This window comes from Chryseobacterium sp. MMS23-Vi53, from assembly GCF_047651245.1.
Classification (GTDB): domain Bacteria; phylum Bacteroidota; class Bacteroidia; order Flavobacteriales; family Weeksellaceae; genus Chryseobacterium.
Genome location: NZ_CP180265.1, coordinates 3,054,675 through 3,170,017, shown reverse-complemented (window position 1 = coordinate 3,170,017; position 115,343 = coordinate 3,054,675). Strand labels below are relative to the sequence as shown.

116 protein-coding genes, 2 pseudogenes and 1 riboswitch (2 of these 119 cut by a window edge) are annotated in these 115,343 nt (G+C 34.1%); of the genes and pseudogenes, 44 read left to right on the top strand and 74 right to left on the bottom strand.

The genetic code is table 11. The features are described 5' to 3' along the window. The 5 genes in view from ACKX2A_RS14185 to ribA are tightly spaced (at most 30 nt apart) and all read left to right on the top strand, a layout consistent with a single transcriptional unit that may run on beyond the window. Positions 1-197: the final stretch of a peptidoglycan DD-metalloendopeptidase family protein gene (locus ACKX2A_RS14185; RefSeq protein ID WP_415325402.1), read on the top strand. Its footprint begins 1,369 nt before the window's first position; 197 of the gene's 1,566 nt are visible here — the last part of the coding sequence; its start codon lies beyond the left edge, outside the window; it ends in the stop codon at positions 195-197. A 30-nt stretch (positions 198-227) separates the two neighbouring features. After that, positions 228-443 carry a twin-arginine translocase TatA/TatE family subunit gene (locus tag ACKX2A_RS14180; RefSeq protein WP_306617660.1) on the top strand — a complete coding sequence of 72 codons (216 nt, stop codon included), beginning with the start codon at positions 228-230 and terminating at the stop codon, positions 441-443. A 16-nt stretch (positions 444-459) separates the two neighbouring features. Next, positions 460-1,074 (top strand): DUF4254 domain-containing protein, encoded by a 615-nt coding sequence (locus ACKX2A_RS14175; protein ID WP_415325401.1) that lies wholly within the window; start codon positions 460-462, stop codon positions 1,072-1,074. Beyond that, positions 1,071-1,526, top strand: a complete 456-nt coding sequence (locus tag ACKX2A_RS14170) for a hypothetical protein (RefSeq protein WP_415325400.1) — start codon at positions 1,071-1,073, stop codon at positions 1,524-1,526. Before ACKX2A_RS14175 ends, ACKX2A_RS14170 begins: the two co-directional genes overlap by 4 nt. A 21-nt stretch (positions 1,527-1,547) precedes the next feature. After that, a complete protein-coding gene (ribA, locus tag ACKX2A_RS14165; protein WP_415325399.1) occupies positions 1,548-2,144 on the top strand; it encodes a GTP cyclohydrolase II in 597 nt (198 codons plus the stop codon). 72 nt (positions 2,145-2,216) lie between these two features. On the opposite strand, the gene ACKX2A_RS14160 is transcribed toward ribA, so the two are convergent. After that, the gene (locus ACKX2A_RS14160) at positions 2,217-2,690 is read right to left on the bottom strand and encodes a hypothetical protein (protein ID WP_415325398.1); all 474 of its coding nucleotides are present in this window, start codon (positions 2,688-2,690) and stop codon (positions 2,217-2,219) included. 154 nt (positions 2,691-2,844) lie between these two features. Between ACKX2A_RS14160 and ACKX2A_RS14155 the strand changes: the two genes are divergently transcribed. From ACKX2A_RS14155 to ACKX2A_RS14135, 5 genes are all read left to right on the top strand, one after another. Then, complete coding sequence (locus ACKX2A_RS14155; RefSeq protein ID WP_415325397.1) at positions 2,845-4,539, top strand: glycoside hydrolase family 3 protein; 1,695 nt, start codon at positions 2,845-2,847, stop codon at positions 4,537-4,539. Positions 4,540-4,658: 119 nt separating this feature from the next. After that, on the top strand, positions 4,659-5,807 hold the full coding sequence (bshA, locus tag ACKX2A_RS14150) for an N-acetyl-alpha-D-glucosaminyl L-malate synthase BshA (RefSeq protein ID WP_415325396.1): 1,149 nt from the start codon (positions 4,659-4,661) through the stop codon (positions 5,805-5,807). Between the two features lie 27 nt (positions 5,808-5,834). Continuing rightward, positions 5,835-7,100 (top strand): DUF2851 family protein, encoded by a 1,266-nt coding sequence (locus ACKX2A_RS14145; RefSeq protein ID WP_415325395.1) that lies wholly within the window; start codon positions 5,835-5,837, stop codon positions 7,098-7,100. Beyond that, a complete protein-coding gene (locus ACKX2A_RS14140; RefSeq protein WP_415325394.1) occupies positions 7,101-7,322 on the top strand; it encodes a PspC family transcriptional regulator in 222 nt (73 codons plus the stop codon). A 2-nt stretch (positions 7,323-7,324) separates the two neighbouring features. Further along, positions 7,325-7,837, top strand: a complete 513-nt coding sequence (locus ACKX2A_RS14135) for a GNAT family N-acetyltransferase (RefSeq protein WP_415325393.1) — start codon at positions 7,325-7,327, stop codon at positions 7,835-7,837. Between the two features lie 63 nt (positions 7,838-7,900). Here the strand turns inward: ACKX2A_RS14135 and ACKX2A_RS14130 are convergent, their stop codons facing one another. Together ACKX2A_RS14130 and ACKX2A_RS14125 are read right to left on the bottom strand one after the other, a co-directional pair. Further along, complete coding sequence (locus ACKX2A_RS14130; RefSeq protein ID WP_415325392.1) at positions 7,901-8,650, bottom strand: carboxypeptidase regulatory-like domain-containing protein; 750 nt, start codon at positions 8,648-8,650, stop codon at positions 7,901-7,903. Positions 8,651-8,662: 12 nt separating this feature from the next. Continuing rightward, entirely contained in the window at positions 8,663-9,409 is a 747-nt protein-coding gene (locus ACKX2A_RS14125; RefSeq protein WP_415325391.1) for a carboxypeptidase-like regulatory domain-containing protein, read from the bottom strand. A 182-nt stretch (positions 9,410-9,591) separates the two neighbouring features. Here ACKX2A_RS14125 and ACKX2A_RS14120 point away from each other — a divergent pair, with 182 nt between their 5' ends. After that, positions 9,592-12,732, top strand: a complete 3,141-nt coding sequence (locus ACKX2A_RS14120) for a UvrD-helicase domain-containing protein (RefSeq protein WP_415325390.1) — start codon at positions 9,592-9,594, stop codon at positions 12,730-12,732. A 46-nt stretch (positions 12,733-12,778) separates the two neighbouring features. Then, entirely contained in the window at positions 12,779-13,186 is a 408-nt protein-coding gene (locus ACKX2A_RS14115) for a hypothetical protein (protein WP_415325389.1), read from the top strand. 18 nt (positions 13,187-13,204) lie between these two features. Here the strand turns inward: ACKX2A_RS14115 and ACKX2A_RS14110 are convergent, their stop codons facing one another. Continuing rightward, the gene (locus ACKX2A_RS14110; RefSeq protein WP_415325388.1) at positions 13,205-14,359 is read right to left on the bottom strand and encodes a hypothetical protein; all 1,155 of its coding nucleotides are present in this window, start codon (positions 14,357-14,359) and stop codon (positions 13,205-13,207) included. Between the two features lie 97 nt (positions 14,360-14,456). On the opposite strand from ACKX2A_RS14110, the gene folE reads away from it, so the two are divergent. The 8 genes from folE (at position 14,457) to ACKX2A_RS14070 (ending at position 23,891) form a co-directional block, all read left to right on the top strand. Beyond that, positions 14,457-15,122: a GTP cyclohydrolase I FolE gene (gene folE / locus ACKX2A_RS14105; protein ID WP_149248378.1), complete on the top strand. Its 666-nt coding sequence runs from the start codon at positions 14,457-14,459 to the stop codon at positions 15,120-15,122. A 15-nt stretch (positions 15,123-15,137) separates the two neighbouring features. Continuing rightward, positions 15,138-15,569: a DinB family protein gene (locus tag ACKX2A_RS14100; RefSeq protein WP_415325387.1), complete on the top strand. Its 432-nt coding sequence runs from the start codon at positions 15,138-15,140 to the stop codon at positions 15,567-15,569. 148 nt (positions 15,570-15,717) lie between these two features. Continuing rightward, entirely contained in the window at positions 15,718-17,184 is a 1,467-nt protein-coding gene (gene cysS, locus ACKX2A_RS14095) for a cysteine--tRNA ligase (RefSeq protein WP_415325386.1), read from the top strand. A 358-nt stretch (positions 17,185-17,542) separates the two neighbouring features. Next, complete coding sequence (locus ACKX2A_RS14090; RefSeq protein ID WP_415325385.1) at positions 17,543-18,709, top strand: T9SS type A sorting domain-containing protein; 1,167 nt, start codon at positions 17,543-17,545, stop codon at positions 18,707-18,709. 124 nt (positions 18,710-18,833) lie between these two features. Next, positions 18,834-21,485, top strand: coding sequence for a 4-alpha-glucanotransferase (locus ACKX2A_RS14085; RefSeq protein ID WP_415325384.1), 2,652 nt, complete (start codon positions 18,834-18,836; stop codon positions 21,483-21,485). A 138-nt stretch (positions 21,486-21,623) separates the two neighbouring features. Further along, complete coding sequence (locus ACKX2A_RS14080) at positions 21,624-22,613, top strand: hypothetical protein (protein ID WP_415325383.1); 990 nt, start codon at positions 21,624-21,626, stop codon at positions 22,611-22,613. Between the two features lie 176 nt (positions 22,614-22,789). Further along, positions 22,790-23,254, top strand: a complete 465-nt coding sequence (locus tag ACKX2A_RS14075) for a hypothetical protein (RefSeq protein WP_415325382.1) — start codon at positions 22,790-22,792, stop codon at positions 23,252-23,254. 127 nt (positions 23,255-23,381) lie between these two features. Beyond that, positions 23,382-23,891 (top strand): ferritin, encoded by a 510-nt coding sequence (locus ACKX2A_RS14070; protein WP_415325381.1) that lies wholly within the window; start codon positions 23,382-23,384, stop codon positions 23,889-23,891. A 90-nt stretch (positions 23,892-23,981) separates the two neighbouring features. Here the strand turns inward: ACKX2A_RS14070 and ACKX2A_RS14065 are convergent, their stop codons facing one another. The 8 genes from ACKX2A_RS14065 to ACKX2A_RS14030 form a co-directional block, all read right to left on the bottom strand. Then, complete coding sequence (locus ACKX2A_RS14065) at positions 23,982-26,924, bottom strand: S8 family serine peptidase (RefSeq protein WP_415325380.1); 2,943 nt, start codon at positions 26,922-26,924, stop codon at positions 23,982-23,984. Positions 26,925-27,324: 400 nt separating this feature from the next. After that, positions 27,325-28,284: a methylenetetrahydrofolate reductase [NAD(P)H] gene (gene metF / locus ACKX2A_RS14060; protein ID WP_267405835.1), complete on the bottom strand. Its 960-nt coding sequence runs from the start codon at positions 28,282-28,284 to the stop codon at positions 27,325-27,327. Positions 28,285-28,315: 31 nt separating this feature from the next. Beyond that, positions 28,316-30,982, bottom strand: coding sequence for a methionine synthase (gene metH, locus ACKX2A_RS14055; protein WP_415325379.1), 2,667 nt, complete (start codon positions 30,980-30,982; stop codon positions 28,316-28,318). A 4-nt stretch (positions 30,983-30,986) separates the two neighbouring features. Next, positions 30,987-32,078, bottom strand: coding sequence for a fatty acid desaturase family protein (locus ACKX2A_RS14050; protein WP_415325378.1), 1,092 nt, complete (start codon positions 32,076-32,078; stop codon positions 30,987-30,989). Between the two features lie 83 nt (positions 32,079-32,161). Further along, positions 32,162-33,172: a homocysteine S-methyltransferase family protein gene (locus tag ACKX2A_RS14045; protein WP_415325377.1), complete on the bottom strand. Its 1,011-nt coding sequence runs from the start codon at positions 33,170-33,172 to the stop codon at positions 32,162-32,164. 96 nt (positions 33,173-33,268) lie between these two features. Continuing rightward, positions 33,269-34,468: an O-succinylhomoserine sulfhydrylase gene (locus ACKX2A_RS14040; protein WP_415325376.1), complete on the bottom strand. Its 1,200-nt coding sequence runs from the start codon at positions 34,466-34,468 to the stop codon at positions 33,269-33,271. 181 nt (positions 34,469-34,649) lie between these two features. Continuing rightward, positions 34,650-36,188, bottom strand: coding sequence for an ACT domain-containing protein (locus ACKX2A_RS14035; RefSeq protein ID WP_415325375.1), 1,539 nt, complete (start codon positions 36,186-36,188; stop codon positions 34,650-34,652). Positions 36,189-36,191: 3 nt separating this feature from the next. Then, the gene (locus ACKX2A_RS14030) at positions 36,192-37,130 is read right to left on the bottom strand and encodes an alpha/beta fold hydrolase (protein WP_415325374.1); all 939 of its coding nucleotides are present in this window, start codon (positions 37,128-37,130) and stop codon (positions 36,192-36,194) included. Between the two features lie 64 nt (positions 37,131-37,194). Then, positions 37,195-37,302, bottom strand: a riboswitch (SAM riboswitch). Between the two features lie 188 nt (positions 37,303-37,490). On the opposite strand from ACKX2A_RS14030, the gene ACKX2A_RS14025 reads away from it, so the two are divergent. Further along, positions 37,491-40,106, top strand: a complete 2,616-nt coding sequence (locus ACKX2A_RS14025) for an MGH1-like glycoside hydrolase domain-containing protein (protein ID WP_415325373.1) — start codon at positions 37,491-37,493, stop codon at positions 40,104-40,106. Between the two features lie 237 nt (positions 40,107-40,343). Further along, a complete protein-coding gene (locus tag ACKX2A_RS14020) occupies positions 40,344-42,020 on the top strand; it encodes a T9SS type A sorting domain-containing protein (protein ID WP_415325372.1) in 1,677 nt (558 codons plus the stop codon). A gap of 84 nt (positions 42,021-42,104) precedes the next feature. Here the strand turns inward: ACKX2A_RS14020 and ACKX2A_RS14015 are convergent, their stop codons facing one another. From ACKX2A_RS14015 to ACKX2A_RS13980, 8 genes are all read right to left on the bottom strand, one after another. After that, positions 42,105-42,530, bottom strand: coding sequence for an OsmC family protein (locus tag ACKX2A_RS14015; RefSeq protein ID WP_415325371.1), 426 nt, complete (start codon positions 42,528-42,530; stop codon positions 42,105-42,107). A 43-nt stretch (positions 42,531-42,573) separates the two neighbouring features. Beyond that, positions 42,574-43,896 (bottom strand): DUF58 domain-containing protein, encoded by a 1,323-nt coding sequence (locus tag ACKX2A_RS14010; RefSeq protein WP_415325370.1) that lies wholly within the window; start codon positions 43,894-43,896, stop codon positions 42,574-42,576. Between the two features lie 66 nt (positions 43,897-43,962). Then, a complete protein-coding gene (locus ACKX2A_RS14005) occupies positions 43,963-44,313 on the bottom strand; it encodes a four helix bundle protein (protein WP_415325369.1) in 351 nt (116 codons plus the stop codon). Between the two features lie 59 nt (positions 44,314-44,372). Beyond that, on the bottom strand, positions 44,373-45,404 hold the full coding sequence (locus tag ACKX2A_RS14000; protein ID WP_415325368.1) for an AAA family ATPase: 1,032 nt from the start codon (positions 45,402-45,404) through the stop codon (positions 44,373-44,375). Positions 45,405-45,577: 173 nt separating this feature from the next. After that, complete coding sequence (locus ACKX2A_RS13995; RefSeq protein ID WP_415325367.1) at positions 45,578-46,735, bottom strand: DUF4350 domain-containing protein; 1,158 nt, start codon at positions 46,733-46,735, stop codon at positions 45,578-45,580. 13 nt (positions 46,736-46,748) lie between these two features. Continuing rightward, a complete protein-coding gene (locus tag ACKX2A_RS13990) occupies positions 46,749-47,549 on the bottom strand; it encodes a DUF4129 domain-containing protein (protein WP_415325366.1) in 801 nt (266 codons plus the stop codon). Continuing rightward, positions 47,542-48,504, bottom strand: a complete 963-nt coding sequence (locus ACKX2A_RS13985; protein ID WP_415325365.1) for a DUF4013 domain-containing protein — start codon at positions 48,502-48,504, stop codon at positions 47,542-47,544. Before ACKX2A_RS13985 ends, ACKX2A_RS13990 begins: the two co-directional genes overlap by 8 nt. Beyond that, complete coding sequence (locus ACKX2A_RS13980; RefSeq protein ID WP_415325364.1) at positions 48,488-49,471, bottom strand: stage II sporulation protein M; 984 nt, start codon at positions 49,469-49,471, stop codon at positions 48,488-48,490. The genes ACKX2A_RS13985 and ACKX2A_RS13980 overlap by 17 nt, the downstream gene beginning before the upstream one ends. 27 nt (positions 49,472-49,498) lie before the next feature. On the opposite strand from ACKX2A_RS13980, the gene ACKX2A_RS13975 reads away from it, so the two are divergent. Together ACKX2A_RS13975 and ACKX2A_RS13970 are read left to right on the top strand one after the other, a co-directional pair. Beyond that, complete coding sequence (locus ACKX2A_RS13975) at positions 49,499-50,248, top strand: RDD family protein (protein ID WP_415325363.1); 750 nt, start codon at positions 49,499-49,501, stop codon at positions 50,246-50,248. Positions 50,249-50,418: 170 nt separating this feature from the next. Then, positions 50,419-50,709, top strand: a complete 291-nt coding sequence (locus ACKX2A_RS13970) for a GNAT family N-acetyltransferase (protein ID WP_415325362.1) — start codon at positions 50,419-50,421, stop codon at positions 50,707-50,709. On the opposite strand, the gene ACKX2A_RS13965 is transcribed toward ACKX2A_RS13970, so the two are convergent. From ACKX2A_RS13965 to smpB, 5 genes are all read right to left on the bottom strand, one after another. Continuing rightward, entirely contained in the window at positions 50,695-51,669 is a 975-nt protein-coding gene (locus ACKX2A_RS13965; RefSeq protein ID WP_415325361.1) for a glycosyltransferase family protein, read from the bottom strand. The genes ACKX2A_RS13970 and ACKX2A_RS13965 overlap by 15 nt on opposite strands. After that, a complete protein-coding gene (locus ACKX2A_RS13960; RefSeq protein WP_415325360.1) occupies positions 51,666-52,493 on the bottom strand; it encodes a UDP-2,3-diacylglucosamine diphosphatase in 828 nt (275 codons plus the stop codon). Before ACKX2A_RS13960 ends, ACKX2A_RS13965 begins: the two co-directional genes overlap by 4 nt. A gap of 57 nt (positions 52,494-52,550) precedes the next feature. Further along, positions 52,551-53,291: a YebC/PmpR family DNA-binding transcriptional regulator gene (locus tag ACKX2A_RS13955; RefSeq protein ID WP_415325359.1), complete on the bottom strand. Its 741-nt coding sequence runs from the start codon at positions 53,289-53,291 to the stop codon at positions 52,551-52,553. A gap of 94 nt (positions 53,292-53,385) precedes the next feature. Further along, on the bottom strand, positions 53,386-54,879 hold the full coding sequence (locus ACKX2A_RS13950) for an OmpA family protein (RefSeq protein WP_415325358.1): 1,494 nt from the start codon (positions 54,877-54,879) through the stop codon (positions 53,386-53,388). A gap of 77 nt (positions 54,880-54,956) precedes the next feature. Further along, positions 54,957-55,415 carry an SsrA-binding protein SmpB gene (smpB, locus tag ACKX2A_RS13945; protein WP_415325357.1) on the bottom strand — a complete coding sequence of 153 codons (459 nt, stop codon included), beginning with the start codon at positions 55,413-55,415 and terminating at the stop codon, positions 54,957-54,959. 202 nt (positions 55,416-55,617) lie between these two features. Between smpB and ACKX2A_RS13940 the strand changes: the two genes are divergently transcribed. Further along, positions 55,618-57,240, top strand: coding sequence for an ABC-F family ATP-binding cassette domain-containing protein (locus ACKX2A_RS13940; RefSeq protein WP_415325356.1), 1,623 nt, complete (start codon positions 55,618-55,620; stop codon positions 57,238-57,240). Between the two features lie 79 nt (positions 57,241-57,319). On the opposite strand, the gene ACKX2A_RS13935 is transcribed toward ACKX2A_RS13940, so the two are convergent. Then, a complete protein-coding gene (locus ACKX2A_RS13935; protein ID WP_415325355.1) occupies positions 57,320-58,300 on the bottom strand; it encodes a T9SS type A sorting domain-containing protein in 981 nt (326 codons plus the stop codon). A 175-nt stretch (positions 58,301-58,475) separates the two neighbouring features. Between ACKX2A_RS13935 and recJ the strand changes: the two are divergent. The 7 genes and pseudogenes from recJ to ACKX2A_RS13900 all read left to right on the top strand — a co-directional run bounded on the left by recJ (position 58,476) and on the right by ACKX2A_RS13900 (position 65,571). Beyond that, positions 58,476-60,187: pseudogene (recJ, locus tag ACKX2A_RS13930) on the top strand (single-stranded-DNA-specific exonuclease RecJ). Next, a pseudogene (nadD, locus tag ACKX2A_RS13925) lies at positions 60,188-60,771 on the top strand (nicotinate (nicotinamide) nucleotide adenylyltransferase). 2 nt (positions 60,772-60,773) lie between these two features. After that, a complete protein-coding gene (locus tag ACKX2A_RS13920; RefSeq protein ID WP_415325354.1) occupies positions 60,774-61,562 on the top strand; it encodes a hypothetical protein in 789 nt (262 codons plus the stop codon). A gap of 5 nt (positions 61,563-61,567) precedes the next feature. After that, positions 61,568-61,906: a DUF3817 domain-containing protein gene (locus ACKX2A_RS13915; protein ID WP_415325353.1), complete on the top strand. Its 339-nt coding sequence runs from the start codon at positions 61,568-61,570 to the stop codon at positions 61,904-61,906. 331 nt (positions 61,907-62,237) lie between these two features. Continuing rightward, positions 62,238-64,493 (top strand): TonB-dependent receptor domain-containing protein, encoded by a 2,256-nt coding sequence (locus ACKX2A_RS13910; protein WP_415325352.1) that lies wholly within the window; start codon positions 62,238-62,240, stop codon positions 64,491-64,493. Between the two features lie 203 nt (positions 64,494-64,696). Next, entirely contained in the window at positions 64,697-65,287 is a 591-nt protein-coding gene (locus ACKX2A_RS13905) for an alpha/beta hydrolase fold domain-containing protein (protein WP_415325351.1), read from the top strand. Beyond that, positions 65,266-65,571, top strand: a complete 306-nt coding sequence (locus tag ACKX2A_RS13900; RefSeq protein ID WP_415325350.1) for a hypothetical protein — start codon at positions 65,266-65,268, stop codon at positions 65,569-65,571. The genes ACKX2A_RS13905 and ACKX2A_RS13900 overlap by 22 nt, the downstream gene beginning before the upstream one ends. A gap of 7 nt (positions 65,572-65,578) precedes the next feature. On the opposite strand, the gene ACKX2A_RS13895 is transcribed toward ACKX2A_RS13900, so the two are convergent. The 12 genes from ACKX2A_RS13895 to ACKX2A_RS13840 form a co-directional block, all read right to left on the bottom strand. Further along, a complete protein-coding gene (locus ACKX2A_RS13895) occupies positions 65,579-66,796 on the bottom strand; it encodes a serine hydrolase domain-containing protein (protein ID WP_415325349.1) in 1,218 nt (405 codons plus the stop codon). Positions 66,797-67,010: 214 nt separating this feature from the next. Further along, the gene (locus ACKX2A_RS13890; RefSeq protein ID WP_415325348.1) at positions 67,011-68,765 is read right to left on the bottom strand and encodes a discoidin domain-containing protein; all 1,755 of its coding nucleotides are present in this window, start codon (positions 68,763-68,765) and stop codon (positions 67,011-67,013) included. A 44-nt stretch (positions 68,766-68,809) separates the two neighbouring features. Next, positions 68,810-69,733, bottom strand: coding sequence for a citrulline utilization hydrolase CtlX (ctlX, locus tag ACKX2A_RS13885; RefSeq protein ID WP_415325347.1), 924 nt, complete (start codon positions 69,731-69,733; stop codon positions 68,810-68,812). Positions 69,734-69,838: 105 nt separating this feature from the next. Further along, positions 69,839-70,240: a four helix bundle protein gene (locus ACKX2A_RS13880; RefSeq protein WP_415325346.1), complete on the bottom strand. Its 402-nt coding sequence runs from the start codon at positions 70,238-70,240 to the stop codon at positions 69,839-69,841. A gap of 123 nt (positions 70,241-70,363) precedes the next feature. Further along, the gene (locus ACKX2A_RS13875) at positions 70,364-71,278 is read right to left on the bottom strand and encodes a dimethylarginine dimethylaminohydrolase family protein (RefSeq protein ID WP_415325345.1); all 915 of its coding nucleotides are present in this window, start codon (positions 71,276-71,278) and stop codon (positions 70,364-70,366) included. Between the two features lie 823 nt (positions 71,279-72,101). Further along, positions 72,102-73,388, bottom strand: a complete 1,287-nt coding sequence (locus ACKX2A_RS13870; protein ID WP_415325344.1) for a citrate synthase — start codon at positions 73,386-73,388, stop codon at positions 72,102-72,104. Positions 73,389-73,477: 89 nt separating this feature from the next. Continuing rightward, complete coding sequence (gene eno, locus ACKX2A_RS13865; protein ID WP_415325343.1) at positions 73,478-74,770, bottom strand: phosphopyruvate hydratase; 1,293 nt, start codon at positions 74,768-74,770, stop codon at positions 73,478-73,480. A gap of 199 nt (positions 74,771-74,969) precedes the next feature. Then, complete coding sequence (locus ACKX2A_RS13860) at positions 74,970-75,296, bottom strand: hypothetical protein (protein ID WP_415325342.1); 327 nt, start codon at positions 75,294-75,296, stop codon at positions 74,970-74,972. Positions 75,297-75,428: 132 nt separating this feature from the next. Beyond that, positions 75,429-76,220 carry a sensor histidine kinase gene (locus ACKX2A_RS13855; protein WP_415325341.1) on the bottom strand — a complete coding sequence of 264 codons (792 nt, stop codon included), beginning with the start codon at positions 76,218-76,220 and terminating at the stop codon, positions 75,429-75,431. A 636-nt stretch (positions 76,221-76,856) separates the two neighbouring features. After that, complete coding sequence (locus tag ACKX2A_RS13850) at positions 76,857-77,567, bottom strand: hypothetical protein (protein WP_415325340.1); 711 nt, start codon at positions 77,565-77,567, stop codon at positions 76,857-76,859. A gap of 6 nt (positions 77,568-77,573) precedes the next feature. Further along, the gene (locus ACKX2A_RS13845; RefSeq protein WP_415325339.1) at positions 77,574-78,206 is read right to left on the bottom strand and encodes a response regulator; all 633 of its coding nucleotides are present in this window, start codon (positions 78,204-78,206) and stop codon (positions 77,574-77,576) included. Between the two features lie 217 nt (positions 78,207-78,423). Then, entirely contained in the window at positions 78,424-80,283 is a 1,860-nt protein-coding gene (locus tag ACKX2A_RS13840) for a beta-galactosidase (RefSeq protein ID WP_415325338.1), read from the bottom strand. Positions 80,284-80,351: 68 nt separating this feature from the next. Between ACKX2A_RS13840 and ACKX2A_RS13835 the strand changes: the two genes are divergently transcribed. Then, on the top strand, positions 80,352-80,789 hold the full coding sequence (locus ACKX2A_RS13835) for a hypothetical protein (protein ID WP_415325337.1): 438 nt from the start codon (positions 80,352-80,354) through the stop codon (positions 80,787-80,789). Between the two features lie 52 nt (positions 80,790-80,841). On the opposite strand, the gene rplQ is transcribed toward ACKX2A_RS13835, so the two are convergent. The 29 genes from rplQ to ACKX2A_RS13690 all read right to left on the bottom strand — a co-directional run bounded on the left by rplQ (position 80,842) and on the right by ACKX2A_RS13690 (position 95,667). Continuing rightward, positions 80,842-81,363, bottom strand: a complete 522-nt coding sequence (gene rplQ, locus ACKX2A_RS13830; protein ID WP_415325336.1) for a 50S ribosomal protein L17 — start codon at positions 81,361-81,363, stop codon at positions 80,842-80,844. 6 nt (positions 81,364-81,369) lie between these two features. After that, the gene (locus tag ACKX2A_RS13825) at positions 81,370-82,365 is read right to left on the bottom strand and encodes a DNA-directed RNA polymerase subunit alpha (protein WP_415325335.1); all 996 of its coding nucleotides are present in this window, start codon (positions 82,363-82,365) and stop codon (positions 81,370-81,372) included. Between the two features lie 33 nt (positions 82,366-82,398). Then, positions 82,399-83,007, bottom strand: a complete 609-nt coding sequence (gene rpsD, locus ACKX2A_RS13820) for a 30S ribosomal protein S4 (RefSeq protein WP_345204212.1) — start codon at positions 83,005-83,007, stop codon at positions 82,399-82,401. A gap of 19 nt (positions 83,008-83,026) precedes the next feature. Beyond that, positions 83,027-83,416 carry a 30S ribosomal protein S11 gene (rpsK, locus tag ACKX2A_RS13815; protein ID WP_034694697.1) on the bottom strand — a complete coding sequence of 130 codons (390 nt, stop codon included), beginning with the start codon at positions 83,414-83,416 and terminating at the stop codon, positions 83,027-83,029. Positions 83,417-83,428: 12 nt separating this feature from the next. After that, a complete protein-coding gene (gene rpsM / locus ACKX2A_RS13810) occupies positions 83,429-83,806 on the bottom strand; it encodes a 30S ribosomal protein S13 (protein ID WP_002983260.1) in 378 nt (125 codons plus the stop codon). Positions 83,807-83,813: 7 nt separating this feature from the next. After that, positions 83,814-83,930, bottom strand: coding sequence for a 50S ribosomal protein L36 (gene rpmJ, locus ACKX2A_RS13805; RefSeq protein WP_007839480.1), 117 nt, complete (start codon positions 83,928-83,930; stop codon positions 83,814-83,816). A 63-nt stretch (positions 83,931-83,993) separates the two neighbouring features. Next, positions 83,994-84,209, bottom strand: coding sequence for a translation initiation factor IF-1 (gene infA, locus ACKX2A_RS13800; protein WP_027381317.1), 216 nt, complete (start codon positions 84,207-84,209; stop codon positions 83,994-83,996). Positions 84,210-84,212: 3 nt separating this feature from the next. Beyond that, positions 84,213-85,592 carry a preprotein translocase subunit SecY gene (gene secY / locus ACKX2A_RS13795; protein ID WP_415325334.1) on the bottom strand — a complete coding sequence of 460 codons (1,380 nt, stop codon included), beginning with the start codon at positions 85,590-85,592 and terminating at the stop codon, positions 84,213-84,215. A 9-nt stretch (positions 85,593-85,601) separates the two neighbouring features. Then, positions 85,602-86,051 (bottom strand): 50S ribosomal protein L15, encoded by a 450-nt coding sequence (gene rplO / locus ACKX2A_RS13790; protein WP_415325333.1) that lies wholly within the window; start codon positions 86,049-86,051, stop codon positions 85,602-85,604. A 19-nt stretch (positions 86,052-86,070) separates the two neighbouring features. Further along, positions 86,071-86,247, bottom strand: coding sequence for a 50S ribosomal protein L30 (gene rpmD, locus ACKX2A_RS13785; protein WP_007839493.1), 177 nt, complete (start codon positions 86,245-86,247; stop codon positions 86,071-86,073). Between the two features lie 11 nt (positions 86,248-86,258). Continuing rightward, positions 86,259-86,780: a 30S ribosomal protein S5 gene (gene rpsE, locus ACKX2A_RS13780; protein WP_047401284.1), complete on the bottom strand. Its 522-nt coding sequence runs from the start codon at positions 86,778-86,780 to the stop codon at positions 86,259-86,261. Positions 86,781-86,799: 19 nt separating this feature from the next. After that, positions 86,800-87,153 carry a 50S ribosomal protein L18 gene (gene rplR / locus ACKX2A_RS13775; RefSeq protein ID WP_415325332.1) on the bottom strand — a complete coding sequence of 118 codons (354 nt, stop codon included), beginning with the start codon at positions 87,151-87,153 and terminating at the stop codon, positions 86,800-86,802. 15 nt (positions 87,154-87,168) lie between these two features. Next, positions 87,169-87,714, bottom strand: coding sequence for a 50S ribosomal protein L6 (rplF, locus tag ACKX2A_RS13770; RefSeq protein WP_072953565.1), 546 nt, complete (start codon positions 87,712-87,714; stop codon positions 87,169-87,171). A 17-nt stretch (positions 87,715-87,731) separates the two neighbouring features. Beyond that, the gene (rpsH, locus tag ACKX2A_RS13765) at positions 87,732-88,130 is read right to left on the bottom strand and encodes a 30S ribosomal protein S8 (protein WP_039364085.1); all 399 of its coding nucleotides are present in this window, start codon (positions 88,128-88,130) and stop codon (positions 87,732-87,734) included. 147 nt (positions 88,131-88,277) lie between these two features. Then, a complete protein-coding gene (rpsN, locus tag ACKX2A_RS13760; RefSeq protein WP_029297771.1) occupies positions 88,278-88,547 on the bottom strand; it encodes a 30S ribosomal protein S14 in 270 nt (89 codons plus the stop codon). A 3-nt stretch (positions 88,548-88,550) separates the two neighbouring features. Continuing rightward, entirely contained in the window at positions 88,551-89,102 is a 552-nt protein-coding gene (gene rplE, locus ACKX2A_RS13755; protein WP_267405768.1) for a 50S ribosomal protein L5, read from the bottom strand. A 13-nt stretch (positions 89,103-89,115) separates the two neighbouring features. Continuing rightward, complete coding sequence (rplX, locus tag ACKX2A_RS13750) at positions 89,116-89,442, bottom strand: 50S ribosomal protein L24 (RefSeq protein WP_233112238.1); 327 nt, start codon at positions 89,440-89,442, stop codon at positions 89,116-89,118. A gap of 20 nt (positions 89,443-89,462) precedes the next feature. After that, positions 89,463-89,831, bottom strand: a complete 369-nt coding sequence (rplN, locus tag ACKX2A_RS13745) for a 50S ribosomal protein L14 (RefSeq protein ID WP_007839504.1) — start codon at positions 89,829-89,831, stop codon at positions 89,463-89,465. 2 nt (positions 89,832-89,833) lie between these two features. Continuing rightward, on the bottom strand, positions 89,834-90,088 hold the full coding sequence (rpsQ, locus tag ACKX2A_RS13740) for a 30S ribosomal protein S17 (RefSeq protein ID WP_034678021.1): 255 nt from the start codon (positions 90,086-90,088) through the stop codon (positions 89,834-89,836). Positions 90,089-90,100: 12 nt separating this feature from the next. Further along, the gene (gene rpmC / locus ACKX2A_RS13735) at positions 90,101-90,286 is read right to left on the bottom strand and encodes a 50S ribosomal protein L29 (RefSeq protein ID WP_415325331.1); all 186 of its coding nucleotides are present in this window, start codon (positions 90,284-90,286) and stop codon (positions 90,101-90,103) included. 12 nt (positions 90,287-90,298) lie between these two features. Then, complete coding sequence (gene rplP / locus ACKX2A_RS13730) at positions 90,299-90,724, bottom strand: 50S ribosomal protein L16 (RefSeq protein WP_002983219.1); 426 nt, start codon at positions 90,722-90,724, stop codon at positions 90,299-90,301. Between the two features lie 97 nt (positions 90,725-90,821). Continuing rightward, positions 90,822-91,577: a 30S ribosomal protein S3 gene (gene rpsC / locus ACKX2A_RS13725; protein ID WP_415325330.1), complete on the bottom strand. Its 756-nt coding sequence runs from the start codon at positions 91,575-91,577 to the stop codon at positions 90,822-90,824. A gap of 7 nt (positions 91,578-91,584) precedes the next feature. After that, positions 91,585-91,983, bottom strand: a complete 399-nt coding sequence (gene rplV, locus ACKX2A_RS13720; protein WP_415325329.1) for a 50S ribosomal protein L22 — start codon at positions 91,981-91,983, stop codon at positions 91,585-91,587. Positions 91,984-91,985: 2 nt separating this feature from the next. Beyond that, positions 91,986-92,264, bottom strand: a complete 279-nt coding sequence (gene rpsS / locus ACKX2A_RS13715; protein WP_002983209.1) for a 30S ribosomal protein S19 — start codon at positions 92,262-92,264, stop codon at positions 91,986-91,988. A 2-nt stretch (positions 92,265-92,266) separates the two neighbouring features. Beyond that, a complete protein-coding gene (gene rplB / locus ACKX2A_RS13710; RefSeq protein ID WP_072953574.1) occupies positions 92,267-93,088 on the bottom strand; it encodes a 50S ribosomal protein L2 in 822 nt (273 codons plus the stop codon). 22 nt (positions 93,089-93,110) lie between these two features. Then, positions 93,111-93,401 carry a 50S ribosomal protein L23 gene (rplW, locus tag ACKX2A_RS13705; protein ID WP_415325328.1) on the bottom strand — a complete coding sequence of 97 codons (291 nt, stop codon included), beginning with the start codon at positions 93,399-93,401 and terminating at the stop codon, positions 93,111-93,113. A gap of 3 nt (positions 93,402-93,404) precedes the next feature. Further along, positions 93,405-94,034 (bottom strand): 50S ribosomal protein L4, encoded by a 630-nt coding sequence (gene rplD, locus ACKX2A_RS13700; RefSeq protein WP_039364048.1) that lies wholly within the window; start codon positions 94,032-94,034, stop codon positions 93,405-93,407. Next, positions 94,025-94,651: a 50S ribosomal protein L3 gene (gene rplC, locus ACKX2A_RS13695; RefSeq protein WP_048504768.1), complete on the bottom strand. Its 627-nt coding sequence runs from the start codon at positions 94,649-94,651 to the stop codon at positions 94,025-94,027. The genes rplD and rplC overlap by 10 nt, the downstream gene beginning before the upstream one ends. A 251-nt stretch (positions 94,652-94,902) precedes the next feature. Beyond that, entirely contained in the window at positions 94,903-95,667 is a 765-nt protein-coding gene (locus ACKX2A_RS13690) for a DeoR/GlpR family DNA-binding transcription regulator (RefSeq protein ID WP_415329475.1), read from the bottom strand. Between the two features lie 115 nt (positions 95,668-95,782). Between ACKX2A_RS13690 and ACKX2A_RS13685 the strand changes: the two genes are divergently transcribed. The 10 genes from ACKX2A_RS13685 to ACKX2A_RS13640 all read left to right on the top strand — a co-directional run bounded on the left by ACKX2A_RS13685 (position 95,783) and on the right by ACKX2A_RS13640 (position 107,991). Then, positions 95,783-97,372: a glycerol-3-phosphate dehydrogenase/oxidase gene (locus tag ACKX2A_RS13685; protein ID WP_415325327.1), complete on the top strand. Its 1,590-nt coding sequence runs from the start codon at positions 95,783-95,785 to the stop codon at positions 97,370-97,372. A gap of 19 nt (positions 97,373-97,391) precedes the next feature. Next, positions 97,392-98,888 (top strand): glycerol kinase GlpK, encoded by a 1,497-nt coding sequence (gene glpK / locus ACKX2A_RS13680; protein WP_415325326.1) that lies wholly within the window; start codon positions 97,392-97,394, stop codon positions 98,886-98,888. A gap of 25 nt (positions 98,889-98,913) precedes the next feature. Beyond that, positions 98,914-99,645, top strand: coding sequence for an MIP/aquaporin family protein (locus ACKX2A_RS13675; RefSeq protein WP_415325325.1), 732 nt, complete (start codon positions 98,914-98,916; stop codon positions 99,643-99,645). Between the two features lie 18 nt (positions 99,646-99,663). Continuing rightward, positions 99,664-100,464 carry a hypothetical protein gene (locus ACKX2A_RS13670; protein WP_415325324.1) on the top strand — a complete coding sequence of 267 codons (801 nt, stop codon included), beginning with the start codon at positions 99,664-99,666 and terminating at the stop codon, positions 100,462-100,464. A 342-nt stretch (positions 100,465-100,806) separates the two neighbouring features. Next, entirely contained in the window at positions 100,807-101,226 is a 420-nt protein-coding gene (locus ACKX2A_RS13665) for a hypothetical protein (RefSeq protein ID WP_415325323.1), read from the top strand. Next, entirely contained in the window at positions 101,226-102,215 is a 990-nt protein-coding gene (locus tag ACKX2A_RS13660) for a hypothetical protein (protein ID WP_415325322.1), read from the top strand. Before ACKX2A_RS13665 ends, ACKX2A_RS13660 begins: the two co-directional genes overlap by 1 nt. Positions 102,216-102,358: 143 nt before the next feature. Next, positions 102,359-105,085 carry a hypothetical protein gene (locus ACKX2A_RS13655; RefSeq protein ID WP_415325321.1) on the top strand — a complete coding sequence of 909 codons (2,727 nt, stop codon included), beginning with the start codon at positions 102,359-102,361 and terminating at the stop codon, positions 105,083-105,085. Positions 105,086-105,198: 113 nt separating this feature from the next. Next, on the top strand, positions 105,199-106,170 hold the full coding sequence (locus ACKX2A_RS13650; protein ID WP_415325320.1) for a hypothetical protein: 972 nt from the start codon (positions 105,199-105,201) through the stop codon (positions 106,168-106,170). Between the two features lie 1,193 nt (positions 106,171-107,363). Continuing rightward, the gene (locus tag ACKX2A_RS13645; RefSeq protein ID WP_415325319.1) at positions 107,364-107,546 is read left to right on the top strand and encodes a hypothetical protein; all 183 of its coding nucleotides are present in this window, start codon (positions 107,364-107,366) and stop codon (positions 107,544-107,546) included. Between the two features lie 52 nt (positions 107,547-107,598). Continuing rightward, positions 107,599-107,991, top strand: a complete 393-nt coding sequence (locus tag ACKX2A_RS13640; RefSeq protein ID WP_415325318.1) for a hypothetical protein — start codon at positions 107,599-107,601, stop codon at positions 107,989-107,991. A 15-nt stretch (positions 107,992-108,006) separates the two neighbouring features. Here ACKX2A_RS13640 and ACKX2A_RS13635 read toward each other — a convergent pair whose 3' ends face one another. The 7 genes from ACKX2A_RS13635 to ACKX2A_RS13605 form a co-directional block, all read right to left on the bottom strand. Beyond that, on the bottom strand, positions 108,007-108,501 hold the full coding sequence (locus tag ACKX2A_RS13635) for a low affinity iron permease family protein (protein ID WP_415325317.1): 495 nt from the start codon (positions 108,499-108,501) through the stop codon (positions 108,007-108,009). A gap of 179 nt (positions 108,502-108,680) precedes the next feature. Beyond that, complete coding sequence (locus ACKX2A_RS13630; RefSeq protein ID WP_415325316.1) at positions 108,681-109,529, bottom strand: carbonic anhydrase family protein; 849 nt, start codon at positions 109,527-109,529, stop codon at positions 108,681-108,683. A gap of 281 nt (positions 109,530-109,810) precedes the next feature. Then, entirely contained in the window at positions 109,811-110,116 is a 306-nt protein-coding gene (gene rpsJ, locus ACKX2A_RS13625) for a 30S ribosomal protein S10 (RefSeq protein WP_002661363.1), read from the bottom strand. A gap of 17 nt (positions 110,117-110,133) precedes the next feature. Then, positions 110,134-112,251 (bottom strand): elongation factor G, encoded by a 2,118-nt coding sequence (gene fusA, locus ACKX2A_RS13620; RefSeq protein ID WP_415325315.1) that lies wholly within the window; start codon positions 112,249-112,251, stop codon positions 110,134-110,136. A 6-nt stretch (positions 112,252-112,257) separates the two neighbouring features. Beyond that, on the bottom strand, positions 112,258-112,734 hold the full coding sequence (gene rpsG / locus ACKX2A_RS13615) for a 30S ribosomal protein S7 (RefSeq protein ID WP_027371737.1): 477 nt from the start codon (positions 112,732-112,734) through the stop codon (positions 112,258-112,260). Between the two features lie 23 nt (positions 112,735-112,757). Then, the gene (gene rpsL, locus ACKX2A_RS13610; RefSeq protein ID WP_002983146.1) at positions 112,758-113,171 is read right to left on the bottom strand and encodes a 30S ribosomal protein S12; all 414 of its coding nucleotides are present in this window, start codon (positions 113,169-113,171) and stop codon (positions 112,758-112,760) included. Between the two features lie 109 nt (positions 113,172-113,280). After that, positions 113,281-114,870: a hypothetical protein gene (locus tag ACKX2A_RS13605; protein ID WP_415325314.1), complete on the bottom strand. Its 1,590-nt coding sequence runs from the start codon at positions 114,868-114,870 to the stop codon at positions 113,281-113,283. Between the two features lie 103 nt (positions 114,871-114,973). Between ACKX2A_RS13605 and ACKX2A_RS13600 the strand changes: the two genes are divergently transcribed. Next, positions 114,974-115,343, top strand: the 5' portion of a protein-coding gene (locus tag ACKX2A_RS13600; RefSeq protein ID WP_415325313.1) for a Dps family protein. It continues 107 nt past the right edge of the window; the window shows 370 of its 477 coding nt (coding positions 1-370); the start codon lies at positions 114,974-114,976; its stop codon lies off the right edge, out of view.

Sequence of the window (115,343 nt, the reverse complement as noted above, 5' to 3'; positions counted from 1 at the left end):
CCGTTATGGTAAAACATGGAAACTATTTTACAATTTATTCCAATTTGGGAAGTGTAAGTGTTTCCAAAGGTCAGCAAGTATCTGCAGGCACTCCTGTAGGGGTTGTTGGTCAGGATTTTGACGGCTCGTATACACTTGATTTCCAGGTATGGAGCGGAACTACACCAGTTGATCCATTAGGTTGGGTTTCTTATTAAAAAAAGACTAACTTTGTAAAAAATTTAGAAATGAATACACTAACAATATTGTCATTATCTTGGCAACATATCTTAATCGTAGCGATACTTCTTGTATTACTTTTCGGAGGTAAAAAAATTCCGGAACTAATGAGAGGTGTAGGTTCAGGAATAAAGGAATTCAAAGATGCTGTAAAGGAAGAAGACAAACCAGGTTCTGAGAAAAAAACTTCTTCAACTGACGTTAATAATCCTTCTAGCAACTAAAATTCTTTAAAGCTCAATGAATTTTACTGAGACTGCATGGAAAGTCTTCAATCGATCTATTGAAGATTATCACGTGTTTGATGACGTTAACACTCTAATTAATAACCCGTTTGAAAAAGATACTTTGGAACGGATTTTGTATGCAAAGAACTGGATTGATACCGTTCAATGGCATTTGGAAGATATTATTAGAGATGAAAATATTGATCCGACTGAGGCTCTTCAGCTGAAGAGAACGATAGATGCTTCTAATCAGAAAAGAACTGATTTGGTGGAATTTATTGACAGTTGGTTTCTTAATAAGTTTGAAAATATAACTCCTAAACCTGAAGCAAAAATCAATACTGAAACTATCGCATGGGCGGTAGACAGATTATCTATTCTTGCTTTAAAAGTTTATCACATGTCGTTAGAAGCCAACAGAGAATCTGCTTCGGAAGAACATAGAGCAAATTGCCAGGCAAAGCTTGATGTGCTTCTTATTCAGCAGGAAGATCTATCAACTTCTATCAATCAGTTGCTTACTGATATTGAGAACGGTAATGTTAAGATGAAAGTGTACAAACAAATGAAAATGTACAACGATGAAAGTCTTAACCCAATCCTTTATCAAAAGGGGCAACAAAAATGAAACGATTACTTTTTTTTGGAGTATTAATAATTATAACATCTTGTGCAACGGAAAAACCAAATTTTTCTCCGTTGTCAACCAGTTTTTATAGTGAAACAAAAGGTTCTGATTCTGATCGTGGAGCAAAGAAAAGCATTGAAATTAATGTAAAAGAAAATGTAAATGCCTCTGAAATCTCCAACCTGATCTCAACTTTCCCTCAGTTTAAAAATACAGCTTTAAACAACGAAATTACCGCATTGAAGTATAGTTTGCAGAACTATTTATATGCAATCGATGCCAACAATTTGCAGGGAAAAAACAGATCCGCAAAAGACTTTGAAAAATCTTATAAAAAAATCCAGAAGCTGAGACAGAATCTTAATAAAGATGATGACGAGGTACTTAACAGATATTTGGTACGACTAAAAACCAATGTTTCTGCAATTGAAGATTCTATAAAAGGAAATTAAAAAACTAATTTAGGACTATTAATGATTAAAATTCAGGCGGAATCCAACGTTCCTACGGAACACGGCACTTTCCGAATGATTGCTTTATCCGAAAACGAAAATGATTGGATGCCTCACATGGCGATTGTCGCTGAAAATACAGACTTTTCTAAACCTGTTAACGTGCGTTTCCATTCAGAATGTATCACGGGGGAAGTTTTCCATTCAAAAAAATGTGAATGTGGGCAGCAACTAGACGCTGCTATGAAATATATCCATGAAAATGGAGGGATTATAGTTTACCTTCGACAGGAAGGAAGAAATATCGGGATCATCAATAAATTAAAAGCATACTCTTTACAGGAAAAAGGATTGGATACCGTGGAAGCCAATTTAAAATTGGGACTTCCTGCCGATGACAGAAATTTTGGAGTAGCAATTGATATCTTAAATTTATTAGGCGTAAAAGATATTAACCTTCTTACCAATAACCCAGAAAAGGTAAAATATGTAAAAGAAAGTAATATTCATCTGAATTCAAGAGTTCCTTTACAAATTCCGGCAAACGAGATCAGTAAAGGTTATTTGCAGACAAAGAAAGATTATTTTGGTCATTTATTGGATGATAATGACAACTAAATAAAAAGCAAAAGCTCCGAAATTTCTTCCGGAGCTTTTTTTGTAATTATAAAAAACTGAAAAGATATATTCTTAATTAATTTTGACAGTCTTTATTTTAGACTCATCAATATTATAATATTTAATTACACTATTATAATCCTCGTAATTTACACTAGCATTTTTACCTGCACTAGCCGGAACAAGTACAATTCTAAAAGTCTGACTATTTAAATATTGATTTGCTTCTGCAGAAGACATCGAATTTAAATTAAAATTTCCTGCAGCTCTGATATTAACCTCGTTTGTATTAAAATCAAAGTTATAATCTAATTCTCTGCCCGTATTTGGGGCAACTACATTATCTAAGTAATATGTTTTAGGAATACTCTCCCAAACATTCCCTACTCTTCTGTATACTAAAACTACATCTGTAGTTTGAATACTTATATCCATAGAAAGAGTCCAGTTATCACTACTTGTAAATGTTCCTGTAGCATCTTTCGATTGCGAATATGTATCATAATCTGTATTATCATCCTTACAGCTAAATATGAACAAGCTCACAAAAGCCACAAGTAAAATTGGAAGAAATTTTTTCATTTTATAAAAGTTTAGTTGTTTATTATTTATAAAGCGTATTCAAATCATATACCAAAAATTTCAAAAACTTTGTTTTCCTCATTTTTTTAATTGTATTTTTGTTCTTATTTCAAAAATTATGAAGAAACTGGTTTATACTTCCCTCTTTATTTTCTTATTTATAAGTTCAAAAGTATCAGCTCAATATCAGCCGAAAAACATCTCGAAAGAAGATCTCAAAAAGGCAAATCAATGGGTTGATAAGACATATAAATCCCTTTCTCAGGACGAAAAACTAGGTCAGCTTTTCATCGTTGCTCTTTATACCAACAAAGGTGAAAACGAGATCAATAATGTAAGAAACATCGTTGTAGATGATAAAATCGGAGGATTGATTTTGATGCAGGATGATGCAGCAAGAGAAATAAATCTTGTTAATGAAGTTCAGCAAAAATCAAAAGTTCCATTAATGATCGGAATGGATGCAGAATGGGGACTTTTCCAGAGAATTGCAAAGGCGCATAAATTCCCTTGGGCAATGACTTTGGGAGCTATTCAGGATAAAAATTTAATTTATCAGATGTCCGCCAAAATAGCAGAAGACTGCCGAAGAATGGGCATTAACTGGGATTTTGCGCCTGATGTTGATGTGAATACTAATCCTAATAATCCTATTATTGGAAACAGAAGCTTTGGTTCTGAAGTTAATAATGTAATAAATTCTGCTTCATCTTATGCAAATGGTCTACAGGACAATAACATTTTAGCAGCCATCAAGCATTTTCCTGGACATGGCGATACGAGTACCGATTCGCATTTAGATTTACCTGTCGTTTCACATAATTTAGATAGGCTAAACAATATTGAACTGGCACCTTTCAAAGCCTTGATGAATAAAGGAATCGGCGGTGTAATGGTCGCACATTTATACGTTCCCGCTTTGGAATCAGGAAAAGGAATTCCGGCTTCGGTTTCTAAAAATATCATTACTGGTCTGCTGAAAGAAAAATTAGGATACAAAGGTCTGATTATTACCGACGCCCTAAACATGGGCGCTGTAGCTAACAAATACAATCCGGGCGAATTGGATGCATTGGCCTTCAAAGCGGGAAATGACATCATGTTGTTTTCTCAAGGGGTTGCCAACGGTAAAAAATTAATTCAAAAAGCAATTGACAACGGAGAAATTTCACAGTCGAGAGTTGAAGAAAGTGTGAAAAAAATTCTTTTGACTAAATATTTCTTAGGCTTAGATAAATACACTCCAAAAAATCCTGAAAATATTAATTCAGATCTAAATAACGATTCTCATAAGGTTTTGGTTCAAAATTTATATTCAAATGCTTTAACTTTGTTAAAAGATGAGAAAAAATTGCTACCACTAAAAGGAAAACAGGTCTATTATATTCCTTTGGAAGAAGCACCTTATCAGACTTTTGCCAATCAATTAGGTTCAAATATAATCATTAAAAAAGCGAGTGAAATCAATACAATTCCTGCAAATTCTACAGTAATTGTTGGTTTACACAAAGATAATTCTACAGCTTATAAGCCTTATAAAATTTCGGATGCTTCGAAAAAAGTTTTAACAGATTTAACCAATAACCAAAATATTATTCTAAATGTTTTCGGAAGCGCTTATGCTTTGAAGGATATTGATATTTCAAAAATTTCAACCGTTTTGGTTTCTTATGAAAACAACGACGATTCTATGAACGCAACAGCTGATGCATTGAACGGGAAAACAAAAATCTGGGGCAGACTTCCTGTCTTGGTAAACGATAAATTAAAAGCAGGAATGGGAATTGATATGATTCCTTCAACTGCAAAATAAAGAAAGATCTTATACAAGTATTCAGGTACTTGGAAAAAGCTAGTACATATTAAAATTTAAAGCAAATAACCAGAGGTATTACCGAAAGCAATTTGCGACATCAAAACCACCATAAACCAATGAAAATAGGCATACTTTGCTATCCAACATACGGAGGAAGCGGAATCGTGGCAACAGAACTGGGAATGTCGCTGGCCAACAAAGGCTACGAGGTTCACTTTATAAGCAACGCACTTCCAGCGAGATTAGATATCACCAATCCGAATATTTTCTTCCACAGAGTAAATGTTCAGACTTACCCGCTTTTTCAGTATCAACCATATGATATTGCGCTGAGCTCGATGATTTACCGTGTTGTAAATCTTTACAAACTGGATTTGCTTCATGCTCATTATGCCATTCCCTATGCATATGCTGCGTTCACCGCAAAACAAATGCTAAAAGAAGATAATAACGATATTCCTTTGGTAACAACGCTTCACGGAACGGATATTACATTGGTTGGTCAGCATCCCAGTTATAAGCATGCGGTGGAATTCTCTATCAATCAATCAGATGCAATTACTTCAGTTTCTGAAAGTCTGAAAAGAGATACATTGCAGTTCTTTAAAATCAAAAAAGAAATTCAGGTGATTACCAATTTTATTGATAATTCTGAATTTGACGAGTGCAACGAATGCCAAAGAACCCAATTTGCCAATCCTGATGAAAAAATCTTAATTCACGTTTCGAATTTACGTCCAGTAAAGCGCGTGGATGAAGTTTTACAGATTTTCAAAAATGTTGAAAAGAAGGTAAAATCTAAATTAATCATCATTGGCGAAGGTCCGGATATGGAGAAAATCAATCAGTTCTTGGAAGAAAATCCTGAATTGATTTCTAAAATCCGTTTGCTTGGTAAGGTTAATGATTTATACAGAATTCTTCAGCTTTCAGACGTATTTTTATTACCCTCTGAACAGGAAAGTTTCGGTTTGGCGGCACTGGAAGCGATGGCGGCAAACACTCCGGTAATCAGTTCAAATGCAGGTGGAATTCCTGAGGTAAATATTCAGGGAGAAACCGGTTATTTAGCAGAAATCGGGAATGTGGAAGCGATGAGTAATTATTGCATCAAATTATTGAGCAATGATGAACTTTTAACCAAAATGAAGAAAAACGCGAAAGAACAAGCGATAAAATTCGATTTGAAAAATATTCTTCCTATATATGAGGAAATGTATAGAACGACGATCGAAAACTTTAAAAAAGAGTTGACAAACGTATAGCCTTTCCGCTATATTTGTGTTCAACTCATGACGGAAAAATTACTTCAATATCTTTGGAACTTTAAGATTTTCAAACATTTTGACTTCAAGGATATTGAAGGAAATTCCGTTGAAATACTGGACTTCGGAAAATGGAATACAGATTCCGGACCCGATTTTTTATCAGCAAAAATTAAAATCAACAATATTATTTTCGCTGGTAATATTGAACTTCATTTAAAATCTTCCGACTGGATTTTTCATAATCATTCTCTTGATCCCAATTACCAAAACATCATTCTTCATGTCGTTTTTCAAAATGATTGTGAAATTGACGAATTCAAAAATAAAAATATTCCGACTCTGGAATTAAAGAATCATATTGACGAAAATGTTTTTTGGAAATATGAAAAATTGATTAGCGGAAATCAATTTATTCCATGTGAAAATATCTTTGATTCTAATAAAATTCCTATCAACTTTCATGAAGAAAATCTCTTAAAAAAGCTGGAAGAAAAATCGCTGGAATTTGAGAATAACTTAAAAAAGTTTAAAAATAATTTTGAAGCCGTTTTGTTTCATTCTCTCGCCTATTCTTTTGGCTTAAAAGTTAACGCTTTAATTTTTAGACAAATTGCGGAAAGCATCGATTTTAATATTATTCTAAAAATTCAACAAAATCAAACTCAATTAGAAGCTTTACTTTTTGGAATCTCCGGTTGGCTGGCAAATCCACAAGACGATCAAATGAAAATCTGGAAACGCGAATTTGATTTTATTAAAGCTAAGTTCAATATTTCAGATTTAAAAATTCATCCTAAATTTTTAAGATTACGACCTCCGAATTTCCCGACGATTCGTTTGTCACAATTGGCAAATCTTTATTTCCAACATCAGAATTTGTTTTCAAAAATTATTCATGTTCAACATTCAGAACAATTATTTGAAATTTTTAAAGATGTAAAAGCTTCGGAATATTGGAATAATCATTTTAATTTCGGAAAGATTTCGACTATCGACCAATCTAAAATTTTGACGAAAGATTTTATTGAATTAATTATCCTAAACACCATTTTGCCTTTAAAATACACATATCACAAATATCATAATGAAGAAATTGCCGATGAAATTCTAAACTTTTATAAAAATCTTTCGGCTGAAAAAAATTCAGTTATTGATGATTGGAAAAAGCTGGGTTTAAAATTTAAAACTGCTTTAGAAACTCAGAGCTTGATTTATCACTTTAAAAATTCATGTGAAGAAAAAAATTGCTTAAATTGCGGTATTGGATTTAAACTTTTAAAAGAAAACTAAATGTTTGATAATATTCGCCACAAAATGGAAAGAGAATGGTTTGGTGTACTGACGAGAACAGGCGCTAAACTGGGTATTCCTGTCTCTAAACTGAGAATATTTTTCATCTATTCTACTTTTGCTACGGCTGGTTTTTTCTTTTTAATCTATTTGGGTTTAGCATTTACACTTTGGGTGAAAGACATTTTCATCACCAGAAGACCCAATGTTTTTGATTTATAATCATGGAATTTTTACACATTACTTCACCTGACGATTACAGAGTTCAGGAAATTTTCAACGCTTACTGCAAAACTTTTCCCGAAGACGAACGAAGAGATTGGGATAAATTGAAAACACTTTTTTCTAACCCGAAAGTGAAAATTATTTCTGTTTTACATGAGTCAAAAAATATTGGCTATCTGATTATCTGGGAATTAAGTCAATTTGTTTTTGTGGAACATTTTGAGGTTTTTGAAGAGTTCAGAAGTAAGAAATTGGGTTCTAATATTACAAATTACCTTTTTGAAAATTATCCACGAATTATCCTTGAAATCGAACACGGGCATTTAAGTGATGATGCCAAAAGGCGATATGCTTTTTATCAGAAAAACGGCTTTACATTAATTGATGAAATGTATGTACAACCCAGTTATGGTGAAGGAAAAAGGCCTTTAGACTTGTGGCTTTTAGCAAACTATTCTCCAGAAAATTTAAATGCAATTAAAGATGAAATTTATGATATTGTGTATCATTAAAATATAATTTTTTACTTTTATTTTCTGACAGTTAAAAAAAATAATTGCACATAGGTTGGATTTTTAAGGTTCTTTTTTATTCAATCTATTGACATAAACCGGAACCAATTCTTCAATTCTAAATAAAGCTGCAGTTAAATTTCTTGCTCTTACAAAAGTTCGGATTTGAGGATTACTCGAAAATGTAAACTCGATAAATTCTGAAATTCTTTCTTTTGGAATTCCTTTTTCTGTAAAATAGCTATCGTCTAACCTACTTTTCACCCAAGCAATATCTTCCTGCAAATCATCATATCGATATTGTCTTTTTTGTCTTCTCGCCTTCCCACTCACCAAATCGTAGACACCTTGAATGTTTAGCTGACCAAGCAAAATAGGAATCAATACTTCTTTTACTTCGGTAGGTTTTTCTCTCATTTTTCCAGTAGGTTGCGGAAGACCAACTGATTGCCTTACTTTTTCGCCATCAGATAAACCACCTGGACTTTTTTTAAAAACTTTTACCTCGCTGATTTCTTCCGGAAGCTTAGTAAGAATAACCAAAAGTGATGAGCTTACATCATCTGTAATTTTCTTGGTTGCCCGATCGTAACCTGCCTTTACAAATCTTAATTCATCATTTTTTGATGCTTCGATAGAAAATTCGCCTAGATAATTACTTTGTATCTTTTCATTTGTCGAGATATTGATTACTGTAACCGATGCAAGACTGACATTATCTTCATTCACAACTTTTCCGGTAATGATCTGTTTTTGTGAATAAAATATTTCAAACACCATAAAACAAAAAAGAAAAAGATACTTTTTTATCATTTGCTGATAATTTTATTTCTGAGTCTGTGGTGCGCGGTAAGAAGAAATTCTTGTTAAAACCATTCTTTGAAATCTCATTAAATCTGCATCGCTGCAAAAGCCGTATTTCAAAATATTTTTCCTTTCAAAACCTCCTGCAAAAACATAATAAATAAAGTTCTGAATTAATGATTTATCAATCTGCAAATCTGTAAAATATTTTTCTCCCAACGCATATGTAAGGTAATTCATGAAATCTACATCATCCCATTTATTTTTTACTTTTCCAACAGAAAAGCCCTGTCCTTTTGGCTGTACAAATTCACCCGCTCTTGCAGCTAAGATTCTAGGATCGGATTTTTGAGACATATAAACTGCAAGATCACTCTTCAATTTCTGTACTTTTCTTGGGGGATTCAAGTTTTTGGAATCTATTTTAAGATCTCCCGTTATATCTTTTTTTATTTCAACTTCTGCGATCAAAGCAGCACTTCTTGTCAGTGTAACATTGATTGGTGAAGTTATATTTTCTTTTGTTACCTTTCTGTTGGTTCTTTCATAACCGGTTTTCACAAAACGCAATTCATCTCCTGCCCTCCCGGAAATCATAAAATGTCCGTCACGATTTGTTGTTGCTCGTTCGTCTGTTCGAATATTGATTACTGTAACGTCCGGCATTTCTGTATTTTCCTCAGTTGTTATCTTTCCAAAAATATAATCTTGGGCATGAATATTAATGAAAAATATTAATGAAAATAAAAAGAATAGTTTAAGTCTCACTAGGTTATTTTTTATAAAGCAAAACTAAAACTATTTTTAAATATTACGGCAAGTTTAACCACAGTTAACGCGTTTTAGGATTTATTTTTGATTTTTGATTCTAAAACTGTTAAATAGGGATTAGAAATTGTTAAAATTTCACTTAAAATTTAGCTAACTTGCAGTCTCAATTCAACTCAAAAATGCAAAATTCTTACACAGTTATCAATGCTTCAGCGGGTTCGGGGAAAACTTACGCCCTCGTTCAAAGGCTTTTGATGATCTGTCTTCGTTATCCTAATCAGCAACAATCGATCAGGAATATTTTGGCATTAACGTTTACCAACAAAGCCGCCAACGAAATGAAAGAAAGAATTTTGACATGGCTGGGAAATTTTGCTTCCGAAAATTATTCTGAAAACGCAGATTTAAAAAATATTCAAAAGGCATTTGAGGAGGAAGGTCTGAAAATTACCATTGATGAGCTTCACCATCGTTCAAAAAAAATGCTGGACTATGTTCTTCACAATTATTCCACATTAAATATCGGGACAATCGACCGTTTTAATTCCCGATTGGTAAGAAGTTTTTCGTATGAATTGGGTCTAGCGAAAAATTTTAACTTAGAAATTGAAGCAGAGCCATTCTTGATTGAAGCTGTTGATAAAATGCTGGATCAAATCGGTGAAAATGAAGTAATTTCCAATTCCTTTATGGATTATGTTGATTACAGTCTGGAAAATAATGAGAGAATCAATTTAAATAAAAGCCTTTACGATTCGGCGAAAGAATTTGTGAAAGACATTCATTATGAACATCTTAAAAACAACAAAGATTTTGACAATACGAATTATGAAACCATCAAAAATTCGCTTCGAAAAGAAATTGTACTGAATAAGAAAAAAGCAGTTGAACTTGCGACAAAATCCATAGAATTATTTAAGTCAAAAAATATTGAAGTTGAAGATTTTGCACAGGGAAAAAATGGAATTGGAGGATTTTTCACTAAAGTTTTAGATTATTATAATCAAAAAAGAACAGGATTTCCTTTTCCTACGACTGCGGAAGAATCTGTATTAAATAATTATCGAAAAGGAGCATCAGCAAAATCAAAAAACAAAGAATCTGAAATTTTTGAAATTCTGGAACAATTGCTGGAAAACAGGATGCAGCTCATTTTTTTATACATTGAAGCTCAAAAAAATGAGAAAATCTTAGCAGCACTTTTGCCTTTAAAAGTAAATAAGGACATTCAGGATGAGCTGAAAAAGATCGAGGAAGAAAACGACTTGGTTTTATTATCCAAATTCAATATTTTAATTAATGAAAATCTACGAAATGAACCTTCTGCTTTTATTTATGAAAAAGTAGGATCTCAATTTCAGCATTATTTTTTCGATGAATTTCAGGATACTTCCGAGCTTCAGTGGCAGAATTTTGTTCCGTTGAGAGATCATTCTGTTTCTACTGAAAATACTTCTTTTACTTTAGTTGGTGATCCGAAACAGAGTATTTATCGTTTTCGTGGCGGTGAAAGTAAGCTAATGCTGGACATTATCAACAAAAAAGAATTTTCTCCAAAACAGGCTGATTTATTGGTTTTAAAAGACAACTGGCGAAGCGCAAAGAATATTGTTCAGTTTAATAATGAATTGTATAAATATCATTCGGAATATTTAACAGAAGAACATAAAAATATTTTCGGAACCGATGCCGAACAAAATCCGAAATCATCGATTGAAGGACGTGTAAAAGTGAATCTTATTGAAAACTTAACCAATGAAGATTTTTACAATGATACTTCCGAAAGGATGCAGAAAAATATTCAGGAAAGTCTGGATAATGGTTTTAAATTTTCCGACATCACGATTCTTTGCCGTGGAAATTTCGACATTTTCAGTTATTCACAAAAACTGGGAAATCTGAAAGTAAATTACAAAGGCGAAGAAACCAACATCAAAACGATTTCTGATAAAGGTCTTACCTTAGAATTATCAAACACACTGAAAGCTGTTATTGAGTTTCTAAAATGGGAAACCAATCCTAAGAACAAACCGAACCTGATCATGATGATGTATTATCTGAATAAATTGGGAAGAATCAATATGGCGGATTTTACGCTGGAGATGAAAGAAATTCTGGAAATTGAGACTCATGAAGAAATTTTTCAATTCATTCAGCAGAAATATGTGATTAAATTAAAGCAGGATAATTTTCCAAGATTTAATTTGTACAATTTTGTTGAATATTATATTAATGAATTTTCGGTTGAAAATAAAGAGACAGATTTTCTTTTGAACTTTTTGGAAATGCTTTTCAACTTCACGCAAAATGCGGGTGCGAGTACGAAAGAATTTTTGAAATATTGGGATGAAGAAGCATTGAAATATACAATCCAGGCTTCGGAAAATATTGATGCCATTCAAATCATGACGATTCACAAAGCGAAAGGTTTGGAATTTCCAATCGTTTTTATTCCTATGATGAATAAAAATCGTGATGCAGAATTTACGAATTGGTTTGAAACAAGCAATGAAAGCGCTTTGAAGTCAGTCAACATCAATCAGTTCAATAAAAATCTTGAAGTTTATGATGAAGAAATTGAAATTTTCAACAAAATAAATTCTTATAAAAATTTTGTAGACAGACTTTGTTTACAATATGTTGCAACAACGCGTTCCGTGGAACAGTTGTTTTTTTATATTCAAAAAGCCAATAAAACTTCGAATAATCTCGAATTATTGGAATTTCTTCAATCTAAAAACCCTCAAGGTCTGGATGAATTTGATTTGTATGAAGTGCAACCCGAAATGTTGAGAAAACATTCCAAAGATAAAACCTCATCATTCAAAACTCAGGATATCCGAAATCTGAAAAATATTAACGAAAACAATACTTCCATAAAAATTGCTACCCCTTCAAAAAACTATCAGGTGCGAAATGAAAAGGTGAGAATCGGTCTTTTCGTTCACGAACTATTATCGAAAATCAACACGAAAAAAGATATCGCGAAAGTCTTAGGAAGCTATGTTTTGGAAGGACAAATTACCACTGAAGAGCAAAACGAAATCAGGGAGTCTTTAGAAGATATTGTGGAAACCTATTCAGAATTTTTTGATGAAAAATGGGAAGTTATCAACGAAAAAGACATTATGATTTCTGAAAATGGAGAAAGTAGAATTTATCGTCCTGACCGTATTTTGAAAGGAAATGAAGGTTATATAATTGTTGATTTTAAAACTGGTGAAGAAACCGCAAAAAACGACCGACAGATTGAAAATTATAAACGTATTCTTGAAAGTTTGGGAAGAAAGGTTTTGAAAACACAGTTGATTTATTTGTAATATGCTTAACTTTATAAAGAAATATCATGTTTATTTTTGGATAATTTTGATTATTGGACTTTTAGTTTACGATAATTATTCAAAAAATTTATATTCGAAACTTTATAAAGCTGAAGGAATTTATACTGTAGGAGAAATCAAAGAAATTAAATCTTATGGAAGAGGAACAGGTTATAATTTCGTCTATGAATTTAGCATTAATCATAATGAATATGAAGCTAGAACTAATATCGAAAAACTTAGTATTAATGAAGCTCAAACCTATAAGAATAAAACTTTTTTAGTGATCTATTTAAAAAATAACATCCATATCAATAGAATATACGTTTCAATTCCTGTTTCAAAAAGCATGACTGAAATTCAATTAAAACAACTCATCGAAAGCAATATTGAATTTAAAAATAAAATTGATCAAGTACCTTCTTCTAGTTGGTTTTGGGAAAATTACCTATAAAAAAGTCTTGACGGCATCCTACAACATCGGATGTCTTTCAAACTCCTTATTTTCATCAAAAAGATAACGATATGTTGCCAATTTTCTGGTCACCGTAGTATCCAGATTCTCTGCAATTTTTATCATTTTAGGATTAAAATCTCCAATCCATTGCATCTCGGTTACTTTAAAATCGGTATGTTTTCTTAAATGCTGAGTACCTTCCCAAATCATATAGCCTTCAAGACCTTTCTTTTGCCATTCGGGAATGACACCGAAAACAAGTCCGACCATTTTTTCGTTTTTCTTAATTTTTTTAATCCAAAGAAATTTAATTTTTTCCCAGATTCCGAACTTTCCATTTAAATATTTAAACCATTGATTCGTATCAGGAATATTCATCCACATAGCAATCGGTTTTTCGTTCTCGTATACAAACCATGAAATATGTTCATTAATAATCGGTTTCATTATTTTAAACATTTTCAGAACCTTTGATTCTTCCATGCATTTTCCTTCACCGTGTGCAGCCCAAGCTTTATTATAAATTTCGGTAAAATCTTTGGCAAATTTTTCCAGCTTATCTTTCGTCATCGGTCTTGCGGAAATTTCTGGATTCTTACTATGTTTGGCATGCATTACAGTGAACACTCTCGAAACTTCAGCAAAAATTGGTCTGGAAAAGCAAAGTTGTTCAAAGTAAATTTTTAAACCATAATTCTCAAAAAGGTCTTTGTAATAAGGGAAATTATAATTCATCCCAAATAAAGGTTCAACAAAACCTTCAATTACCAGTCCCCAGAATTTATCTCGTTCTCCGAAATTAATTGGGCCGTCCATCGCTTCCATTCCTCTTTCCTGAAGCCAGTTTTTACAATGATTAAAAATAAAATTGGCAGTTTCCTGATCATTAATACAATCAAAAAAACCAAATCCCCCGGTTGGTTGGTTTTGTTGATAAGTTCCATTAATGAAAACCGCAACTTTTCCAACCGTTTCATTTTGTTTATTTTTAAATAAAAATCTGGTACATTCTCCACTTTTAAAGAACTTATTTTTTTGAGGATTAAAAATATCTTCAATATCGATATTTCTCGGTCTGATGTAGTTTTTGTCGTGCTGATAAAGTCTTGCGGAAAATTCTAAAAATTCCTTTTTCTGGGTTTCGTTTTGTACTTCTTCGACAATAATCATAGCGTAAAATGAAAGTGGGGGCGAAAGATAATGTTTTTCAACCAAATTAAATATGACGAACAGATTTTATCCGTATTTTTGTGCAAATTAAATAAAAATGGTTGATTTTACTGATAACGACGATGATATTTTCACTGGAAAAGAACATACGCCTATAAGGGAAGATGCTTTTGATAAATCGCCAGAAGAGAAGATTGAAAAAATTACGGAACTTTTTGGGGAAATCATGCAGACGTTGGGAATGGATATGACCGATGATTCATTGAAAGACTCTCCAAGACGTGTTGCGAAAATGTATGTAAACGAAATTTTCGGGGGACTTCTTCCTGAAAACAAACCGGGGATATCCACATTTTCAAACAAATACAAATACCGACAAATGTTGGTGGAAAAAGACATCACGGTATATTCTTTCTGTGAGCATCATTTTTTACCGATTATAGGAAGAGCACACGTTGCTTACATTTCGAACGGTGAAGTGATTGGTCTTTCAAAAATTAACAGAATTGTTGATTATTATGCTAAAAGACCGCAAGTTCAGGAAAGATTGACGATGCAGATTGTGGATGCTTTGAAAGAAGCCTTAGGAACAAAAGATGTAGCCTGTATCATCGATGCAAAACATCTTTGCGTAAATTGCAGAGGAATAAAAGATACGGCAAGTTCAACAATCACAGCGGAATTAAGTGGTATTTTCAGGACAAATCCTATTACAAGACAGGAATTCCTGCATTATGTGGGAAGTCACGCGAAGTTGGATTAATATTTTAAATAATTAATGGATTACCAGATTCTTAAAAATATTGTTGAAGAAGAACTTCTAAGATTTGAAGAAATTTATGAAGAAGATTGGTCGTATAAAATTTCCCCTGAAAAATGGTCGAAAAAAGAAATTTTAGGTCATCTTTGTGATAGTGCTTTTTCAAATATCAGAAGATTTGTAATTACTCAATATAAAGAAAACGAGAATATTGTTTATGATCAGAATTTTTGGGTAAAAGCTCAGAATTATCAGAATGTTCCGACTTCAGATATTATCAATCTTTGGAAGTTTCTCAATTTTCAGATTGTAAATATTGTTGAAAATATTCCGGATGAAGCTTTGCAAAGAACCTGTGATATGACAAAAACAGAACATCAGGTTTTCACACTAGAATTTATTATTAATGATTATATTAGTCATTTACAACATCACTTAAAAGCAATTTAGTAATGATAAAATTTAAAAAAGTTTCAGATAAAATTTTCGTAACCACAATTATTTGTTGTGGCTGCAAATGCTGTTATTAAAAGGTGAAAATCTTTTAATAATTAAAACTTTAAACTAAATTTTAAAATCATTAAATCAAAATAAAAAAATGCAATTAAAAATATACAACTCGCTTGCAGGAGAAAAAGAAATATTTAAACCAATTTTAGAAGGAAATGTAGGAATGTACGTTTGTGGACCTACAGTTTACAGCAATGTGCATTTGGGAAATGTAAGAACTTTCCTTTCTTTCGACTTCATTTACAGAAGTTTGATGCATTTAGGTTACAAGGTGAGATATGTAAGAAATATTACCGATGCGGGGCACCTTACCGACGACGGAGACGTGAATAACGACAGGTTCGTAAAGCAAACCCGTCTTGAAAAATTAGAACCCATGGAAATCGTACAAAAATATACGGTAGATTTTCATAAAGTCCTGGATATGTTCAATTTATTGCCACCGAATATCGAACCGACAGCAACAGGTCACATCGTTGAGCAAATTGAACTAACTCAAAAGTTAATTGAAAAAGGATTCGCTTACGAAAGCAATGGTTCTGTGTATTTTGACGTTTTGGAATACAACAGAAGAGGCTTGAATTATGGCGAACTTTCAAAAAGAAATATTGAAGAACTTTTTGCCAATACCCGTGATTTGGACGGGCAGGGTGAAAAGAAAAATCCACAGGATTTTGCATTGTGGAAAAAAGCGTCTCCGGCACACATTATGAGATGGAATTCGCCTTGGGGAGAAGGTTTTCCAGGATGGCATCTTGAATGTACTGCGATGAGCACGAAATATTTAGGTGAAACTTTTGACATTCACGGAGGCGGAATGGATTTGAAATTCCCCCATCACGAATGTGAAATCGCACAAGGAAAAGCTTGCAATGATACTTCTCCGGTAAATTACTGGATGCACGCTAATATGCTGACAATGAATTCTCAACGTATGAGTAAATCAACAGGAAATTACATTTTGCCAATGCAATTAACGACAGGTGAAAATGATTTCTTTGAAAAGCCCTTCCATCCGTCGATTGTACGCTTTTGCTTTTTACAGGCTCATTACAGAAGTGTTTTGGATATTTCGAACGATGCCATGCTGGCAAGTGAAAAAGGTTTCATTAGATTAATGGAAGCAATTAAAGTTTTAAATTCAATCACTCCAAATGATGGAAAGCAATCTGGTTTCAGTTTTGAAGAGTGGAAAAACAAAGCTTATGATGCTTTAACAGATGACTTCAATTCTCCGGTTTTGATTGCACATTTATTTGAAGCGGTAAAATATATTTTTGCTTTAAATGATGCTAAAGAAACGATTTCAACGAAAGATTTAGAGCAATTAAAATCTACTTTAAATGCTTTGGTTTTCGATGTTTTAGGACTTCAGGCCATTGAAGAGAACAACAATGAAAAATTAGATCAAACGTTACAGGTTTTAATTGAACTGAGAAATCAAGCAAGAAAATCTAAAAACTTTGAACTTTCGGATCAAATCCGTGATAAGCTCCTTGCAGAAGGAATTGAGCTGAAAGACGGAAGAGACGGAACGACTTACGTTTTGAATTAGAATTTTAAAAATATTTATACTAAACTCCTGCATTTTTTGTGGGAGTTTTTTTGTGTGGTCCTGTCATTCTAAACGGAGCAAAGCGGAGTGAAGAATCTACAAACTCTAAATAGATTCTTCCTTCGTCAGAATGATAAAAATACCTTTATTCACTGTAAAAATTAAACTTTGACGCCTTTGCTGAGTGAAACGCCTTTGCGAACTTAAAAACGAATAGTAGTCCAAAAAAATCTTTGCGTTTCTTTGCGCTTAAAATAGATTTTTAAAACTGAGTCTCAAGCTAAAAAAAATTACAATCCAATCCAAAAATTATGTAACTTAGTCATACTAAAATGATTAAAATCAAAATTTATATACTATGAAAAAACATTTATTCCCTTTATTTCTGCTTTTACTCGGAGCAAATGTAAATGCACAACAAGATTTTTTTGCATTGGTCGGAAAAGATACTCCGAATATCGTTTTCAATGATTTCCGTGCTTTAGATGCTACGAACGGAACTTCAGGAGAGAAGATTTTCACTTCAGATTCTTCGGCAAAAGTTTTTTCGCAAAACAGAAACGGTTCGGTATCTGAGGATAAAAATACGTACAACAATTCTCAGGCTGTGAATATGGCGACGCTGGCTTTCGATTCATTCAACAACAATTTGGTGTATATGCCAATGTTTTCGTCCAATATCTATGTTTTAAATGCGAAAACAAAAGAAATTACGTTGGTAGAAAATAATGTGGCAAGAGTGACTTCATGCGACATCAACTCCCATATTACAAGAATGACAACAGGCTACGACGGATATATTTATGCCATTAACAATTCCGGGACTCAGTTTTTACAGATCAGCAGAAAAGGAAATCAATACGTTGTAAACGATTTGGGAATTATTAAAGATGATGCTTCGAACGGAAAAAATTCTTTCACGATTATCGAAACTGGTTTTGGCGGCGATATGATTGCTGATGCAGACAATAATTTCTATGTTTTTTCAGCGGCAGGAAATGTTTTCAAAGTTTCAACGAAAGAATTAAAAGCAAAATTTATAGGAAAAATTTCGGGGATTCCAGAAAATTATTCAGTAAATGGATCTGCGGTCAATTCAAAAGGAAAAGTGGTGATTGCAAGTGCAAAAGGTTCTCCTTTGTATGAAGTTGATTTGAATACTTTACAGGCAAAACAGATTCCGGGTGAACAAAATCTTCACATCTATGATTTGGCGAGTAAATATTTCGCGAATGATAAAGCGATTTCAAATAACGTTTTTGCCAACTTAGATATTTATCCGACGAGAGTTGATGAAAAATTCATCAATGTAAATGTGAACGATAAATCAGTAAAAGGGAACATTAAAATGAATGTTTTTGACTTATCTGGTAAAAATGTAATGAAGGAAAATTTATCTGTAAAAGACGGTTCCTTGAATCAGCAGATTTATCTTAAAAACTTAGTGAGCGGAGCTTATTTGGTAAGTATTACCGACGAATCCGGAAAAATATTATTGAACAAGAAAATTTTAGTTACGGAATAATCTTTAACTTTGTTTAAAACTTAGAAACCTTTTCAAACTTTTGGGAAGGTTTTTTTAATGAATATTTGATATTCAATAAGTTTTGTTTTTCGAGATTATAATGTATTTTTATAAAAAAATATAAATGAAGCTATACTTTAATGTAGGATACAATGCAAAAGTAGGAGAATCTTTGCAGTTGATTATCAATGAAGAAGGAGCTATTCCGCAAAAGCATGTGATGTTTTATGCAGAAAACGGATTGTGGAAATCTGAGGTTGATTTTTTTTCAAAAACAATTTCATATCAATATCAATTGGTGGATGAAAAAGGAAATATTCTGAGAGAAGAATTTGTTCCGCATCATCTTAATTTTCCACACAACTATAAGGAATTTATCATCTTTGATGAATGGAATAATAAAAATTTTCCTGAAAATTATTTAAACAATAAAATTCTTTACAACAAGCTGAATACTTTTTCACCTGAGAAAATTTCAGTATTGAAAAAGCATACTCATTTATTCAGAATTGAAGCCCCGATTTATAATCCGAATTGGAAAATCGTTTTGTTCGGAAACACGGCTTCTCTAGGAAATTGGGATTATGAAAAAGCGATCCATTTATCTCAAACCGATTTTGGAATCTGGGAAACTTCGCTTGAAATTCCTGAGAACGAAATTATTCAGTACAAATATTGTCTTTACGATATCGAAAAGCAAAAAGTAATTGATGTTGAAACTGGCGAAAACAGATTTGCTTTACCGAACCTGTCGAAAGATGTTTTGCAAATTGTTTCGAATCACTATTTTAAATTTAAATTGTATCAGATGTATCACGATGCGGGAGTTGCCGTTCCGATTTTCTCTTTGAGAACGGAAGACGGCTTCGGAGTCGGAGAATTTTCTGATATGAAAAAATTGGCAGATTGGACCAAAGAAACCAATCTTGGAATCATTCAGATTTTGCCGATTAATGATACCACAGCAAATTATACTTGGACGGATTCTTACCCTTATGCCGCGGTTTCTGTTTACGCTTTGCATCCGCAATATATTTCTTTGGAAAATCTTGATTTTAAACTACCGAAAGATTTAGTTGAAGAATATCAAACTGAAAAATCTGAATTAAATTCATTAGAATTAATCGATTACGAAAAAATGATTTCCGGAAAATGGAAATATTTGAAAGCGGTTTTCAATGAAGATAAAGACAAGATTTATAAAGACAGAAATTTTAAAAAGTTTATAAAAGATAACGAAAGTTGGGTGCTTCCCTATTCCGCGTTTTGTGTGTTGAGAGATAAATACAAAACTCCGAATTTCAACGAATGGAAGACCCACAAAAAATATATCGCAGGTAAAATTGCTCCTTTTTTTACTGCAAAAAGTAAAGATTATGATGCTTCAATGCTTCATGCTTGGGTGCAGTATCAGCTTCATAAACAGTTGAAAGATGCAATCGACTATACGCATAGTTTAGGCATTTCTGTGAAAGGAGATTTACCGATCGGAATTTACAGATATTCCGTCGAAGCATGGACAGAACCCGAATTATTCGGAATGGATTTTCAGGCTGGCGCACCGCCAGATCAGTTTACGGAATTGGGGCAAAACTGGGAGTTTCCTACCTATAATTGGGAAGCGATGAAAGCCGACGATTACAAGTGGTGGAAAAACAGATTCAAAGCTTTGGAACAGTATTTTGATGCGATGAGAATCGACCACATTTTAGGATTTTTCAGAATCTGGAGAATGCCAATCTCTGCTACACAAGGGATTCTGGGATATTTTTATCCTGCCGTTCCGATTACTTTGGAAGAATTTAACGCTTGGCATATTCCGTTTAATTTTGACAGATATTGCAAACCGTTTATCAACGACCAGATTCTTTGGAAATATTTTGGTGAAAATAGTGGAAAAGCACTTGAATTTATCAACAATAATCATGACGGAACGTATTCATTTAAGGATGAATTTAATACTCAGCGAAAATTAGCAGATTTCTTCAAGAAAAATCCAAGAGGTTCAATAGAAGAACAATTAATTTCACTTTGCGCCAATGTTTTATTTTTAATTGAAGAAAGAAACGGGCAAATTGTTTATCATCCCAGATTTAATGTTTACAATACGGAATCTTATAAACATCTTTCGGATTGGGAAAAAAAGGCAATCTACGATTTGTATCACGATTATTTCTTCAAAAGGCAAGATGGACTTTGGTACGAAAAGGCAATGGAAAAACTTCCAATGATTTTGAATGCTACAGAAATGTTGATTTGTGGAGAAGATCTTGGTCTGGTTCCGGATTGTGTTCCTGTGGTGATGGATGAATTGGCAATTATTGCATTGAAAGTTCAAAGAATGCCATCAGATAATATTCCATTTTATAATCCGAAAAATGCGAGTTATCTGAATGTGGTGACAGCTTCTTCACACGACAGCTCGACTTTAAGACAATGGTGGAAAGAAGATCCGGCTTTGACGCAGAAATATTTTAATCAGCAATTGATTCAGTATGGAAAAGCACCTGATGAATTAGATGAAAATTTAGCCGAAATCATTATGAAGCAGCATCTTTATAATGATTCGATGTTGGCAATTTTCCCGATTCAGGAGTTTTTGGCAACAGATGAGACACTTAAAAATCCGAAAATGGATAACGAAAGAATCAATAATCCGGCGGTTTTCCCGCATTATTGGAGATATAGAATGCACCTGAATTTAGAGGATTTGAAAACGCAGACAAGTTTCAATCAAAAAATTGCAAACTGGGTAAAAGATAGCGGAAGATCATAAATTTAACATCTGATTATCAATTACTTAACAACAAATTCAAAGAAGTTTTAACCTAAGATTTAACTTCTTTTTTTATTTATATCCAAAAGATAGAATAGAGATATTCTACTATATATTAACCAATTAACGACTATAAAAATGAAAAAAATATTAATCGGTTTTGCTTTGGGCTTTGCGACATTGTCTTTTGCTCAGCAGTATCCAAACAACGGATGGGGAGACGATGACGGATATTCTCAAAATGATGGCTACTACAGCGATCAGGACGACCAAAATTATTTCCCTGATGATTACTACTACAATTATCCCCAGGATTATTATCAAAATGATTATTATCAATCGAATTATAACGATTACAGGAATAGTATTGTAAGTATCAACTGGAATGTATTTTTTAATCAAAACAGATTAGCTCCATGGCAGATTGATCAGATTTTAAGATTGAATAATCTGTATGTAAGCTTCTCTAGCTGGAACAATTATTATAGATACAATCCGGACAGATGGTATTACGACAGATTCTACGCGTTGCAAAGAATTATGGGACCGAGAGTTTTCGTGGTTTTCCAAAACAATTATTACCACGGTTACAGCCCGGTAGTGTACTTCCAGAATTACAGAAGAACACATTATGCTTCAATCTGCAGACCGATGCCTCGTTACAGAAGTGTGAATATCAATATTTACAGAGTAGACAGAGCGAAGTTTAATAGAAACAGCAACCCTACTTTCAATATTGTAAGAAGCCAAAGACCGAACAACGGATTCAGAGGTGGTGTAAGAGACGGAAATAACGGTGGATTCCGTAATCAGGCTGAAGTTAGAAATAACAACAATTCAGGTTTCAGAAACGATAATAATGGTGTGAGAAACAACGGTGGTTTCAGAGGTGGAAATGATAATGGAGTGAGAAACAATAGCGGTGATTTCAGAGGAAATGGAGGTTTCCGTGGAGGAAATGAAGTAAGAAGAGAAGAAGCTCCAAGAAGAGAAAATAATGGAGGCGGATTCAGAGGTGGTGAAGGTGGTTTTAGAAGAGGTGAAAGTTCTGCTCCGAGAGAACAACACAGAGGAGGAGAAAGTAGAGGAAACGGAGGTGGTTTCCGAAACGGATTTGCAAAGAATTAATTTTCATATATTATATTTAAGTGGTGTGAGGGCAGATTTTAGGATCTGCTCTTTTTATTTTCAATAATTTAATTATTAATATTAAAATTTAACATTTTTTGTGAATATTTTCGTTTAACTTTTATTTTAACTAATAATCAAAAAGATGTATAACAATTAATTAAAGATTTAAAAAGATGAAAAAATTAGTTTTAGCAATAGCATTTATCGGAATAGGAAGTTTTGCAATGGCGCAACAAACGACTACAACTCCACAAGACAGACAGGCAAAAAGAGCTGAAATGCAACAAAAAATGCAACAGAGAGAGCAGGAACATTTGGCTCAGATGCAAAAAGATTTGGGCTTAAATCAAGGTCAGGTAGAAAAGATCAAAGCACTTCAGGATAGAAGAAAAGCTGATATGAAAGCTGAGTTTGAGAAAAATAAAGACCAAAGACAAGCTAAGATGGAGGAAATGAAGGCGAAAAGAGCACAGATGGATGCGGACATGAAGCAGATTCTTACTCCTCAACAGTATGATAAATGGCAAGCGGATAGAAAAGCAAAAATGGAGCAGAGAAAAATGGCGATGAAGGAAAGAGGAGCAAGAGGAGGAAAGATGCACAAGCCAATGAATACGGCTACTCCTGATGCAAATTAATAGTTTATAATTTTTGATTTTTTAATGTTAAGTGGGCGGAATTTATTCCGTCCTTTTTTATTAATTTTCATTAAAACTTTTGATTTCGGGGTTTAATTCCCTAATTTTGACTATAAATTTATTACTTATGGTTAGCGAGAAAATTGCAAAATTAATTAACGAACAAATAGCTCACGAACAATACGCTGCACAATATTATCTTTCTATGTCTGCCTGGTTTTCTGCAAAAGATCTAGACGGAATTGCGAATTATTTCAGAGTGCAGAGCAAAGAAGAATTGATGCATGCAGATAAAATGTTTGATTATTTAAATGATGTTGGCGGAGAGATTATCATAGGTGAAATTGCAAAACCACCGCACGAATTCGTCAATGCAATCGACATTTTTGAAAAAGCGTTGGAGCATGAAAAGAAAGTAACGAAAAGTATTTTCAATATCGTGAAAAATGCTAACGAGGAAGGGGACTTCGCGACAACTTCTTTCTTACAGTGGTTCATCAACGAGCAGGTAGAAGAGGAAGCAAGCGCTTCTCAATATGTAACGAAAATCAAAATGGTATCGGATAACCCTTCGGCTTTATACCTTTTTGATCAGGAATTGGCGCAGAGAGTTTTTACTCCTGATCCAACGGCTTAATTTGATTATTTTTTTAATTGATAAAGTAAAAGAGACTGCCTTTTTGTAGACAGTCTCTTTTTTTATGTTTAAGATTTTTTAATAATAATTTTAGTGTTTCACAATCAGATGTACAGATTTTTTCTCTGAGCCTACCAGAATGCTTACAACATATACACCATTCGGAAGATCTGAAATGTTGAAATCTTTTTTACTGATTCCTTTTCTCATCGCTTCAGATTTAGCAATTATTTTCAGTGTTGTTCCGTTGTATTCTGCAAGAACGATATCCACATTTGCATTTTCTGTAAGGTTGAATTCTATCGTCGCATTGCTTGAAGCTGGGTTTGGAGATAGTTTTACATCCTGTAGAAGAATACCTTTAGCTTTAGCTTGTCTGCAAGCTTCATCACAGAACGGTTCTCCTTCATCCTGATCTTTCTGATTATTGCTTACCAAGAAATGGCAAACGCTTCCATACAATTCTTCTGGTTTTCCGGTAACAGTTTGAGACACTGCAAAATCGTATTCTTCCAAAGTAGAAACACTCGTGTTTTCTTGTTGGAAAGTCATATAAACAGGAAGGAATTCATCTGGTTTCAACATTACATTTCCGATATATGCGTTGGAAGGATCAATTAAAATGAATTCATGTTCATTATAATTAAATATCTGAAGTCCTTCCATTTTTTTACCACCATCTTCCCATCTTTGCCATCCCAGATCACTTAATTTAATAATCACTCGGTTTACACTTTTGAAAGGGACATTAGAATCTTTAATTAAATTAAACCTAATATCAAAAGGACTGTCGAAATCAAAATAATTACCAAAAAAGAATCCTGTTTTCTTAGGGAATGTGCCTGCTAAGTTAACGAGCTTGGTATTTCTTGTTACAATATTATTATTGTTGGTAACGTTTGGCTGAATAGGAGCATTCGGGCCTGGATTTTCATTAAACATAGGATCTTCAGGAGATACTATTCTTCCCAAGAAACAAACAACATTATCCGTAAGTCCGCCGTAGATTGCAGGATTTACCGGAGTCCATTTAGCATCGATAATATAAGTTTGTCCCGGAGCAAGAGCAGGAATTTTAAATCCTTGTCCAGTTGCATATGCATTTGAAGAATTAAATCCTGTGTAAGGTGTTGTTAATTCTCCACCAGCAGAATATCCATTAATTAATTGAATTCCGTTCCAAGAGTTTGGCCAAGTTTCACCGGTAGAGCCCATTGTCCAATATAATCTTGCAAAACTTGGTGCAGAAGTTGTACAACCGATATTTCGTACTCGGAATCTCATTACATTATGTCCTAAAGTTACAGCATAACCCGGATCCTGATGGGTAAGATTTAATAAAGCATTGTTGGTACGTCTGTTCCATATATCTTTACTTTGATAAATATTTGCCCAAGTTGTTGCAGAAGGATTTGGCTCTAAACCAATATCTGCGGAACTGTCGAATGCTGCTAAACTAAAGATAGATTTAGCTTTTACAACTGCAGCATAAGCATTTACCAATCCGTATCCCATTTGGCTATTCCATGTACCGTTTGGTCTTCCGGAGGTTGTACTATACCCGTAAAGATCTGTTCTTGTTTTCTGTGCTGTTTGTTCTATAATATCTCTTACCTGCTGACCAGTCAGGCATGGATTTACAGATAAAATCAAAGCTGCAACACCTGCAATTACAGGACATGCAGAAGATGTGCCGTTGAAGTTTGGTGTATAGTTTGAAGGATCATAGCCATTGCTGCCCTGTCTGTCTGAAGTAGGCATTTTTACTCCAGGAGCCATAATGTCTAATTGACTTCCATAACAACTACCCCACCAGTTTTCTCCGTCACAAGAAGTCGGATTTTTTCTTTCTCCACAAGGGCTAAGCGCTCCAACCACCAAAATTTTAGGATTCCAGACTCCAGGATATCTTATGTTTGTATTATTTTCATTTCCTGCTGCGAAAACCACTACCATTCCTTTTCCACCTCTACCATTCGTTAAAGCATTTGTAATGGCATTCTCAAGAATAGTTGATGGAGCATAACCTCCCCAAGAATTACTGATAACATCCACATTGTTTGCTGTAGCCCAGTTGAATCCATTGGCAAGTTGCTGAGGTGTATCCGAGAATGTAAGACTTATACTGATAGAAATTAGTTTTGTATTGGGAGCAACACCACTTCCTCCAAGATTATTGTTTTGAACCGCTCCTGTAATACCTGCGCAAGGTGTAGCATGATCTCCTCTTACAATTGAAGGTGCAGTATTTGTCTGCGCGTCAAATCCTGTTCCGAATACGTTTGCTGCCAAATCCGGATGATTCATTTCAAAACCATGATCATAGATTGCAGTTTTTACATTAGCGCCAGTAGAAAGTGTCCATGCCTGTTCAGCTTTTATATCTATTCCTGTATAAGCAGCACCATATTGTCCTGTGTTTTTCAATGACCATTGGTTGGGAAATGAGGGATCTGCTGTTGTCTGAAGATTATGATAAATAAATTCAGGTTCCGTACTTTCAAATTTTCCTGATTCATAGAACAAGTTTGCCATTTCTATGGCGGTTGTAAGTGTAGAATTTTTGTTACAAGCTAGTGTAAACCAAAGCGGCATATATTCATTATAACCAAGTACTTCGGTATTATTTTTAGTTGCTAGTTCTTTTAAAATTTTAATATCTTCTTTAGATTTCAGTTTTACATAGAAATTATTCGACATTCCCATTTTTTGTCCTTCAGCGGTTACAAAACACGGGGCTGCAGTAATTACATCCGGATTAGCATTTTTTTCTTTAATATTTGAAATATATTGTTCGTCTGTAATTGTGGCATCAGACTCCACTTCCACATAAAATGTTTTTTTATTGTCTGATACTTTTCTTCCATCTATAAAAAGAGAATTTTTGGTATAGCTTTCTACAATTGGTGTTTTTGCTTTTAAATTTTTTGCAATTTTATCTGTGTTTAATGAAATTGCAATCGATGATTTGTCTAATTGCAGAAAATACTTTTTCCCATTGTAGTAATAAAAGTATTTAGATTGTGCACTCATGCTCAATATCATAAAGAGCGATAAGATGAGGGTAAATATTTTAATTTTCATAGTTATTTTTATTGTGGTTAATGATTTTTTTAATGGTAATAAAACATCAACCTAGGGAGGTTTTAATAGAATCTTCGGCATAATTCCTGTATTTATAAGGTTATTAAAGTTTTTGTTTAAATTATTTAAATTCAGCTATTTAAATGATTATAGTTAAAGGTATAAGAAATTAATACTAAGTAAATAGTGGGAATGATTAACTGAGGTTAATTACTGATTAACTGTAACAATAAAAATGATAAGTGCTTCACTTACCAATCACCTTAAAATGATATTTGTATAGAAATAAAGTTCAAACAAAAAAGCCTTGTCTTTCGACAAAGCTTCAATCAAATATTCATTTACTTTATTAGAATAGCTCTCCGGCTACTTTTTTAATATTATCACTCTTACCCATCGAATAAAAATGAAGGACAGGAACTCCAAAATCCAGTAATTCTCGGCATTGGTTTATCGCCCATTCAATTCCGATCTGCTTCACAGCTTCATTATTTTTAGCATTTTCCACTTCATTGATTAACTCTTCCGGTAAATCAATCTTAAAAATCTGAGGAAGGATTTTCAAATGTTTTTTCGTTGCAATCGGCTTGATTCCGGGAATAATAGGAACCGTAATTCCCATTTCGCGAGCTTTTTTCACAAACTCGATGAATTTTTTATTATCAAAAAACATTTGCGTTACGATATAGTCTGCACCTGCATCTACTTTTTGCTTCAGCCATTTAAGATCATAGTTCATTGAAGGTGCTTCCATGTGTTTTTCAGGATAACCCGCCACTCCTATGCAGAATTTATTATGCTCTTCACATTCTTCATCCTGATTATGAAGATATTTCCCACGCCCTAAGTCATTAATTTGATGAACCAGATCCATCGCACTTGCGTGGCCTCCCTGAGTCGGCTCAAAATACTGATGTCCTTTCATGGCATCACCTCTCAAAGCCATGATGTTGTCGATTCCGAGATACATACAATCTACCAAAAGGTATTCTGTTTCTTCTTTCGTAAAACCTCCGCAAAGCAAATGCGGAACGGTATCTACATTATATTTATGCTGAATGGCCGCACAAATCCCCAATGTTCCGGGACGCATTCTTGTAATTCGGCGTTCCATCAAACCGTTTCCTTTGTCGATGTAAATATATTCTTCTCTGGAAGTCGTTACATCGATAAATGGAGGCTTAAATTCCATTAAAGGATCGATGTTTTTATATAAATCTTCAATCCCTATTCCTTTTTGGGGCGGAACTACTTCGAGGGAAAATAATGTTTTGCCATTGGCATTTTTTATATGGTCGGTGATTTTCATTATTAATTATAATAGTAAGTTTTTATTTGAATTAAATTCCGTCTGCCAAATTAGGATTCAGCCATTTTCTCGCCTCCTGAAGAGAAATACCTTTTCTTTCAGAGTATTCTTTTAACTGGTCTTCTGCAATTTTTCCTAAACCGAAATACTTGGCGTGCGGACTACCGAAATAATATCCCGAAACTGCTGCTGTTGGGAACATGGCTAAACTTTCAGTTAAATAAACTCCGATTTCTTCTTCCACTTTTAAAAGATCCCAAATCGCGTGTTTTTCCAAATGATCGGGACAAGCCGGATAACCTGGAGCCGGACGTATTCCTTTATATTTTTCGGCAATTAATTCTTCGTTGCTTAAATTTTCCTGATTCGCGTAACCCCAATATTCGGTTCTTACTTTTTTATGTAAAAATTCGGCGTACGCTTCTGCAAAACGGTCCGCCAAGGCTTTTACCATAATGGCGTTATAATCATCATTCGCTTTTTCATATTCTTCCGCCAATTCATCAGTTCCGAAACCTGTTGTTACACAGAAAGCTCCCATATAATCGGTTTTTCCTGAACTTTGTGGCGCGATAAAATCACTTAAAGCCAGATAATCTTTACCTTTCGAACGTTGAGCCTGTTGTCTTAATGTTAAGAATTTTACTTTCTGTTCATTATTTTCATCGAAGATTAAAATATCATCCGTTTCATTCGAATTAGCCTTAAAAATTCCGAAAATAGCTTTTGCGGTTAATAATTTTTCATCTAAAATTCGATTTAAAATTACCTGGGCATCTTTGAACAATTCCTTTGCCTGAGCTCCAACAACCTCATCTTCTAAAATCTGCGGATATTTTCCATGCAAATCCCAGCTTCTGAAAAACGGTGACCAGTCAATGAAAGGTAATAATTCCCTCAAATCCTGATTTTCAAAAACCTTAATTCCTAATTGATTGGGTGTAAAAATTTCTTCATTTTCCCAATCGATTTTAAATTTGTCTTTTCGGGCATCTTCAATCGAAACATAATCTTTATCAACCTGTCTGTTCAGGAATTTTTCTCTGAATTCAGAATAATCGTTCTTTAAATCCTCGACATATTCTTTATTTCTGTCTCCCAGCAATGAACTTACCACGTTTACCGCTCTGGAAGCATCATTCACATGAACAACAGCATTTTTATATTTTAAATCGATTTTCACCGCGGTATGTGCTTTTGAAGTTGTTGCACCACCGATTAATAAAGGAAAATCTAAATTTTGTCTTTCTAGTTCTGAAGCGATGTACACCATTTCATCCAAACTTGGCGTAATCAATCCACTAAGTCCGATAACATCCACTTTTTCTTCAATCGCAGTCTGGATAATCTTTTCGGCAGGAACCATCACTCCAAGGTCGACAATTTCGTAATTGTTACAACCCAAAACAACGCTCACAATATTTTTACCAATGTCATGAACATCACCTTTTACGGTCGCCATCAAAATTTTTCCGTTGGCTGGTTTCGAACCGTCTTTTTCCGCTTCAATGTAAGGTTGCAAATAAGCCACCGCTTTTTTCATCACCCTTGCCGATTTTACTACCTGTGGCAAGAACATTTTTCCGCTTCCGAAAAGATCTCCGACAACGCCCATTCCCGTCATTAAATTAACTTCAATAACGTGTAATGGCTTTTCTGCCTGCTGTCTGGCTTCCTCAACATCTTCTTCGATGAAACGATCAATTCCTTTTACCAAAGCATGAGTAATTCTATCTTGTAATGGCTTTGTTCTCCATTCCAGATCCTCAACTTTTTCTTTTTTTACCGATTTATGTTTTTCGGAATAGTCAAGAAGTCTTTCTGTGGCATCTTCTCTTTTATCAAGAATTACATCTTCAACTAATTCGAGAAGCTCCTTATTAATTTCATCATAAACCTCCAACATTGCGGGATTTACGATTCCCATATTCATTCCCGCCTGAATCGCGTGGTATAGGAAAACTGAGTGCATCGCTTCTCTTACGGTATCATTTCCACGGAACGAGAACGAAACATTAGAAACTCCCCCACTCACGGAAGCATAAAGTAAGTTCTGACGAACCCATCTCGTTGCTTCAATGAAGTCGATTGCATTTCTTCGGTGTTCATCCATCCCGGTTGCGACGGGGAAAATATTTAAATCGAAAATAATATCTTCAGCAGGGAAATTTAACTTATTCACCAAAAGATCATAAGAACGCTTTGAAATTTCGATTCTACGTTCGTACGTATCGGCTTGCCCCACCTCATCAAATGCCATGACAATCATAGCAGCTCCATATCTTTTAATCGCTTTTGCCTGTTTGATGAATTCTTCTTCACCGCCTTTTAAGCTGATAGAATTTACCACACATTTTCCTTGCGCAACCTGCAATCCGGCCTCTAAAATCTCCCATTTTGAGGAGTCGATCATCAAAGGAATTCTGGAAATATCCGGCTCGGAAGCAATTAAATTCAAAAATTTAATCATGGAAGCTTTTCCGTCGATCAACCCGTCGTCGAAATTGACATCAAGAATCTGTGCTCCGCCTTCAACCTGATGACGTGCGATATCCAATGCTTCCGCAAACTTTTCTTCTTTTATTAATCTTAAAAATTTCTTTGAACCGGCAACATTGGTTCTTTCACCAACGTTGATAAAATTGCTTTCCGGTGTAATAATCAAAGGCTCAAGCCCCGATAATCTTAAATATTTCATCAATTTATTCTTCTAAAATAAAATATGCGTTATTCGCATTTTGCTTCAGCAAATCCACATGTTTGCCCAAAGCGGTGAAAATTGGAAACCTTTTGTATGCCAAATTGTGTTCTCTGGCAAATTCTTCGATTTCCTCTGTAATTTCATTATAATATAAATAGCTGTAATTCGGGAAAAGGTGATGAGCAACATGAAAGTTGAAATTCCCCAGTACATTTCTTACGAACCAGTTATTTTCCTGTAAATCATTGGTGACTTCAAACTGATGGTGAAGCCAACTGAATGGCAGTCCGTTTTTTTCATCCAGTTTCGGAAAAGCATTATCAGGAAGCGGATGCAAAGGCAACAGCACAAAAAGTGCAAAAATACTCGCTGCAATCACCTGTAAAAACCAAGCTCCCAAAGCTAAACCAATGGATACCTTAAAAAATAAAACGGGAACTGCAATCTGATAGAAAAAATAGAACAGTTTATAGGCAACCATTTTAATTTTTTCTTTGGTCGGAATTGCTCCCTGTGTTTTCAGAATGACTCTTTCACTATCAAAAAAATCTCTGAAATCACGGATAAACATCCAGTTGAACAGATATAAAGGATACACTAAAAAGAAAAAGAAATGCTGATATTTCTGAACGCCTTTTGCTTTGATCCATGGAACGATTAACAATAGCCCGCTCTGTTCAATGTCGGTATCCCATCCATCAACATTCGGATAAGCATGGTGGCTTGCAATATGTCTTTTTTTCCAGATATACGAATTTGCTCCCACAAAATCGAAAATCTGTAAAACCAGACAGTTTAATCTCTTACTTTTATAAATATTATTGTGGGCCGCTTCGTGAATTAAATTTAAATAAATCAACACTAAAGAAATTCCCATCAACACAAAACTCGAAATATAAATCCACAGCTTATCAGCATTGAAAAGCGCAAACACATATAAGCCAAAATAGACCAAAGGCAAAATAATGGCTTTGATCTGAATATAAAGATCCCTGTTTTCGGGAATGGCTTCTATACGCTGGTTCACTTTCTTTCTTAATTCATTAAACAGTTTTGCATCCTCTGAATCTTTAAGGTAAATCGGTTTTTCCATTACTTTAAATTTTATGATTTATTTAAAGTTAATATTAAAAACTGTTTACTTTTTTATCAATTCAATAAAAAAAATCTATTAAATCAGACAAATTCATTCAATTTTCTTGGCGGATATTGTGAAACTAAATCTCCAATTGCCTTGATATGTTCCGGCGTTGTTCCGCAACAACCTCCGATAATATTAATTAATCCTTTTTCAACATATTCTTTGACCTGACTCGCCATATCTTCCGGCGTTTCATCATATTTTCCAAAAGCATTTGGCAGACCGGCATTCGGATAAGCGGAAACAGCAAATTCTGAATTGTGAGCTAATGTCTCCAAATACGGTGTCAATTGGTTTGCTCCTAAAGCGCAATTGAAACCTACGCTTAATAAATTCAAATGAGAAACTGAGATTAAAAATGCTTCTGCAGTTTGTCCGCTCAATGTTCTTCCTGAAGCATCGGTGATCGTTCCGGAAACCATGATCGGGATTTTAATTCCTCTTTCATCCTGAAGTTCGTCGATGGCGAATAAAGCTGCCTTTGCATTTAATGTATCGAAAATCGTTTCCACCAAAAGAATATCTGATCCACCGTCTAATAAAGCTTCACATTGCTGTTTGTAGGCAACTCTTAGCTCTTCAAAAGTGATTGCTCTGTAACCAGGATCGTTTACATCAGGACTTAAACTTGCTGTTCTGTTTGTTGGGCCGATGGATCCTGCTACAAATCTTGGTTTGTCAGGATTTTGAGCCGTGAATTCGTCACAAACTTTTCTGGCGATTTTTGCAGATTCATAGTTCAATTCATACACTAAATCTTCCATGTGATAATCTGCCATCGCAATAGTTGTTCCTGAAAACGTATTGGTTTCGATGATGTCTGCGCCTGCTTCCAGATATTTTTTGTGAACTTCTTCAATCGCCTGAGGTTGCGTTAATGACAACAAATCATTATTTCCTTTCACAGGATGCTCCCAATCTTTGAAACGTTCGCCACGGTAATCTTCTTCCTCAAATTTGTATCGCTGAAGCATTGTTCCCATTGCTCCGTCGAGAATTAAAATTCTTTCGGATAATGCTTTGTATAGTTGTTCTGAATTTTTCATTTTATTTATTTTTCATCGTTGAATTAATTCGTGATTGATATTTTATCCATAGGATTTTACCTACGGCTATTGTTGTTGAACCCTTCGGGTTCATTATTAATCCAATGCCTGTTTTAAATCTGCAATGATATCATCTACATTTTCCAGACCTACTGAACAACGAACCAAACCTGCCGTAATTCCTACTTCATTTCTTTCTTCGTCCGATAATTTGGAATGCGTTGTAGAAGCCGGATGTGTCACAATCGTTCTTGTATCACCTAGGTTTGCGGAAAGCGAACACATTTTAATTTTATCTAAAAAGTTTCTTCCGCCTTCAATTCCGCCTTTTATTTCGAACGCTACGATATTTCCGCCCAATTTCATTTGCTTTTTCGCTACTTCATAACTTGGATGAGATGGCAAGAAAGGATATTTTACCAATTCTACCTTCGGATGACCTTCTAAAAATTCGGCAACCTTTAAAGCATTCTCGCAATGTTTTTCAACACGGATCGCCAAAGTTTCTAAACTTTTTGATAACACCCACGCATTAAAAGGTGACATTGCAGGACCAGTGTTTCTTGCGAAAAGATAAATCTCACGAATCAAATCTTCTCTACCAACCGCTACTCCACCCAAAACACGACCTTGACCGTCAATTAATTTTGTAGCAGAATGAACTACGATGTCTGCTCCGTATTTTATCGGCTGCTGCAAATAAGGCGTTGCGAAACAGTTATCCACAATGAAAATTAAATTATGTTTCTTTGCGATTTGACCGAAAAATTCTAAATCCAACACTTCAATTGCAGGATTGGTAGGCGTTTCCAGATATAAAATCTTTGTGTTTGGCTGAATATATTTTTCAACATTTTCTGCATCTTCGGCTTTGAAATAGGTTGTTTCAATATTCCATTTCGGGAAATATTTTGTGAACAAGGTATGTGTAGAACCGAAAACCGACTGACAGCTTACGATATGATCACCCGCATTTAACAAAGTGGCAAAAGTTGAATAAATCGCAGCCATCCCTGTTGCGAAAGCATATCCTGCTTCTGCACCTTCCATCTTCGCAATTTTATCCGTAAATTCTGTTACATTCGGATTTGAAAAACGGCTGTATAAATTCTTTGGCTTTTCTTCTGCAAAACTCGCTCTCATATCTTCCGCATCCTGAAAAATAAAGCTGGATGTTAAATATAAAGGCGTTGAATGCTCATCAAACTGAGTTCTTTCGGTTTGGGTTCTGATCGCAAGTGTTTCAAAATTTGAAAGTTGCTCGTTGCTAGTTTCTGGTTGAAAATTATCGCTCATAAACTTTTATCTTTTATAAAATATCAATTTAAAAATCTTTTTTACAAATTGTTATATTGATACATTATTATATTGTTACATTAATTTATTTGATAGGATTTCATCCTAACGTTATTTTATTATTTCGTTCCATAGGTTTTACCTACGGCTATTGATATTGGAACCCTTTCGGGTTCACTGATTATTTTGTTTCGCTTACTCTTAAAATGTCTCCGAAAACACCTCTTGCAGTTACCTGTGCTCCGGCTCCAGCTCCCATGATGACAATCGGATTTTCTCCATAACTTTCTGTATAGATTTCAAAGATTGAATCTGAACCTTTCAGTTGTCCTAGCGCAGAAGTGGCAGGAACAGAAACCAGTTTTACATCCAACTCACCTTTTTCTTTTTGTAAATCTCCATGAAGATCTCCAACATATCTTAAAACATGATCAGGTTCTTGGCTCTCTTTGATTTTTTGATATTCTTCGTCTAATTCTTCCAGTCTTGAAAGGAATTCAGATTTTGAAACTTCAAGCAGACTTTCAGGAACAAGATTTTGAATATTGATATCTTCAAATTCATTAATCAAGTCTAATTCTCTCGCCAGAATCAACAACTTTCTAGCAACGTCATTTCCAGATAAATCTTCTCTTGGATCTGGTTCTGTATAACCTTTTTCCAAAGCTTCATTAATAATTGTGGAAAACTTATCATCTCTCAAAGAAAAATTGTTGAAAACATAACTCAATGTTCCTGAGAACACCCCTTTGATTCTTGTGATATTTTCTCCTGAAAGGTGTAATAATTTAATCGTATCAATTAATGGTAAACCTGCACCAACATTGGTTTCGTATAAATAACGTCTGTTATTTTTGTTCAACGTATATCTTAGTTTACGGTATTCTTCGATCGGAAGCGTATTGAAAATTTTGTTAGAAGAAACCAGATCGAAACCGTTTTCTGCCAAAGCATGATAATTGTGGACAAAATCTTTACTTGCCGTATTATCTACAACAATCAAATTTTCAAGTTGATTTTCTTTTGAGAAATTAATTAATTCTTCAACATTAGAAGGATTTTGAGCCGTTACAACCTCATCATTCCAATTATTATCAAACCCTTTTTTGTTGAATGCAATTTTTCTTGAATTGGCTACCGCAACCACTTTAAGATCGATTTTTTTACGTCTCTTAATTTCTTCTGATGATTCTAAAACCTGTTCAATCAAAGTTTTTCCGACATTTCCATGTCCTATAATTGCCAAATGAACCGTTTTCGGTTTTTTAGAAATTTCAGATTCGATGATATTTTTTGCTTTTTCGTCCTGCGAAGAAGTCACAACGATATTGATACGTTTTTCGCTTGCCACTTGGTTTAAAAGCAATGGAAAAACATTATTTCTAGCCAATTCTGCCAAAACTTTGTTGAAATCCTCCGCTACAAAACCTAAAACCGACACATTATTTATGCTGTAAATCTGAGAAACTTTCCCTGATTTTCTTTCTGCTTCAAATTCATCAATCAGGCAATTGACCGCTTTTTCAGAATCACTTTCCTGAACTAGGATCGAAATTCCGTTTTCGATGGCCTGCTGGGAAATAACCCCAACACTGATTCTCGCCAAAGTAAGCGCCTTGAAAATTCGTCCGTCAATACCGATTTCTCCCAAGAAATCCTCTCCTTCAAACTTGATGATTGACCTGTTTTTTAAAAATTTTATTTCATTTACATTTTTCATCGTCTACAAAATATTTTTAATGATATTATTTAATTGTTCGTATTCCATTAAGAAGGCATCGTGCCCATGAATTGAGGTGATCTCGTGATAAAAAACATTTTCCTTTTTTTCTTTCAGCTTTTGATAGCACATTCGGATTTCAGAAGCAGGGAAAAATAAATCGGTATCAACGGAGATCATGTGCATTCGTGCGTGGATGTTTTCCAGTTGATGTTCATCGGTATTGATGTTCATCAGCAAATGATTCATCAGCTTGTAAGATTTTAAACTAAATCTTTCGTTTAAAGCGTTTCCGTGATAAATCAGCCAATCTTCAGACTCTAATCTCTGTTTTTCCTGATTGTATTTATTTTGAAATCTTTCATTTAACGATTCCGGCGTTCGATAGCACAACATCGCATGAATTCTGGCTTTTTGTAATGGTTCATCATTTTGATTTAATAAAAACTTCTGAACCAGACATTGTGCATGAAGCCAGTCGTGGGTTTTAAAATCGCAGGCAATAGGAATGAAAATCTCGGCAAGATTTGGTTGTTTCACCAACATTTCCCAACCGATCCCTCCTCCCAGAGAACCTCCAATAATGGCGTGTAAACTTTTAATATTTAAAATTTCAAGACCTTGCAAAAAGATATTGGCAATATCTGAAGGTGTGAAATCTTCATAATTATCAATTAAAAAATCATCATATCCGTTTCCAGGAATATTGAAACACAGAACTGTATATTTTTCGGTATCAATAACCTGATTTCTACCAATTAATTTTTTCCACCATCCTTTTTCTCCCGAAACATCTGAATTTCCGGTTAAAGCATGATTAACTAAAATTATAGGTGCTGAAAACAAGTCTTTCCCGAAAAGCTGATAGCTCAACGAGATATGATATTCCTTATGGGAATTTGTAAGATACGCGAGATTAATATAGTTTAGTTCTGTTTTCAATTCTATTATACTTTTTGATAATACAATTGAAAATGCCACAGGAAATGGCTGAAAAAAGATTCAGTAGTTATCTGTCCAAAATAATTTTGGTAGAACGTAGCACCTTCATTGCTTGCGCAAAGGGTTGCTAAGGTTTCACAGGGTCTAATCCCTCAACCTTTCTTGATAACATTTTCAATATTTGAATGATCGAATGGTGCAAAGATAAAACTTTTCTTTTAAATATTTATAAAAATTTAATTTAATATAAAAAACTCCGATAAACAGAAGGTTTGCAAGAGCATATTAATTATAATTCAAATTTAATAAGTTGGAAATTTTTAGCAAAAAAACTAACTTCGTAATGAAAAATGTTGAAATATGAGTACCGAAAAACAAAGATTACAAGATAATAACTGGAAAAATTGGGGACCATACGTCAGCAACCGACAATGGGGAAATGTACGTGAAGATTACAGTTCCAACGGCGATGCATGGAATTTTGCCAATCATAACACTGCCGAAAGCTACGCCTATCGTTGGGGCGAAGAAGGAATTGCCGGAATTTCCGATGCAAAGCAGCTTTTCTGTTTCGCTCTATCCTTTTGGAATAAGAAAGATAAAATGGTAAAAGAGCGTTTCTTTGGGCTGAGCAATCCTCAGGGAAATCATGGGGAAGACATCAAAGAACTGTTTTATTATTTAGATAACACACCGACTCATAGTTATATGAAAATGGTGTATAAATACCCTATCAATGCGTTTCCTTACGATGAAATCCGTGCAGAAAATGCTAGAAGAAGCAAGAAAGAACCGGAATATGAAATTTTCGATACCGGAATTTTTGATAAAGATGAATATTTTGATATTTTCATTGAATATGCCAAAGCTGACCACAATGATTTTTTAGTTCGAGTAACAGTTTTCAACAGGAGTGATGCTGATGCTCCGATTGTAGTTGCACCGACTGTTTGGTTCAGGAACAACTGGAAATGGGGATACAACACATATAAAGGACAAACGAATGCTTCGTATGAAGGTTGTATCGATATTAATCATGACAGTATTTCGATCAAAAAGTTTTATTCCAGAAATATGAATGCAGAAAGTGTTTTCTGTGATAATGAAACCAATTCTCCGAAATTATATGGAGCTCCTTATCCGGGAAATACCTATTATAAAGACGGAATTAATGACTACATTACCTATGGAAGCAACACCGTAAATCCCGAAAAAAGGGGAACTAAAGCTTCTTTTCTAATTGATGAAATGATTGAAGCGAGACAGTCTAAAACATTTGATTTCAGATTGTCACCGAATGAATTAGATGAACCATTTTATCAGTTTGATGAAATTTTAAAGACAAGAATCTTTGAAGCCAATGAATTTTATGATGAAATTCAGAATGATGTAACGAATGATGATGAAAAAAATGTTCAGAGACAGGCTTTTGCGGGTTTGCTTTGGAATAAGCAATTTTATCATTACAACGTCGGAAAATGGCTTAAAGGTGATCCTAATTTTGAAGCTCCGAGAGATTTCAACAATTACGTAAGAAATACGGAGTGGAATCACATGCACAACAAAGACATCATTTCGATGCCCGATAAATGGGAGTATCCTTGGTATGCGACTTGGGATTTGGCTTTCCACTGTGTTCCGTTTGCGATTATTGATGCTGAATTTGCGAAAGGTCAGCTTCTTTTGCTGACGAAGGAATGGTACATGCATCCGAACGGACAACTTCCGGCTTATGAATGGAATTTAAGTGACGTAAATCCGCCTGTTCATGCATGGTCTTGCTTCAGAGTTTTTAAAATTGATGAAAAGCAAAACGGAAAACCGGATCTTTTATTTTTAGAAAAAGTTTTTCAGAAATTGTTGTTGAATTTCACTTGGTGGGTCAACCGAAAAGATAAAAACGGGAAAAACATTTTTGGAGGAGGTTTCCTTGGACTCGATAATATTGGAGCTTTTGACCGAAATATGGAGCTAAAAGACGGTCAGCATCTAGAACAAGCCGATGGAACGAGCTGGATGGCAATGTACGCTTTGAATATGATGCGAATTGCCATGGAATTGGCTCAGTATTACCAGGTTTATGAAGATATGGCGATTAAATTTTTTGAACATTATCTTTATATTGCCGAAGCCATGGAAAATCTGGGAGATGGTAAAAATGGGCTTTGGAACGAAGAAGATGGATTTTTCTATGATGTTTTACAACTTGGAAACGGAGACAGTGTTTCGTTGAAACTGAGAAGTATTGTTGGCTTGATTCCGATGTTTGCGGTGGAAATTATTGATCATCATCTACTGGATAAAATGCCAAATTTCCAAGCGAGAATGGAATGGGTTTTAAAAAATAAACCTGAACTGACAAAACTTGTTTCACACTGGGAAGAAGAAGGACACGGAAGAAAGCATTTAATGAGTATTCTCCGCAAAACGCGTTTAACAAAAGTGCTGAGTAGAATGCTGGACGAAAAAGAATTTTTAAGCCAATATGGTATTCGTGCAATGTCTAAAGTATATGAAGAGAATCCTTTTAAATTTTCCGTTCATGGAAATGAAAATGTAGTTTATTATACCCCCGCAGAAAGCGACAGCAGAATGTTTGGCGGAAACAGCAATTGGAGAGGTCCGATTTGGTTTCCGATTAACTTTTTGATTGTTGAAAGTTTGCAGAGATTTCATTTTTATTATGGAAATAGTCTGAAAGTTGAATTGCCAACAGGAAGCGGAGAAAAAAGAAATCTAGATGAAGTGGCACAAAATATCAGCGGAAGATTGTGTTCTATTTTCCTGAAAGATGAAAATGGAGAACGTGCCTTCAATGGTGGAAATGCAAAATTTAATTATGATGAAAATTTTAAAGATTATATCACCTTTTTTGAATATTTTCATGGAGATAACGGCCGCGGAGTCGGCGCATCCCACCAAACGGGCTGGACAGCGACAGTTGCTAAGTTGATGAAACCGAGATTGACAATTTAATGAACATTTTTAATATAATTTAAGCCTCTTTTTTAAGGGGCTTTTTATTATTCATCACATAATATTAATTATTTCAATAATGAACCTCTCCATTATAGTCAAAATCTATTTTCTCATTAAGATAATAATATATTTTATCTAAATAATATAAAAATTCAATATAAAATTCAAAATTACGTTATTTTTTTCACAACAAAATATCTATATTAGCGCCATAAAACCTAATAATTATTTTTTATGAAAGGAAAATTACTGCCTATCGCAATGGTACTCTCAACTATAGCGATGACACACTTAAAAGCTCAGGAATATCAGCCGATGCCGGTACAAAGTGGTTTCAATGCCGATGTTATTGCCAACGGAGTGGGTACAGCAGCTTCTTCAACCAATACCGATGTGGATGGTGTAAGCTACGCATTTATTTCTCGCGACTATCAACTGACAGCAACAAGTACTCCCCTTACTTATGGTCTTCCGGTAAACGGAATTATCAATTCTGCTGTTGGTTCTACTTCCGGGTTATCTTATCAAATGGCATCTTACAGTGCAAACAATTCATTAAGATTACAAAATATAGGAGACAATGGCACTTTGGTATTTACAACACCTCTTCCGGCAATCAGCTTATATATGTTGGCAACAGGAGGAAGTGGAGCCTGTACAGTAGATGTTGATGTAAATTTTACAGATAATACTTCACAAACATTTACAGGATTAAGTATTGCTGACTGGTACGGCGGAACAAATTACGCTATTCAGGGAATCGGAAGAATTAACATCACCAACAACAATCTGGAATCCGGAAATGGAACAAACCCAAGATTATATCAAATTCCATTAGCAATAAATGCTGCAAACCAGTCTAAAAGTGTAAAAAGTGTAACTGTAACGAAAAACGGAACAGGTGGTATCCCAAATATTTTTGCATTCTCTGCAGATGCTTACAATTCTTGCGGATCGCCATCGAACATCACTTATAGCTCAACAATGGATACTGCAACCCTAAGCTGGACTGCTCCAACCAATGCTCCATCTTCAGGATATCAATATTATTACAGTACATCTCCAGTTGCTCCATTGGCTACACAAACTCCTTCAGGAAGCGTGGCAGCAGGAGTTACCTCTGCAACAATTAATAATTTAGCTACAGGACAAACTTATTATTTTTGGGTAAGATCAAACTGCGGCGGTTCTCAAGGATTCTGGAAAATGAAAGAATTTACAACGGGACAAATTGCTGCGACTTACACATTAGGAGATATCAATACAGAATACAACAATTCAGGAGTTACAACTTCATCTACAACAAACTGTCCTGGAACAGTTTCTGTAACCATTCCTGCTGGATATAAAATTAAATCTACCGCTGTTTCTTACAACATGACTACAGCAAGCAACGGTTGGATGAGCGAACAAAGAACTTTATTGGTTTGTTCAACAAATGGTGTAGCTGAAGCATCAGTAGCTTCTGGATCGGGATCTACAGGAGGAACTTATTCTTACAACAGAACAGGACTTACTTTAGCAAATGATCTTACAGGAACCGTAAACTTCGACCTTAGAGCTTGGAGAACTTACGGTGGAACAGATTGTACCACTGAATATAACAAGGTCGACAACGGAACATTCACAGTAACGGTTACTCTTCAGCCAACCAGCTTAGCAACAAGTGAAGTGTCTGCAAAAGAAAAAGAAAGAATCGCTTATCCGAATCCATTCGTAGATACTTTATACATCGAAAAAGCTGAAAATGTGAAAAAAGCTGTTGTAACGGATCTTTCAGGAATCGTTGTAAAAACAGTAGATAATCCTTCTTCTACATTGTTCTTAGGAGAATTAAAATCTGGAATGTATATTTTAACAGTAACAATGAAAGACGGTTCTGTGAAAAGCACAAAAACAATCAAAAGATAAATAATTTACACACACATTCATACTGAAAAGAGGGGGCAAAAATAATTTTTGTCCCCTCTTTGTTTTTTTATATTTAAATTAAATCTATGCTTCTACAAGCTTTCCGTTGACAAAAACTTCATACCCGATTTCAACATTTGGTTCTAATGTTTTAGAAACAGAACAATATTTTTCAAAAGATAACTGAGCTGCCTTCTGAGCTTTTTTAGGATCGATATTTCCTTCCAAAAGAAATTTAACTTTAATTGATTTAAAAGGTTTTGCATCATCCACAGGAATTCTTTCTCCTTCTACCTCAGCTTTGAAATCTGTAATTTCCTGTCTTTGTTTTTTCAAAATAGAAATTACATCAATTCCGCTGCATCCTGCAACTGCCATCAAAACACTTTCCATCGGCGAAACTCCTTTCGCTCCCGGTTGCGTTGTGTTATCTAAAAGAATTGAGTTACCCTGAGAATTGGTTGCCTCAAATAAAAAATCGTCGTTGATTCTATTAAGTGTTATTTTCATTGTCTTGTTGCTTGTTGCTTGTTGCTTGTTGCTTGTTGCAAAATTATAAAATTCCCCTCGCTTTTATCTCCAGATATTTATTGATAACATCGATATTTAAATTCTCTGGCAGTGTATAAACCGTATAAATTCCGTATTTACGAAGTTCCTGGATGATTAATTTCTTTTCAAACTCAAATTTTTCTGCAATAATTTCATCATAAATTTCCTGCATACTTTCCGGATTTTTATGGATCAATGTCTGCAATTCAGAATTTTTAAAGAAAACCACGACCAATAAATGGTTTTTGGCAATTCCACGAAGATATTTTAACTGACGGTTCAATCCATCAAGCGTTTCAAAATTGGTGAATAATAGTATTAAACTTCTTTGATTTAATGAATATTTTACATCCTGATACAATCGGTTGAAATCACTTTCAAAAAAATCTGTTTTGATGTTATAAAGAGCTTCAGAAATCTTTCTTAATTGTCCTGATTTATTTTCCGCAGCGATCTTATTTTCTGTTTTTTTCGAGAAAGTCATCATTCCGGCGCGATCACCTTTTTTCAAAATGATATGTGACAAAGCCATTGTCGCGTTAATCGAATAATCCAGCAGACTCAATCCGTTGAAAGGCATTTTCATGGTTCTGCCTTTATCAATCAACATGAAAATTCGCTGAGATTTTTCATCCTGAAATTGGTTCACCATCAATCGATTGGTCTTCGAAGTTGCTTTCCAGTTGATCGTTCTGATGTCATCTCCGGGAACATATTCTTTGATTTGTTCAAATTCCATCGTATGTCCCAACTTTCGGACTTTTTTGATTCCGCCTAATAAAAACTCGCTCTGCAAAGCCATTAATTCATATTTTCTTAAATGGATAAATGATGGATATGCCGATAAATTGGCATCTTTCTGAAAATTGAAACGCTTTGATACCAACCCCAAAGGCGAAGAAACATACACATTCAAGCTTCCAAAATTATATTCTCCCCTTTCTTTCGGCTCTAAAATATATTGAAAAAAGCTATTTTTCCCCGATTCAATTTCCTTCTCAATCAAAAAATCTCTCTTTTGAAACTGAAAAGGAATTTCGTCGATTACCTTTAGGTGAATCTTAAAATTATAATTATTCTTAATGTCAATTTTCACAGGATTTTCGTCTCCGTTTGACATTTTTTCCGGCAAAATTCTTTGTGCTAAAATTCCATCTTTCTGATTAAAAACCAAAAGATAGTCCACCATCGCTGCCAGAAAGCACAACAGCAAAACGATGTGTGCCACAATCATCAAAAACGGAAAGAAAAATGCAAAAACATACAGTATCCCCACTCCTATGAGCGCAAAGAAAAAACGTGTATTGATGTATAAGTTTTTCATTTCTTTTTTAGGTTGCAGATTTTAGATTTTAGGTTGCAGTTTTGTGACTGTTAAGTTTTTTTTTAATTATTTTAAGGAATTGATTAATCCATTTAGCATTTTTGAAATTTCAATTACATCTTGATTAAGTTTTAAATAACTTGTTTCATTTAGAAAATGAAGATTTCTTGAAATAATTAATTGAGTTTCAACTTCAGCACAGCTTCCTCTTGAAATTCTCAAAAATTGTAAATAATCTAGTTTGCTTCTCCTAGAGTTTCCTTCCGCAATATTCGATGGAATCGAAACGGAAGCTCTTCTAATTTGAGATTTCAACCCAAAAGTTTCATCTTTAGGAAATGTTTCAGTTGTTCTGTAAATTTCAGTTACAAAATCAATAGATTTCTGCCAAACCAAAAGCTCTTTAAAATTAGCCATACATGAAATTTTTAAACGTCGAATTGCAAAACTACAATCTGCAACCTTTTACCTGCAACCTACCTAGGAATCTCTATTCCCTCTAAAATTTGTCTGATAATTTCGTCTGCCGTTAAGCCTTCCATTTCTCTTTCAGGCGACACGATTACTCTATGCCTCAACACGGCATAGCTTGCTTCTTTGATGTCTTCCGGAGTTACAAAATCTCTTCCTCTTAGTGCGGCGAAAGCTTTTGAGGCAGATAATAAAGCTAAACTCGCTCTCGGAGAAGCACCTAAATAAAGGAATTGGTTTTCTCTTGTATTAATGATGATTTTAGCAATGTATTCCATCAGGTGAGATTCAACAATGATTTCCTTTACCAGATGTTGATAATTTTTCAATTGTTGAGCTGTGATTACCTTATTTACAACTTCGGTTTTATCTTCTTTTTTACTTTCGTGCTGATTTTTGATGATTGCAATTTCCTGATCTAAATTTGGGTAACCTACATTTATTTTAAATAAGAAACGGTCAAGCTGAGCTTCTGGAAGTCTGTAGGTTCCTTCATGCTCAATAGGGTTTTGAGTAGCCACAACCAAGAACGGTTCTTCCATCATGTAACGGGTTCCGTCCATTGTGATCTGTCTTTCTTCCATTACTTCAAACAATGCAGCCTGCGTTTTTGCAGGTGACCTGTTGATTTCATCAATTAAAATAAAATTAGAGAAAATCGGACCTTGTTTAAATTCAAATTCAGAATTTTTAACGTTAAAAATTGATGTTCCTAAAATGTCAGAAGGCATCAAATCCGGCGTAAACTGAATTCTGCTGAAACCAACATCAATAGTTTTTGCCAATAATTTTGCCGTAATTGTTTTCGCAACTCCCGGAACGCCTTCTATCAAAACGTGTCCGTTTGATAAAAGTGCAGCCAAAAGATGTTCGATCATACTTTCCTGACCGACAATTACTTTCCCAATTTCAGCTTTTACTTTTTCTAAACTTGTGCGAAGTTCAATCATATCGATTCTCGACTGAAACTGTTCTTCTTTTTTATCTAAATTAATAGAGCTTTGAGGTTCTATATTTTGGTTTTCAAGGTTTTCCATATCTTTTTTAATTTAACAATTTAGCAATGTAAAAGTTTATCAATCAAATAATTGTTACATTGTTATATTTTTAGATTGTTATATTTTAAATTAATTGTTTTCCAATCCATTTTTTAAGTCTGATTGGATTTCATCCAACCCTGTTCTAAGTCGTCCCTTCGGGACTTCCATTTTTATTTTAAAATTTGATCCAGCAATTTATTCATTTTTGCGAGATCTTCTTTCATAACATGAGTGTAAGGATCTTGTCCTTTTTTAATTAAAACAATTGCTTCCTGAATCATTTCAATCGGTTTTCCGGTTTTTAGCTGAAGTTTTTTTGCAAATTCTTCATCTAGATTTTGGGTATCAATTAAAAGATCCATTCTTACTTTATTTAAGAAATATTGAGCTTTTTTCGCCATCATATCGTGAAAATCCCCTTCCTGCAAATATAAATTCCCAATACTTTTTACAAAATCAACCGACGTATTTTTCAATGGTTCGATAACCGGAACGATTCGCTGTTTTCTCTTTGCATTAAAGAAAATAAACAACAACAATCCTCCCAACAAAACCCACCAAGCGTATTTCAAAACCGGATTTGAAAGGATGAATCTTAGGAAAAATCTTGATTCGTGAGATGTACTTTCCACAAACCACAACGTTTCTTTATCATCAAGATACGAAAAAACATCTTGTGCATATTTTACATTTCCAGGCTTTAGTAAATAATAATTGGTGATGAAAAGCGGTTCTGCATGAACATAAATATTCCCTTTTCCGAATTTTACCTTAATAAAATTCGCCTGATCATCATTATTTTTTTCAACGGTTTTCCCTAGAACTTCCACATTAGGTTTAATGAAAGTAAAGCCTTTTCCGGAAGGAAATTTATCTAATTTAATGAAATCGTTCTGATATTTTGTATCAGTTAATTTTAAAACATTTTCCTCTTCAAAAGAAAGTTTGGAATCGTAATAGCCGATACTGTCGGAAATTTCTTTCGGAATATTGCTCACAATCAACATTGCATTGGAACCGCTGGAAACCTGTTCTAAAATTTTGCTCCACGAAGGTCTATCGATATCATTTTCGATGACTAGAATATTGTGTTGATCCTTTTTATTTTTTTCATAAAAATCATAAGGAGTCTGATCGATTTTTTTAACCTTATTTTTAAAAAGATCCTTTATTTCATGATTAAAAACAAACAATCCAAATGGCGATTTCTGATTGATATCGAAATTTTTTCTCCAATCCGTAGTTTCCTTTTTGTTGACTTCAAACAACGCCAGAATAATCATCACAATGACGAAAATTACAGCATATATTTTGAAAGTTTTGTTCATGGTAAAAGTTTAATTACGGTTTAAATGATTGATATTGGTTTTTAAATTTCAGATAACTTTCCTCATCGATATTGAATTCTCCGTACCAAACATAGTCGAAAATATAAGAGAGATCATAAAATCCGTTTTTCAAATGCGGAACTTTCAATTCAGCAACGTAGTCTTTATTCGTCTTTTCCGGATTCCAATTGATGAGTTTCTTATCGCTTAATTTTTTCAGGATAAACAAAAACTGATAACGAACTGCAGATCGATAATCTCCAGATTTTTCAAATTTTAAAATTGTTTCAGGGAAATTGATCTCGTGGATATTTTCATGCAATTCTTCATCTCTTATTTCAACTTTCCTATTTTTCTTTCCAAAGAAAGAAAGACTACCATTATTTATTAAATATTTAATGATAAAATACAGCAAAAATCCGACAAGAAGAATCGCAAACAAACGCATCAGAATTCCCGCAAAATTCGATGAATTTGAGAAAACTGTTTTTCCAAAAATACTTTCTAGAATTTTGGAAATTTTATTCATCAGTTTTTCCCAAAAAGACATTCTTGGTTTTACAGTTGTATAATCAAACTCAGCTCCTTTATATCTTGAAGGTAAATTTTCTTTAAATTGTTTAGGATAAACTGTGTTTTCTGTCACAGGATTTTTAGACAAAACAGAATCTGCGCGATACATATTTTTGTAATGCCCTGTGTTAAGTGAATCCACATAAACTTCTGCGACCGGCGGTGGCGGGTCGTTTTCTGTCTGTGCATAGGAAAAATCGACAGAGAAAAAAAACAGTAAAAAAGCAAAGATTTTATTCATTGAGACCGATGGTTTCTATTTCTGCCAGTTCCATTTTTTGGTGAAAATCTGTTCTGCTGTCGTAATACATTAAACCCGAATTGATGTACAAAACGTTCATCAATAAAGAAGAAATTATTGTTGAAACTCCGTAAAGGAAGAAAATAAGAATTCCGAAACTTCCTGTGAAAGGATTTTCTTCAAATTTTCCGTCAGGAGTCATTGTTGTTAGTTTCATCATGTACAAAATCATCGGAATGGCAGAAAAAATTCCACTTACAATGTAGAAAAGAATTCCAAGAATGATTGTTGATCCCCAATACTTCCAATAAGGAGAACGCTCTCTTCCGTTCGGATAAGAAAACTGCGATCTGATTGCATAACTCAAACTTTCAAAAAAACCTCTTTTTCCATTGAAATAATCATAGCAAAGAAAAGTGATGATATTGAATAAAGTCGGAGCAACAAAAAGTATCAGAACAAATCCGATAACAATTATAATTAAAAAATAGGAAAATCCGAAAAGTATCGTAGCAACAGGCATTACAAGAAAAGTGAGCCCGAAATAAGTTGTCAGAACTTTTTTCCCGTTTGTTTTAAAATCGTGTAAAATGTCATCCGTTTTTATGTCCGTATTTCCTTCCGCTAATCTTCGCATGTAGAAAACCGGAAAGAGAAAATTTATCGTTATTAATGCGGTGGAAAGGATAAAAAGGAAAATCCCGATCAGTATGAACATTCCGATATTATTTTCTAAATACTGCTCCATATAATAGGTTTGTCCGCTTATATTTGAACCGAAAAGTGCTCCAAAAAATTCTTTAAGACCCAAAAGAATTACAATAACCATTAAGATCAGCAATATTCCGTTCAGGAGAATAAAATTCTTGAAGTAGTTTTTTCCGTATAATTTAAAAAAAGCGAAGCTATCACTTATAAAAGATCCAAAATCTCTCTTTTTATAAAATTGCATCATTGATTTGGTTATTAATTTTTTTATTTACAATAGAAGGATAAACAAAATAATAAAATCCGATAATAGCCAACGATCCGAAAATGATGATTAAATTTAAAATCAATGGCATTTTCAAAGCGTGTCTCGTTACATATCCCTCGATGATTCCCGCACAAATTGTAAATGGAATTGTGCTTAAAAATATTTTAAATGAATCTCTAAATCCGTTTTTAAAAGAATTAAATCTCGAAAAAGTTCTCGGAAATAAAATTGACGTTCCCAAAATCAATCCGCACATGGCTTCAACAACCATTGCAAAAATTTCGAAAACTCCGTGAAGCCAGATTCCTCTTGCGCTATCCTGCAAAGCTCCGTAATCGTAGAAAAAATATTGGAAAGATCCCAACATCACACTGTTGGAAAGAAGTGCGTATAAAGTTCCGACACCTCCTAAAATTCCGTAGAGATATAATTTCGCACCAACTCCGATGTTATTAAAAATAATTCCAATAGAGCTTCCCCAAGTCGAACCACTTTGATATACTCCAACCGCATTTCCAGCCTTAATATTTTCTATGGTCTGATTAACATAATCTTCACCCAAAATAACGTTGGCAAAGTCTTTATCGTAAATTCCGGAAAGCAATCCGATTAAAGTAAATAAAATAAAAAATAGAAAAGCGTACCCCAAATATCTTCGGTACTGAAAAACCAACAACGGAACTTCCGTTTTGAAGAAATACAAAAGTCTGTTTTCCTCTACTCTTTTCGTTTTATAAATTTTTTGAAAAATCTGAGAAGACAAATGATTCAGGTAAACAGTTGTGTTACTTTTCGGGTAGTAAGTCTGCGCAAAAGACAGGTCATTGACAAGGTTGATGTACAGCGAAGACAGGTCATCAGGATTTTTTTTAATTTTCCCTTGAATAACCTGTTCGATTCCCAACCATTTTTCTTTATTTTGTTTAATGAAATAAACCTCTCTCATAATTGTAAGGCTAAAATAATAAAAAATATGTCTCAAATTGCGATTAATACTTCACAAAATGTAAATATTAATTTCAACATTGCCAGTGTTGGAGATCGAATGATTGCGTTTATTCTCGATCTACTGATAAAAGTAGCATATGGCTTTTGTATTTTCTATCTTTTTTTCAATATTCTGGATCTTGGTTACATTCTAAGTGGTATGGATAACTGGTCTGTTGGTGCGGTTTACAGCATTCTGCTCTTCCCAACTGTCATTTATTCTCTGGTTTTGGAAAGCTTGATGGAAGGACAAACTCCTGGTAAAAAGCTAATGAAAATTCGTGTTGTAAAAATCGACGGTTACCAAGCCGGATTTGGTGATTATATGATTCGCTGGATTTTCAGAATTATTGATACTACTTTTGTCTGTGTTGTGGGTTTGATTTCGATGATTGTTTCTAAAAATAATCAACGTTTGGGAGATATTGCTGCGGGAACTGCCGTTATTTCTTTAAAGAATAATATTAATATTTCTCACACTATTTTAGAAAATATTAAAGATGATTACATTCCTACTTTTCCACAAGTCATTGCTTTGAGCGATAATGACATGAGAATTATTAAAGATAATTATCTAAAAGCGATGAGAGTTGACGACAGACAGATCATTTCTAAGCTTTCAGATAAAATTAAAAGTATTCTAAAACTTGATAATGATTCTATAAAAATGACCGAGAGGCAGTTTATTGGTGTTGTTATTAAAGATTATAATTATTATACAGGAAAGGATAATTAGAGTAAATTGTTAATTTGTTTCGCAAGCCAATTGTGAATTTTTAATTCTTAAGTTTTAAAATTGACAAAAGACTGAATTGACCATTCACAATTCACTTTTTATTTTCTTGATTTACATCAAAACTTCTGCGGTGCGGTTTTTGTATTTTTACAACTATAAAAGCTTAGATTATGATATTCGAAAATGATAAATCAGGAAATGGTGGTGTCATTACTTTAAATAATGAGATCAAAGAAATTGGAAGATTAACATATACGATTTTCCCGGAAGACCATAAATTTATCATTTCCTTTGTTTTGGTTCATCCCGAATTTGAAGGTCGAGGAATGGGAAAATATCTGGTTGAAGAAGCTATCAAATTTGCCCGAGAGAATAACTGGAAAGTTTATCCACATTGTTCTTATGCGAGATCTGTAATGATGAGAATGAACGATGTTGATGATATTCTACTTGAGCGTTAAAACTTCATTCACCAAAATTTCTTCAATATCATCGGGGTAGTTGACTTTAAGATGTTGATCGGAAGCAACCCAATTTTGAATTTCTTCCAGTTTTAAAACTTTAGAGTTCGGAATTCCCATTTTGTCTAAAGCGCAAGCGTTACATTCCTGTTCGTACTGATTATGAATTGGAATAACGAATAATTTTTTATCCATAAAAAGAGCTTCAGCAGGACTTTCAAAACCGGCATTGCAAAGAATTCCATCGCAATTTTCAAAAGATTTTAAATATTGAATTTCATCAATCGGGAAAACTTCAACATTATTTTCTTTAAACTGAAGTTTGGAATATTTAGAAAAAACTTTCCATTCAACAGGAATTTGCTTCAAAACTTTAATAATATTTTCATCCGAAAAACTTGGAAGATATACCAAATAAAAATCTTTTTTGTCTGGATTTAAATTTCTGATTTTCCTTCTAATTACAGGTTTTTTGATTTGTGGATGATAATTCTCAAAATGAAAACCAATTTTTCTATCGCTAGGAACGTAATATTTCAAAACCATTTCTCCGAAGAAATCTTTTTTGTCTGGTTTGGGCGTTTCTTTAAATAACATCGAAGCTTGATGACTTAATTCGATCATTGGATGTTTCTTGAATTTACAAGTCCAACCCGTCAAAGGTTCGTAATCATTAATAACCAAATCATATTTTGAAAGATCAATTTCTCTTATCGCTTTAAATGCTTCAAGAAAATTATTATCTGTAAACGTTTTTTTATAGGATAATCCTCCTGTTTTATCATAAAGCAATGAAATTCCTTTATGTTGAAAATTGACGTCGAAATCGGCCTTTAATTGCGATTGGTGTCCGCTTATTAAAGTATCAACAGACGCATATTTTTTTAAAAGGGGAACAATTTCCTGTGCACGTGCAACATGTCCGTTTCCGGTTCCCTGAAAGGCGTATAAGATTTTCATTTTGTGAAATTGGTTACTATTTTTAAAAGCTCAGCACTGTCGATATCCTGAATTTCTTCTGTTCCTTCGTCTTTCAACGAATCCTTGTGATCATCATAATAAAAAATTTTCCATTCGTTGTCATTGTATTCCAAAGCAGAAAGATTTTCAATCCAGTCTCCAGAATTCAGATAAGTGCAAGAACCTTTTTTGTTGACAACTTCACGAATCTGCGGTTGATGAATGTGTCCGCAAATTACGTAGTCATAATGATTGTCAATTGCTAATTCTGAAGCCGTTAATTCAAAATCGCCAATGTATTTTACCGCTTTTTTCACATTGTTTTTAATCTTTTTCGAAAATGAATATTTTTCTTTACCCATTTTGTCTAAGAACCAATTTACAACATTATTGATTACAATTAATAAATCGTAACCTTTTCCACCTAGTTTTGCAATCCATTTTGAATGCTGAACAGACGCATCAAAAACATCTCCATGAAAAATCCATGTTTTTTTGTTGTTGATTTCTAAGAAAACTTTGTTGCAGACTTTAAGCTTACCCAACTCGAAATCGGTAAACTTCCGGAACATCTCGTCATGATTTCCGGTAATGTAGAAAACATCGGTATTTTTTGTAGCAAATGAAAGGATCTTTTTGATCACCTTCAGATGAGGTTTAGGGAAGTAAGACTTTTTAAATTGCCAAATATCTATGATATCGCCGTTTAAAACTAAAGTTTTAGGCTGAATAGAATTAAGATATCTCAGTAATTCTTTAGCCTTACATCCATAAGTTCCCAAATGAACATCCGATATGACAACTAATTCAACGTTTCTTTTCATAGTTTTATGCAAAGAAAGTACTTGAAAGTTAACTGTATATGAATGTTATATTATTTTTTATAAAGTTTCCATCAACTCCTCTGTGATTTCCATATTGTGATATACGTTTTGTACGTCATCATCATCTTCGAAACGCTCAAGCATTTTCATATTCGCTTTGAATTGATCTGCATTTACTTCCTTTGTATTGTTTGGAATTCTTTGAAGTTCTGCGCTTTTTGCCTCGATTTTAAGCTCATCTAATTTATGAGATAAAGAACCGAAATCTTCAAAAGCAGTCGTAATCATTACTTCTTCTTCGTCTTTTTCCACATCTTCTGCACCACCGTCGATCATTTCCATTTCGAAATCATCCCAATCCATTTTAATCTGAGCCAAATCGATTGTGAAAATTCCTTTTCTGTCGAAGATGAAAGCTAATTCGCCATTTTTTCCAAGATTTCCGTCAAACTTATTGAAGATTGCTCTTACGTTGGCAACAGTTCTTGTAGGGTTGTTGGTTGTACATTCTACAAAAAATGCAACACCTCCCTGTCCGTATCCTTCATAAGTGATCTCTTCATATTGTTCTGCATCTGCACCACTTGCCTTTTTGATTGCTCTTTCAACATTATCTTTTGGCATGTTTGCACCTTTCGCATTCTGGATACATCTTCTCAATGCTGGATTTGCTTCGGGATCTGTACCTCCAGCTTTTACAGCCAAAGCAATATCTTTACCTATTTTAGAGAAAGTTTTGGCCATTTTATCCCATCTGGCCATTTTCGAAGCTTTTCTATATTCAAACGCTCTTCCCATTTCTATTTTTAAATTTTCAACAAAATTAACTAAAAGTCAACAAAAAAAAAATACCCCCAGAGAACTGGAGGTATTTATATTTAGAAAAATTTAATTATTTTTTCTTTTTAACTACTTTTTTAGCAGTAGCTTTTTTCTTAGTAGTTTTTTTAACTTTTACTGGAGTTGGATCTTCGTAATCTCTTTTCTTAAGAGCATTCCATTGAGCCGCATCTTCAACAGCAGTTACAACTACTTTTCTGTCAACTTGTCTTTCAGCATCAGAAGCAGTAGCAGGTACTGTAGCTTTAGCTTTACCAACACCGATAGATTTAAGAGCGTTAGCATCTACACCTCTTGCATCTAAAGCAGCAACTACAGCAGCAGCTCTTTCTCTAGATAATTTCAAGTTGTAAGCTTCAGATCCTTTAGCATCAGTTCTACCTTCTAATAGATAGTTACCTCCGTCTTTTTTGATCAAGTCAGCAGCAGCATCTAGTGCACCTTTAGACTCAGCCTTAATTGTAGCTTTGTTGAAATCAAAGAATACGCTTCCGAATTTTTGTTCTAATTCAATAGCAGTTTGTTTCTTAGGCTTAGGACATCCGTTGTATTCTGGAAGACCTGGAACAGTAGGACAAGCATCATCTTTATCTAAGATACCATCACCGTCTGTATCTGGCCAAGGACAACCGTTGTTTTCTGCAGGACCTGCAACTGTAGGACAAGCATCATCTTTGTCGATTACACCGTCACCATCAGTATCTGGCCAAGGGCATCCGTTGTTTTCAACTGGACCAGCCACATCTGGACATTGATCGTCTTTATCTGGAACTCCATCACCGTCAGTATCAGGACATCCTTGGAATTCTGGTAAACCTGGTGTATCTGGACATAAATCGTCTTTATCTAGGATACCATCCTTATCTCTATCTCTGTTACCAAATCTGAAGTTCAATGAAGCAGAAGCTTGCCAGAAGTTAGCAACTGTAGACTTATCACCTGGAGTTGATACATAATCTCCTTGTACACCTAAACCGAAGTTTTTAGTTACCCAGAAGTTAACACCAGCACCAGTAGAAACTGTAAAGAAGTTAGCTTTACCGTTTTCGTTACCGTTGTCTCCATTTGTAACCCACTCACCGTTTGCATCAGTTCTTGGGAATGTAAGAGAAGTGTAATCATGTCTTAAATAGTTAGCACCAACTCTTAAATATGGGTCAAACCAAGACTCCTCGTTCCATAAAAGACCAGCAGCTTTAGCCTGGAAACCAAGACCAGTCATCAACATGAATTCCTTACCCATGTTAAATCTCTTGTTTTCAACATTTCCAACTGTAGTTTGCCAGTCGATTACCAAACCTTTACCAATATTTCTAGCTACTGTAAGCTTAGATAATGGAGGAGTAATAGAGAAGTTGTTCATATTGAACATTGTCTTCGTCAAATTATTAGCAGAGAACGTATTACTGAAGCCGTTTCTCTGTGCCAAATGGTTCTCCGCGTGAGCACCAACTCCGATCAACCACGGATTGTTGGTAGTCTGAGCGAACACAGTAGAAGCAACAGTAAGTGCCAATGCTGAAATTCCTAATTTTAGATTTTTCATAGAATTAAATGATTAAATAATTGATAATGCAAAATAAATATAATTTTTCTTTATATACAAAGTTTTTCAAATGATTTTTAACTTTTCTTTAATATTCTGTCGAGGTTACGTTTATTTTCTCTATCTTTTATGCTCTCCCTTTTATCGAATAGTTTTTTACCCCTTCCGAGAGCAATTAAGACCTTTGCTTTTCCCCTATCATTAATATATAGTTTTAAAGGAATAATCGTATTACCTGCGTCTTTTAATTTTTTTTCTAGTTTTTGAAGTTCTTTTTTGTGCAACAGCAATTTCCGTTCCCTTTTTGTTTTGTGATTATAAAATGTTCCCAATTTATACTCATCAATCATCATATTAATAATGTATAATTCCCCATCAATAAACTGACAGAACGATTCTGTAATGGATGCTTTTGAAGAGCGCAAAGATTTTATTTCTGTACCTGTTAAAACCATTCCCGCTTCATATTCTTCCATGATTTCGTACTCAAATCTGGCTCTTCTGTTTAATATATTGACCGTTTTTTCAATCTTCATTTTAAGTTCGTATATAAAAGATGTAAGAATTTAATAAAGTTGCACTCACCTCTTTAATATTATTTATCGAAGACTCCCGCATTTTATTAAATTTAATTAATGAAATATATAAAAAATACCCCATATTTAAAAACTTGAATATTACATTATTACGAAATACCCAAATTCTTTTCGTATTTTTGCGCCAAATTTACAAAACTATATGTTAACAGTATCTAACTTATCTTTACAATTCGGGAAAAGAGTTCTTTTTGACGAAGTAAACATTATGTTTACGAAAGGAAATTGCTACGGGATTATCGGAGCAAATGGTGCAGGAAAGTCTACATTCCTTAAAATATTAACAGGAAAGCAAGACCCAACAACAGGACACGTATCTTTGGAACCTGGAAAAAGAATGTCAGTTCTTGAGCAGGATCACTTTGCTTACGATCAATTTACTGTTCTTGAGGCTGTTTTGAGAGGTAACAAGAAATTATTCGAGATAAAAGAAGAGATGGACGCGCTTTATGCGAAAGAAGACTTCTCTGATGAAGACGGAATTAAAGCTGGTGAACTAGGTGTAATCTACGACGAAATGGGAGGTTGGACTGCAGAATCGGATGCACAAACCATGCTTTCAAACGTTGGTATTACAGACGATATGCACTGGCAAATGATGAGTGAGCTTGAAAACAAAGACAAAGTAAAAGTTCTATTGGCTCAGGCACTTTTCGGAAATCCGGATGTACTAATCTTGGATGAACCTACGAACGACCTTGATATCGATACGATTTCTTGGCTGGAAGATTTCTTAGCTGATTATGAAAATACAGTAATTGTTGTATCTCACGACCGTCACTTCTTAGATACCGTTTGTACGCACATCGGTGACTTAGATTATGCTAAATTGAATCTTTATACAGGTAACTACTCTTTCTGGTATCAGGCTTCTCAGTTAGCAACGAGACAAAGAGCTCAGGCTAACAAAAAAGCGGAGGAAAAGAAGAAAGAACTTCAGGATTTCATCGCAAGATTTAGTTCAAACGTTGCAAAAGCTAAACAGGCTACTGCAAGAAAGAAAATGATCGATAAATTAAACATCGATGATATCAAACCATCTTCAAGAAGATATCCGGCAATCATTTTCGAAATGGAAAGAGAAGCGGGAGATCAGATCTTAGATGTTAAAGGTCTTGAGAAAACAAAAGACGGAGAATTATTATTTTCAAACATCGATTTAAACCTTAAAAAGGGAGATAAAGTTGCTGTTTTGTCTAAAAACTCATTGGCGATTACAGAATTTTTCGAAATTTTGGCTGGAAATGTAGAAGCAGACAAAGGAACTGTTGCTTGGGGGGTTACTACAAACCAGTCTCATATGCCTTTAGACAATACAAATTTCTTCCAGGAAGATCTTAGTCTGGTTGATTGGTTAAGACAATTTACTAAAAATGATGAAGAGCGCCACGAGGAATTCGTAAGAGGATTTTTAGGAAGAATGCTTTTCTCAGGTGACGAAGCCTTGAAATCTTGTAAAGTACTTTCAGGAGGTGAAAAAATGAGATGTATGTTCAGTAGAATGATGCTTCAGAAAGCAAACATTCTTTTATTGGATGAACCTACAAACCACTTAGACCTTGAAAGTATCACTACTTTGAACAACTCTTTGTCTAACTTTAAAGGAAATCTTTTGCTGGCGTCTCATGACCACGAAATGCTTTCAACAGTCTGTAACAGAATCATCGAACTGACTCCAAACGGAATCATCGACAGAGAAATGACTTACGATGAATATCTTGCTGATAAAAAAGTGAAAGAATTAAGAGAGAAAATGTATTCTTAATTATCTACTTTTTTAGTAATAAAGGAAATAGCTACTCCGATAATGAGTAGCTATTTCCTTTTTGGAGTTAGACCTAATTTTATTTTTTAATAAATTTTTGTGTTGATGAACTTCCGTCAGAATTTTTAACTGTAAGGAAGTAAGTTCCTTTTATTAATTCAGATATATCTATTTTTTGATCAGATTGGCTTAACGATAAAAGCGTCTTTCCAGAAACATCAAAGATTTTCATTTCTGTAATTTTTTGGTTCGATTTTAAATATAAATAATCTGATGCCGGATTAGGAAAAACTATTAGATTATTTTTGATATTAGAGTTTGTAAATTCTTTTGTTGCCAAAACACTGTCAGAATAATATATATTAATATTATCAAAACCTGCTTTCAGATTAGTATTATCCGAAGTAATTCTCATTTCATATTGCGAAATATTAAGATTAGGAAGAAGAGCATATCCTGCAGGAGCATTCGTTAAGCTAAAATTACCTTCAGGAGTAGTCCAAAAACATTCACCAGAAATCAAATCATAAGATAAAGAAACATTCAACCACACATTTTGCGGATAAGAATTATTGCCAAATTGTATCGTCTTAATAACCCTGTTATTTCCTTGCATTAGTGCGACTCTCCCTTCAAACTTTCCTGATACAGCACTAAAATACAAAGAGACTACGGGGCGATAAATATAATTCGAATCAAGATTCGAAAGAGTAAAACTTATTCCTCCGGTTCCCGCAATGTTTCCTGTATAAAAACTATAGTCTGCAACCAATAAAGTATTCCCTGAATGAGGTATAGCCGCATTGATTTCCTTACTTACAAAATGAGCACTAGTATTACCATTGGTAGCAATTTCTAAAGATTTTCCCTGCCAAGAGTCAATATTTGTTATTTGATAATCAATCACATTTCCGTAACCAACGAAATTGTTGTTCTGCCCAAAGGCATTTGTAGAAGCTGAAAGGTTCCCTAAATTAAATGATTCAAAATTTTCAAAATGAACACTTTGTGCATTAAAAAATGAACAAATGAGTAATCCACTTAAAAGTATACTTTTCACGGTTTATAAGTTTTATTTGTAAATATAACAAGTTTTATTAAAAATCTTTAGATTTTTTGAAATAATAAATTTTGAAACATTTTTTTTGATTTCTGCAACATCTATTCAAGTTTTAATAGCAAATATTCAAAATCAGTAATAGATTTTTTTCTAAAAAATTCCCTATTTTTGTGAAATGAGTCAAAAATGGATTTATAAGCCCGAACCCGATGAGGAAATTGTGGACGGATTGAGTTCGTCACTTGGTTTTGGAACTTTCGAATCTAAACTCCTCGTTATGAGAGGGATTGACAATTATCAAAAAGCACGAGAGTTTTTCAAACCCAACCTTACCGATATTCACAACCCTTTTTTAATGGCAGATATGCAGAAAGCTGTAGAGCGAATTGCAACTGCGATTGAAAATGGCGAAAAAATATTGGTGTACGGAGATTACGATGTAGACGGAACTACAGCCGTTGCATTGATGTATCTGTACCTCAGCAAAATTGTTCAGAAAAAGTATTTAGATTATTATATTCCCGACAGAAATTCTGAAGGATATGGAATTTCAACAGAAGGAATTGATTTCGCCAAAGAGAATGGTTTTTCATTAATCATTGCTTTAGACTGTGGAATCAAATCTTTGGATATGATCAGCTATGCGCAAAGCTTGGATATAGATTTTATCATTTGCGATCACCATTTACCCGGCGACGAAATTCCCAATGCTGTAGCCGTTTTAGACCCAAAAGAAGCGATTGCCGTTATCCTTTTAAAGAGCTTTCCGGCTGTGGAGTCGGCTTTAAGCTTTGTCAGGGTTTAAATACGATTTACAAACTTCCTGAAACAGAACTATTTGAATTAACAGACCTTTTAGCAATCTCTATCGCAGCAGATATCGTTTCTATGACTGGCGAAAATAGGGTTTTGGCTAAAATGGGCTTAAAAATATTAAGAAAAACAAGAAATTTAGGATTAAGATTATTAATTCCTGAAGACAAGCTTTCTCATTTTGAAATTTCGAATATTGTATTTGAAATTGCTCCAAAAATTAATGCAGCCGGAAGAATTTCGCATGGAAAAGCCGCCGTTGAATTGATGGTTTCAGACAATTTAAAGCACGCTCACCAAATTGTAAGCGACATCATGAATCTGAATGATGAAAGACGAGAACTCGACATGAACTCCACCCTTTCCGCTTTAAATCAAATTATTGAATCTCAGCAAGAAACAAAATATACAACCATCGTTTATCATCCTGAATGGAACAAAGGTGTTATCGGAATTGTAGCTTCAAGACTTATTGAAACTTACTACAAACCGACACTGGTTTTTACCGATGGAAACAATGGAGAAATGGTTGCATCTGCAAGATCTGTATCGGATTTTGATGTTCACGAAGCACTTGATATGTGTTCCGAATATTTCTTAAAATTCGGAGGACACCATGCCGCAGCGGGACTTTCGATGGAGAAAGATAAATTTGCAGCTTTCAAGGAAAAGTTTGAAAGAGTGGTTTCCGAAAAGATCAAAGACCATCAGAAAGAGCCTTCCATCACGATAGATTCTGAAATTTCGATCGACGAAATCAACAGAGAATTTATCAATTTTCACAGAAAATTAGGCCCTTTCGGACCTCACAATATGAAACCAATTCTCACTTTAACGAATCAAAAGCTTTCCGGTTATGTAAAAACGATGGGAAAAGATAACAATCATCTTAAATTCTACATCAAGCAGGAATCCACCGGAAGAAATATTGAGTGTGTTGGTTTTAAATTAGGACAATTTGTAGAAGATTTCAAGACTAAAAATTTCGATCTGGCTTTCACCTTAGAAGAAAATCACTGGAAGGGAAATGTAACGCATTATCTTAACATTAAAGATGTAAAGTTTAGAGATTAAATGAAAAAAATAGGTTTATTTTTCGGTTCTTTTAATCCAATTCATATTGGTCATCTTATTTTAGCGAATTATATTCTGGAAAATTCTGATATGGATGAGTTGTGGTTTGTTGTAAGCCCGCAAAATCCTTTTAAAGAAAAAAATCTCTCCTGAAAGATCATAACAGATTGGATATGGTGCAGCTCGCTGTGAAAAATTATCCGAAAATGCGCGCTTCCAATGTAGAATTTTCGCTTCCTCAACCAAGCTATACCATTGATACCCTTACTTATCTTCATGAAAAATATCCAGATTATTCTTTTAGTTTAATCATGGGAGAAGACAATCTGGAAAGTTTGCATAAGTGGAAAAATTCTGAAACTTTAATTAAAAATCATCACATCATCGTTTATCCAAGAATGTTTGAGGGTGAAAAAAAAGATTCTGAATATCTGCAGCACGAAAATATTTCTCTAATTAAAGCTCCTGTTATCGAGTTGTCTGCAACCGAAATCCGAAACATGATTAAAATAGGAAAAAATGTGAGGCCTATGCTTCCACCAGAAGTTTTTGACTATTTGGATGGGAGTAGTTTTTATAAATAGTTATGATAAGATTTTATTTGTTTTTTCTTTTCTGTACACAAGTTTTTGCTTTTGGACAAAATGTTTCTGAGGATTCTATTAAAAATCAACGAGAAATTGAAGCCAAACTGCGAGTACAAGAAATATTAAAATATCGAAAAGAACAATGTTCTAAGGATTCTTTAAAGGCTGTTGAAGAATCAAAAACAGTTAATAAATATTTTATAAATATCGCAGCGCCAAATGGATCAGATTTTCCTGCTGAAAAAGAATTAGAAGCTTATTTAAAAAAAATTGGGGTAATTTGGGGTGGAACATGGATGGGAAATTGTTTCGGAACGTATTCTTACAATGCTTGCTATTATCAATATATGAATCAATTTACCAAAGAAAAATTTGGTGAAGAAATTATTGATAACCTTGTTAAAAAATCACTTTTAGATTACATAAGTAACGAGCCTTCTGCCATTTTTAAATATAATGATAACTTCGAATTACTTTATGATGAAAATGATTTTTCTAAAGATAAATTAATAAATGAATACTTTTTTAAAGACTTTATTTATCCTAAAGGATATAAAGTTTCGAACGAAAAAAATGTAAATTTCACTGAAGTAGAATTAGCTTTTGACGATAATACTCGAAAACTACATATAGAAAATTTTATTCATCATATTGATAATAATCATAACAAACAATTTATACCTTACTTCGAAAAAAAGATCAGATATTTTGTTAAATCGCGTAACTTTGTCAATATAGAACATTCAAGATATGAAGTAAAAACATACTTCAAAATTTATTATAAATAGCCAAAATGAATTTCTTAGAACAATTTTTCTCAAAATATCCTCAGGAAAAAGTCATCAGATGGTTTAAGCAGATTTGCCTTGCAGAAGCAGTTTCGTGGTTTTTTCTTTTTACTGCGATGACCTGGATCCGTGTGGATCCAACGGGTGTTTTACCCATCATATACATCAGTACTATTGGTAGCATTCACGGATTATTTTTTACGCTTTACCTACTGTTTATACCTTCGATCAGGAAGATCTACATTTGGGACGATGAAGACAGTGTTTTTGCTTTAATCGCAGCCTTCTTTCCCTTTGCCACAATTTGGATTGATAAAAAACTTGCCCGTTTCGATAGAGAATAAATATTAAAAGAACCTAAAAAGGTTCTTTTTTTTGCTTAAAACTTTTCTTTTGCTAATATTTCATCTCCTATTTTTCATTAAATAATTTCTTAAATCTATTTTTTTCAATTTTAGATGTAACAGATTTTAGCCCAAAATTGTCATAATAAGTAACAAAGCCACTGAAGTGGAAAATTTAACTTAAAATTTTAATACCTGAAAATCAAATAGTTAAATTTTATTTAAAAACATTTTAAGTACTTTGTATTGCATGATACTAAATTTATTATATATCTTTGCAATGTTAAATAATAACAAATACAAGCTATTAAACTCTCTAAAATATAAGATCATGAAAACGACCATCCTTATCGCAGCAATATTTTTTAGCGGATTAACTTTCGCACAGGAAAAAAAAGATTCAGTAAAAACAAAAAGTATAGAAGGTGTAACTTTAACAAAACAGGTTTTCAAAAAACAAAGTGACCGTTTTGTGTATGATGTAGCTGCTTCACCCGTAGCAAAAGGAAATACAACTTTCGACCTTTTGAAACAAACTCCGCTTTTATCTACAACCGATGATAAGACTTTAAAAATTGTAGGAAAAAATAATGCAGTAATCTTCATCAATGGTAGAAAGACCAATATGGATGCGGAATCTTTAACTCAATTCTTAAAAAATACTCCAGCAGAAAATATTCAGAAAATTGAAGTAATTACTGTTCCCGGCAGCGAATATCAGGTGGAAGCTTCGGACGGAATCATCAATATTATCTTGAAGAAAAAAATGAGTAACGGGACAAGTGGAAACATGAGAATGTCTAATACTCAGAATAAATACAACGCAAGTAATGCAAGTTTTTCGGTGAATTATAGAAAAGATAAGCTGGGAATTAATGCAAATTTAAGCGGTGGTGAAAATATTCAACCTCAATCTTATATTTTAAGAAACGGAATTGGCGATGTAAAAAATGAATCAGTAGGAAACATCGACGATCCAAATAAAAACATCGGTGGCTATTTAAATATTGATTATCAACTGACTGAAAAAAGTAACTTAGCTCTTTCATGGAATTCTTGGGCAAATAAAAGCTATAATTCAACAATTGATTTGTATAATACTCTGGTACAACCTGATCCTAAACATGCAGGTCAGCTTCTGACAAGCCATACGTGGACAAAAAATAAAGAAGATGCGAGAAATTACAACAACTCGGTAAATTTAAATTATGAAATAAAACTTGATTCTTTAGGAAGTAAATTCAATGTAAATGCGGCATATCTTAATTATAAAAGATTCCAGTTTTCTAAAAACAATACTCTAAATGAAAGCTTAACTCCAATAAAAACTATAACGCAGGACATTCCCCAAATTATCAATAACTTCTCAGGAACAGTGGATTATATCCAAAAATTCAAAAATGATTTCACAGTTTCTGTAGGTGGAAATTTCAATAAAACCAAAACTGACAATGACACTAAGAATTTCACCTATTTCTTTAAAGATGACGGAAGTCTTGACAGTGTAAATCCAAATCCAAAATCAGATTTCAATCATTTTATTTATGATGAAAATATTTACGGAGTTTATTTAACTTTTGAGAAAAAGTTCTCTGATAAATTTTCAGGGAAAGTAGGAGCAAGATATGAAATCACAAACAGCTTGGGAACAGCCGACAGTTGGAAAGATGGGGTAGAATCTTATCAACAAATAGATAGAAATTACAATAATCTTTTGCCTTATTTAAGTTTCAATTATGCAATTAATGATAAGAATAATTTATCGTATTCATTTTCGAGCAGAATGAGAAGACCGAGCTTTTGGGAGCTAAACCCTGTAAAAAATATTATTACAGAAGATAATTACACCCAAAACAATCCTTTCGTAAAAGCGTCTTCAACGTACAATCAGGAGCTGACTTATATGTATAAAAACTCTTACTTTTTGATTTTAAATCATACGTACGAAAAAGATCAGATCACTCAGGTTCCGTTACAGAAAACGTACATGGATAAAGACAATATGGAAAGAGTAAGATTGGCTTACATCAGAACGAATTTTGGAGATAAGCAAGAGATGTCTGCAATGGTTGGGGTTCAAAAATCGCTTTTCAAACAATATTTAACATTGAATTTCAATGCCGGAGTTCAGCACAATATCAACAACGGTACATTGGATACAGATCCTACAACCGGAGAGGTTTTCGACACTTATATCAACAACAGAAAATCTACAAGTTTTGTGGTGACAAGTAACAACACCCTTCGTCTGGATAAAAAGAAAACATGGTTTTTAGGTGTAAATTTCTTCTATGTTGATAAACAGCAAATTGAGCTTGGAATGTTGAAAAACTTAATGAGTTTAGATTTAAGCATCAAGAAAAACTGGAACGACTGGACTTTTGCAGTGAATGTAAATGATGTCTTAAGAACCAACGTTGTAGAAATAGAGGATCGTCAGGATAACGGAAATTACAACTACATCAAAAACGACATGTACAGAAGAAGCTTAAGTGTGAGTATTACTTATAATTTCGGAAATCAGAAAGTGAAAAAAGTAAGAGACATCGAAAGTGCTTCAGACGCTATCAAAAACAGAACGAGATAAATCAATCATTCTTCATATAAATCATTTTGTGGTAACTCGCCGATTTCTCGGCGGGTTTTCTTTTTATTTAAACACAAAATAACACCAGTTCTTTCACAAATATGCACAATCTTTGCTCCAACAGTAAAGGGCTTTAGCCCGTTTAAGGAGATTAAAAATTAAAATCAGGTTTTAACCAAAACATAAATAAGGCTTAATAGAAAATGAAAAAAAATCTACTACTTTTATTATTGTTCATCACATTTTCCAGCTGTCGGAAAACGATTGATCTTGGAAAAGATGCTACTTTTAAAATTGAGCAAAATATTTCTTACGGTGAAGATCCTAACCAGAAAATAGATATTTATATACCTGGAAACAAACCTAAAAAAGATGTTTTTATCATTATTCACGGTGGTGGTTGGCGAGGTGGAAATAAATCTCAGCTCACATTTTTCACCTATTCATTAATGCAAAAGTTCCCTAGAAATGTTTTTGTTAACATGAATTACAGGTTGGCTTCACAAAAACATTTTGCTCTACCCGATCAAACACAAGACATACAAAATGTAATGAATCTTGTCGAAAAAAAATTAAAATATAAACCCAAATTCATTCTTCTCGGAAACAGTGCCGGTGGACATTTATCGATGTTTTATGCTTATCATTCCGATAAAAATAAAAGAGTAAAAGCGGTTGTGAACATTGTAGGACCTGCAGACCTCAATGACCGTGGCTTTAAAAATTATGATGATTATGCTTTTGTTGAAAAACACTTGGTTGATCCAAAATTGTGGATAAAAACACAACATTGATGGATTTTGGAAGTCCTACATATTGGATTAATCAAAACTCACCTTCTACACTGTCTTTTTACGGACTTCATGATACTGTTGTTCCTTTATCTCAAAAGAAAATTCTGAATTCTGTTCTTACTAAAAATGAAGTTTACAATGAATCATATGAATTTAATGGAAATCATCTTTCGTGGGAAAAAGAACCGAATTCAACTTTTGTAATTAATAAAATTGTTCAGTTTATAAAAAATGTGGATAAAAAAATAAACGCTCTGATTTCTCAAAGCGTTTTTTTATCGTAACTAAAGTTTAGTAACCCAGAGTTCTCTTTGCTTCAATCGCGGTCGTATTCAGCGTATTCAGACATCTTGTGAACTTATCATTACTGCTAAGATCCCAGAAAGGCATTAAAACAATTACAGAAACATCAGATTTAGGATCATAAGCCATCATAGACAAATAACCTTCTGTTGCCCCATTGTGACCATAACCGATCCCTGTAAAATTAGAACACCCCAAACCATAACCGTTTGTTGTAGCCACGCCTGTTTTTGTTCTCATCATCTCAGCACTTGAAGCATACAATACATTTTCACCTTTAAACAAACTTCTGATATAAGTCGTTAATGTCACCATTGTTCCCAATCCGTTTCCTTCGCCGATGTGCGCACTTGCATTTTTAAGATCTGTAATTTCTTCGTGATCTGTATATTTTATCAGACCTTTTACATAAGGTGATGGCAATTGCTTATCAGAAGCCAGTTCCGGAAATTTAATCGCCAAAGGAACTTTTGCACTTGGTCCAACAATTTTATCATACATATAATCACCGTAAGTTTTCGTTGAGTTGATTTTCTGAGAATATACCCTCGCAATAATTTCACTTAAAATCGTATAGCCCGTATTTGAGTAATGATAAACGGTGTTCGGCGAACCATAAGTAAGGTTCTGATCTTTTAAAACTTTAGCATAATCTGAAGCCGAAAACTGAAAATCAGGGTTGGTTTCCATCATATGATCTGCGTAAGTTTCACCACCGATATTGTATTGTGATGTGTCATTGGTAAGATCATAAATTCCTGCATTATGCTGCAAAATCTGACGAATAGTGATTTCATTTTTATGCGGAAAATTCCAGTCTGCAACATCCGGCGTGTAAGGAACCGTTGTTCCTGGAATATTTTGAGTGATTTTATCATCGAGATTCAACCAACCGTCCTGCATCATTTTTAAAATAGCGGTTGAAGTAAAGTTTTTCGTATTACTTGCAAAACGGAAATAAGTTGTTGGTGTTACTGCTGTTCCGTTCGTTCCTTTTACCGTACTAAAATAAGTTCCTTTCGGAGAAACAACATAAACACTTAGAGAAGGAACATTCGTATTTAATGCTGTCTGAAGATTGCTGTGAATATTTTTCACGGCCCCGTCTAATTCAAGCTGATAATCTTTTTCTGATTCATTGTCACTACAACCCGCAAAAATGAAAGGTAGACACAACGAAAGAGACAGAAGTTTGAGTTTTTTCATAGTTTACTATTTCGATTTATTTATGTTGCTAATTTCGTTATTTTTTATAAATATTTCAAAGAAGCGGGATTATGTATTTAAATTTTATTTAAAATAAAGATTTATTGTATTAATTTTTGAACTTATTTGTTGGAAAACAGCAATAAAACAAACCCAAAAGAAAACCCCAAAAACATTATATTTCTGAGGTTTTATATCTTTAATTAAAATTTTCTTATTCCGATTTAAAAACTTCCGTTCTTTCCGAAATTCCATTTGCGTTGAACGCTTCGATCTGGAAATAGTAGGCATCCGTTCTGTCGGCGCCGGTGAAGAAATATTCATTTTTTCCGTAAACCATGATGCTTCCGTACAATTTATCCGGAGATTTACCCCAATAAATTACGTACCCATCGGCATCCTGATTCTGCTTCCATTTCATCCAGATACTTCTTCTTTCCCCGTATTTTTTGGGATCAGATCTTAATGGCACAAACTCTTCCACCTTTTTCGGGGCAGCTCCATCTCCTTTTCCGAACACTCTGAAACCACTTAATGCAAATTTTCCTGTTGGCATTTTTAAGTTTTCCATTTTCAGGAATCTTGCTTTGGCAGGTTTTTCAAGTTCGATATAATCATGAGGAACGTCTTTTGTATTTTTACTTTTATCAACAATTACGCTCCATTTCTTACCGTCATTGGAACCATAAATTTTATACTGATGCATTTTACCGAAAGTCTTTCCTAAAAACTCAGCATCCTGATCTGCATAATTAATCTGAATGGCATTAATGGTAGAAACTTCCCCTAAATCTGTCTGAAACCACTCTCCTGCATTTCCTGTTTTTGCACTCCAATAGGTTTTAATATCTTCATCAACAGCCAAGTTTGGTTGATAACCTCCCAATGTCGATGAAACCTGAACCGGTTTGTTATAATTCAGCAACATCCAACCTGCAAAAAGTCCTTTAGAAAAATCTTTTCCCTGTGCAAATTGAGGTAAGAAAGTCGGATAATCGCCGTAAGCCGTGTTGGTGTACATCACATCATCTTTATCAAATCCGGCTGGCCAGATACCCAATCTTCTTTCAAAATTATTTTTAGTTGAAATAAAAATTGTCGAAATATGCCACCAGTTTTTGTAATTATCTTCGAATGTTGCACCATGTCCCGCTCCTCTCGCAAATCCTCCCGGCTTATAAGAAAACGGGTTGTGCTGCTGATATTCAAAGCCTTCCAAAGGATTATTGCTTACATAAACTCCATCAGAATATCCACTGAATTCCGTTGCCGGAGCTCCGTATTGCATGTAATATTTTCCGTTGTGCTTCGTCATCCATGCTCCCTCCACAAATGGCTGTAAGAAAACATTGTCATTGTATTCCCCAAATCTTTCCCAACCGTGATCTTCTGGCTTTAATCTTATAATTGGCTTCACAAAACCTTCTGACTGTAAAGTTTTAACTTTCACTTCAGTTCCTAATAAAGGCCATTCGTTGCTCGATCCCCAATACAGATACAATTTATTTTTGTCTTCATCGTAATGAAAAGCAGGATCCCAAGCGCCAACTTTTAAGGTATCAACCGCGATATGCCAATCATCTTTTGTAGGATTTGTACTTTTCCAGATCGGGAAATCCTGCTCCCAGGTTGAGCCGAAAACATACAGCGTATCTTTCATCGCCCAAACTGCGGGTGCATTCAGATCGTGCTGGTATTTGTTATCTCTAAGGAATTTTCTTTTCACAAATTTCCAGTCGAGCATATCATCACTATACCAGTATCCTTCCTGATTGGTTGAAAAAAGGAATAATTTATTCTTAAAATTTACAATTACAGGATCTGCCGTCGCACGGTGCCTTCCCTGAGTTGAAAAATTTTTAAAAGGCGTGTATCCGTAATCGATGTTGATCGGATTACAGAATGTTTTCTGTTGAGCACTAAATAAGAATGGCAGGAAAGCCATCAATAGCATTAACTTTTGTTTCATAATCATTTTCATTTCCATCCCTATTTATAATATTTAAAGTTGTTTTATTTCTTTGGCAAGAAAACCTCAGCGAGCATACAACGTGCGCTTCCACCTCCATTTACTTCGATTGTATTCAGATCCGAATAAATAATTTCGCAATATTTTTCGATATTTGAAACCTGCTCGGAAGTTAAAGATTTATAAGCAGTTTCACTCATTACAAGAAATTTTTCACCATCCCTATTCTGAACCTGAAGCATATTTCCTGCAAACTGCTGCATTTGTTCTTCTGAAATTTCGATGATTTCTTTTCCTGAATTTTTGATGGTTTCAACGACTTTGCTTCTTTCCAATTCGTTGTCGATGCAATCTAAACAGATGACAACAAATTTATCGGCAACACACATCATTACATTGGTATGATAAATCGGAAGTCTTTCCGTTCCCACTGTTTGGAATGAATGAAAAACAATCGGTGTAAAGCCGTATTTTTCACAAAATTCTCTGAATAATTTTTCATCCAATCTTAAAGAGACAGAACCGTAGGCAATTTTGTTATCATGATCGAAAATCATACTTCCTGTTCCTTCCAAAAAGTGTCCCTGAATTTCAGGTAAAGACCAATCATCAATTTCAGAAACTTCGAATCCTTGATCTTTGATTGTTTCAATAATATCTTCCCTTCTTTCCACTCTTCTATTGGAAGCAAACATGGGATATAACACTACTTTCCCATCTTTATGGAAACTTACCCAGTTATTCGGGAAAATAGAATCCGGAGTGTGTGGATCTAATGTATCTTTAATCGTGATCACATTAATTCCTTTATTTCTCAGTTTTTCGACAAATGCTTTGAATTCCGTTAATGCTTTAAATTGAATATCAAAACCTTTTTGTTCAACCTGAAAATAATTATTTTTTGCTGTTTCTTCATTAAAACCGAATGCAATCGGCTCTATCATTAATACTGTATCTGTTGTCTGCATCTTCTTTGAGTTTGAGGGTGTTTTTGGGTTTGAGAGTCTGAGTGTTCTAGTGTTCTAGTGTTCTAGTGTTCTAGTGTTCTAGTGTTCTAGTGTTCTAGTGCAAAGTTATTTTTCTTCTTTATTGATTGATGAAAATGTACACCAACTTTGCGACTGACTCATCATATTTACCAACATCCCGATTATTTGATTGTATTGTTTGTTTAATTTAATAAATTGTTCTTCATTTATATAATTGCATTTCCATGCGTACAAAAGCCACGTTTGTGTTTCTCTTGCTTCACCTTCTGAGTCCGTGAGTTTGGCAACAAAAGATTTTTCATATTTTCTTTTCCCCCAAGCTTCACTGATATTTGCTGAAACCGATCTAGATGAACGTCTTATTTGATCTGTAAGAGAATAAAGTTCTTCTTTAGGAAAAGATTTTGTGAGTTCAAAAATGATCATAGCAAATTCTATTGACTTTTGAAACACCTTTAAATCTTGGTGAAATTTAATTGTCGACATCTTTGTATTTTTAAACTAAAATAGAAAAAATACAAGCAACTCAACATTAAAATTCTTCTCCGCTCTAACTCAAAAACTCTCCAACTCTAAAACTCTATCACGCTCCTACACTCACCCATTCAACTACTCTCTCACAAGCGGCATCGTAGAACATCTCAACAAACCTCCCATTTTGGAAATTTCTCTGTAAGGAATTTCTTCCACCGTCATTCCCCATTCGTCTCTTAAATGATTGTTCATTCTTTTGAAAGCTTTATCTGATACCACAACTTCAGGAGAAATTGAGAAAACATTCGGAACCATTTCGAACATTTCTTCCGCTGTTACGTGGAAACAATTTTCTTCTCCAAAAATATCGATGATTAAACGATAATCGCTTTCATCCACAAAACCGTCTTTATAAATTATACATTTATCTTTTCCAATAGGGTTGAATGTACAATCTAAATGCAAAATTCCTTCGTATGGAATCTTATCGTTTTTCTTTAATTCAAGATCAATGATTCTCTTTTTTGGAAAATATTCCTTAAGAATTTCGATGGCGTATTCATTTGTTCTGGCTGTTTTATAGCTTCTGTAATCTTCGCTAAAACATGTTCCAATAAAAAGAAAATCATCCCAGACAATTACATCTCCTCCTTCAATGTGTGCTGTTTCCGGAAGGTTGATGATTTTTCTCCAAGCCACTTTTTCGAAAACTTTTTTATAAGCTTCCTGTTCGTCTGCTCTGTCAGCAATGACGTTTGAAATAATCATTTTATCATCAATAACAAACGCTACGTCTCTCGCGAAAACCTGATTGTAATCTTTTATAATGCTTGGACGAAGAACTTCTACGTCATATTTTTTCAAAACCGCTTCGAAGGCATTCATCTCATTGATGATATCCGCTTCTACAGGGTAAATATTATTTTCTATTGAGTAATAAGACTTTGCGTCATAACTTTCCTCCAAAGTCGGAACCGATCCCATTGAATTGGGCTGACCTAACACCACTGTTTTCAGCCTTCCCGTTTCGTTTTTAATGTTTAGTTTCATAAAGATTTATGCAATTCTACAAATATAAGTAAAGGTCTGTATTTAGGAAACTTTTGTACTGTTTTTAGCATTATACTTGAATTTTATTCTGCAAATTCCACTTATTATAGTTTTTTACTCAAGCTCATTGGTAGACTTATCTATTTAATTGCTTAAATAAAGGCTTTTTACAGATAATTTTATTCACAACATATTGTTTCTGAATAATTTATCATTAAAATTTAATTGAAAGAGGATTAAAATTCATATATTAGTGATATAATTTCGGCCGAAATTAAAACTTAAACTATTCACAATCAAAACATCAACATCATGAATGCAAAAAATCCTGTGCTGAAAAAGGCACAAAAATTAAACCGAGAGGAGCAAAAAACAATCATTGGAGGCGCGTCTGTAGCGAGACGTTGCTGCGAATGGGACGAAAATGGGGCTTGTAGTCTGTACACCTGCGACAGATGTCAATGCCCATAACTAAAATTAGACACCAAAAACCTGCTTTCATAGGCAGGTTTTATTTTTTTATTTGAAAAATAATCAATATTTACAAAATCTGAATAAATTATTCCTTAACACTTCTCAATCCTTTTACGAAGTACCAAATTGTAATTATACTTACAATCAATTATGCAGGAACAAATGTTCCACGGAATAATGAACTTAAAGGACTCGCCTGTTTAACACAAAGTACAAAACGATATTAATTCGCAATGTATTTTTTACTGAATTTAATTTCTCGCTTTCCATACTTTAATTTAATTATTTTCATCAAAATAAAAAAACCCAAAGAAAAACTTTGGGTTTTGATTTTATTTTAAATCGAATATTATCTGTTTAAGATATCGATATAATCTCTTTGCTGAGCTCCTTGATAAACCTGTCTTGGTCTTCCGATCGGATCTCCTTTTAATCTCATTTCTTTCCATTGAGCAATCCATCCAGGAAGTCTTCCCAATGCAAACATTACTGTGAACATTTCTGTAGGAATTCCTAATGCTCTGTAGATGATTCCAGAATAGAAATCTACGTTTGGATATAATTTTCTTTCGATGAAGTACTCGTCTTCAAGAGCAACTTTTTCTAACTGCATTGCAATATCAAGAGCCTTATCTTCAATTCCTAATGCTTCTAATAAATCATCTGCAGCTTTTTTAATAATTTTCGCTCTTGGATCGAAGTTTTTGTATACTCTGTGTCCGAATCCCATTAGACGGAAGCTATCGTTTTTGTCTTTAGCTTTAGCAACATATTTAGATACATCACCTCCATCTTTTTCGATAAGCTCAAGCATTTCGATAACCGCTTGGTTTGCACCACCGTGAAGTGGTCCCCAAAGCGCAGAAATACCAGCAGAAACAGATGCAAAAAGACCTGTGTGAGCAGAACCTACCATTCTTACTGTAGATGTAGAACAATTTTGTTCGTGATCTGCGTGAAGAATTAATAATTTATCTAAAGCCTGAGTTACCACAGGGTTGATTTCAAACTCTTCGTTTGGTAATCTGAAAGCCATTTTGTAGAAGTTTTCTACATAGTTTAGGCTGTTATCTCCATGGTTCAATGGAAGACCTAAAGTTTTTCTGTAAGTCCAAGCCGCAAGGTGAGCAAATTTAGCAATAAGCAATTCTGCAGCAAGATCCATTTCTTCTTTAGAATTTACGTTAACAGCTTTTGGGTTGAAAGCCGTTAAAGCAGATGTTAAAGTAGATAAAACTCCCATTGGGTGAGCAGAACGAGGGAAAGCATCGATGATTTTTTTCATCTCCTCTGCTACGAAATTATATTTTTTGATGTTACCGTTGAAGGTATTGAATTGATCTTGAGTTGGTAATTCTCCGTGTAATAGAAGGTACATTACCTCTGTGAAGTTAGATTTCTCAGCAATCTGCTCGATTGGATAACCTCTGTAGAATAATTCTCCTTTGTCTCCGTCTAAGTAAGTGATGTCACTAAGAGTAGCTCCGGTGTTCTTGTAACCTAAATCTAATGTGATTAAACCTGTCTGGTCTCTTAATTTTGAAATATCGATCCCTCTGTCTCCGATAGTACTATCTACGATAGGATATTCATACGAATTACCTGCGTAATTCAATATTACTTTGTTGTCTGACATTATTTAATTTATTTTTTTCTAAATATACTACTTATTACAAAATACGGCAAACTAAAAATTCGCTTGCCGTTATTTATAAATTCGATTAATTATCTTTTGATTTTAAAAGCTTCCAAACCTGGGAAAATTGCAGTTTCGCCTAAAGCTTCCTCAATTCTCAACAATTGGTTGTACTTCGCCATTCTGTCTGATCTTGAAGCAGATCCTGTTTTAATCTGTCCGCAGTTCATGGCTACTGCTAAGTCAGCGATTGTAGCATCTTCAGTTTCTCCTGATCTGTGAGACATTACTGAAGTAAACTTGTTGTGCTGAGCCATTTGTACCGCAGCCATTGTTTCAGAAAGAGAACCAATTTGGTTTACTTTTACCAAAATGGAGTTCGCGATTCCTTCTTTAACCCCTCTTGATAATCTTTCAACATTTGTTACGAATAAGTCGTCTCCTACTAATTGTACTCTGTCACCGATTTTTTCAGTTAACATTTTCCATCCTTCCCAATCGTTTTCCTGCATACCATCTTCGATAGAGATAATTGGATATTTGTTTGCCAATTCAGCTAAGTAAGAAACCTGCTCGCTGCTTGTAAATTGAGCTGCATCTGGAGTCTGGAATTTTCTGTAATCGTAAACTCCGTCTTTATAGAATTCTGAAGCTGCACAGTCTAACGCGATCATTACATCGTCACCCGGCTTGTAGCCAGCTTTTTCGATAGCCTGAAGTAAAGTATCCAAAGCATCCTCAGTTCCTTTGAAAGTTGGAGCAAAACCACCTTCATCACCTACCGCAGTAGAAAGACCTCTTGAGTGAAGAATAGCTTTTAGGTTGTGGAAGATTTCAGTTCCTTTTCTCAATGCGTGAGAGAAAGAATCTGCTTTTACCGGCATTACCATAAATTCCTGAAACGCGATCGGCGCATCTGAGTGAGAACCACCGTTGATAACGTTCATCATCGGAACAGGAAGCGTGTTTGCATTTACACCACCTACATATTTATATAAAGGCATTCTTAATTCATTAGCAGCAGCTTTAGCAACAGCCAAAGAAACACCTAAGATTGCATTCGCACCTAAATTTCCTTTGTTTTTAGTACCATCAAGATTAATCATTGTCTGATCGATCCAGTTTTGTTCGAAAACAGAAGCACCAACCAATTCAGGGAAAATCTCTTCTTTTACGTTTTCAACAGCCTTCAAAACTCCTTTCCCAAGGTATTCTGAACCACCATCACGCAACTCAACTGCCTCGTGTTCCCCGGTAGAAGCTCCGGAAGGTACAGCAGCACGTCCCATCGCACCACTCTCCGTGAATACATCTACTTCGATTGTCGGATTCCCTCTTGAATCCAAAATTTGTCTCGCTTCTATGTAAGAAATGCTACTCATTGCTCTTATTTTTTTATAGTTCAGACAAATTTAATCAATTTTTAACTTTTGAAAGCAACGGAACGCTAATTTATACGTTTATTCTGAGTTAAATTTTAGTTAATTTTGAGGTAACGATAATTTTAAATGTACCCAAAGCAAAAGCTCCAGAATTTCAAGAGCTTTTGGAATTTAATTTTGCTTTTATGCCAAAGGAATATTATTTTTTCGGTGATGGGGTCAGCAATCCTGCAAGTGCACCGATCGCTCCGGAAGAAATTGTTGCAAAAATTGTAATCAGTTGATTTTCTTTAATATTGCTACCGTTCAGAGTCAACACAAACAATGCAGCAATAATAAGGATAATCGAAAAACCTAACATCATTACAATAATCCTATAAATCCAAGAATCAGTTTCTTTTGGATTTTTCCTTTCAATATTCTTTTTCGCTTCAAAACGGTTGACTTTATATTCCTGTCCGTTAGAAGAATTTTTTAAAGGCACTTCAAGTCGTTCAATACTTTCGTTAATTGTAGTAGTTTCCATGATTACCTGTTTTATAATTATTTCAAAGTTCATATTAAAAACCTTTCAAATCAATTACACAAACAGTTGATTCTCACAACAAAAAACAGCACCATAAAAAATGATGCTGTTCTATTTAAGTTTAAAATTTAATTATAAATCTATCCTAAAAAACAAATGCGTTCCGTTTTTTGTGGTTACTTCGCAATGTCCGTTTTGTTCCTGCATTCTTCGTTTCATATTGCGAAGTCCATTTCCTTCGGAGTTTTTATGATCGATTCCTATTCCGTTGTCAGAGATTTTCATCATGAATTCTTTATCCCTCTGGATAAACGAAAGTTTTAGTTGATTGGATTGACTGTGTTTGTAAGCGTTATTTAAAGCTTCTTTTAAGCATAGAAATAAATTGCGTCTTTGTTCGGTCGTAATCATAGTTTCGGAAACCACATTTTCTTCTTCAATACTCAATTGAATTTTCGTTTTCTTGAGGAAATTCTGTGCATAAATTTTAGAATAATCCATAAAACTTCCCAATGTATCGTTTCCTGAGTTCAGACTCCAAAGCATTTCTCTCATCGAAAGGTTCATTTCTTCGGAGGTTTTCAGGAGTTCATCGATGTCGTTTTTTAAATCATCGTCTTCCGCTCGTTGTTTTAAAAATTCTGCTTGTAATTTTAATGCTGAAATTCCTGCTCCGAGATCGTCGTGCATGTCATGGGAAATTCGTTCTCGCTCTTGTTCGATTGATTTTTGTTTTTCCAATTCTTTTTGGAGGAGCTGGTTTTGGTGTTCGGATTCTTTAAGTTGTTGTTCCTTAAGATGTAATTGTTGCCTTCTATTATACATTAAAACAACGAAAATAATGAATACAACAAAAAATAACATTACAATTGTTATAATGATGTAGGTTAATTTTATCTCATTTAAGTTTTCGTCATCAATCATACTTTTTGTTGTATTTTAATAATGAAATATAAAATGAAATATAAAAAAGAATATTAATCACAAAAAAGAAGGATTGAGAAACAATTAAAACTTTATTGTCAAACTCGTTAAACAAATATCTTGGAATAATTCTTAAAATAAAAAAAACACCCCAAAATAAAAGTCCACAAGACACCCAAAATTTCGGATCATCCATTATAATTTTTTCATCCGGATTTTTTAACTTTCCGTAGAACCAAATAAGACAGTAGGCAATGTATACCAATGAAAAAGAAATTCCTATCGTCTGATTCACTTCCTGATAATTTTTAAAAATAAAACACAAAAAAATTATAGTGAAAATCACAAAAACAATTGTATTTAGCTTTACCAGAAATTTATCTTGGTTCCGATTAAAATAAAAAAGAAAAAATAACGTACAAAATAAAATATAAATATTATATAAAAAACCAAACTTAGCGCTACTCCCAAAATATATTTGAAATATAAGCATCAGAAATTCAAGTATAAAAGTCGCTACCAAGTAAAAACACAAAAATTCCTGTTGCCTCCCGCCTTTTTTTAAACCTAAGAAAATAGAGAAGGAAGCAACAAGAAGCAGAACTATCAAATATGCTATTTGAAAACCTGAGTACATTATGGTTGCATATTACCTATATTATAAAAAACATCATTGTCGGGAGTCTTTGGGTCTTTACAATATGTTCTATCTATTTGGAGAATAGTATTCAAACGTAGCAATCCATTAAGAGGATCATTTTTTGCAGCGGTTAGCAATTGTGTAATCGCTGGAAATTCCTTGAAGTTCTTTCTAACTTTTGTATAATCAAATGTTATATACTGTGTATACATAGATTGGTCTGGATTAAAGTTTCGGCTATCATAGAGCTCTTTAAAATCCTCGATATATCTTTTAGCTTTTGTATCCGAAATTCTAGATAGTTTTTGATTTTTCAGAATATAAAGTCTCTCATTGGTTTCAAACTTAATATTCATTTCATCATTATTATCTGCTGCTATATTGAACCTTAGTAAAAGGGTAATCTCCTCTTCATCTTTAATAAAATAAATATGAATATAGTCGCTCCAAAAAACATTTTCTTTAAAAGTTGTTTCTATATCTTCAATTAAAAAAGATTCAGGCATACCTAATGCTGAGAAAAAAATTAGGTTGTTTACTTCTGTTACTGCTGTAACGCGATCGATTTCATCATTCAAGTCAAGAAAGAAATGAAATGTTTCATTAAAATTTTTCTTACCAGCTTTGTTAAAGTCCATCTGTAAAATGTCTTCAATCATGCTTAATTTTATTTCAGCATGGGTCATGTTTGGGTCTAAATTCTTCATGGTTTCTTAGTTTTTAAAATGGTTAAATTTATTAATAGCCTCCACTTTATTATTGACGTGGAGTTTTCTGTAGATATTCCCGACGTGTTTTTTTACCGTGTCGATGCTGATGAATTTTTTATCGGCGATCTCTTTGTAAAGAAGACCTTGAGATAAAAGTTCGAGAATTTCCTTTTCGCGCTCGGTTAACTCCTCGAAAGATTTTATGTCAGAAACTTTTCTTTCAAAATGATTCAGAACTTTTCGGGCAATAGAAAAGCTCATCGGTGCACCACCGTTGTAAACATCACGAATCGATGCAAGGATTTTATCCATACTTTCGCCTTTGATGAGATAGCCGGTTGCGCCAGCTTTTAAAGAATTGAAAATTTTGTCGTCTTCCTCGAAACTCGTACACATGATGAATTGTGTCTTCGGCATTTCCTTGCGAAGTTTTTCGATGATCTCGATTCCGAGCATGTCTTGCAGCTGGATGTCCATCATTACAACATCAGGAGAAATATCAGAAAGATTTTTCAATGCATCGTTTCCATCGAAAAATTGGGCGACAACTTTCATGTCACCCTGATAATCGATAACTTTCTTCAACGCATTGTTGTAGTTTCTTTCGTCTTCTACTATGGCTATGGAAATGCTCATGTTGTTTTTGTTTGAGACAAATTTCTACAGAAAACAAAGCAGAAACAATTACACGTTTGTGTAATTTTAAAGTTTTGAGTCCTTGGTTACGTTTAGTTTTTCTTTTTCTTAAATTTAACTATTTATTTGTTTAAAAATTGAATTAATTTAGAATATTTTTCAATTAATTTTATTTAATATTAAAATAATGATAATTTAATCAAGGACTTAATGAAGGTCATTTTACCAGTTCATCTAAAATCGGATGATCAATACTATTTACTTTAAAATTGATATTGTCATTAATTTGTTCAAAAATCTGGATCGTATTTTTTCCTTTCTTCAACCAAACTCCCGGAATATACAACGTCAACTGAGGGCCAACTTTACTCCAATATCTACCGATATTTCTTCCATTAATAAAAACAACACCTTTACCGAATTTTCTCATATCAAGAAAAGTATCTCCAACTTCGTTAAGAGTAAATTCACCTTCGCTTATCATCGGCGTTCCAACGGCGATATCTTTTAATTTATAATTGTGTTTTGGAAATTTATCGAAAGGCAAAGGATACATTTTCCAGTTTCCTGAAATTTCAGTTCCATTAATTTTGATCGGACTGATAATTCCTTTTAAGTTATTCACAATCTCAGCCCCATAATTGATTCTGCCCATATTTTCAACAAGAATATCCAAAGTTTCTCCCGCTTTAATGTCCAAATCAAGGTCATATTTTTTATAATATCGATTTAGTTCACCTATTCGGTTTCCATTGATATAAATATTTGCATAATCTCTCAAGCCCTTTATTTCGAGTTTTCCTTTTAGATTTTTATCAAATTTTCTTCTATATAAAACATACCCGTTTCCTATATTTAAATCTTCAAATGTTAATGGCTTATCGTTTACAATTGGTTTTTGGATATTTATATAATCAAACAAATTGGCATTTTTTGAAAACTTTATTTCAGGAATTGTAATGACTCTCATCGGTTGTGGAACCTCCTGTAACTTTTGAGAATTCATTTTCTGAAAAACATCTCTTAAAGCATTATACTTTGGAGTTCCCCATCCCGCTTCTGAAATTGGCGCGTCATAGTCGTAACTTGTGAGATCAGGCTGAATATCGTGATCTTTATCATAGTTCGCCCCACTTGTAAAACCGAAATTCGTTCCCCCGTGAATCATGTAATAATTAAATGAAACTCCATTTTTTATATATAATTCGGTTTGCTTTACCACATCTTCTGTTGAAACTTTGGGAAATGGTTCCGCCCAATGATCCAGCCAACCCGGATAATATTCGGCAACCATGTAAGGTCCTTTTCCGTCATTATATTCATTGACAGTTTTTTTCAACACATCAATATCACCTTCGCCGTTTGCTGTTGGCAATGCTCCTTTAATTGAACCGCCTTTAAACAAAGAACTTGCATCTGAGGTAAAAAATGGAACTGTAATTCCAGATTTCACCAACATATCCTTGATTTTGTGACTGTATTTTCGGTGTTGTTCCAATGAAATATCTTTTCGCTGAGAAACATAAGATCCAAATTCATTTTCTGCCTGAACCATAATTACAGGACCTCCATTATTGATCTGCAACGGAACAATTTGTTTCGATAATTCAGTAATGTATTTTTCGCATTGTTGAAGAAAAGCTTTATTGTCCGTTCGGATTTCTAAGTTTTTGTCTTTTTGAAGCCACCACGGATATCCTCCAAATTCCCATTCCGCACAAACATAAGGTCCCGGACGAATGATTACATACAAACCAACTTCCTGAGCAGTTTTAATAAACTTTTTTAAATCTTTTTCACCTGAAAAGTTCCATTTTCCGGGAGATTCTTCGTGATAATTCCAGAAAACATATGTTGTGACGGTATTTAAACCCATTGCTTTCATCATTTGAAGACGATGTTTCCAATATTCTACCGGAACTCGCGGATAATGAAGCTCACCCGAATGAATGATAAAAGGTTTTCCGTTTAATACAAATTGTCCGTTTTTAATTTCAAAATTTCCTTTTTGGGAAAACATCAAATTAATGGAGAAAAAGAAAACAATTACATCGAAATATTTACTAAATTTTTTCATATTTGTGAGGCATGATTTTTGTAAAAATAAAGAATAAAAATCAAGCTTAATATCAAACTTAAAAAATCATGAAAAATAGTCTCTTAGTGCTTAATGCTGTACTTGTATTATCAGTAATTAGCTGTAAAAAATCAACTGAAAACGGTAATAAAGATGTCCTAAAAATGGAAACTTCTGAAACATCCGTTGTAAATAATAACGGAAAACCTGACTCAGTGAGCACTCGTTCTTCTGTAGAAATCGTAAACGGACAAAAAACAGTAAAAGACAGCTATGTTTATAAAGCAACGGACGGAACTTTAGTAAAAGTAATTTTCGAAACAAATCCGAAGGAAAGTACGGTTGCTATTACAAGTAATAAGAAAACCTTTACGCTGCCAAAAACAGAAACAAAAGGAGATGAAACAATTTATAAAAAAGACGATATGACTGCAAGAGTAAAAGGAGACAGTCTTCATTTAGAACAGGGAAACAATATCATCGAATTGAAAAAGACGAAAATCTAGAAAATAAAAAAACCGTTCATTTCTGAACGGTTTTTTATATATCTGATGAATATTATTCTTCAGTTTTTTCCTCTGTAGAATCAGCAGCTTCAGCAGTTGGCTCAGCAGCTTTTTCTTCTACTACAGGAGCTTCAGCAACTACAGCAGTTTTAGCTGTTGTAGATCTTCTGCTTCTTCTTGTAGCTTTTTTCTCTTCAGCATTAGGATTGTAAAGCTCATTGAAGTCTACTAGCTCAATAAGAGCAGTATCAGCAGCATCACCTGGTCTGAATCCTGTCTTGATGATTCTTGTATAACCACCGTTTCTCTCAGCGATTTTAGGAGCTACAGTTCTGAACAATTCAGCAACTGCTTCTTTATTTTGAAGATATGAAAAAACAATTCTTCTGTTGTGTGTAGTATCTTCTTTTGCTTTTGTTAATAGAGGCTCAACATATACTCTTAAAGCTTTAGCTTTAGCTACAGTAGTGTTGATTCTTTTATGCTCAATTAGAGAACAAGCCATATTAGAAAGCATAGCACTTCTGTGAGAAGCTGTTCTTCCTAAGTGATTGAATTTTTTACCGTGTCTCATTATTAATTATTTATCAGCGTCTAACTTATATTTTGCAACGTCGAAACCGAAGTTAAGACCTTTTGAATGCACTAATTCTTCTAGTTCTGTCAAAGATTTTTTACCAAAATTTCTGAATTTCATCAAATCAGACTTACTGTAAGAAACCAATTCTCCAAGAGTTTCTACTTCAGCAGCTTTCAGACAGTTTAGGGCTCTTACAGAAAGATCCATATCTGCTAATTTAGACTTAAGTAGTTGTCTTGTATGAAGAGTTTCCTCGTCATATTGGATAGATGCTTTTACAGCTTCAGTTTCAAGAGTGATTCTCTCATCAGAGAACAACATGAAGTGATAAATTAATATCTTAGAAGCTTCTGTTAAAGCATTTTGAGGGCTGATAGATCCATCAGTCTCGATATCTAATACAAGTTTTTCGTAGTCTGTTTTTTGCTCTACACGATAATTTTCAATACTATACTGTACTTTCTTAATTGGCGTAAAAATAGAGTCGATCGCAATAGTACCTACAGGTGCATTGTTTGACTTATTTTGTTCAGAAGGCACATACCCTCTTCCTTTTTCTATGTTGAAAGTAATTTCGAAAGTTACATCACTGTTTAGGTTACAAATTACTAAATCCGGGTTTAGAACCTCGAATCCGTTCATTGATTTACCTAAATCTCCAGCAGTAATAATCGTCTGACCCGAAACTTTAGCAACAACCTGCTCATTCGCCTGGTTTTCTGCCGTAGCTTTTAATCTTACCTGTTTAAGGTTAAGAATAATTTCGGTAACATCTTCGATTACTCCTGGAATAGTTGAAAATTCGTGCTCTACACCTTCTATTTTGATAGATGAAATAGCGTATCCTTCCAGAGAAGAAAGCAACACTCTTCTCAAAGCATTACCGATTGTAAGCCCGAAACCTGGTTCTAGAGGTCTGAATTCGAACGAACCTCTAAATTCATCAGAATTAAGTAAAATTACTTTATCGGGTTTTATGAATTGTAAAATTGCCATATTATTGGGTTGAGCAAAAATTTGATTAAAAAATTATTTAGAGTAAAGTTCCACGATAAGGTTCTCCTTGATATCTTCCGGAATTTGGATTCTTTCAGGAGCAGAAATGAAAGTACCTTCTTTCTTCTCATCGTTGAATTGTAACCACTCATAATTAGCTTTAGAAGCTAATGCATTTGTAACAACTTCAAGAGATTTAGACTTTTCTCTTACAGCGATTACATCACCTGCTTTCACTAAATAAGATGGAATGTTAAGGATCTCACCATTCACAGTGATGTGTCTGTGAGAAGTTAACTGTCTAGCAGCAGATCTAGTTTTAGCAAAACCTAATCTGTATACTACGTTATCCAATCTAGATTCGCAAAGTTGCAATAGAACTTCCCCTGTTACACCTTTACTTCTGTGTGCTTTATCAAATAGGTTAGCAAACTGTCTTTCTAAAATACCGTAAGTATATTTAGCTTTTTGTTTTTCAGCTAACTGAACTGCATATTCTGATTTTTTAGCACCTCTTCTTTTGTTAGGACCGTGTTGTCCTGGCGGTTGGTTTTTTCTTTTCTCGAAGTTTTTGTCATCTCCGTAGATTGCAGCACCAAACTTTCTAGCAATCTTAGTTTTAGGTCCAATATATCTTGCCATAATGGGTAAATTCTAAAAATTAAACTCTTCTTCTTTTTGGTGGTCTACATCCGTTGTGTGGCATAGGAGTCACATCAACGATTTCTGAAACTTCAATTCCTGAATTGTGGATAGATCTAATTGCAGATTCTCTACCTGCACCTGGACCTTTCACAAACACCTTTACTCTTCTAAGACCAGCTTCGTGAGCTACAGCAGAGCAATTTTCAGCTGCCATCTGAGCAGCAAATGGAGTATTCTTTTTAGAACCTCTGAATCCCATTTTACCGGCAGAAGCCCAAGAGATAACCTCTCCGTTTTTATTTGTTAAAGAAATGATGATGTTATTGAAAGAAGCTTGAATATGTGCTTCACCAATAGCTTCAACTTTTACTTTTCTCTTCTTAACTACTTTAGTTTGTTTTGCCATAATTCCTAACGATTATTTACTAGCTTTTTTCTTGTTAGCAACAGTTTTTCTCTTTCCTTTACGGGTTCTAGAGTTGTTTTTCGTTCTCTGGCCTCTTAAAGGTAATCCAAGTCTGTGACGTATTCCTCGTTGGCATCCTATGTCCATCAATCTCTTGATGTTCAATTGCACTTCAGATCTAAGCTCTCCTTCTACTTTTACGTTTTCTGAGATATAAGTTCTGATTGCAGCCAATTCATCGTCATTCCATTCGTTGACTTTCTTGTCTTCGCTGATACCGGCAGCTTTAAGGATTTCAGAAGAAGTACTTCTTCCAACTCCGTAGATGTAAGTTAAACCGATAACTCCTCTTTTGTTTTTTGGTAAATCAATACCTGCAATTCTCGCCATAATTTAATTAACCTTGTCTTTGTTTAAATTTTGGGTTCTTCTTGTTGATTACGAATAGTACACCTTTTCTGCGTACGATTTTGCAATCAGCGCTTCTTTTTTTAATTGATGCTCTTACTTTCATTTGATAGTATTTATTTTTTAACAATAGCCAAATGGAAATCCGCAGACTCCATTTGGCGTTTGTTTAATATCTAAATGTAATTCTCCCTTTTGATAAATCGTAAGGAGACATTTCTAGTTTCACCTTATCACCAGGTAAAAGTTTAATATAATGCATTCGCATTTTACCAGAAATATGAGCGATAAGAATATGCCCATTTTCTAGCTCTACACGGAACTGAGCGTTCGAAAGTGCTTCCGTTATAACGCCGTCTTGTTCAATATGTTTTTGTTTTGCCATAAATTAATATCCAGTCGTTCTTGATAATTTAGACTGCATTAAGCCATCATAATGATGGTTCAGCAGATATGTATTAATCTGTTGAACAGTATCTAAAATTACTCCAACCATAATCAATAAAGACGTCCCCCCGAAAAATAAGGCGAACGCATCTGTCTGAACAAAGCTTCCATGCACAATTGCCGGAAGGACTGCAAAGATAGATAAAAAAATTGCACCTGGCAAGGTAATTTTTGATAAAATATCATCTAAATAATCAGCCGTCTCTTTTCCTGGTCTTACTTTTGGTACTAAACCTCCATTTCTCTTTAAATCATCAGCCATTTGGTTTACCGGAATTGTAATCGCAGTATAGAAAAACGAGAAGATAATAATTAATAGCGCGAACAATACATTGTACTGCCAGCTAAAAACATTCTTGAAACCTGCAAGAAAAGTGTTGGTATCATCCACTTTAGTTAATAATCCTGGAACGAACATCAATGCCTGAGCAAAGATAATCGGCATTACACCAGCAGCATTTACTTTTAGTGGGATCCACTGTCTTGCTCCTTGCATAAGATTTCTGTTTACACCTCCTCTTGCTTGAGCTCTGCTTACATACTGGATTGGAATTTTTCTTACAGCAACAGATAACACTACTGCCAAAAGAACAACCAACATCCAGAAAATTACTTCAATAAGGATCATGATTGATCCCATCCCTCCTTTTCCGTTCTGCACGGCCATTTCCTGAACGAATGCTTCTGGTAATCTTGAAAGAATCCCTACCATAATAAGGATAGAGATACCGTTCCCGATACCTTTGTCGGTGATTTTCTCACCCAACCACATTGCGAATACTGAACCAGCAACCAAGATAACAATACTTGGCAACCAGAACATGATAGAATTTGGCTCTACATAGTATGCAGAAGAGAATTGAGCATATGGTAAGAATAATTGAGTAATAGAAGTTAAATAAGAAGGTGCCTGTACTAAACAAACTCCAATAGTTAACCATCTTGTAATTTGGTTCAATGTATTTCTACCTGACTCTCCATCTTTCTGAAGTTTCTGAAGATAAGGAATAGCCATTCCCATCAACTGAACAATAATAGAAGCAGAAATATAAGGCATGATTCCTAACGCCATCACAGAAGCATGGCTGAATGCCCCTCCTGTAAATGACGAAAGCAAGCCAAGAAGACCTGCTCCTTGCTTGTTTCCGCCTTGACTTTTATAATGCTCTAAGAGATCTCCTACTTCAGCAAGGTTAATTGCCGGAAGAGAGATATAAGATGCGAATCTATACACAAGGATAATACCTAAAGTGAAGAGAATTTTATCTCTAAGTTCTTTAAGACTCCAAATATTTTTTAAGGTTTGTATAAATTCTTTCATTAGTAATTATTATAAGGTAATTGCTTTTCCACCTGCTTTAGCGATAAGCTCTTCAGCAGATTTAGTGAATTTGTCAGCTGAGATAGAAACCGCAGATTTCAATTCTCCTCTACCCATAACTTTCACTAATTCGTTTTTAGTAATTAAACCGTTCTCAATCATTACTTCTCTTGTAATATCTCCAGTGATAGATTTATTTTCAATTAAAGTTTGGATTGTATCAAGGTTTACACCAATATACTCTTTTCTGTTTACGTTTTTGAATCCGAATTTCGGTAATCTTCTTTGTAAAGGCATCTGACCTCCTTCGAAACCGATTTTCTGAGAATAACCAGCTCTTGCTTTTTGTCCTTTGTGACCTTTAGTAGCAGTACCTCCTTTTCCAGTACCCTGACCTCTACCAATTCTTTTTGAATTGAAAGTAGATCCTGCAGCTGGCTTTATGTTGTTTAAATTCATTTTAAAATTATTTTAAAAATTATTTTTGAACTTCAAGTAAGTGACTAACTGCAGCTATCATTCCTAAGATAGAAGGAGTAGCTTCGTGTTCTACAACTTGGTGAAGTTTCTTAAATCCTAATGCTTCAAGCGTTCTCTTTTGGGTTTTTGTTCTACCAATAGCGCTTCTTACTTGCTTTACTTTGATTGTTGCCATTGTTTTATATATTAACCGTTAAACACTTTACTTAGAGAAACTCCTCTCATTCTAGCGATTTCTTCAGGTCTTCTGATATCCAATAACGCTTTGAAAGTAGCTTTCACCACGTTGTGAGGGTTAGAAGATCCTTTAGATTTTGAAAGGATATCATGAATACCAGCAGACTCAAGTACCGCTCTTACCGCACCTCCGGCGATAAGTCCTGTACCATGAGAAGCAGGTCTTAAGAAGATATCTGCACCTCCGTATCTAGCAGTAGTTTGGTGAGGAATAGTGTGGTTCATTACAGGAACTTTCACAAGGTTTTTCTTAGCGTCTTCAACTGCCTTAGCAATTGCAGAAGCAACCTCTTTAGATTTTCCTAATCCGTAACCGATAACTCCATCTTCGTTACCTACAACTACGATAGCAGAGAATCCGAAAGCTCTACCTCCTTTAGTTACTTTTGTTACTCTGTTAACAGCTACGAGACGATCTTTAAGTTCTAATCCTCCCGGTTTTACTCTTTCTATATTATCTAGTCCTAACATATTTTCCGAAATTTAATGATTAGAATTTAAGTCCACCTTCTCTCGCACCATCAGCTAGAGCTTTTACTCTTCCGTGATATACGAATCCGTTTCTATCAAATACAATATTTTCGATTCCTGCAGCGATAGCTTTAGCAGCGATAGCTTTACCTACAGCAGCAGAAACTTCAGTTTTAGTACCATTTGCATCAACACCTTTCTCTCTAGAAGAAGCTGAAGCTAAAGTTTTTCCACTGATATCATCGATTAACTGAGCGTAAATTTCCTTATTACTTTTGTATACAGATAATCTTGGCAATTCAGAAGATCCAGAGATTTTTCCTCTTACTCTTCTTTTTATTCTTATTCTTTTTTCTAATTTACTTAATGCCATAATACTTATAATTTATTAAGCAGATTTACCAGCTTTACGTCTAACAATTTCTCCTACGAATCTTACACCTTTTCCTTTGTATGGTTCAGGCTTTCTGAAAGAACGGATCTTTGCAGCTACCATCCCTAGAAGTTGGTTGTCGTGAGACGTTAAAGTAATAATTGGGTTTTTACCTTTTTCAGTCAATGTATCAACTTTCACTTCGTTTGGAAGTTCTAGTACGATACCGTGAGAGAATCCTAAAGCTAACTCAAGTTTTTGACCTGCGTGAGAAGCTCTGTATCCTACCCCTACTAATTCTAGTTTCTTTTCGAAACCTTGAGATACACCAACAATCATGTTGTTGATCAACGCTCTGTATAAACCGTGAAGCGCTTTGTGTTGTTTAGCATCAGATGGTCTGTTTACGTTCAGTTCACCATCTTTCTGTTCTATAGTAATTCCTGCTGTAAGTTCCTGAGAAAGTTCTCCTTTAGGTCCTTTTACAGTTACAACACCGTTGTTTTCAGTGATTGTAACTCCTGCTGGAATTGTTATAATTGCTTTACCAATTCTTGACATTTTCCTGTGATTAAAAATTAATAAACATAGCAGATTACTTCACCGCCTACTTTTTCTTCTCTAGCTTTCTTGTCAGTCATTACTCCTTTAGAAGTAGAGATGATAGAAATACCCAAACCGTTTAGTACTCTTGGAAGCTCAGCTGAACCTTTGTACTGTCTCAAACCTGGTCTAGAAGCTCTTTGGATAGACTTGATAGCCGGTTTGTTAGTTTGCTTGTCGTACTTTAAAGCGATTTTGATTGTTCCCTGAACAGCGCTATCTTCAAACTTGTAGTTTAAGATATACCCTTGATCAAATAAAATCTTAGTAATCTCCTTTTTGATTTTCGATGCAGGAATTTCCACCACTTTGTGGCCTGCGCTTTGTGCGTTCCTTACTCTAGTTAGGAAATCTGAAATTGGATCTGTTACCATTTTTCTTTTATAAATTATTGGTTAAAGAACAATCAGTTTTGTAAAGACTTGAAGAATAAAATATCAGACTTCAGAAAACTTCGGTCTGATATTTTTATCTTTAGTATCTGAACAACTTAATTGTCCCGATTTTTTAATTAGTAATTATTACCAACTAGCTTTTTTAACTCCCGGGATAAGACCGTTGTTTGCCATTTCTCTGAAAGTTACTCTGGAAATACCAAACGTTCTCATATATCCTCTTGGTCTACCTGTTAGTTTACATCTGTTGTGCAATCTTACAGGAGAAGCATTTTTAGGCAATTTTTGAAGACCTTCGTAATCACCAGCTTCTTTAAGAGCTTGTCTTTTAGCAGCGTATTTAGCAACTAGTGCTTCTCTTTTGCGCTCACGCGCTTTCATAGATTCTTTAGCCATTTCTTAGTTCTTTTTAAATGGTAAACCGAAGTGAGTTAATAATGCTTTAGCTTCTTTATCTGTTTTCGCAGTAGTAACGAAAGTGATGTCCATCCCTTGGATTTTTTTCACTTTGTCGATTACGATCTCAGGGAAGATGATTTGCTCAGTGATCCCTAAGTTATAGTTACCTCTACCATCGAATCCGTCAGCTTTAATACCAGAAAAATCTCTGATACGGGGCAATGCAGAAGCAGTTAATCTATCTAAGAACTCATACATTTTATCAGCTCTAAGAGTAACTCTAGCACCTACAGGCATACCTTTTCTCAATTTGAAAGCAGCTTCGTCTTTCTTAGAGATAGTACCTACAGCCTTCTGACCAGTGATATTCGTTAATTCTTCAACAGCATAATCGATGATTTTTTTATCAGCAGTAGCGTCTCCTAAACCTTGAGATAAAATAATTTTCTCAAGTTTCGGTACCTGCATTACTGATTTGTATCCGAATTCTTCCATCATTGCTGGAACAATCGTTTCTTTATATGCTTTTTTGGGTCTTGCTATATATTCCATGTGTTATTTAAAATTATAAAGTTTCACCCGTTTTTTTGTTGATTCTTACTTTTTTATCTCCTTCGATTTTGTAACCGATTTTGATAGCTTTTCCGTCTTTACCAACTAAAGCTACGTTTGAGATATGAATAGAAGCTTCTCTTTCAACGATTCCTCCTTGAGGATTTGAAGCTGAAGGCTTAACGTGCTTTTTGATGATGTTAAGTCCTGCAACCACAACTCTAGGGTCTTTTCCTTCTTTTTTGATCACTTCAATAACTTCACCAGTACCACCTTTAAGACCTTTCTTACCAGTAGTTACGATTACGTTATCTCCTCTTTTTATTTTTAACTTTGACATTTTTTTTAAAATTTTAAATATTAAAGTACTTCAGGAGCTAATGAAATGATTTTCATATATTCTTTGTCTCTCAACTCACGAGCAACTGGTCCGAAAACACGAGTTCCTCTCATTTCTCCCGCTGCGTTTAGTAATACACAAGCATTGTCTTCGAATTTGATGTATGAACCATCTTTTCTTCTTACTGCTTTTTTAGTTCTTACTACTACAGCTTTAGATACCTGACCTTTTTTAGCGTTTCCTGATGGTGTAGAATCTTTGATCGTAACAACGATTTTATCACCAACTGAAGCATATCTTCTTCTGGTTCCTCCCAGAACTCTAATAACTAGTACTTCTTTCGCACCTGTGTTATCAGCAACTTTTAATCTTGATTCTGTTTGTAACATTATTACTTAGCTTTTTCAATGATTCTTACTAATCTCCATCTCTTGCTCTTGCTCAAAGGTCTAGTTTCAGAAATTAAAACTGTATCTCCTTCGTTGCACTCGTTGTTCTCGTCATGTGCAGTATATTTTTTCGTTTTCAAAACGAATTTACCGTACATCGGGTGTTTTACTCTTGTAGTTTCACTAACAACAATAGTTTTTTCCATTTTATTGCTGGAAACCACTCCGATTCTTTCTTTTCTTAAATTTCTATCCATTGTAAAATGAAATTATTGTTTGTTAGTTAACTCAGTATTTAATCTTGCGATTGTCTTTCTCAAATCTCTGATTTGAATTGGGTTTTCAAGAGGGCTGATTTTGTGAGCCAATTTCATTTTAGAATATTGAGCTTTTGCATCAGCTAATTGAGCTTGAAGATCCCCTGCGCTTAAATTTTTAATATCAGCTTTTTTCATTGTATTCAAAGATTATAGAGGTTTAACAAAGTCGTTTGCAACGATGAATTTTGTAACTACTGGTAATTTCTGTGCAGCAAGTCTAAGAGCTTCTTTCGCTACTTCGTAAGGAACACCTCCTACTTCGAACATAATTTTACCTGGTTTTACTACAGCTACCCAATATTCCACAGCACCTTTACCTTTACCCATACGTACTTCCGCTGGTTTTTTAGTAATTGGCTTATCCGGGAAGATTTTGATCCATAGTTGACCTTCTCTCTTCATATATCTTGTCGCAGCGATACGAGCAGCTTCAATTTGTCTTGCAGTGATCCAAGCACCTTCTGTCGCCTTGATTCCGAAAGTTCCATAAGCAAGTTGACTACCTCTTTGGGCATTCCCCTTCATTTTCATCTTATGAACTCTACGGAACTTGGTTCTTTTTGGTTGTAACATAATTTCTAAATTTTAGATTTTAGATTTTAGATTTTAGATTTTTTTTATTTTAAAAAAGTAACGGTAATTTAAAATTCAAAATTTCTATCTAAAATTTTTAATTATTATTGTTATTATTGTTATTGTTCTTTCTAGGTCTTCTGTTGTCTCTGTCTCCTCCTCTGTTATCTCTTCTGTCTGACTGACCTCCTTTTTTCTGTTGTCCCACTAGTGGAGAAAGTTCTCTTTTACCGTAAACTTCACCTTTCATGATCCAAACTTTTACACCTAGCTTTCCGTACTGAGTAAGTGCTTCACCGATGTGGTAATCGATATCTGCTCTGAAAGTAGACAATGGAATTCTTCCTTCTTTGAAAGATTCTGATCTTGCCATTTCAGCTCCGTTCAATCTACCAGAGATTTGAACTTTGATACCTTCAGCACCCATTCTCATTGTACCTGCCATCGCCATCTTTACAGCTCTTCTGTAAGAGATTCTGTTTTCGATTTGCTTAGCAATGCTATCAGCAACTAATACTGCATCTAGCTCAGGTCTTTTGATTTCGAAGATGTTGATTTGAATATCCTTTTTAGTCAATTTCTTCAACTCTTCTTTCAATTTATCAACTTCCTGACCTCCTTTACCGATGATAAGTCCCGGTCTAGCAGTAGTAATTGTTACTGTAACTAATTTTAATGTTCTTTCAATATAAATTTTTGAAATCCCACCTTTAGATAATCTAGCCTCAAGGTATCTTCTGATTTTGTAGTCTTCCGCGATTCTGTCTCCATAATCGTTTCCACCAAACCAGTTAGAATCCCATCCTCTGATGATACCTAATCTATTACCAATTGGATTTGTCTTCTGTCCCATACCTTGATTAATTTTCTTTATTACCTAAGATTAATGTAACGTGGTTAGATCTTTTTCTGATTCTATACCCTCTACCTTGCGGAGCTGGTCTTAGTCTCTTCAATTGTCTTGCGCTATCCACGAAGATTTCTTTAATGATAAGGTTTGCTTCTTCAATATCCGCACCTTCATTTTTCACCTGCCAGTTTGCCATAGCAGAAAGAAGTAATTTTTCTAACTTGTTAGAAGCGTCCTTCTTAGAATATTTAAGGATATAAAGAGCTTTGTCTACCTGCTCTCCTCTAATGATATCAGCAACTAATCTCATTTTTCTTGGAGAAGACGGGCAATTATTTAATGAAGCCTTAACAACGTCCTTGTTAGCTTCTTTTCTTGCGATTGAACTATCTTGTTTTCTAGATCCCATGATTATCTGCTTCCTTTGTTTTTGTTACCACCATGACCTCTGAAAGATCTTGTTGGAGAAAATTCGCCTAACTTGTGACCAACCATGTTTTCTGTAACGTAAACTGGGATAAAAGATTTCCCGTTGTGTACTGCAATAGTTTGTCCTACGAAGTCCGGAGAGATCATAGATGCTCTAGACCAAGTTTTGATAACTGTCTTCTTACCAGACTCTATATTTGCCTGAACCTTCTTATCTAAAGTATGATGAATGAACGGTCCTTTCTTAAGTGATCTTGCCATAATTATTTTCTTTTAGATACGATGTAACGGTTAGACACTTTGTTTTTCTTTCTAGTTTTGTAACCTTTAGATGGTTTACCGTTTCTAGATCTTGGGTGACCTCCAGAAGAACGTCCTTCACCACCACCCATTGGGTGATCTACAGGGTTCATTACAACCGCTCTTGTTCTTGGTCTTCTACCTAACCATCTGCTTCTACCAGCTTTACCTGATACAGTTAATTGGTGATCTGAGTTAGAAACTGAACCAATCATTGCCATACATTCAGTAAGGATCATTCTAGATTCTCCTGAAGGCAGTTTAATGATTGCATATTTTCCGTCTCTTGATGTAAGTTGAGCTGAAGAACCAGCACTTCTTGCTAAAATTGCACCTTGACCAGGCTTCATTTCAACACAAGAAATTACAGTACCCAATGGAATATTTTTCAATTTCATTGCGTTACCTACGTTTGGTTCTACGCTTTCACCTGATACTACTTTTTGATCTACTTTGATACCGTTTGGAGCGATGATGTATCTCTTCTCTCCATCAGCATACTCTAATAAAGCGATAAATGCAGTTCTGTTTGGATCGTATTCTACAGATTTTACAGTTGCTTCAACGTTTGCTTTGTTTCTTTTGAAGTCAATAATTCTGTATTTCTTTTTGTGTCCACCTCCGGTGTAACGCATGGTCATTTTACCTGTTTGGTTACGTCCACCTGACTTTTTAATACCAACTGTTAGAGATTTCTCTGGTTTGTTAGTAGTAATTTCCTCAAAATTGTTTACAATTCTGAATCTCTGTCCCGGGGTGATAGGTTTTAATTTTCTAACAGACATTACTATTATTTATAATTAATAATTAATTTACAGCAAAAATATCGATAACTTCACCTTCAACAAGTTTAATTACCGCTTTTTTCAATTTGTTTGTCTTTCCTACTTGAAGACCTTTTTTAGTGTATTTCGAAGAAACCTTCGGAGCATAAATCATTGTATTAACGTCTGCTACTTTTACACCATAAGCTGCTTCTACAGCATTTTTAATCTGGATTTTATTCGCCTTAGGATTTACTAAGAAAGAATAAGAACCTCTTAAATCTGTAAGGTAATTAGCCTTTTCTGAGATAACTGGTTTAATAATAATAGACATGACTTATTTCTTTAAATTTTCTTGGAATTTCTCGATAGCACCTTCTAAGAATACGATCTCACCTGCATTGATTAGGTCATAAGAGCTAATTTCATTGTAAGTAAGAACTTTAGTCTTAGGTAGGTTTCTTGAAGATAAATAAACATTTTTGTTTGCTTCATCTAAGATGTAAAGAGATTTTTTACCTTCGAATCCTAAAGCGTTATTGATGTTGATAAACTCTTTAGTTTTAGGAGTTTCGAAATTGAAAGCCTCTAATACTTTAATACTGTTATCTCTCAATTTTTGAGATAAAACAGATTTTTTAGCTAATCTCTTAAGAGCTTTGTTCAATTTGAATCTGTAGTCTCTTGGTTTAGGTCCGAATACTCTACCTCCACCTCTGAAAGTTGGAGATTTAATATCACCATATCTAGCAGAACCAGATCCTTTTTGCTTCTTAAGTTTTTTAGTAGAAGCAGTAATTTCGCTTCTTTCTTTTGCTTTATGAGTTCCTTGTCTTTGTGCTGCAAGGTACTGTTTAACTTCTAAGTAAACCGCGTGCTGATTTGGCTCAATTCCGAATACTGTTTCGTCTAGAGTTACTTTTCTTCCGGTCTCTTTTCCTGATGTATTTAATACTACTAGTTCCATTTTCTGATAATTACATAAGAATTTTTAGCTCCCGGAACAGCACCTTTTACTACTAAAAGATTTTGTTCTTGATCCACTTTTAATACCTGAAGGTTTTGAACAGTTACCTGCTTACCTCCCATTCTTCCAGCCATTCTCATCCCTTTGAATACTCTTGAAGGGTCAGATCCAGCACCGATAGAACCTGGAGCTCTAAGTCTGTTGTGCTGACCATGAGTTGCCTGCATTACACCTCCAAATCCGTGTCTTTTAACAACACCCTGGAAGCCTTTACCTTTTGAAGTTCCTGTTACGTCTACATATTCACCTTCAGCGAATAGATCAACCTTTACTTCTTCTCCTACTTTTACTTCATCAACGAATTCTCTGTAGAATTCTACCAATTTAGCTTTAGGAGCAGAACCAGCCTTTTTGAAATGACCAGCTAACGCTTTACCAACGTTCTTCTCACTCTTGTCATCGAAACCTAATTGAACTGACTTGTAACCGTCTTTTTCAATGGTTCTGACCTGTAAAACCGAGCACGGACCAGCTTGAATAACTGTACAAGGAATATTTTTCCCTGCTTCGTCAAACAAAGAAGTCATACCGATTTTTTTACCAATAATACCTGACATTGTTTATGTTATAATAAAATTTATCCTTTATTTATCACCACTTTCGGAGGTCTGAAGTAATTTCTACTTTTGAATATAGGCATACTACGCCCCTAAAATGAGTGTGCAAATTTATGAATAATTTTATAACTGACAAATATTTAAGGTAAAATATTTTGATTTTTAATCAATTAGATCATTTTGGAAAAATCTGAGTCGAATTTCAGAGAAAAAATTTTTGAATTATGAAAAATTTAAAAATGAGTTGATTTTTATTTAACAATTACACTCACTCCAATTTCTTCGAGATTATTTTTGTCTTCTTCTAAAATATCCTTATCTGTGATGAGATAATCTATTTTATCAAGATCGGCAATTTTACCGAAGCCTTTTTTATTTAATTTAGAAGAGTCTGCAAGAATAACAACCTTGTCGGAACACTCGATCATCAATTGATTTAAATGTGCTTCCGCAGCGTTTGAAGTACTAATGCCGAAATCCATATCGATTCCGTCTACACCAAGAAATAGTTTATTACATGAAAATTGTTTTAAAATACCTTCAGAAATGGAACCCACAATCGAAGTCGAGCTTTTCCTTACCTCGCCTCCCAATTGTATAATATTAATATTAGGATTATTGCAAAGCTCTATTGCAACACGCAAAGAAGACGTTAAAACCGTCAAAGAACCGAAGCTATTCAGCATTCTCGCCAAATAATGCATCGTCGTTCCGGAAGCCATAATAATACAGTCATTTTCCTGAATTAAAGACAAAGCCGCTTTCGCAATGTTTTGTTTCGCTTCTACATTAATGTTTTCTTTTTCATCAACATTCTTTTCATAGGCATATCTTACATGTTTACTTGCACCACCGTGATTACGAAAAAGCAATCCTAAACTTTCAAGATAATTTAAATCCTTTCGGATCGTAACCGATGAAACATTAAACTTATCACATAAATCCTGCACCAATACATGATCCTTTTCATCCAGTTCCTTCAGTATATCATTATGTCTCGGCAATAATTTTTCCATTTCGTTTCGTTTCATCAAAAATACCAATTTTATTTTGATTCGAAAAATTTCATTTATTTTCTTTTTAGTTTCGTTTTTAATTTTTAACTTTGAAAACGAAACATAACGAAATATTATGAAACGAAACGAAGAACTCAGCAAAATAACCACGGTAAAAGAATGGGACTTCCTGATTATCGGTGGAGGAGCGAGCGGTTTAGGTTCGGCATTGGATGCAGTAAGCAGGGGATTTAAAACGTTACTGTTGGAATCTCACGATTTCGCGAAAGCGACTTCCAGCAGAAGTACTAAGCTAGTGCATGGTGGAGTACGATATTTGGCACAGGGAGACATCGGTTTGGTAAAAGAAGCATTGAAAGAAAGAGGATTGCTTGCGAAAAATGCAGCACATGTTGTTAAAAATCAATCTTTTATCATTCCGAATTATACTTGGTGGGGAGGAATTTATTATAAAATAGGACTTTCGGTTTATGATTTTCTTGCCGGAAAGCTAAGTTTAGGAAGAACAAAATACATCAGCAAATCAAAAACCGTTGAAAAACTTCCTACTATCGAACAAAAAGGTTTGGCAAGTGGAGTTGTTTATCAGGACGGGCAGTTTGATGATGCTAGACTGGCAATTAATTTAACTCAAACGATTATTGAAAAAGGCGGAACAGCCGTTAATTATGTTAAAGTTATTAATTTAATTAAAAATGATTTCAATAAAATCATCGGAGTTATTGCAGAAGATCAGTTCACGAAAGAGCAATTCGAAATCAAAGCGAAAGTGGTCATTAATGCAACCGGAGTTTTCACGAACGATATATTAAATATGAATAACCCAAAACATGGAAAATTCGTTGTTCCAAGTCAGGGAATTCATTTGGTTTTGGATAAATCTTTCTTAAAAAGTGATGACGCGATCATGATTCCAAAAACATCAGACGGAAGAGTTTTGTTTGTCGTTCCATGGCACGACCGCGCTTTGGTTGGAACAACCGATACTTTATTGGAAAGCGAAAGTTTCGAACCGAGAGCTTTAGAAGATGAAATTAAATTTGTCTTAAATACCGCAAGACAATATTTAGCTAAAAAGCCAACGCGTGAAGATGTAAAATCTGTTTTCGCAGGACTTCGGCCTCTTGCCGCTCCAAAAGACGGAAGCAAAAGCACGAAAGAAGTTTCGAGAAGTCACAAAGTCGTAACATCCGATACTGGATTAGTTTCCATCATCGGTGGAAAATGGACGACTTACCGAAAAATGGCAGAAGACACTATTGATGAAGCAATGAAAGTTCATAAACTAGGAACCACCACTTCCAAAACAGAACATCTTTCGATTCATGGAAATGTGAAACCTGAAACGGTGGACAGAACCAATCATTTATATGTTTACGGAGCAGACATTCCGGAAATCAAAAAATTACAGCAAAACAATCCTGAGTTTTCAGAAAAAATACATCCTGATCATCCATTTACAGTCGCAGAAGCAATTTGGGCTATACGAAGCGAAATGGCACAAACCATTGAAGATATTTTAGCACGAAGAGTCCGACTTTTATTTTTAGATGCAAGAGCAGCAATCGACAGTGCGCATAAGATCGCCGCAATTATTGCAAAAGAAAACGGACATTCTGAAGAATGGGCAAATGAACAGGAAAGAGAGTTTATCGAATTGGCGAAAGGATACTTATTGACTCCTTATTCTCCAAGATCCATCTAACCTTAATTACTATCACAGCATGAGTGAAAAGTTAATTCTCGCTCTGGACCAAGGTACGACTTCGTCAAGAGCCATTTTATTCAATCACAGCGGAGAAATAGAATTTGTTTCTCAGAAGAGTTTTGAACAGATATTTCCTACCCCGGGTTGGGTAGAGCATGATCCTAATGAAATTTGGTCTTCTCAGGTTTCCGTAGCGGCGGAAGTTATTGCCAAAGCCGGAATTTCCGGAAGAGAAGTTGCCGCAATCGGGATCACTAATCAGCGTGAAACGACCGTCGTCTGGGATAAAGAAACAGGAGAACCTGTTTACAACGCAATTGTTTGGCAAGACAGAAGAACGTCTAAATACTGCGACGAATTAAAAGAACAAGGTCATGCTGAAACGATTAAAGAAAAAACAGGTCTTGTATTGGATGCTTATTTCTCAGCAACAAAACTAAAATGGATTTTAGACAACGTAGAAGGTGCAAGACAAAAAGCAGAGGCAGGAAAACTATGTTTCGGAACGGTTGATACTTTCCTAGTTTGGAAACTAACACGCGGAAAGATGTTCATCACTGATGTTTCGAATGCAAGCAGAACCATGCTTTTGAATATCCATACTTTGGAATGGGATAATGATTTATTAGAATTATTTAATATTCCAAGAGCTATTCTACCGGAAGTAAAACAAAGTAGTGAAATCTACGGAGAAACTGCCACTACTTTATTTTCCACAAAAATTCCGATTGCAGGAATTGCGGGAGATCAGCAGGCAGCACTTTTCGGACAAATGTGTACCACTCCGGGAATGGTAAAAAACACTTACGGAACCGGATGCTTCCTTTTAATGAATACAGGAACCGAAGCCGTTGCATCAAAAAATAACTTATTAACAACTGTTGCATGGAAAATTAATGGAGAAGTAAACTATGCTTTGGAAGGAAGTGTTTTCGTTGGAGGGGCAGCCATTCAATGGTTGAGAGATGGTTTAAAATTAATTCATTCTGCGGAAGAAGTGAATACTTTAGCACAATCTGTTGAAGATAACGGCGGTGTTTATTTTGTTCCCGCTCTTACAGGTTTAGGCGCTCCTCATTGGGATCAGTACGCTCGTGGAACCATCGTTGGGGTAACCCGTGGAACAACAAACGGACACATCGCAAGAGCAACATTAGAAGGAATTGCTTTTCAGGTGTATGATATTGTTAAAGCAATGGAAGCCGACTCAGGAACAGAAAGCTTGGAATTAAGAGTTGACGGCGGCGCTTCTGCAAGTGATATTTTAATGCAGATTCAGTCTGATATTTTCGGATTTAAAATTACAAGACCAAAAACTTTGGAAACGACAGCTTTAGGGGCAGCCTATCTTGCAGGACTTGCCGTTGGATATTGGAAAAGCATTGATGAAATCCAGTCTCAATGGATCGTTGATAAAGATTTCCATCCACAACTGGAAAGAGAAAAAGTGGATAAAATGGTCAACACTTGGAACAAGGCGGTTCAGCGTTCTCAAAACTGGATCGAAGATTAAACCCATTTAAAACAAAATTAAAACTATGACTCCATTTGTAGCAGAAATTATCGGCACGATGCTGATGATCCTTTTAGGTAACGGCGTGGTGGCCAACGTTGTTTTGAAAGATACCAAAGGAAGTAATTCCGGATGGATCGTGATTACCACAGCTTGGGCTTTGGCCGTTTTCGTGGGCGTGACGGTTGCAGGACCGGTCAGCGGTGCTCATCTCAATCCTGCAGTGACTTTAGGTTTGGCCTTTGCAGGAAAATTTTCATGGGATTTAGTTCCAACTTACATCGCTGGAGAAATGATCGGTGCAATGTTAGGAGCTTTTCTGGTTTGGCTGTTTCATAAAGATCATTTTGCAGTTACAGAAGACGAAGGGGCAAAATTGGCGTGTTTCAGTACAGGTCCCGCAATAAGAAAACCTATTTCAAATATCATCAGTGAAATTATCGGAACTTTCGTTTTGGTCTTTGTGATTTTCCACTTTACAGATCCAAATCTTAATGTACATAATGATCCCAGTGCAAAAATCGGTTTAGGAACCATCGGAGCTTTACCTGTTACTTTTTTAGTATGGGCAATTGGTTTGTCTCTGGGCGGAACTACAGGTTATGCCATTAATCCGGCGAGAGATCTTGGACCAAGAATTATGCACGCTATTCTTCCCGTCAAAGGAAGCAGTGATTGGGGTTACGCATGGATTCCTATTGCAGGACCAATCATCGGAGCGGCTCTTGCGGCGTTATTGCATGTAGCATTAAGTTAACCACAGAAAGTTTACACAATGAAAAAACTCTTTTATATATGCCTGGTTTTACTAGGCACAGGGAATCTTTTTGCCCAAGAAAATACGGAAGAAAAAGAAGATAGCCGGTTGGATTTCACAGCGAATATTCAAAATAATCACCTTTGGAGAGGTTTGATTATTACGGATAAACCTGTCGTGATGGGAAATCTTTCTTACGCTTTAGATAAAGACAAAAAATGGAAAGTTGGAATCTGGGGTGCTTCAGCTTTAGCGGATGACAAAGATGATACGCATTACAAAGAAATCAATTATTATGTTCAGTATTCCAATGGCCGTTTGTACATCGGTTTGTGGGATTTATTTAATTCAAGAAACATCAATACGGCAGTTGCTTCGGATGATATTTTTAATTATTCCAACAGAAGAACAGCGCATATTATTGATTTAAGAACCAATTATACTTTTGGACCTTCTTTTCCTTTAAATATTGAAGCAGACATTATGCTGTACGGTGGAGCCAATGCAGGAGAGGTCGTTTTAGAAGATGATGGAACGTATGAAAAGAATAAATATTCGACCTATGTTCAGGCGAGCTATCCTGTGATTAAAGATAAAAAAGTGAATCTTGATGCATTTGTCGGAGCAGGTTTTGCCTTAAATGATAAAAGATTCCTTTACGGAAACGGAACCAACAGCTTCGATATTGTAAACGTTGGAGTAAAAGCTACTAAAACTGTAAAAATAACAGATCATTACAGCTTACCTGTTTCGATGATGGCAATGTGGAATCCGTCGAATAAATTCGCGAGAATACAATTAGCAGCTACAGTATTTTAATTTAAAAATTGTTAGTCATTTATAAACCATCTCTTTTTGAGGTGGTTTTTTGTTTTTATTAAATAAAACCTTGTTTTTCGAAAATAAGTGAAACGCCTTTGTTTATCTAAAAATTAAACTAAAATGATTTCTCTTTGTCTTCCTTTGCGTTTAATTTTATCGCAAAGTGAAACAAAGTTTTTTAAACTTCTAACTTTTTTAAAGATAAACTATGGCACTTCGTTTATAAAAGTAAGACAAAGAGTATTAAGTAAATCAAACAACCCACTCCAAAAGCAATCACCGTAATTTTACGGTTTAATTTTTGCTGAGATATTTTTAATTTTGAGAAAATTTTTAATTATGAAAAAGCTTTTTTATTTGTTGATTCTCTGCATCACGACCTTGTCCTTTGCTCAGACCAAAGTACCATTTGTCGGGAAAAGGTCTTTTAATATTGTCGAGGGCTTCAGTGGAAGCGGAACTCCGGCATATTTTGTAGACATTAAAAAAAATGGAGATGTTTATTTGGGATATGTTCAGGTGAATCAAGCGGATGGAACAGAAACTTCTGAAAACATTAATGTAGGAAAATACAATCCTAAAATGATGACTGTTCATTTTAAAAATTTTAACGAGACTTTTAACCTTAAGCTTGAAAAAGATAAAATCTATCTTACTGACAACAACGGAAACATTCAAAAGACATCAGACTGTTGTTCCGTCGCAGAAAGCTCCGATCCGGATACCAAATGCACCTGTGAAAGTGAATTGTACGAGTAATGAGGCATTTTAAATTACTCCTTATTTTAATTTTTTTTTCCATCATCTCGTGTGAAAAAAAACAAAGCCATCGCTATACTTTCTATTACTGGAAAACCAATTTAGCTTTAGATAAAACCGAAAAAGAAGCTTCACAAAAAGCAACCTATCCTTATTTATACACAAGATTTTTTGATGTGGATAAAATTAATGGAAAGTTTCAACCTGTAGGAGTTTTTACCAAAGATAAAAGTTTCAATCTTGATAAAGACAAGCAGATAGTTCCGACTGTTTTTATTACCAATCGTTCTTTCATTAATATTACCGAAGATGAAATACAACTTTTGGCAGAACGTACCAATGATTTGATTCAACGGAAAATTATTCTCCATCAATTAAAAGCCAATCAGGAAATCCAGATCGATTGCGATTGGACGGCCGGAACACGTGATGATTATTTTAAATTTTTAAAGAAATTAAAAGAAGTTTCAGGAAAATCAATTACTTGTACACTTCGTCTTCATCAGGTGAAAGATAAAAACACAATGGGAATTCCGCCTGTTGATCGTGTATTTTTGATGTGCTACTCTACTTCTTCGCCTTTAGAAAATTCAGATAAAAACTCAATTCTCGAAGTGAATATTTTAAAGAGTTATCTTTCAAAATTAGAAAATTATCCTATTAAAACTATTGAAGTCGCATTGCCGATTTATTCATGGGGAATTGTGACGAATCATTTGGGAAAACATAAATTAATTAATGCTTTATCTAAAAAAGATTTACAAAATCCAGATTTAAAAAAGATCTCAGAAACAGAAGCTGAAGTTCAGAAAGACGGATTTTATTTCGGACATTATCTGAATAAAGGTTTCAGAATAAAGGTTGAAGACATTTCAGACGAACAGCTTCAGGATGTTGTTAATTTCCTGGAGAAAAAAATAAATCATTTCAATATCGTTTATTATCAATTAGATAGTAAATTTGTTACAGGACAGAATTTTGATTTTTAATTACAAAAAGATCTGTGAGAATTAGTAAAAATCTGTTGTCGAAATATTATTCACCACTGATCATACAGATTTTCACAGATGATTGCGTTAAATTTCTTGCTTAAATATTAAAACTATAAACTCAAAAAAACACCATCTATAATATGAAAAAGTACCTACTTTCACTCGCGGTTTTATCGCTTTTTTATACCGAATCTAGCGCTTGTGCGTGGTCTGATCCGGATTATGAGTACTTCAATTTGTTTACTCAAAGTATTATTAAGGATAAATCGTACTTGCCGTTTCTTCACAGTTATTCCTCGAGATTTTATTCGGATTTTAAACCATCGCAAATTCCGGATGAAAATATTGATGCCTGGAAAAAATTCTTTGGAAATCAACTAACTTACTCCGAAACCGATTTTTTGGTGAATAAAATGAATATTAATGATCTTAATGCATTAAAAAAAGGAACACCAACGAATCAGTTATTACTAAAATTAGGTTCTAGTTTTTATTCTAAATATCATGAAGCGATCGATTATTTAATTGAAGCAAAATATTTAGAACCTTACATGAAAATCAATTATGTAGAAAGTACGGATTCTTTTTATTACAGAGAAAATAATACCGATAAAAATGCAACCAATCTTGATTATAATAAAACAATTTCGGCATTAACATCACTTTACAACGCCGCAAAAAATCCTGAAATCAAGCAACGATACGGTTATCAACTGGTTCGATTTAATCATTATACAAGAAACTATGACACTGCATTACAGGCTTTTAAAACTTATGTTGAGCCGATCAAATTAAGAGGAGCTTCTTATTTCATGGCATTGGATCAATTAGCGGGGGCACAACGAGGTTTAGACATGAAAAGTGATGCCAACTGGAATTTCTTTCAGGTTTTCATGAACAGCAAAAGTCGTAAAGAATCAGCTTTCGTTTCGATGAAACTTTCGGATACGGCTTCTTTTAATAATATTTTAAAACGAGCTGGAACGAACAACGAAAAAAATATGGCATATTTCCTTTTAGGCTATGAAGATTTCAACAACCCGATTCCGATTATGGAAAAAATGTTTGAAATCAACCCCGATTCAGAAATTCTGAAAGTGATGGCTGTAAGAAGCATCAACGAACTCGAAAGAAGTTATCTTCCGATTTATTATTACAGCAATAACGATGGAAATTCAACGATTGAGAATTCAACGATTGAGAATTCAACAAATAAAAATTCAGATCAAACAAAAACTGAAACTGCAGCAGAACCAAAAAAAGAAGAACTTTCGATTTGGCAGAAAATTATCCGATTCTTTAAAAATCTTTTTAGCAGTAAAAAAGATAAAAATTCGACGGAAGCAAAAGCCGATCAAAGTGATGATGAATTGCTGGATAATCCGGACAGAATTCCTGTTTTCACCAAAAACAATTATTGGTATGATGACAAAACGAAGGACTTTTTGGATGATTTAGAAAAATTTACAAATAAAACGAAAGAAAAATCTAAGGATGAATATTGGCAAATTGCAGATGCTTATTTGAAATTTTTAAAGAAAGATTACAAAGCAAGTACAGAAATTTTAGCAGATATTAAAACCACAAATCCGGAGTATCAAGAACAAATTAAAAGAATGAAAATTCTGAACGATATTGTTTCTCAACCCAAAATCGATGCAGAATACGAAGATCATCTGATGAAAGATTACGCTGAATATTTTGTGGACAAACCCGAACCGAAAAAAGACAGCACAGAAACAAACTATGATTATTACGGTGAAGTTCCGTCTACAAAAGACTTCCTGAAAGATGTTTTGGCGAACCGCTATTTCCTTCAGGGTGAAGACGGAAAATCTTTCCTGATGAACAATACACTTTCTGATCTCCAGTACAATCCGAATTCCAGTTTAGTGAAAAGTGTGGAAGATTTTTACAGAAAGCCAAACAAGACCCAATTCGAGCAACAGATCATTGCGAAAAATATTAATAATGTAGGAAATATTGATGCATTTTTTGCATTGATTTACGGAGACAGAGCCATGAGACAAGCCGATTTTGAAAAAGCTAAATCGTATTATGCAAAAGCACAACAATTCTCCGGAATTCCAAGAGCAAACTATGAGCGATACAATCCGCAAACCGGAAATTATGAAAAGTTGGTTTACGATGGAAAAATTTATGATGGTTTCAATAATATTTCCGATTTAGTTTTCGGTCACAACGTTTGGGAAAGCTACCAAAGTTCAGCCGATGAAAGTATGGAAAATGAAAATTATTCGCTTTTCCCTTTCATTAAACCGAATATGAATAAACTTCAATTGGCGGATGCTTTAATTCAACTTAAACAAGCAGGAAATGGGAAAGATGCAAAAGCAGCTCAAGCCAATCAGCTAATCGGAAATGTTTTGTACAACACTTCGATTTTGGGATATTACAGAGAAATTTTCGTGATGGATGTGGATAATTCAAACGGTGGAAAATACGATTTCTGGAGTACGGATAAGAAAAATCCTTATCAATATTATTATAAAAACTTCCTTGACCGAACATATATTGAACCTGATAATTTCGATCTTACCCTTAATTATTATAAAAAAGCATTAGACCTTTCGACGGATAAAGAACAAAAAGCAAGAATTCTTTTCCAGATGGCAAGTGCAGAACAAGGAAAATATTATCAATATGAAGCGAAAAATCCTTCAAAAGTTGACTATTCTGATCCGAAATGGAGTGAGAAAACGGATGCTTATCAGAAGCAATTGGATCAAATTAAAAATCAGAAATACAGAACGTATTTTGCAATGTTGAAAACGCAGTATGCACAGACTGAGACGGCGAAAAGTTTGATGGGAAGCTGTTCTTATTTTAGTTATTTTATGAAGTAATTAAATAAATAGGCTGAGAGGCTTATTTTATAACTCTTTGTTGAAACTACAGAAACCATTACCCAAAAAATAAGGTATTCTCGTAAAAAAGAGTGAATTTTGAAGCTAAAAATATGAAATCAACAACAGGCACTGTAGAAAAAGGCATCAAGCCACACCAGCAAGCACAACGTCCGATCGCTCATGGCTCACGATCTATTAACGATCTAGGAGCAGATGAAATGTATAAAAAACTTCAACAAAGTTTAGCAAAAACAGGTAATATTAATCATCCTGAGACTAAAGAGATTGAAAAAAACTATATAAGGACTTTGAGTATTGATCAGATGCGACAGTATAATGATATGAAATCAGGCATTAATGTTTCGGAAGGTCTTAATAATTCCAAAAATAAGGAAAATGTATACCCAAATGCTAAATCAGGTTGGTTTTTGAACCTTTTAACTGGTGAAGTTGGATGGTTTGCAAGCTCCCGTGACGCATTTATATTTTGGAATATTCCAATGTTGACCAAAGAAGAAGCAGTAATAAGGAACTTGGGACGCAACATAATGATTACTCCACCTAATTTAACTACTTCTCAAAAAATTGCCGTTGAATCGGACAGAAACTATTTTTTAAAAGGCCATGCAAATGATTTTGTTTATAGTCAATTTACTCAAGAAGAATTAATTATTAGCCTAAAAGGAGTTGAATATAATGTAAATATAGATTTGGCTCCCTATTTCATTGAGTTGACAAAACAAAATTTGATAAATAAATATTATTCATATAAATTTATTAAAGCAGGAGAAATGGAACTTGATCAAAAAATGGCTAAATTAATAAAGAAAAATGGTTATTTTATTTCTAGTTTTTTAGCAAAACAAGTTTTAAATAAAGTCGTTAATTTTGGAAGATTTGGAGGATTAGGTGGCCTACTAAGCCCAATATTAATTAATGATAAAAATAAAACATTACAAGGGCAAATTGATAGAAGAATAGAAGAATTATTTGAACAATATAATAAAAAGATGTTACCTTTATTGAAAAGTAAAGAAATATTTACTAGAGACAAAGATTATACAATTAGCGAAAAAAAATAAAAATGGGATTTTTTGATATATTTGCCGGATATACTGTTGATATTCTATCAGCTATTATTCTTTATGCTTTTTTTAATGATAAAAAATTATCATTTGATGATTTTTGTAGAGAGAAAAAAAGAAATAAGAAACCTTTCATGGGGTATTATAATTATTTCTGTCATTATTCTAATTTGGGCCTTCAGCTATAATGATAGAACTTCTTTTTAGGAAAATCAAACATAATTACTTAATAAATTATACATTTGTAAAGTTTGCATTAATACTACTATTTTCTATCTGTTTATTCAGCTGTAACTATTACAGTGAAAAAGATGCAAAAAAATACTTAACCAGTACATATTTATATGAATTTCCATCAGGATAGGCTTCAATGCTATTAATTAATTCAGACTTTACATTTAACAATAAAGTTTATTCTAAAGATAAAAGACAAGTGTTATATGAAACGAATGGAACCATTGAAGTAGATGTAAGACACATTACATTTAATAATTTTTGTTATTTACTGATCACAATGAATCGGAGATGATATTCTCAAACCTCTTGTAGGTAATTCACCAAACGGTTATTGGGAAAAACCAAAAAATAATAAAGATGCTTTAGAAATTGTATATAACGTATATAATTTCATATTCAAAAAAATAAAATAATTGGCTAACATCGGCGAAGTTTTCTTTGGCTTTTTACATATTAAAACTGGAACGACGTAATATGAAAACAATCATTAGTTTAATTTTACTATTGCTTTTATTTTCTTGCCAAAATATTATTAGTGAAGATGTGTATGGAAAATATTCGCCCATATCATACAAAAATTCATTTGATACCCTGACAATTAATAAAGACAGTACTTATAATAGAAGGGTTTATGATAAAAAAAGAAGAGATTATTGAATTACAATTCTAAATACAAATTAGAAGGTAATACAATAAAGTTTAATGATTTTTATTTAAATTTAGATACAGACTTAGTTACTTTTCCAGAAGATGTAAATGATGTCGATATGACCTACACAACTTTTTTTGAAAAAGAAAATAAGAATATTACATTCTGCTTTGGTTATCATGATGGTGAGAATTGTTATAAAAAAATTCTTAATTAATAAAGGCAGTCCTAAACATTTGAAAAGCTTTTTCCTCTGCAACTACAGAAAACATCCTTCAAAAATCAATTAATTATCAAAAAAAGATTGAATTTTAAAGCTGAAATAAAAAACTTTATTACAGATTCTTCAGGAAATAATTTATTTATTGGAGTGGGGCAATTACCATTCCAAAATGAAAGGCCTATTACCCGTTTTAACTTTATAATTATTACCGATAAGAAAGGTAATTTTACAGGAGTTAGAGAGGAAAAACAACTTATAGTATAAAAGATTGGAATAAACGATTCATCTCTCAACCAACTCAAAAACAAAAATAATTATGAAAAAAGTATTGAAAATTGTATTGACAAACTGGGTCAATATTTTAACTGTGTATATCTTTATGTTTGTATGGCTAATTATTTCTGAATTAATTCCAGGTTATGTAACTTTAAAGGAAGCGCTCTATAATACTTTTGGAAGTTTAATTGTTTACTATCTTCCCTTTTGGTTAGGGTTTTCGATGCTCATTGCTTTATTAGATTTTCTATTCTTTAGTTTTGACAAAAATTCGCAGTACACAAATTATAAATTAATTTTTGAGTGGTTGCTTATTAGTTTACCATTTATTTATTTGCTGATAGAATATAATCAATGGATATTTTTGGTTGCAATATTTGCTTTTTCAATAGGTCAGTATTTAAGACGACCTTATATATTTAAAATATTGTAGTAGTACAAACCCTCGTTACTGCGAGGGTTTATTATTTTTTTGAAGCCACTCTTCATGTTTCTTTTTAAAAAATTCATGTTTGTAATCCTGATTTCTATGAGCCGCATCTATCGAATGGGAAGTATGAATATCTTCATCTTCTTCCGCGAAATCTGCTAGTTTTTCATAATAACAATGAAGCTGATCCAGTTCCTTTTCGGTAAGATCTTCTATATCTACGATTCGGTTGCTGGCTTTTTCGTTGGCAGCAATCAATTCATTTAATTTTATTTGAATTGCCTTTGAATCTTTGTTTTGAGCTTTCTGGATTAAGAAAACCATTAAAAAAGTAATGATCGTCGTTCCTGTATTGATAACCAACTGCCACGTTTCCGAATAATTAAAGACCGGCCCCGAAACCGCCCAAATTACAACGATTGCTGTTGCTCCCAGAAAAGCATAAGAACTTCCTGTAAACTTTGTTGCCCAATCCGAAAATCTTTCGAAAACACTTTTGTCTGACTTAGCCATTTTCAATAGTTTTAATATAAATTTAAATATCAAAAACTCCGCCGAAATAGTCGCGTTTCTAGTTACTAGCTGTAATATTTCAGAGTTCTAATCATTACAAACATTTTGTTTAAATAATTTAATAAAAAAAATACCTGAATCTTTCGAAACAGGTATTGAAAATTTTGAATTAAATTCGACTAAAAACCAGGATTAGAATAAACTTTTCTACCATTTAAAGGCTGAATAGCACGGAAATTAGGCTCAGTGTAAATCGATTTATAGTTATTGAAATTTGCTGTTGATAACTGCTGCTTGTTCTTAAATACAAACCATGTAACCGGACCTCCGTTCGTTAACGCAGAATTACTTCCGAAATTAGGTGTTGTTAAAGACCCACTGTAAGTGTAGTACTGGTTCGTGTTATTTGGCAATAAGCTTGCAATATCGAATGCAGTATTCGAAGAATTAACACCGTTGCTTGTCGTTGGAGATTGTGCAAACAGATTCTGAAGTGAAGTATTTGCATTTCCTAAATCTACCATTACACCTAAAACTGCGTAAGAATTATCCGAGGCAACATTCACAAAGTGAATTTCCATGGTGCTATATTTCCCATCAATAGTATGTTCGCTACTGTAATGAAAATGGAAATTTACCAGGTTGTACTTTTTACCGCCAACAGTAATATAATTATTTTGATTATCGGCTCCGGAAACATTTACCCTAAGATTTTCACCTGCATTATTTACAACGGAATTTAAAGTAACCGCTCCATAATGAATGGTAGGATCACTGCTATGAAATGTAATTGCAGTTAGTGGCTGGATGTTAATCGGAGTTTGAGATTCTGCAACAGCAGCAGAGAAGTTTGAAGTTACTATCGGTGTGCTGATAATATTTGAAGGATAAGAAGTAAGTTCATTATTACTTTCTTCTCTATCGTTATGACATGAAGTCATTAAAAGTACCGGAACAAGTGCTAAAAAGGTTACAGCTTTTTTTACATTGGATCTCAATTCCAACGCCTGATTTTTTTTCTTAATCATTTGTATTAAAATTATTTTGTTGTGTTACTGAGGCAAATTTAATTACAATTTAAATCAGTAATCAATTCAGAATCAATATTTAATTGAATTTTAATCGGAATTAAAATTTCATAAAATGATAAATAATTTTAATCTAAAATTATTTTTTAAATTAAGAAAACACGTTTTTATAATGTATCAACATTTGTTGAAAAATATGAGCATTTTATATCTTATTTAAAAATAAAAATCCGCTCCTCCAAAGGAACGGATTTTATTATAATCATTGCAAAGTGCAATTATCACACTTTAATTTCTACGTCAACTCCTGAAGGAAGTTCTAATTTCATTAGAGCATCAACAGTTTTAGAAGAAGAAGAGTAGATATCCATCAATCTCTTGTGAGCTGATAATTGGAACTGCTCTCTTGCTTTCTTGTTTACGTGCGGAGATCTCAACACTGTGAAGATTCTCTTGTTCGTTGGCAATGGAATTGGACCGTTTACAACAGCACCAGTAGCCTTTACCGTTTTTACGATTTTCTCAGCAGACTTGTCTACCAAGTTGTAATCGTAAGATTTAAGTTTTATTCTGATTCTTTGTGACATTTCTTGTACTTTAAAAATTAACCTTTTGCTTTAGCGATGATCTCATCAGCAACGTTTTGAGGAGTAGCCTGATACTTCTCTAATTCCATAGAAGAAGTAGCTCTTCCTGATGAAAGTGTTCTTAGAGTAGTAACATATCCGAACATTTCAGATAATGGAACTGAACCTTTGATAACAACAGCTCCGTTCTTTTCTTCCTGTCCGCTGATTGTACCTCTTCTCTTGTTAAGGTCACCAATGATGTTACCCATATATTCTTCCGGAGTTACAACCTCCAATTTCATAATAGGCTCCATGATTACCGGCTTAGCAGCACGTCCTGCTTCTTTAAATCCTAATTTAGCAGCCATTTCGAAAGAAAGAGCATCAGAATCCACCGCGTGGAAAGATCCATCCTTAAGAGTAACTTTAATACCTTCAACTTCGAAACCAGCCAAAGGACCGTTCTTCATTGCAGCTTTAAAGCCTTTTTCAATTGCAGGAACAAATTCTCTAGGAACGTTACCTCCTTTGATCTCATTGATGAATTCTAAACCAACTTTACCTTCGTCTGCAGGTCCAAGTTCAAATACGATATCAGCAAATTTACCTTTACCTCCAGATTGCTTTTTGTAAACCTCTCTGTGGTTGGCAACTCTTGTTAAGTTTTCTTTGTACTCTACCTGAGGTTGTCCTTGGTTTACTTCAACCTTGAATTCTCTCTTCATACGGTCTACAATGATATCTAAGTGAAGCTCACCCATACCAGAGATGATCGTTTGTCCAGAAGCCTCGTCAGTTCTTACCGTAAACGTTGGATCTTCTTCAGCTAATTTAGCTAGAGCGTTACCCATTTTATCCTGGTCAGCTTTAGTTTTAGGCTCAACAGCGATACCAATTACCGGATCAGGGAAAACCATCGATTCTAGAACGATTGGGTTTTTCTCATCACACATTGTATCACCAGTTTTGATAGATTTGAATCCTACCGCTGCACCAATATCACCAGCTTCAATATATTCTACCGGGTTTTGCTTGTTAGCGTGCATCTGATAGATTCTAGAGATTCTTTCTTTATCTCCTGAACGAGAGTTCAAGATGTAAGAACCAGCATCCAATCTTCCAGAGTATGCTCTGAAGAATGCCAATCTTCCCACGAACGGGTCAGTAGCAATCTTAAATGCTAAAGCTGCAAAAGGCTCATCTACAGATGGCTTTCTTGTAATTTCAGCATCTGTTCTTGGATCAGTACCTTTGATATCATCTTTATCCAATGGAGAAGGCAAGTATTTACATACTGCATCCAACATAAACTGTACTCCTTTGTTCTTGAATGAAGAACCACAAGTCATCGGGATAATAGATAAATCGATAGTAGCAGCTCTCAATGCAGCATTGATTTCTTCTTCTGTAATTGAATCCGGATCTTCGAAGAATTTCTCCATCAAAGTTTCGTCATATTCAGAAACAGCTTCTACTAATTTCTCTCTATATTCTAGAACTTCATCTTTCATATCTTCAGGAATTGGCACTACTTCGAAAGTAGCTCCTTGTCCTGCTTCATCCCAGATGATCGCTCTGTTTTTAATTAAGTCAACAACCCCTTTAAAATCTTCTTCAGCACCGATTGGTAAAACGATTGGAACTGCGTTTGATCCTAGCATTTCTTTAACCTGGTTTACCACGTTAAGGAAGTCAGCACCTTGTCTGTCCATTTTGTTTACGAATCCCATTCTAGCAACTTTGTAGTTGTCAGCAAGTCTCCAGTTTGTTTCAGACTGAGGCTCTACTCCATCTACTGCAGAGAATAAGAATACCAATCCATCCAATACTCTAAGAGATCTGTTTACTTCTACTGTGAAGTCAACGTGTCCCGGTGTATCGATGATGTTGAAGTGGTAAGGTTTAGTTTCTGGTAAAGCTTTTCCTTGATCTGTTGGAAAGTTCCAAGAACAAGTAGTCGCAGCAGAAGTAATAGTAATACCTCTTTCAGCTTCCTGCTCCATCCAGTCCATTGTAGAAGCACCATCGTGAACCTCTCCAATTTTGTGGTTTACACCAGTATAGAATAAAATCCTTTCTGTAGTGGTAGTTTTACCTGCATCGATGTGAGCAGCAATACCAATATTTCTTGTAAATTTAAGATCTCTACCCATTTCAGATTAGAATTTAAAGTGTGAAAACGCTTTGTTAGCTTCCGCCATTTTGTGAGTATCTGTTTTCTTTTTGAAAGCAGCACCTTCTTCTCTAGAAGCAGCTACTACTTCATTAGCTAATTTCAAAGCCATAGACTTATCATTTCTCTTTTTAGAGTAGCTAATTAACCATTTCATTGCCATAGAAATTTTTCTATCTGCTCTGATTGGCATAGGAATCTGGAAGTTAGCTCCACCTACTCTTCTAGAACGTACTTCTACGTGAGGCATAACGTTTGTTAATGCATCTTTCCAGATTTCAAGGGCTGTTTTCTCAGTTTCTCCTTTTTTAGTTTCTACGATATCTAACGCATCATAGAAAATTTTGAATGCGATTGACTTCTTACCGTCAAGCATTAAGTTGTTTACGAATCTCGTTACCAATTGATCATTAAACTTTGGATCTGGTAACAACGGTCTTTTTTTCGCTTTCGTCTTTCTCATTGCTTCTGTACCTTATTTAATGATTATTTTTTCTTTCCTTTTGCAGGAGCAGCTGCTGCTTGTCCTGGTTTAGGTCTCTTAGCTCCGTACTTAGATCTTCTCTGAGTTCTTCCATTTACACCAGCTGTGTCTAATGCACCTCTTACGATGTGGTAACGTACTCCCGGTAGGTCTTTCACCCTTCCGCCTCTAACCAATACTATCGAGTGCTCCTGAAGATTGTGTCCTTCGCCCGGGATATAGGCATTCACTTCTTTACCGTTAGAAAGTCTCACCCTTGCTACTTTTCTAAGTGCAGAGTTAGGTTTCTTAGGTGTAGTTGTATATACTCTCGTACATACACCACGTCTTTGTGGACAAGAATCTAGGGCAGCCGATTTGCTCTTCTTGGCAAGCGTGGCTCTTCCTTTTCTTACTAATTGTTGAATAGTAGGCATTTAATTGCTTTTTATTTTAGGGTGCAAAAATAGTAATAATTTTTTAATCTACAAATGGTTGTATAGAAATAATATTTTAATTTAAAAATTAATTAACAGACACTTACATTTAATCAACGATTGTGACTTGTACATTTTTATTCCATTTAAAATTTTTAATATTCTGTTTTAAAGATTGAAGATTATCCGGATTAATCGAATAGATAGAAACTTCATCTTTCGAGACCGATATCACATTTTTAATTTTCAAAACAGCTGCTTTTTTCCATGTTTTTGGAACATAGCCCTGAAACCATTCATCATAAATTACAGCAATATCATATTTATTATTAATAGTATATTGAGTCAGGAAATTTTCAAAATTAAGATCCAAAGGTTTTTTATTTTCGCTGAAAGGAATCATTTCTTTTGATCCTAAACCGACAATGTCTAATAAGTGAATGTCCGTAAAATAAGAAATCGCACCAATGTCATTTGCTACTACTCTCGATTCATTATAATAAGTATGCAGAAATTTTGCGGATTGAATTTGTTGTTCATAAATGTTTTTCCCGCCATTCACAAGCAACTTGTGAGCGAAAGCAACCTTATAAATTAATAAGAATACATTCATCAATATTAAAACAGAAACCAGCTTCTCTTTTTCAATATAAGTTTTAAAATTTTCGAAAAAACCTTTTAGTTTAGGAATTAAAGCCATTGAAAATCCGACAAGAATGTAGGCTTCATATCTGAAATTACCTTTAAGATCCGCAAACATCGAATGACAGATCATTAATAAAGAAATAACAATCAACAGAAAATTATCCTTAATTAGGTCCTGCAAACTTTTCTTTTTAAAATCTCTCAGAATAAAAATGACACATATTATATTAGGAAAGAATCCGATTTTGTAGAAACTTATATTGAACAAAAAATTATCTAATAAGATTGATTTTATTTGATGTGGAAGATTGGAATCGAATGTAAATTTTGTTCCTTTCACTAATACTGAATTGGGAAACAAAAATCCATCATGTTGATAATTAAAATAACAAAAAATCGCAATTGGAATAAAACCCACTATCAAAGTAAGAAAACCTTCTTTCCATTTTTTAATTAAAGCAAAAACACAAGCCAGAATCGCAAAATAGAACATACTTTCGAAACGCACTAATCCCATTAATAATAAGGAAAGATAGAATCCAAAAATCGAATACTTATTTTTAAAATTTGAAAGACAAAAAATATTTAACACGAATAAAAACACATGAAAAACGTGCTCCATTCCCATTAAAACCTGCAAATGCAAAACCGAAAAAAATAAAGTAAAAAGAACAGAAAGAACAATATTTTTAATTAAATTAAAATGTCCTGAAAAATATTGATTTAAAATATAAACCGTTCCAACACCAAAAACAGCATTAAAGTACAAAGGAATCTGATCATTATTCCCGAAAATTTTAATTAAAACACTTAAAATATATGTAAATAAGGGCGAAGAGGACGTGGAAGAAAATTCATATTTCGTGATTCCCCAAACATCATTCAAAGCAAAGTGTTTTGCCATCGCCAAATGGATATAAGCATCATCTATAAGGTAAATATAATGTCCGTCCGTTTGAGACAGAGACATACAATAATATCCCAGACAAACTATGGAAAACAATAATAATGAGATTAAAAAACTCTCTGAACCAACTTTTGAAGAAAAGCTCATATTTTAAATTAATTATAAAAATCTCAAAGATAAGTATCATCAATTAGGAATCCACATTTTCGGCATAATATTTCCTTAAATTTGATTTATAAAAAATAAACGTATGAAAAATGCCAACATTATTGGTTTGGAAGAAACCAAATGCAAAGAAATTGCGGAAAAATTAAATATTCTTTTAGCCAACTATTCAGTTTTCTATCAAAACACAAGAGGTTCGCACTGGAACATTAAAGGTGACCAATTTTTCACACTTCATCCAAAATTTGAGGAACTTTATAACAGCCTTGTATTGAAAATCGATGAAATTGCGGAAAGAATTTTAACATTGGGAGCAACGCCAGCTCACAACTATTCTGAGTATCTTACGGTTTCAACAATCAAAGAAAGCAAAGAAGTGAGCGATGCAACCAAGAGTGTAGAAAATATTTTAAATTCTTTTAAAGTCGTTATCGACCTACAAAGAGAACTTCTGG

Coding starts and splice junctions, on each gene's coding strand:
- ACKX2A_RS14045 (WP_415325377.1), bottom strand. CDS start 33,172: ATGAAAAATTCAGAACAACTATACAAAGCATTATCCGAAAGAATTTTA.
- rpsE (WP_047401284.1), bottom strand. CDS start 86,780: ATGTTAGGACTAGATAATATAGAAAGAGTAAAACCGGGAGGATTAGAA.
- ACKX2A_RS13955 (WP_415325359.1), bottom strand. CDS start 53,291: ATGGGAAGAGCGTTTGAATATAGAAAAGCTTCGAAAATGGCCAGATGG.
- ACKX2A_RS13975 (WP_415325363.1), top strand. CDS start 49,499: ATGTCTCAAATTGCGATTAATACTTCACAAAATGTAAATATTAATTTC.
- rpsG (WP_027371737.1), bottom strand. CDS start 112,734: ATGAGAAAGACGAAAGCGAAAAAAAGACCGTTGTTACCAGATCCAAAG.
- ACKX2A_RS14040 (WP_415325376.1), bottom strand. CDS start 34,468: ATGAGCGATAATTTTCAACCAGAAACTAGCAACGAGCAACTTTCAAAT.
- rpsQ (WP_034678021.1), bottom strand. CDS start 90,088: ATGGATAGAAATTTAAGAAAAGAAAGAATCGGAGTGGTTTCCAGCAAT.
- ACKX2A_RS13895 (WP_415325349.1), bottom strand. CDS start 66,796: ATGAAAAAACTCAAACTTCTGTCTCTTTCGTTGTGTCTACCTTTCATT.
- ACKX2A_RS13825 (WP_415325335.1), bottom strand. CDS start 82,365: ATGGCAATTTTACAATTCATAAAACCCGATAAAGTAATTTTACTTAAT.
- rplW (WP_415325328.1), bottom strand. CDS start 93,401: ATGTCTATTATTATTAAACCAGTTATCTCAGAAAAGGCTAATTACCTT.
- ACKX2A_RS14025 (WP_415325373.1), top strand. CDS start 37,491: ATGAGTACCGAAAAACAAAGATTACAAGATAATAACTGGAAAAATTGG.
- infA (WP_027381317.1), bottom strand. CDS start 84,209: ATGGCAAAACAAAAACATATTGAACAAGACGGCGTTATAACGGAAGCA.
- ACKX2A_RS14075 (WP_415325382.1), top strand. CDS start 22,790: ATGAAAAAATTAGTTTTAGCAATAGCATTTATCGGAATAGGAAGTTTT.
- ctlX (WP_415325347.1), bottom strand. CDS start 69,733: ATGCAGACAACAGATACAGTATTAATGATAGAGCCGATTGCATTCGGT.
- ACKX2A_RS13635 (WP_415325317.1), bottom strand. CDS start 108,501: ATGGCTAAGTCAGACAAAAGTGTTTTCGAAAGATTTTCGGATTGGGCA.
- ACKX2A_RS14015 (WP_415325371.1), bottom strand. CDS start 42,530: ATGAAAATAACACTTAATAGAATCAACGACGATTTTTTATTTGAGGCA.
- ACKX2A_RS14000 (WP_415325368.1), bottom strand. CDS start 45,404: ATGGAAAACCTTGAAAACCAAAATATAGAACCTCAAAGCTCTATTAAT.
- ACKX2A_RS13980 (WP_415325364.1), bottom strand. CDS start 49,471: ATGAGAGAGGTTTATTTCATTAAACAAAATAAAGAAAAATGGTTGGGA.
- fusA (WP_415325315.1), bottom strand. CDS start 112,251: ATGGGTAGAGATCTTAAATTTACAAGAAATATTGGTATTGCTGCTCAC.
- ACKX2A_RS14050 (WP_415325378.1), bottom strand. CDS start 32,078: ATGGAAAAACCGATTTACCTTAAAGATTCAGAGGATGCAAAACTGTTT.
- ACKX2A_RS13990 (WP_415325366.1), bottom strand. CDS start 47,549: ATGAATAAAATCTTTGCTTTTTTACTGTTTTTTTTCTCTGTCGATTTT.
- cysS (WP_415325386.1), top strand. CDS start 15,718: ATGCAATTAAAAATATACAACTCGCTTGCAGGAGAAAAAGAAATATTT.
- rplO (WP_415325333.1), bottom strand. CDS start 86,051: ATGAATTTAAACAACATAAAGCCAGCTGCAGGATCTACTTTCAATTCA.
- ACKX2A_RS14100 (WP_415325387.1), top strand. CDS start 15,138: ATGGATTACCAGATTCTTAAAAATATTGTTGAAGAAGAACTTCTAAGA.
- folE (WP_149248378.1), top strand. CDS start 14,457: ATGGTTGATTTTACTGATAACGACGATGATATTTTCACTGGAAAAGAA.
- rpmJ (WP_007839480.1), bottom strand. CDS start 83,930: ATGAAAGTAAGAGCATCAATTAAAAAAAGAAGCGCTGATTGCAAAATC.
- rplQ (WP_415325336.1), bottom strand. CDS start 81,363: ATGAGACACGGTAAAAAATTCAATCACTTAGGAAGAACAGCTTCTCAC.
- eno (WP_415325343.1), bottom strand. CDS start 74,770: ATGAGTAGCATTTCTTACATAGAAGCGAGACAAATTTTGGATTCAAGA.
- ACKX2A_RS13915 (WP_415325353.1), top strand. CDS start 61,568: ATGAATTTCTTAGAACAATTTTTCTCAAAATATCCTCAGGAAAAAGTC.
- rpsM (WP_002983260.1), bottom strand. CDS start 83,806: ATGGCGAGAATTGCAGGTATTGATTTACCAAAAAACAAAAGAGGAGTT.
- ACKX2A_RS14035 (WP_415325375.1), bottom strand. CDS start 36,188: ATGAAAAATGTAAATGAAATAAAATTTTTAAAAAACAGGTCAATCATC.
- ACKX2A_RS13850 (WP_415325340.1), bottom strand. CDS start 77,567: ATGAAGAATTTAGACCCAAACATGACCCATGCTGAAATAAAATTAAGC.
- ACKX2A_RS14065 (WP_415325380.1), bottom strand. CDS start 26,924: ATGAGTGCACAATCTAAATACTTTTATTACTACAATGGGAAAAAGTAT.
- metF (WP_267405835.1), bottom strand. CDS start 28,284: ATGAAAATCACCGACCATATAAAAAATGCCAATGGCAAAACATTATTT.
- ACKX2A_RS13970 (WP_415325362.1), top strand. CDS start 50,419: ATGATATTCGAAAATGATAAATCAGGAAATGGTGGTGTCATTACTTTA.
- ACKX2A_RS13660 (WP_415325322.1), top strand. CDS start 101,226: ATGAGGCATTTTAAATTACTCCTTATTTTAATTTTTTTTTCCATCATC.
- rpmD (WP_007839493.1), bottom strand. CDS start 86,247: ATGGCAACAATCAAAGTAAAGCAAGTAAGAAGCGCTATTGGTAGAACA.
- ACKX2A_RS13845 (WP_415325339.1), bottom strand. CDS start 78,206: ATGAGCATTTCCATAGCCATAGTAGAAGACGAAAGAAACTACAACAAT.
- ACKX2A_RS14010 (WP_415325370.1), bottom strand. CDS start 43,896: ATGAAAAACTTATACATCAATACACGTTTTTTCTTTGCGCTCATAGGA.
- ACKX2A_RS13920 (WP_415325354.1), top strand. CDS start 60,774: ATGATAAGATTTTATTTGTTTTTTCTTTTCTGTACACAAGTTTTTGCT.
- ACKX2A_RS13890 (WP_415325348.1), bottom strand. CDS start 68,765: ATGAAACAAAAGTTAATGCTATTGATGGCTTTCCTGCCATTCTTATTT.
- ACKX2A_RS13910 (WP_415325352.1), top strand. CDS start 62,238: ATGAAAACGACCATCCTTATCGCAGCAATATTTTTTAGCGGATTAACT.
- ACKX2A_RS13835 (WP_415325337.1), top strand. CDS start 80,352: ATGAAAAATAGTCTCTTAGTGCTTAATGCTGTACTTGTATTATCAGTA.
- ACKX2A_RS14070 (WP_415325381.1), top strand. CDS start 23,382: ATGGTTAGCGAGAAAATTGCAAAATTAATTAACGAACAAATAGCTCAC.
- ribA (WP_415325399.1), top strand. CDS start 1,548: ATGATTAAAATTCAGGCGGAATCCAACGTTCCTACGGAACACGGCACT.
- ACKX2A_RS13985 (WP_415325365.1), bottom strand. CDS start 48,504: ATGATGCAATTTTATAAAAAGAGAGATTTTGGATCTTTTATAAGTGAT.
- ACKX2A_RS13670 (WP_415325324.1), top strand. CDS start 99,664: ATGAAAAAACTCTTTTATATATGCCTGGTTTTACTAGGCACAGGGAAT.
- secY (WP_415325334.1), bottom strand. CDS start 85,592: ATGAAAGAATTTATACAAACCTTAAAAAATATTTGGAGTCTTAAAGAA.
- rplP (WP_002983219.1), bottom strand. CDS start 90,724: ATGTTACAACCAAAAAGAACCAAGTTCCGTAGAGTTCATAAGATGAAA.
- ACKX2A_RS14140 (WP_415325394.1), top strand. CDS start 7,101: ATGTTTGATAATATTCGCCACAAAATGGAAAGAGAATGGTTTGGTGTA.
- rplX (WP_233112238.1), bottom strand. CDS start 89,442: ATGTCAAAGTTAAAAATAAAAAGAGGAGATAACGTAATCGTAACTACT.
- ACKX2A_RS13630 (WP_415325316.1), bottom strand. CDS start 109,529: ATGATTAAGAAAAAAAATCAGGCGTTGGAATTGAGATCCAATGTAAAA.
- ACKX2A_RS14110 (WP_415325388.1), bottom strand. CDS start 14,359: ATGATTATTGTCGAAGAAGTACAAAACGAAACCCAGAAAAAGGAATTT.
- rplR (WP_415325332.1), bottom strand. CDS start 87,153: ATGGCATTAAGTAAATTAGAAAAAAGAATAAGAATAAAAAGAAGAGTA.
- glpK (WP_415325326.1), top strand. CDS start 97,392: ATGAGTGAAAAGTTAATTCTCGCTCTGGACCAAGGTACGACTTCGTCA.
- rplV (WP_415325329.1), bottom strand. CDS start 91,983: ATGGGATCTAGAAAACAAGATAGTTCAATCGCAAGAAAAGAAGCTAAC.
- rplN (WP_007839504.1), bottom strand. CDS start 89,831: ATGTTACAAACAGAATCAAGATTAAAAGTTGCTGATAACACAGGTGCG.
- rplB (WP_072953574.1), bottom strand. CDS start 93,088: ATGTCTGTTAGAAAATTAAAACCTATCACCCCGGGACAGAGATTCAGA.
- rpsH (WP_039364085.1), bottom strand. CDS start 88,130: ATGGTAACAGATCCAATTTCAGATTTCCTAACTAGAGTAAGGAACGCA.
- rpsL (WP_002983146.1), bottom strand. CDS start 113,171: ATGCCTACTATTCAACAATTAGTAAGAAAAGGAAGAGCCACGCTTGCC.
- ACKX2A_RS13965 (WP_415325361.1), bottom strand. CDS start 51,669: ATGAAAATCTTATACGCCTTTCAGGGAACCGGAAACGGACATGTTGCA.
- rplC (WP_048504768.1), bottom strand. CDS start 94,651: ATGTCAGGTATTATTGGTAAAAAAATCGGTATGACTTCTTTGTTTGAC.
- metH (WP_415325379.1), bottom strand. CDS start 30,982: ATGAAATATTTAAGATTATCGGGGCTTGAGCCTTTGATTATTACACCG.
- ACKX2A_RS14080 (WP_415325383.1), top strand. CDS start 21,624: ATGAAAAAAATATTAATCGGTTTTGCTTTGGGCTTTGCGACATTGTCT.
- ACKX2A_RS13605 (WP_415325314.1), bottom strand. CDS start 114,870: ATGAGCTTTTCTTCAAAAGTTGGTTCAGAGAGTTTTTTAATCTCATTA.
- ACKX2A_RS13640 (WP_415325318.1), top strand. CDS start 107,599: ATGAAAAAAGTATTGAAAATTGTATTGACAAACTGGGTCAATATTTTA.
- rplE (WP_267405768.1), bottom strand. CDS start 89,102: ATGGAATATATAGCAAGACCCAAAAAAGCATATAAAGAAACGATTGTT.
- ACKX2A_RS14090 (WP_415325385.1), top strand. CDS start 17,543: ATGAAAAAACATTTATTCCCTTTATTTCTGCTTTTACTCGGAGCAAAT.
- ACKX2A_RS14145 (WP_415325395.1), top strand. CDS start 5,835: ATGACGGAAAAATTACTTCAATATCTTTGGAACTTTAAGATTTTCAAA.
- ACKX2A_RS13665 (WP_415325323.1), top strand. CDS start 100,807: ATGAAAAAGCTTTTTTATTTGTTGATTCTCTGCATCACGACCTTGTCC.
- ACKX2A_RS13875 (WP_415325345.1), bottom strand. CDS start 71,278: ATGAAACTAAACATTAAAAACGAAACGGGAAGGCTGAAAACAGTGGTG.
- ACKX2A_RS13855 (WP_415325341.1), bottom strand. CDS start 76,220: ATGATTGATGACGAAAACTTAAATGAGATAAAATTAACCTACATCATT.
- ACKX2A_RS13870 (WP_415325344.1), bottom strand. CDS start 73,388: ATGTCAGACAACAAAGTAATATTGAATTACGCAGGTAATTCGTATGAA.
- ACKX2A_RS13840 (WP_415325338.1), bottom strand. CDS start 80,283: ATGAAAAAATTTAGTAAATATTTCGATGTAATTGTTTTCTTTTTCTCC.
- ACKX2A_RS13650 (WP_415325320.1), top strand. CDS start 105,199: ATGAAATCAACAACAGGCACTGTAGAAAAAGGCATCAAGCCACACCAG.
- ACKX2A_RS13860 (WP_415325342.1), bottom strand. CDS start 75,296: ATGGAAACTACTACAATTAACGAAAGTATTGAACGACTTGAAGTGCCT.
- ACKX2A_RS14135 (WP_415325393.1), top strand. CDS start 7,325: ATGGAATTTTTACACATTACTTCACCTGACGATTACAGAGTTCAGGAA.
- ACKX2A_RS13905 (WP_415325351.1), top strand. CDS start 64,697: ATGAAAAAAAATCTACTACTTTTATTATTGTTCATCACATTTTCCAGC.
- ACKX2A_RS13655 (WP_415325321.1), top strand. CDS start 102,359: ATGAAAAAGTACCTACTTTCACTCGCGGTTTTATCGCTTTTTTATACC.
- ACKX2A_RS13960 (WP_415325360.1), bottom strand. CDS start 52,493: ATGAAAAGAAACGTTGAATTAGTTGTCATATCGGATGTTCATTTGGGA.
- ACKX2A_RS13995 (WP_415325367.1), bottom strand. CDS start 46,735: ATGAACAAAACTTTCAAAATATATGCTGTAATTTTCGTCATTGTGATG.
- ACKX2A_RS14170 (WP_415325400.1), top strand. CDS start 1,071: ATGAAACGATTACTTTTTTTTGGAGTATTAATAATTATAACATCTTGT.
- rpsC (WP_415325330.1), bottom strand. CDS start 91,577: ATGGGACAGAAGACAAATCCAATTGGTAATAGATTAGGTATCATCAGA.
- bshA (WP_415325396.1), top strand. CDS start 4,659: ATGAAAATAGGCATACTTTGCTATCCAACATACGGAGGAAGCGGAATC.
- ACKX2A_RS14155 (WP_415325397.1), top strand. CDS start 2,845: ATGAAGAAACTGGTTTATACTTCCCTCTTTATTTTCTTATTTATAAGT.
- rpsD (WP_345204212.1), bottom strand. CDS start 83,007: ATGGCAAGATATATTGGACCTAAAACTAAGATTGCTAGAAAGTTTGGT.
- ACKX2A_RS13690 (WP_415329475.1), bottom strand. CDS start 95,667: ATGGAAAAATTATTGCCGAGACATAATGATATACTGAAGGAACTGGAT.
- ACKX2A_RS13880 (WP_415325346.1), bottom strand. CDS start 70,240: ATGTCGACAATTAAATTTCACCAAGATTTAAAGGTGTTTCAAAAGTCA.
- rpsN (WP_029297771.1), bottom strand. CDS start 88,547: ATGGCTAAAGAATCTATGAAAGCGCGTGAGCGCAAAAGAGAAGCACTA.
- ACKX2A_RS14020 (WP_415325372.1), top strand. CDS start 40,344: ATGAAAGGAAAATTACTGCCTATCGCAATGGTACTCTCAACTATAGCG.
- ACKX2A_RS14005 (WP_415325369.1), bottom strand. CDS start 44,313: ATGGCTAATTTTAAAGAGCTTTTGGTTTGGCAGAAATCTATTGATTTT.
- ACKX2A_RS14180 (WP_306617660.1), top strand. CDS start 228: ATGAATACACTAACAATATTGTCATTATCTTGGCAACATATCTTAATC.
- ACKX2A_RS14120 (WP_415325390.1), top strand. CDS start 9,592: ATGCAAAATTCTTACACAGTTATCAATGCTTCAGCGGGTTCGGGGAAA.
- ACKX2A_RS14130 (WP_415325392.1), bottom strand. CDS start 8,650: ATGATAAAAAAGTATCTTTTTCTTTTTTGTTTTATGGTGTTTGAAATA.
- rpmC (WP_415325331.1), bottom strand. CDS start 90,286: ATGAAAAAAGCTGATATTAAAAATTTAAGCGCAGGGGATCTTCAAGCT.
- rpsS (WP_002983209.1), bottom strand. CDS start 92,264: ATGGCAAGATCACTTAAGAAAGGACCGTTCATTCATCATACTTTAGAT.
- ACKX2A_RS13675 (WP_415325325.1), top strand. CDS start 98,914: ATGACTCCATTTGTAGCAGAAATTATCGGCACGATGCTGATGATCCTT.
- ACKX2A_RS14085 (WP_415325384.1), top strand. CDS start 18,834: ATGAAGCTATACTTTAATGTAGGATACAATGCAAAAGTAGGAGAATCT.
- rpsK (WP_034694697.1), bottom strand. CDS start 83,416: ATGGCAAAACAAACTAAAGTAGTTAAGAAGAGAAAAGTAAAAGTTGAA.
- ACKX2A_RS14175 (WP_415325401.1), top strand. CDS start 460: ATGAATTTTACTGAGACTGCATGGAAAGTCTTCAATCGATCTATTGAA.
- ACKX2A_RS13940 (WP_415325356.1), top strand. CDS start 55,618: ATGTTAACAGTATCTAACTTATCTTTACAATTCGGGAAAAGAGTTCTT.
- ACKX2A_RS13950 (WP_415325358.1), bottom strand. CDS start 54,879: ATGAAAAATCTAAAATTAGGAATTTCAGCATTGGCACTTACTGTTGCT.
- rplD (WP_039364048.1), bottom strand. CDS start 94,034: ATGGAACTAGTAGTATTAAATACATCAGGAAAAGAGACCGGAAGAAAA.
- ACKX2A_RS13685 (WP_415325327.1), top strand. CDS start 95,783: ATGAAACGAAACGAAGAACTCAGCAAAATAACCACGGTAAAAGAATGG.
- smpB (WP_415325357.1), bottom strand. CDS start 55,415: ATGAAGATTGAAAAAACGGTCAATATATTAAACAGAAGAGCCAGATTT.
- rpsJ (WP_002661363.1), bottom strand. CDS start 110,116: ATGTCACAAAGAATCAGAATAAAACTTAAATCTTACGATTACAACTTG.
- rplF (WP_072953565.1), bottom strand. CDS start 87,714: ATGTCAAGAATTGGTAAAGCAATTATAACAATTCCAGCAGGAGTTACA.